Annotated in this window: 95 protein-coding genes, 1 other RNA gene and 2 pseudogenes (2 of these 98 cut by a window edge); 61 read left to right on the forward strand and 37 right to left on the reverse strand. The window is 44.6% G+C overall.

Annotated elements, in window-relative coordinates:
* Both IW644_RS05890 and IW644_RS05895 read left to right on the forward strand, forming a co-directional pair.
* Positions 1-912, forward strand: partial view of an efflux RND transporter periplasmic adaptor subunit gene (locus tag IW644_RS05890; protein WP_269916818.1) — the 3' portion only. 891 nt of this gene lie to the left of the window's left edge; the window shows 912 of its 1,803 coding nt (coding positions 892-1,803); the start codon falls outside the window, past its left edge; it ends in the stop codon at positions 910-912.
* Positions 905-4,177, forward strand: a complete 3,273-nt coding sequence (locus tag IW644_RS05895; protein ID WP_269916819.1) for an efflux RND transporter permease subunit — start codon at positions 905-907, stop codon at positions 4,175-4,177. The genes IW644_RS05890 and IW644_RS05895 overlap by 8 nt, the downstream gene beginning before the upstream one ends.
* An 86-nt stretch (positions 4,178-4,263) precedes the next feature.
* On the opposite strand, the gene IW644_RS05900 is transcribed toward IW644_RS05895, so the two are convergent.
* Positions 4,264-5,502 (reverse strand): dipeptidase, encoded by a 1,239-nt coding sequence (locus IW644_RS05900; protein ID WP_269916820.1) that lies wholly within the window; start codon positions 5,500-5,502, stop codon positions 4,264-4,266.
* A gap of 391 nt (positions 5,503-5,893) precedes the next feature.
* Between IW644_RS05900 and IW644_RS05905 the strand changes: the two genes are divergently transcribed.
* From IW644_RS05905 to mutT, 21 genes are all read left to right on the forward strand, one after another.
* Positions 5,894-6,652 (forward strand): SapC family protein, encoded by a 759-nt coding sequence (locus tag IW644_RS05905; protein WP_179984279.1) that lies wholly within the window; start codon positions 5,894-5,896, stop codon positions 6,650-6,652.
* 175 nt (positions 6,653-6,827) lie between these two features.
* Positions 6,828-7,652, forward strand: coding sequence for a putative porin (locus tag IW644_RS05910; RefSeq protein ID WP_269916821.1), 825 nt, complete (start codon positions 6,828-6,830; stop codon positions 7,650-7,652).
* Positions 7,653-8,067: 415 nt separating this feature from the next.
* Entirely contained in the window at positions 8,068-8,526 is a 459-nt protein-coding gene (mraZ, locus tag IW644_RS05915) for a division/cell wall cluster transcriptional repressor MraZ (RefSeq protein ID WP_024016783.1), read from the forward strand.
* On the forward strand, positions 8,523-9,464 hold the full coding sequence (rsmH, locus tag IW644_RS05920; protein WP_269916822.1) for a 16S rRNA (cytosine(1402)-N(4))-methyltransferase RsmH: 942 nt from the start codon (positions 8,523-8,525) through the stop codon (positions 9,462-9,464). Before mraZ ends, rsmH begins: the two co-directional genes overlap by 4 nt.
* Positions 9,461-9,796 (forward strand): cell division protein FtsL, encoded by a 336-nt coding sequence (ftsL, locus tag IW644_RS05925; RefSeq protein ID WP_118492788.1) that lies wholly within the window; start codon positions 9,461-9,463, stop codon positions 9,794-9,796. Before rsmH ends, ftsL begins: the two co-directional genes overlap by 4 nt.
* Complete coding sequence (locus IW644_RS05930) at positions 9,793-11,568, forward strand: peptidoglycan D,D-transpeptidase FtsI family protein (RefSeq protein WP_269916823.1); 1,776 nt, start codon at positions 9,793-9,795, stop codon at positions 11,566-11,568. The genes ftsL and IW644_RS05930 overlap by 4 nt, the downstream gene beginning before the upstream one ends.
* Positions 11,558-13,123 carry a UDP-N-acetylmuramoyl-L-alanyl-D-glutamate--2,6-diaminopimelate ligase gene (locus IW644_RS05935; protein ID WP_269916824.1) on the forward strand — a complete coding sequence of 522 codons (1,566 nt, stop codon included), beginning with the start codon at positions 11,558-11,560 and terminating at the stop codon, positions 13,121-13,123. Before IW644_RS05930 ends, IW644_RS05935 begins: the two co-directional genes overlap by 11 nt.
* Positions 13,120-14,529: a UDP-N-acetylmuramoyl-tripeptide--D-alanyl-D-alanine ligase gene (locus tag IW644_RS05940; protein WP_269916825.1), complete on the forward strand. Its 1,410-nt coding sequence runs from the start codon at positions 13,120-13,122 to the stop codon at positions 14,527-14,529. Before IW644_RS05935 ends, IW644_RS05940 begins: the two co-directional genes overlap by 4 nt.
* Positions 14,523-15,605 carry a phospho-N-acetylmuramoyl-pentapeptide-transferase gene (gene mraY, locus IW644_RS05945; RefSeq protein ID WP_269916826.1) on the forward strand — a complete coding sequence of 361 codons (1,083 nt, stop codon included), beginning with the start codon at positions 14,523-14,525 and terminating at the stop codon, positions 15,603-15,605. The genes IW644_RS05940 and mraY overlap by 7 nt, the downstream gene beginning before the upstream one ends.
* A 21-nt stretch (positions 15,606-15,626) precedes the next feature.
* On the forward strand, positions 15,627-17,069 hold the full coding sequence (murD, locus tag IW644_RS05950; protein ID WP_269916827.1) for a UDP-N-acetylmuramoyl-L-alanine--D-glutamate ligase: 1,443 nt from the start codon (positions 15,627-15,629) through the stop codon (positions 17,067-17,069).
* Positions 17,066-18,487 (forward strand): cell division protein FtsW, encoded by a 1,422-nt coding sequence (gene ftsW, locus IW644_RS05955; RefSeq protein WP_269916828.1) that lies wholly within the window; start codon positions 17,066-17,068, stop codon positions 18,485-18,487. Before murD ends, ftsW begins: the two co-directional genes overlap by 4 nt.
* Positions 18,480-19,622 carry an undecaprenyldiphospho-muramoylpentapeptide beta-N-acetylglucosaminyltransferase gene (murG, locus tag IW644_RS05960; RefSeq protein WP_269916829.1) on the forward strand — a complete coding sequence of 381 codons (1,143 nt, stop codon included), beginning with the start codon at positions 18,480-18,482 and terminating at the stop codon, positions 19,620-19,622. The genes ftsW and murG overlap by 8 nt, the downstream gene beginning before the upstream one ends.
* Positions 19,622-21,067 carry a UDP-N-acetylmuramate--L-alanine ligase gene (gene murC / locus IW644_RS05965; RefSeq protein ID WP_269916830.1) on the forward strand — a complete coding sequence of 482 codons (1,446 nt, stop codon included), beginning with the start codon at positions 19,622-19,624 and terminating at the stop codon, positions 21,065-21,067. Before murG ends, murC begins: the two co-directional genes overlap by 1 nt.
* 1 nt (position 21,068) lies before the next feature.
* A complete protein-coding gene (locus IW644_RS05970) occupies positions 21,069-22,052 on the forward strand; it encodes a D-alanine--D-alanine ligase (RefSeq protein ID WP_269916831.1) in 984 nt (327 codons plus the stop codon).
* A gap of 2 nt (positions 22,053-22,054) precedes the next feature.
* Entirely contained in the window at positions 22,055-22,825 is a 771-nt protein-coding gene (locus IW644_RS05975) for a cell division protein FtsQ/DivIB (protein ID WP_269916832.1), read from the forward strand.
* A 7-nt stretch (positions 22,826-22,832) separates the two neighbouring features.
* A complete protein-coding gene (gene ftsA / locus IW644_RS05980) occupies positions 22,833-24,062 on the forward strand; it encodes a cell division protein FtsA (protein WP_179984267.1) in 1,230 nt (409 codons plus the stop codon).
* A 109-nt stretch (positions 24,063-24,171) separates the two neighbouring features.
* Positions 24,172-25,338: a cell division protein FtsZ gene (gene ftsZ, locus IW644_RS05985; RefSeq protein WP_118492812.1), complete on the forward strand. Its 1,167-nt coding sequence runs from the start codon at positions 24,172-24,174 to the stop codon at positions 25,336-25,338.
* A 213-nt stretch (positions 25,339-25,551) separates the two neighbouring features.
* Entirely contained in the window at positions 25,552-26,463 is a 912-nt protein-coding gene (gene lpxC / locus IW644_RS05990) for a UDP-3-O-acyl-N-acetylglucosamine deacetylase (RefSeq protein ID WP_269916833.1), read from the forward strand.
* A gap of 208 nt (positions 26,464-26,671) precedes the next feature.
* Positions 26,672-27,550, forward strand: coding sequence for a M23 family metallopeptidase (locus tag IW644_RS05995; RefSeq protein WP_269916834.1), 879 nt, complete (start codon positions 26,672-26,674; stop codon positions 27,548-27,550).
* A 179-nt stretch (positions 27,551-27,729) separates the two neighbouring features.
* Positions 27,730-30,438: a preprotein translocase subunit SecA gene (gene secA, locus IW644_RS06000; RefSeq protein ID WP_269916835.1), complete on the forward strand. Its 2,709-nt coding sequence runs from the start codon at positions 27,730-27,732 to the stop codon at positions 30,436-30,438.
* A complete protein-coding gene (gene mutT, locus IW644_RS06005) occupies positions 30,438-30,818 on the forward strand; it encodes an 8-oxo-dGTP diphosphatase MutT (protein ID WP_269916836.1) in 381 nt (126 codons plus the stop codon). The genes secA and mutT overlap by 1 nt, the downstream gene beginning before the upstream one ends.
* Positions 30,819-30,990: 172 nt before the next feature.
* Here mutT and IW644_RS06010 read toward each other — a convergent pair whose 3' ends face one another.
* The 9 genes from IW644_RS06010 to IW644_RS06050 all read right to left on the reverse strand — a co-directional run bounded on the left by IW644_RS06010 (position 30,991) and on the right by IW644_RS06050 (position 38,610).
* On the reverse strand, positions 30,991-31,863 hold the full coding sequence (locus tag IW644_RS06010) for an aspartoacylase (RefSeq protein ID WP_269916837.1): 873 nt from the start codon (positions 31,861-31,863) through the stop codon (positions 30,991-30,993).
* A 40-nt stretch (positions 31,864-31,903) separates the two neighbouring features.
* The gene (yacG, locus tag IW644_RS06015) at positions 31,904-32,131 is read right to left on the reverse strand and encodes a DNA gyrase inhibitor YacG (protein WP_269916838.1); all 228 of its coding nucleotides are present in this window, start codon (positions 32,129-32,131) and stop codon (positions 31,904-31,906) included.
* Positions 32,132-32,239: 108 nt separating this feature from the next.
* Entirely contained in the window at positions 32,240-32,992 is a 753-nt protein-coding gene (gene zapD / locus IW644_RS06020) for a cell division protein ZapD (protein ID WP_269916839.1), read from the reverse strand.
* A 343-nt stretch (positions 32,993-33,335) separates the two neighbouring features.
* Positions 33,336-33,947, reverse strand: a complete 612-nt coding sequence (gene coaE, locus IW644_RS06025; RefSeq protein WP_269916840.1) for a dephospho-CoA kinase — start codon at positions 33,945-33,947, stop codon at positions 33,336-33,338.
* Between the two features lie 71 nt (positions 33,948-34,018).
* Positions 34,019-34,936 carry a prepilin peptidase gene (locus tag IW644_RS06030; RefSeq protein WP_269916841.1) on the reverse strand — a complete coding sequence of 306 codons (918 nt, stop codon included), beginning with the start codon at positions 34,934-34,936 and terminating at the stop codon, positions 34,019-34,021.
* Between the two features lie 154 nt (positions 34,937-35,090).
* Positions 35,091-36,299 (reverse strand): type II secretion system F family protein, encoded by a 1,209-nt coding sequence (locus IW644_RS06035; protein ID WP_269916842.1) that lies wholly within the window; start codon positions 36,297-36,299, stop codon positions 35,091-35,093.
* Positions 36,300-36,382: 83 nt separating this feature from the next.
* Positions 36,383-36,805: a pilin gene (locus IW644_RS06040; RefSeq protein ID WP_269916843.1), complete on the reverse strand. Its 423-nt coding sequence runs from the start codon at positions 36,803-36,805 to the stop codon at positions 36,383-36,385.
* 399 nt (positions 36,806-37,204) lie between these two features.
* Positions 37,205-38,059, reverse strand: a complete 855-nt coding sequence (gene nadC / locus IW644_RS06045) for a carboxylating nicotinate-nucleotide diphosphorylase (protein ID WP_269916844.1) — start codon at positions 38,057-38,059, stop codon at positions 37,205-37,207.
* Between the two features lie 32 nt (positions 38,060-38,091).
* Positions 38,092-38,610 carry a retropepsin-like aspartic protease family protein gene (locus IW644_RS06050; protein ID WP_269916845.1) on the reverse strand — a complete coding sequence of 173 codons (519 nt, stop codon included), beginning with the start codon at positions 38,608-38,610 and terminating at the stop codon, positions 38,092-38,094.
* Positions 38,611-38,809: 199 nt separating this feature from the next.
* Here IW644_RS06050 and ampD point away from each other — a divergent pair, with 199 nt between their 5' ends.
* From ampD to IW644_RS06085, 7 genes are all read left to right on the forward strand, one after another.
* The gene (ampD, locus tag IW644_RS06055; protein ID WP_269916846.1) at positions 38,810-39,346 is read left to right on the forward strand and encodes a 1,6-anhydro-N-acetylmuramyl-L-alanine amidase AmpD; all 537 of its coding nucleotides are present in this window, start codon (positions 38,810-38,812) and stop codon (positions 39,344-39,346) included.
* Between the two features lie 45 nt (positions 39,347-39,391).
* On the forward strand, positions 39,392-40,297 hold the full coding sequence (gene ampE / locus IW644_RS06060; protein ID WP_269916847.1) for a beta-lactamase regulator AmpE: 906 nt from the start codon (positions 39,392-39,394) through the stop codon (positions 40,295-40,297).
* 350 nt (positions 40,298-40,647) lie between these two features.
* Complete coding sequence (gene pdhR / locus IW644_RS06065) at positions 40,648-41,394, forward strand: pyruvate dehydrogenase complex transcriptional repressor PdhR (protein WP_012519423.1); 747 nt, start codon at positions 40,648-40,650, stop codon at positions 41,392-41,394.
* Positions 41,395-41,602: 208 nt separating this feature from the next.
* Complete coding sequence (gene aceE, locus IW644_RS06070; protein WP_269916848.1) at positions 41,603-44,278, forward strand: pyruvate dehydrogenase (acetyl-transferring), homodimeric type; 2,676 nt, start codon at positions 41,603-41,605, stop codon at positions 44,276-44,278.
* Between the two features lie 21 nt (positions 44,279-44,299).
* Positions 44,300-46,336: a pyruvate dehydrogenase complex dihydrolipoyllysine-residue acetyltransferase gene (aceF, locus tag IW644_RS06075; RefSeq protein ID WP_269916849.1), complete on the forward strand. Its 2,037-nt coding sequence runs from the start codon at positions 44,300-44,302 to the stop codon at positions 46,334-46,336.
* Positions 46,337-46,468: 132 nt separating this feature from the next.
* Entirely contained in the window at positions 46,469-47,890 is a 1,422-nt protein-coding gene (lpdA, locus tag IW644_RS06080) for a dihydrolipoyl dehydrogenase (protein WP_118492851.1), read from the forward strand.
* Between the two features lie 123 nt (positions 47,891-48,013).
* A complete protein-coding gene (locus IW644_RS06085; protein ID WP_269916850.1) occupies positions 48,014-48,451 on the forward strand; it encodes a hypothetical protein in 438 nt (145 codons plus the stop codon).
* Positions 48,452-48,456: 5 nt separating this feature from the next.
* Here IW644_RS06085 and IW644_RS06090 read toward each other — a convergent pair whose 3' ends face one another.
* The gene (locus tag IW644_RS06090; protein WP_269916851.1) at positions 48,457-49,527 is read right to left on the reverse strand and encodes a LysR family transcriptional regulator; all 1,071 of its coding nucleotides are present in this window, start codon (positions 49,525-49,527) and stop codon (positions 48,457-48,459) included.
* Positions 49,528-49,678: 151 nt separating this feature from the next.
* On the opposite strand from IW644_RS06090, the gene IW644_RS06095 reads away from it, so the two are divergent.
* The 7 genes from IW644_RS06095 (at position 49,679) to IW644_RS06125 (ending at position 58,175) form a co-directional block, all read left to right on the forward strand.
* The gene (locus tag IW644_RS06095) at positions 49,679-50,956 is read left to right on the forward strand and encodes an efflux RND transporter periplasmic adaptor subunit (RefSeq protein ID WP_269916852.1); all 1,278 of its coding nucleotides are present in this window, start codon (positions 49,679-49,681) and stop codon (positions 50,954-50,956) included.
* Positions 50,956-54,078: an efflux RND transporter permease subunit gene (locus tag IW644_RS06100; RefSeq protein ID WP_269916853.1), complete on the forward strand. Its 3,123-nt coding sequence runs from the start codon at positions 50,956-50,958 to the stop codon at positions 54,076-54,078. The genes IW644_RS06095 and IW644_RS06100 overlap by 1 nt, the downstream gene beginning before the upstream one ends.
* A gap of 177 nt (positions 54,079-54,255) precedes the next feature.
* Complete coding sequence (locus tag IW644_RS06105) at positions 54,256-54,966, forward strand: SIMPL domain-containing protein (RefSeq protein WP_269916854.1); 711 nt, start codon at positions 54,256-54,258, stop codon at positions 54,964-54,966.
* Between the two features lie 176 nt (positions 54,967-55,142).
* Positions 55,143-55,433, forward strand: a complete 291-nt coding sequence (locus IW644_RS06110; protein ID WP_269916855.1) for a DUF1289 domain-containing protein — start codon at positions 55,143-55,145, stop codon at positions 55,431-55,433.
* 19 nt (positions 55,434-55,452) lie between these two features.
* Positions 55,453-56,277 carry an HDOD domain-containing protein gene (locus tag IW644_RS06115; protein WP_179984234.1) on the forward strand — a complete coding sequence of 275 codons (825 nt, stop codon included), beginning with the start codon at positions 55,453-55,455 and terminating at the stop codon, positions 56,275-56,277.
* A 134-nt stretch (positions 56,278-56,411) separates the two neighbouring features.
* The gene (locus IW644_RS06120) at positions 56,412-57,215 is read left to right on the forward strand and encodes a DUF481 domain-containing protein (RefSeq protein WP_269916856.1); all 804 of its coding nucleotides are present in this window, start codon (positions 56,412-56,414) and stop codon (positions 57,213-57,215) included.
* A gap of 213 nt (positions 57,216-57,428) precedes the next feature.
* The gene (locus IW644_RS06125; protein ID WP_269916857.1) at positions 57,429-58,175 is read left to right on the forward strand and encodes a DUF481 domain-containing protein; all 747 of its coding nucleotides are present in this window, start codon (positions 57,429-57,431) and stop codon (positions 58,173-58,175) included.
* Positions 58,176-58,392: 217 nt separating this feature from the next.
* Here the strand turns inward: IW644_RS06125 and serA are convergent, their stop codons facing one another.
* The 7 genes from serA to ssrS all read right to left on the reverse strand — a co-directional run bounded on the left by serA (position 58,393) and on the right by ssrS (position 65,132).
* Entirely contained in the window at positions 58,393-59,622 is a 1,230-nt protein-coding gene (gene serA / locus IW644_RS06130; RefSeq protein WP_269916858.1) for a phosphoglycerate dehydrogenase, read from the reverse strand.
* Between the two features lie 334 nt (positions 59,623-59,956).
* Positions 59,957-60,613 (reverse strand): ribose-5-phosphate isomerase RpiA, encoded by a 657-nt coding sequence (gene rpiA / locus IW644_RS06135; protein WP_269916859.1) that lies wholly within the window; start codon positions 60,611-60,613, stop codon positions 59,957-59,959.
* 89 nt (positions 60,614-60,702) lie between these two features.
* A complete protein-coding gene (locus IW644_RS06140) occupies positions 60,703-61,347 on the reverse strand; it encodes a 5-formyltetrahydrofolate cyclo-ligase (RefSeq protein ID WP_269916860.1) in 645 nt (214 codons plus the stop codon).
* Positions 61,348-61,378: 31 nt separating this feature from the next.
* A complete protein-coding gene (locus IW644_RS06145) occupies positions 61,379-63,007 on the reverse strand; it encodes an ATP-binding protein (protein WP_269916861.1) in 1,629 nt (542 codons plus the stop codon).
* Positions 63,008-63,067: 60 nt separating this feature from the next.
* On the reverse strand, positions 63,068-64,009 hold the full coding sequence (locus IW644_RS06150) for a nucleoside hydrolase (RefSeq protein WP_179984227.1): 942 nt from the start codon (positions 64,007-64,009) through the stop codon (positions 63,068-63,070).
* 22 nt (positions 64,010-64,031) lie between these two features.
* Positions 64,032-64,928 carry a ribokinase gene (locus tag IW644_RS06155; RefSeq protein ID WP_269916862.1) on the reverse strand — a complete coding sequence of 299 codons (897 nt, stop codon included), beginning with the start codon at positions 64,926-64,928 and terminating at the stop codon, positions 64,032-64,034.
* 21 nt (positions 64,929-64,949) lie between these two features.
* Positions 64,950-65,132, reverse strand: a non-coding RNA gene (gene ssrS / locus IW644_RS06160) — 6S RNA.
* A 534-nt stretch (positions 65,133-65,666) separates the two neighbouring features.
* Here ssrS and IW644_RS06165 point away from each other — a divergent pair.
* The 8 genes from IW644_RS06165 (at position 65,667) to IW644_RS06200 (ending at position 75,302) form a co-directional block, all read left to right on the forward strand.
* Positions 65,667-66,233, forward strand: a complete 567-nt coding sequence (locus IW644_RS06165; RefSeq protein ID WP_179984225.1) for a UPF0149 family protein — start codon at positions 65,667-65,669, stop codon at positions 66,231-66,233.
* 75 nt (positions 66,234-66,308) lie between these two features.
* The gene (gene pepP / locus IW644_RS06170) at positions 66,309-67,622 is read left to right on the forward strand and encodes a Xaa-Pro aminopeptidase (protein ID WP_269916863.1); all 1,314 of its coding nucleotides are present in this window, start codon (positions 66,309-66,311) and stop codon (positions 67,620-67,622) included.
* Between the two features lie 42 nt (positions 67,623-67,664).
* Positions 67,665-69,056, forward strand: a complete 1,392-nt coding sequence (locus IW644_RS06175) for an FAD-dependent monooxygenase (protein WP_333473842.1) — start codon at positions 67,665-67,667, stop codon at positions 69,054-69,056.
* Positions 69,043-70,215, forward strand: a complete 1,173-nt coding sequence (locus IW644_RS06180; RefSeq protein ID WP_269916865.1) for an FAD-dependent monooxygenase — start codon at positions 69,043-69,045, stop codon at positions 70,213-70,215. The genes IW644_RS06175 and IW644_RS06180 overlap by 14 nt, the downstream gene beginning before the upstream one ends.
* A gap of 389 nt (positions 70,216-70,604) precedes the next feature.
* Positions 70,605-72,155: a M28 family metallopeptidase gene (locus IW644_RS06185; RefSeq protein WP_269916954.1), complete on the forward strand. Its 1,551-nt coding sequence runs from the start codon at positions 70,605-70,607 to the stop codon at positions 72,153-72,155.
* Positions 72,156-72,206: 51 nt separating this feature from the next.
* A complete protein-coding gene (locus IW644_RS06190; RefSeq protein ID WP_269916866.1) occupies positions 72,207-73,082 on the forward strand; it encodes a DMT family transporter in 876 nt (291 codons plus the stop codon).
* A 132-nt stretch (positions 73,083-73,214) separates the two neighbouring features.
* Positions 73,215-74,204, forward strand: a complete 990-nt coding sequence (locus IW644_RS06195; protein ID WP_442864429.1) for an MBL fold metallo-hydrolase — start codon at positions 73,215-73,217, stop codon at positions 74,202-74,204.
* A 165-nt stretch (positions 74,205-74,369) separates the two neighbouring features.
* Positions 74,370-75,302: an exopolyphosphatase gene (locus IW644_RS06200; RefSeq protein ID WP_269916868.1), complete on the forward strand. Its 933-nt coding sequence runs from the start codon at positions 74,370-74,372 to the stop codon at positions 75,300-75,302.
* Between the two features lie 54 nt (positions 75,303-75,356).
* Here IW644_RS06200 and IW644_RS06205 read toward each other — a convergent pair whose 3' ends face one another.
* Complete coding sequence (locus IW644_RS06205) at positions 75,357-76,205, reverse strand: LysR family transcriptional regulator (protein ID WP_025256097.1); 849 nt, start codon at positions 76,203-76,205, stop codon at positions 75,357-75,359.
* Positions 76,206-76,458: 253 nt separating this feature from the next.
* Here IW644_RS06205 and IW644_RS06210 point away from each other — a divergent pair, with 253 nt between their 5' ends.
* From IW644_RS06210 to gcvP, 5 genes are all read left to right on the forward strand, one after another.
* Complete coding sequence (locus tag IW644_RS06210; RefSeq protein WP_269916869.1) at positions 76,459-77,373, forward strand: BadF/BadG/BcrA/BcrD ATPase family protein; 915 nt, start codon at positions 76,459-76,461, stop codon at positions 77,371-77,373.
* A gap of 143 nt (positions 77,374-77,516) precedes the next feature.
* Complete coding sequence (gene nagA, locus IW644_RS06215) at positions 77,517-78,656, forward strand: N-acetylglucosamine-6-phosphate deacetylase (RefSeq protein ID WP_269916870.1); 1,140 nt, start codon at positions 77,517-77,519, stop codon at positions 78,654-78,656.
* Between the two features lie 366 nt (positions 78,657-79,022).
* A complete protein-coding gene (gcvT, locus tag IW644_RS06220; RefSeq protein ID WP_269916871.1) occupies positions 79,023-80,102 on the forward strand; it encodes a glycine cleavage system aminomethyltransferase GcvT in 1,080 nt (359 codons plus the stop codon).
* 26 nt (positions 80,103-80,128) lie between these two features.
* Entirely contained in the window at positions 80,129-80,518 is a 390-nt protein-coding gene (gcvH, locus tag IW644_RS06225) for a glycine cleavage system protein GcvH (RefSeq protein WP_269916872.1), read from the forward strand.
* Positions 80,519-80,639: 121 nt separating this feature from the next.
* Entirely contained in the window at positions 80,640-83,549 is a 2,910-nt protein-coding gene (gcvP, locus tag IW644_RS06230) for an aminomethyl-transferring glycine dehydrogenase (protein WP_269916873.1), read from the forward strand.
* Positions 83,550-83,836: 287 nt separating this feature from the next.
* Here the strand turns inward: gcvP and IW644_RS06235 are convergent, their stop codons facing one another.
* The 5 genes from IW644_RS06235 to IW644_RS06255 all read right to left on the reverse strand — a co-directional run bounded on the left by IW644_RS06235 (position 83,837) and on the right by IW644_RS06255 (position 90,318).
* Positions 83,837-86,986, reverse strand: a complete 3,150-nt coding sequence (locus IW644_RS06235) for an efflux RND transporter permease subunit (RefSeq protein ID WP_269916874.1) — start codon at positions 86,984-86,986, stop codon at positions 83,837-83,839.
* 11 nt (positions 86,987-86,997) lie between these two features.
* The gene (locus IW644_RS06240) at positions 86,998-88,224 is read right to left on the reverse strand and encodes an efflux RND transporter periplasmic adaptor subunit (protein ID WP_269916875.1); all 1,227 of its coding nucleotides are present in this window, start codon (positions 88,222-88,224) and stop codon (positions 86,998-87,000) included.
* A 64-nt stretch (positions 88,225-88,288) separates the two neighbouring features.
* A complete protein-coding gene (locus IW644_RS06245; RefSeq protein ID WP_269916876.1) occupies positions 88,289-88,582 on the reverse strand; it encodes a hypothetical protein in 294 nt (97 codons plus the stop codon).
* A 127-nt stretch (positions 88,583-88,709) separates the two neighbouring features.
* Positions 88,710-89,597, reverse strand: a complete 888-nt coding sequence (locus IW644_RS06250; RefSeq protein WP_269916877.1) for a cation diffusion facilitator family transporter — start codon at positions 89,595-89,597, stop codon at positions 88,710-88,712.
* Complete coding sequence (locus IW644_RS06255) at positions 89,578-90,318, reverse strand: transglutaminase-like domain-containing protein (RefSeq protein ID WP_269916878.1); 741 nt, start codon at positions 90,316-90,318, stop codon at positions 89,578-89,580. Before IW644_RS06255 ends, IW644_RS06250 begins: the two co-directional genes overlap by 20 nt.
* 88 nt (positions 90,319-90,406) lie before the next feature.
* Here IW644_RS06255 and IW644_RS06260 point away from each other — a divergent pair, with 88 nt between their 5' ends.
* Positions 90,407-90,796 carry a Cd(II)/Pb(II)-responsive transcriptional regulator gene (locus tag IW644_RS06260; protein WP_269916879.1) on the forward strand — a complete coding sequence of 130 codons (390 nt, stop codon included), beginning with the start codon at positions 90,407-90,409 and terminating at the stop codon, positions 90,794-90,796.
* Positions 90,797-90,908: 112 nt separating this feature from the next.
* On the opposite strand, the gene IW644_RS06265 is transcribed toward IW644_RS06260, so the two are convergent.
* Together IW644_RS06265 and IW644_RS06270 are read right to left on the reverse strand one after the other, a co-directional pair.
* Positions 90,909-92,429 (reverse strand): serine hydrolase, encoded by a 1,521-nt coding sequence (locus IW644_RS06265; RefSeq protein ID WP_269916880.1) that lies wholly within the window; start codon positions 92,427-92,429, stop codon positions 90,909-90,911.
* 91 nt (positions 92,430-92,520) lie between these two features.
* On the reverse strand, positions 92,521-93,699 hold the full coding sequence (locus IW644_RS06270; RefSeq protein ID WP_269916881.1) for an alpha/beta hydrolase-fold protein: 1,179 nt from the start codon (positions 93,697-93,699) through the stop codon (positions 92,521-92,523).
* Positions 93,700-94,220: 521 nt separating this feature from the next.
* Here IW644_RS06270 and IW644_RS06275 point away from each other — a divergent pair.
* The 6 genes and pseudogenes from IW644_RS06275 to IW644_RS06300 all read left to right on the forward strand — a co-directional run.
* Complete coding sequence (locus tag IW644_RS06275; RefSeq protein WP_269916882.1) at positions 94,221-95,405, forward strand: PQQ-dependent sugar dehydrogenase; 1,185 nt, start codon at positions 94,221-94,223, stop codon at positions 95,403-95,405.
* A 90-nt stretch (positions 95,406-95,495) separates the two neighbouring features.
* Complete coding sequence (locus tag IW644_RS06280) at positions 95,496-98,150, forward strand: ATP-binding protein (RefSeq protein ID WP_269916883.1); 2,655 nt, start codon at positions 95,496-95,498, stop codon at positions 98,148-98,150.
* Positions 98,151-98,270: 120 nt separating this feature from the next.
* Entirely contained in the window at positions 98,271-98,720 is a 450-nt protein-coding gene (locus IW644_RS06285) for a DUF3010 family protein (RefSeq protein ID WP_269916884.1), read from the forward strand.
* A gap of 150 nt (positions 98,721-98,870) precedes the next feature.
* On the forward strand, positions 98,871-99,407 hold the full coding sequence (locus tag IW644_RS06290) for a hypothetical protein (protein ID WP_269916885.1): 537 nt from the start codon (positions 98,871-98,873) through the stop codon (positions 99,405-99,407).
* Positions 99,404-99,598 carry a hypothetical protein gene (locus IW644_RS06295; protein ID WP_269916886.1) on the forward strand — a complete coding sequence of 65 codons (195 nt, stop codon included), beginning with the start codon at positions 99,404-99,406 and terminating at the stop codon, positions 99,596-99,598. The genes IW644_RS06290 and IW644_RS06295 overlap by 4 nt, the downstream gene beginning before the upstream one ends.
* Positions 99,599-99,618: 20 nt before the next feature.
* Positions 99,619-100,098, forward strand: a pseudogene (locus tag IW644_RS06300) (GGDEF domain-containing protein); the annotation flags it as partial.
* Between the two features lie 63 nt (positions 100,099-100,161).
* Here IW644_RS06300 and IW644_RS06305 read toward each other — a convergent pair.
* The 3 genes from IW644_RS06305 to IW644_RS06315 are packed head-to-tail and all read right to left on the reverse strand — an operon-like array spanning position 100,162 to position 104,434.
* On the reverse strand, positions 100,162-103,329 hold the full coding sequence (locus tag IW644_RS06305) for a tetratricopeptide repeat-containing hybrid sensor histidine kinase/response regulator (protein ID WP_269916887.1): 3,168 nt from the start codon (positions 103,327-103,329) through the stop codon (positions 100,162-100,164).
* Positions 103,330-103,388: 59 nt separating this feature from the next.
* Positions 103,389-103,592: a hypothetical protein gene (locus IW644_RS06310; RefSeq protein ID WP_179984203.1), complete on the reverse strand. Its 204-nt coding sequence runs from the start codon at positions 103,590-103,592 to the stop codon at positions 103,389-103,391.
* Between the two features lie 14 nt (positions 103,593-103,606).
* Positions 103,607-104,434, reverse strand: coding sequence for an SAM-dependent methyltransferase (locus tag IW644_RS06315; RefSeq protein WP_269916888.1), 828 nt, complete (start codon positions 104,432-104,434; stop codon positions 103,607-103,609).
* Positions 104,435-104,609: 175 nt separating this feature from the next.
* Here IW644_RS06315 and IW644_RS06320 point away from each other — a divergent pair, with 175 nt between their 5' ends.
* The gene (locus IW644_RS06320; RefSeq protein ID WP_269916889.1) at positions 104,610-105,050 is read left to right on the forward strand and encodes an SRPBCC family protein; all 441 of its coding nucleotides are present in this window, start codon (positions 104,610-104,612) and stop codon (positions 105,048-105,050) included.
* 173 nt (positions 105,051-105,223) lie between these two features.
* Here the strand turns inward: IW644_RS06320 and IW644_RS06325 are convergent, their stop codons facing one another.
* Together IW644_RS06325 and IW644_RS06330 are read right to left on the reverse strand one after the other, a co-directional pair.
* Positions 105,224-107,218 carry a RecQ family ATP-dependent DNA helicase gene (locus IW644_RS06325; protein WP_269916890.1) on the reverse strand — a complete coding sequence of 665 codons (1,995 nt, stop codon included), beginning with the start codon at positions 107,216-107,218 and terminating at the stop codon, positions 105,224-105,226.
* 145 nt (positions 107,219-107,363) lie between these two features.
* Positions 107,364-107,960 carry a hypothetical protein gene (locus IW644_RS06330; RefSeq protein WP_269916891.1) on the reverse strand — a complete coding sequence of 199 codons (597 nt, stop codon included), beginning with the start codon at positions 107,958-107,960 and terminating at the stop codon, positions 107,364-107,366.
* A 173-nt stretch (positions 107,961-108,133) separates the two neighbouring features.
* On the opposite strand from IW644_RS06330, the gene IW644_RS06335 reads away from it, so the two are divergent.
* Positions 108,134-109,258, forward strand: coding sequence for a zinc-binding dehydrogenase (locus tag IW644_RS06335; RefSeq protein ID WP_269916892.1), 1,125 nt, complete (start codon positions 108,134-108,136; stop codon positions 109,256-109,258).
* A gap of 200 nt (positions 109,259-109,458) precedes the next feature.
* A complete protein-coding gene (nei, locus tag IW644_RS06340; protein WP_269916893.1) occupies positions 109,459-110,280 on the forward strand; it encodes an endonuclease VIII in 822 nt (273 codons plus the stop codon).
* Positions 110,281-110,403: 123 nt separating this feature from the next.
* On the opposite strand, the gene IW644_RS06345 is transcribed toward nei, so the two are convergent.
* The 3 genes from IW644_RS06345 to IW644_RS06355 form a co-directional block, all read right to left on the reverse strand.
* Complete coding sequence (locus IW644_RS06345; RefSeq protein WP_269916894.1) at positions 110,404-111,576, reverse strand: sugar efflux transporter; 1,173 nt, start codon at positions 111,574-111,576, stop codon at positions 110,404-110,406.
* 284 nt (positions 111,577-111,860) lie between these two features.
* Positions 111,861-112,535 (reverse strand): nitroreductase family protein, encoded by a 675-nt coding sequence (locus tag IW644_RS06350; protein WP_269916895.1) that lies wholly within the window; start codon positions 112,533-112,535, stop codon positions 111,861-111,863.
* Between the two features lie 192 nt (positions 112,536-112,727).
* Positions 112,728-113,096 (reverse strand): hypothetical protein, encoded by a 369-nt coding sequence (locus tag IW644_RS06355; RefSeq protein ID WP_179984195.1) that lies wholly within the window; start codon positions 113,094-113,096, stop codon positions 112,728-112,730.
* 330 nt (positions 113,097-113,426) lie between these two features.
* Here IW644_RS06355 and IW644_RS06360 point away from each other — a divergent pair, with 330 nt between their 5' ends.
* Positions 113,427-113,885 carry a retropepsin-like aspartic protease gene (locus tag IW644_RS06360; protein WP_269916896.1) on the forward strand — a complete coding sequence of 153 codons (459 nt, stop codon included), beginning with the start codon at positions 113,427-113,429 and terminating at the stop codon, positions 113,883-113,885.
* 88 nt (positions 113,886-113,973) lie between these two features.
* On the opposite strand, the gene IW644_RS06365 is transcribed toward IW644_RS06360, so the two are convergent.
* From IW644_RS06365 to IW644_RS06375, 3 genes and pseudogenes are all read right to left on the reverse strand, one after another.
* Positions 113,974-114,384 carry a hypothetical protein gene (locus IW644_RS06365; RefSeq protein ID WP_269916897.1) on the reverse strand — a complete coding sequence of 137 codons (411 nt, stop codon included), beginning with the start codon at positions 114,382-114,384 and terminating at the stop codon, positions 113,974-113,976.
* A 264-nt stretch (positions 114,385-114,648) separates the two neighbouring features.
* Positions 114,649-114,956, reverse strand: a pseudogene (locus tag IW644_RS06370) (hypothetical protein).
* Positions 114,956-115,343, reverse strand: partial view of a YaeQ family protein gene (locus IW644_RS06375; protein WP_179984191.1) — the 3' portion only. 161 nt of this gene lie beyond the right edge of the window; only the last 388 of its 549 coding nucleotides appear in the window; the start codon falls outside the window, past its right edge; the stop codon is at positions 114,956-114,958. Before IW644_RS06375 ends, IW644_RS06370 begins: the two are co-directional and overlap by 1 nt.

Consider the following 115,343-nt stretch of genomic DNA (forward strand, 5'->3'; position numbering starts at 1 on the left):
GACGAAATGACACATGCTTCAGCGGCGAACTGGGAAAGTCACGTTGAGTATATTTATCCCTCTTTATCAGAGGTCACGCGAACCTTGAAGGTACGCATTCCCTTGGCTAATGAGAACCACACATTAAAGCCTAATATGTTCACGCAGGTTTCGCTGAAACCTGTGCAGCGCAAGCCCGCTCTACTAGTGCCGCGTAGCGCGGTTATTCGCACGTCTAAAGGCGCAAAGGTGGTGTTGAGTGATGGTAACGGCAATTTTAAATCGGTACGCGTAAAACTGGGGCAAAGTGATAGTACGCACTTTGAAGTTATAAAAGGTTTGCTGCCTGAGGATAATGTTGTGGTATCAGCACAATTCTTGATTGATTCCGAGTCTTCGAAAAGTAGTGACTTTGAGCGAATGGAAGCGCCCGATCACCAGGCTACGACAACGGGTACCATTGAATCAATCGAACTACCCGTTAAAAGCAAGGCAAGCGAGAGTGAAAACAATGCAGAAGTAGTTATTGCTCGTGGCCCCATAGAAAAGTGGAATCGAGGCCCTGCGACCATGTCTTTTGCAGTTTCAAAGCATATTGACGTATCTAAATTCAAAGAAGGCGACGATATCGTTTTTACCTTTGTGACAGGCGACCCATTTACCGTTATCGATATGCGTAAAGATATGAGCCATAAAGTGGGCGAAGATATGATGCAAGGCTCCGCACATAGCCATCACGAACAGAAAGGTAGCGAACACCTGCTACATGAGCCCCAAAACCAAGCCCCTAAAAATCATGATAATGATAGGAAAGTTCATAAATCAGTTAACCATAAATCGATAAAACATGAAGCAATGGATCATAAGTCGATGGAGCATAAATCGATGGAGCATAAATCGATAAGTCAAAAGGAGCATATGCACCATGATTGAATCGGTAATCCGTTGGTCGGTAAACAATAGAATTTTGGTGCTGTTGAGCGCCATTATGCTCAGTATCTCAGGGATCTGGGCGGTGAAAAACACGCCTGTGGATGCTATCCCTGATTTGTCCGATGTCCAAGTTATTGTGAAAGTCAGCTATCCGGGCCAGTCGCCACAAGTGGTCGAAGATCAAGTGACCTTTCCACTTACATCAGCACTTATGTCTGTGCCCGGAGCACAAACGGTGCGCGGATATTCGTTCTTTGGCGACGCGTACGTTTATGTCATTTTCGATGATGATACGGACATGTACTGGGCGCGAAGCAGAGTATTGGAATACCTAAGCCAGGCTTCCTCCCAACTACCAGAAGGCGTTATACCTCAACTAGGTCCAGATGCCACTGGAGTAGGCTGGGTCTACATTTATGCCTTGGAAAACGATGCTATTCAGCCCAATGCGCTGGATGCGGGAGAATTAAGAGCACTGCAAGACTGGTTCTTAAAGTTTGAGCTTCAGTCGGTTGAAGGCGTATCTGAAGTGGCTAGCGTAGGGGGAATGGTTAAGCAGTATCAAGTTGTCGTCGACCCCGAAAAGCTGCGTGCTTATAACATTCAGCCTTCAATGATTGAAATTGCCCTTCAGCGGGGTAACCGCGCCTCTGGCGCTTCGGTTATCGAAATGGCGGAAGCCGAGTATATGGTCACTGCGCAAAGCTACATTCAGGGCATAGACGATATACGGGCCTTGCCAACAGGCGTTATTAAAGATGGGGTAAGTATAACGATTAATGATGTGGCCCAAGTTGTAGAAAGTCCGATAATGCGCCGCGGTATTGCCGAGCTAAACGGAAAAGGGGAAACCGTTGGCGGCATCATTGTAATGCGCTACGGCGAAAACGCGAAAGCCACTATTGATGCGGTCAAAGCTAAATTGAATACGCTTAAAGCGAGTTTGCCTGAAGGCGTGAATATTGTTCCGGTTTACGACCGTTCGACATTAATCGATAACGCTATCGATACCCTCTCCGATAAGCTTCTTGAAGAGCTATTAGTGGTAGGTGTGGTATGCGCAATCTTTTTGTTCCACTTACGTTCTTCAATGGTGGCAATGATCAGTTTACCCATCGGTATTCTCACCGCCTTTATCGTAATGAAGCTGCAGGGACTTAATGCCAACATCATGTCTTTAGGTGGTATTGCCATCGCTATTGGTGCAATGGTGGATGGCGCCATTGTGGTGGTTGAAAATTTACACAAGCATATTCATCAGCATGCTGCCTCATCAAGTAAGGGAGCCTCAGCGAGTCAAAGGGATTCAGCAAGTCAGGGCGCTTCAGCAAGTCAAAGCGGGGCAGTGAGTGAACAACCACGAACATCTATAATATCTGGACCAACATCAACCCCGCTTTCAGCAGCCAAACGATGGGAATTGGTGATTAAGTCGACAACCGAAGTTGGCCCAGCATTATTTTTTGCGCTTCTTATTATAACCGTATCATTTATTCCTGTTTTTGCGTTAGAAGCACAAGAAGGGCGTCTTTTTGCGCCTCTTGCCTTTACCAAAACCTATGCCATGGCAGCAGCTGCTGCGCTGGCTATTACCTTGGTTCCTGTGCTGGCGGGCTACTTCGTACGGGGTAAAATACGCTCTGAATCGGAAAACCCGGTAAACCGAGTGTTAGAGCGTGTGTATCAACCATTGCTGATACGATTGCTTAATTACCCGCTCCTCACTTTGGTGGGTGCATTTTGCTTATTACTATCTACGTACTGGCCGTTAAGTCATTTAGGTAGTGAATTTATGCCTGAATTGGACGAAGGCGATTTGATGTATATGCCTACTACCTATCCAAGTATTTCAGTGGGTAAAGCCAGAGAGCTTTTGCAACAAACGGATAAACTCATTGCCACCCTGCCAGAGGTTAAAACGGTATTCGGGAAAATCGGGCGTGCAGATACAGCTACTGACCCTGCGCCACTGACCATGATTGAAACCTTCATTCAGCTTAAACCTAAAGCTCAGTGGAGGAACGGCATGACCACAGAAAAGCTCAAAGAAGAGCTTAACGCCCTGGTTCAGTTCCCTGGGCTGACCAATGCCTGGGTCATGCCAATTAAAACCCGCATCGACATGTTAGCAACCGGGATAAAAACACCTGTTGGGATCAAGATTGCGGGGCCTGACTTAGCAGGCATTGAAGCTATTGGAAAGGATATTGAGATACTGCTTAAAGACCTACCCAATACAGCATCAGTATACGCTGAGCGGGTGGTTGGTGGTCGTTACGTGAATATCGATATCGACAGAAAACTGGCTGCGCGCTACGGCATGAATATAGACGATGTTCACAGTATTCTAGCTTCGGCAGTGGGCGGTAAAGTGGTAACACAGTCGGTGGAAGGGCGTGAGCGTTTTCCTATCACCATGCGCTTTTTACAGCACTACCGCGATACCCCTGAATCTTTAGCATCCATGCCTTTCGTCACGCCAAGCGGTGTTCACATTACCCTTGGAGATGTCGCAAATGTGCTTATTGACGAGGGGCCGGCCGGAATTAAAAGCGAAAACGCCCGATTAAATGGGTGGGTGTATGTTGATATCTCGTCAAACTCAGCCACAGGCATTGACTTAGGGGGCTATGTAGATAGTGCGAAACGCTATTTGTCAGAGCACCTCGATTTGCCTGCTGGCTACTCAATCACGTGGGCAGGGCAGTTTGCTTATCTGGAACGCGCAAAAGCAAAACTGTTGGTAGTTATACCGTTAACCTTAGCCATTATCTGCCTCTTACTTTATCTAGCGTTTAAACGCCTTCGCGATGTGGCACTTATACTTGCTACTTTGCCGTTGGCGCTGGTGGGCAGTGTATGGTTGCTTTACTTTCTCGACTTCAATTTATCAGTTGCGGTAGGGGTTGGATTTATTGCTCTTGCCGGTGTAGCAGTGGAAATAGGCGTTATCATGTTGGTGTATTTAAACCAATATGTATCGGAAGTTTTCGCGAAGTCTACTCCAAAAAATAAAGCCACTAAAAACGTTGAACTTGTTAAAAATGCTATTGTTAAAGCAGCCTCGGCAAGACTTCGCCCTGTCATGATGACATCGCTTTCTATCATTGCTGGCCTACTGCCGGTGCTTTATGCAACCGGAACAGGTAGCGAGGTAATGCAGCGAATAGCCGCACCTATGGTAGGCGGTATGGCGAGTGCCCTAGTATTAACGCTTTTTGTTTTACCATGTGCGTACTACCTAATGGTTTCACGTAAAGCGTAACAGAAAAGAAAGTTCAATAAGAGTATAAAAAGCATGGGGAGGCGAGCACACGCTTCCCCAGCACTTATTCCTAAAACGTGAGGCGATTAATGCGCTGCCGAGTGATCTTCCGAATAACCTTCCGCATAGTCTTCTACCTGCTGCCAAACGCGTAAAAGGTTACCACTTAATATCTTTTCAATGTCGGTACGGCTATAGCCTCTATCGAGCAGCCCTTGCACTAAGTTTGGAAAGCTCGCCACGTCTTTAAGCCCAATGGGTAGTGAGTCACCTACGCCGTCGTAGTCTGAGCCTATGCCCACATGTTCAACACCAATTAGCTTTACCACGTGGTCAATATGGTCAAGCACTTCATCTAGCGTTGAATAAGGGTAAGGTACTTTTTCACGGTAGCTTTCTTCGAAGTTCTCTAGCTTAGGGCTATCTTCGCCTTCTTTTTCAATCAATGCTTTACGTGCGGCGGTAAGACCGCGGCGCCACTTGCCTGCTTCTTTAGAGACAAAGCTAGAACCAAAGTTAATCATGATCACCCCGCCATTTTCGCCGAGCTTTTTAATCATGTCGTCGTTCATGTTGCGCTCAAAACCAGGTGTGAAGCGGCGCAGAGAAGAGTGCGATGCAATGACAGGTACTTTTGTTAGCTCGATAACCTGATAAAAAGCGTCATCAGAAACATGAGAAATATCTAACATGATACCGATATTATTCATTTCGCCTACTAAGTCTTTGCCAAACGGGCTTAAGCCTTTCCATTTTCTACGCAGATCGTACGAAGAGTCAGAGATGTGATTAGCCTGGCTGTGCGCAAGGGTAATATAACGGATCCCACGCTCGTAAAATGCCGCTAAATTTGCCAAATCTCCTTGAATAGGCGAACCATTTTCCATCCCCATTGGCAGTGAAATTAGCCCCTTTTCAAATTGGGCTTTTACCTCAGAAGGGCTTTTCGCAATGGCAAATTTATTCGGTGCGCGGGCAACAATGGCTTCCACCGAGTCAATGAGTTCATGAGCAAGTTGGGTTGATTCAGGCGAATTGTCCAAACTGGCAGGTACATAAATACTCATAAAAGGGGCGTTCAGGCCGCCAGATACTGCGCGCGGATAATCAAAGTCTCCGCCCTCGGTGGCTTTGGTAACGTCTACCCACTTTTCCTTAACGCGATAAGGAACATCAATATGGCCATCTACAATTATGGTTTCTTGTGCAATCTTTATAGCTTTTTCAGATGCTGAATACGTGGGGGTGTCAGCAATGACAGAGTGTGACATAAAAAGCGCAGAGATAATTAATGCGCAAGGTGAAAGTGGAAAGCGCCCCTTCATAGAAAATCCTTATTTTGTTTTTATCGCTTAGGTCAACAACCGCTAACTTAATAGCACTACGAGACTAAAGGATAATGCACACCGCGACAATAGGCTTTTACTTGCTACGCATTTACTTCAAATTGATCTCGTGAATCCTTAAATTAGTCGATATTGCTCATTTTTAGAGCGCTTGTGCTTGTTTACCTCAAGTTTACATTGCAATAAAAATTTAAAACTTGTTATGGTGAAGACTGCGTGACTTCATTGCGCGAATACGGGATACTCCCAAGCGCTCCGCTTATTATCGATGTCAAATATGCATCAGCGCGGCCGACGTAATTTTTTAGTGGCACCCGCTCTTCTCACATAATTAAGCCGGGGCCACAGCTAACAAGTATGAGAAATAAATATGGCTATTAATTTTGTACCGCTAGATAAAGAAAAGCATAAAGACCTAAAGGTTGCGGTAAACACATCTTTCAGCTTTGCGAAAAACACACACCTTGCAGCAGCAACTATCCGTGAATTTGCACAACTGGCTGCGACAATGCCGCTAGTGTTCATTGAAGACACTACGTCTAAGCGCCACCATGTTGTGACTATGCTTGGTATGGAGCAAGGTCAAAACCTTTTCCTAACTGGCGATAGCTGGAAAGGTCCTCACGTTCCAATGAACATCCTTCGCTATCCGTTTGACGTACGTCCAGACGGCGACAAGCTTGGCGTTTACATTGATGAAAACTCTGACCTTATTTCTGATGAAGGCCAAGCTCTATTCACTGAAGCTGGTGAAGCAAGCGAGTTCCTTGATAGCCGTCAGAAGTTCCTAGCAGACCTAGCGAATAGCGAAATGCTAACACAGCGTTTTGTAGCGAAAGTTGTTGAGCTAGACCTACTTGATCCAATTCAAATTCGCCTTACTTACCAAGACGGTAAGCAGCGCAATGTTACAGGCATGATGAGCATTAACGAGAAGAAACTTCTTGAGCTACCTGAAGAGCAAGTACTTGAACTACATAAACAAGGCTTCCTAGGTGCAATCTATGCGGTAATGATGTCAGTTGGTCAGCTTAATCGTCTTGTTGAGCTTTCAAACGATACAGACAACCCAATTCGCAACATGCAGCTTTCTGCTGTTAAAGCAGAAGAAGCAGCGCCAAGCGCGTAAACGCGCTTCAAACTTAAATGTAAAAACCCGCGATTTCGTCGCGGGTTTTTTTATGTCTAAACACTATGTTCAGTTTTCGTCATGTTTCGTTCAGAATCCGTTAAGTTTTAATGCCTTATCTTATGCGTAGTGTTATTACACGTCGTTCCCAACACATTTTTTAAGGACAAAAGACATGAACATCAAATCTAATAAACTTTCAACAACGCTAACCGCACTTTCACTTATTACGGCTTCAGTATTTTCAGTCTCACTGGCACATGCAGCTACACAAAACGAAGTACAAGTAACCGCGGTCGATCTTGAAGGGGTAGATGACAACCTCTACGGTGCTAGATATGTGCGCTACCTTGATGAGGTGAGTGGCAATAGCGGCGCTTACCTTATTAATCCTTATTTACAGCGCGTATCAAGTCTGTCTGGTGGGTACGCTAATTTAGACGGTATCGACGTGTTTAACTTAGGTACAACTTTCTACATCGACGATACGTGGATGCTAGCCATCGAAGGCGCACACAGTAAATTTGACGATGACTTTGGTGATGAGGATTACACCAATATCGATTTAAAAGTAGGGTTTAACTTGTCACGTCAATGGCAAATAGGCGCAGGTCTAATTTATCAGCGCGCCAGTTATGAAATTAATGACGGTACAAATAGCTACAGCGAAAGTGAGAATGAAACTTCACCTCTAGTTTTTACGCGCTATACCACAGTAGGTAACGGGGGAACTGGTTGGGACTTCGCCGCCCAATATATTGCCGATGATGTTGATGTATTATCTGGAAGTGCGCGATACTTCTTTAGCCCAGGTCTAAGCGTTCAAGGCAGCTATAGCTATACCAATGCGCCAGACGGTTTTGACAACTTAAAAACTGTAGGGGTGGCTTTAGATTACTGGGTGAATGAGCAATTCTCAGTAGCGGCAAGCTATGAAACAGATATTGATAGCGATATCGAAAGCGACGTAGCGTCGCTCACCGCTTCTTACCGTTTTTAACGTAGTTTAGCCAACAGCTATTGATAACTAGTAACTATTAACAATGAACTATCAACTTCGGTTGGTAGTTCATTTATTCATATAAATCGCTTTTAAGTTATCAAGCGCATTCCATTCAGATAAAAACAGCCATTCATCGATAAATTGTAAGTTTAATTTCACCCACCTGAATATTTTTTAATCTTTTTTACGCGCCTAATCATACACTTCCTCAAAACACTGTATATCCAACCAGTTTAAACCCAGTGTTTATGCGGCTTTCACGCCTTTTTTCTACTTGACAGTGGGGATCATTGGTACCTAAACTGTAACTCAGTGGGTAAATGTGGCGAATTGTGGATCAAATCATCATCACTTTGCAGATTAGTACTCAAAAAACAAGAAAACCAAGAGCAAATAATAAAAGGCTAGGGGAATGTTCCGCGGCGCTAACGCAATCAATCTGGATACAAAAGGCAGACTGGCTATACCGACGAAGTATCGTCAGTCGCTGCTGGATGATTGTCAGGGACAACTGGTCTGCACAGTCGATACACAACAAAGTTGTTTGCTACTTTACCCACTTCCCGAATGGGAAGAGATTGAGCTAAAACTCTCTAAACTTTCAAGCATGATCCCAGCCGAGCGTCGCTTGCAGCGATTGCTACTAGGTTATGCTTCAGAAGGTGAGATGGATAAAAGCGGACGTATTCTTATTCCTACTCCACTGCGAAGTTTCGCAAAACTCTCAAAAGAAGTCATGTTAGTTGGTCAGTTAAACAAATTCGAAATTTGGGATGCCGATATTTGGGCACAACAAGTTGAAGCTGATATAGACACCGAACGCAAAGGCGAATTTGAACTTACCGAACGATTACAGGACTTTTCTCTATGACGCAGTCTAGCGAATTTAAACATATTTCAGTATTGCTTGACGAATGCATTGAAGCGCTGGCGATTAAACCTGACGGCATTTATATCGATGCTACGTTTGGACGTGGCGGGCATTCAGCACATATTTTAAAGGCTCTAGGTGACAACGGGCGTCTTATCGCCTTTGACCGTGACCCACAAGCGATTAAAGCGGCTGAACGCTTTGCCGATGACAAGCGCTTTAGCATTATCCACTCACCGTTTGGAGATATGGCAGAAGAAATCGAGGCGCTAGGATTAACTGGCAAGATTGACGGTGTGTTGATGGACTTAGGCGTATCGTCACCTCAACTTGACGATGCTGAACGGGGTTTTAGCTTCCTGCGCGACGGCCCGCTGGATATGCGCATGGACACGTCTCGCGGTCAAAGTGCTGCCGACTGGCTGGCTAGCGCAGAAGAGCAAGATATTACACAGGTCATTAAAGAGTTTGGCGAAGAAAAGTTCGGCAAGCGCATTGCTCACGCTATTGTTAACACACGTAAAGATACACCTATTACGCGTACTGCACAGCTTGCCAAAATCATCGATGAAGCCGTACCTGTAAAAGACAAATTCAAACACCCTGCAACCCGTGCATTCCAGGGTATCCGCATTTATATCAATGCTGAGTTAGAGCAACTTCGCGTGGGTCTTAAAGCTGCCACACAAGTGTTAGCAAAAGAAGGTCGATTAGCCGTTATTTCATTTCACTCGTTAGAAGACCGCTTAGTAAAGCGCTTTATTAAGGATCAAAGTAAAGGGAAAGTTGTACCGCACAATTTACCGATAACCCAAGCTGAAATAGATGCAGATAAAGTGCTTAAAGCGCTGGGTAAAGCAATAAAACCTTCAGAACAGGAGATTGCGAACAACGTTCGCTCCCGCAGTTCGGTATTACGTGTGGCAGAAAAGTTATGACCAAAGCCATACCAGACAAGGCCAGCACTAATTTCAAATTACTGCTCATTATTGTTTCAGATTTGACCCGCAACAAGTTGCGGGTTTTGTTGTATTTAATGGTTATCACAAGTGCTATGGCTGTGACCCTTAGTAGTCATCACAATAGGCAGCAAGTGATTGCCCTTGAAGACCTAATGCAAGAGAAAGACGAGCTCGATGTTGAGTGGCGTAACCTCGTGCTCGAACAACGGGCGTTAACTGAGCACAATCGCATAGAAAACTTGGTTGAAAAGCAGTTAGAAATGTACCGTGCCACGGCAGACGATGAAGTAGTGGTGAGGCTAAAATGAGTACATCTGCACTTTCTCGTAAGCGCAAAAAGACCGGCGCAAAACAAAATGTAACGCCGAGCCTGGTGCACTGGCGTTTTGTGGTTGTACTTGTGGTAATCATGCTAGTGTTTGGCGTATTAGCCGCACGCGCAGCTTACATTCAAGTTATCGAACCTGATGAGCTTATTCAACAAGGCGATAACCGCACACTTAGAACCCGAGATATGCCGACCTACCGCGGCCTTATCACCGACAGAAACGGTGTTGAACTGGCGGTAAGTGTTCCTGTTCGCGCCATTTATGCAGACCCCAAAATTATTCATGAAAATGAAGGTTTTAAAGAAGAGCGACGCTGGGAAGCGCTAGCGGATGTTCTGCGTCAAGACGTAAATGAACTGAAAGAAAAAGTGGCCAACCCCAAGCGCCGTTTTGTTTATTTGCAGCGTCAGGTGTCGCCCGCCATGGCAGAATACGTTGATAAGCTTGATATCCCAGGTATCTATCTTCGTCGCGAAAGCCGACGCTACTACCCTACGGGTGAAGTTTCAGCACAGTTAATTGGCGTTACCGATGTGGATGACAACGGTGTTGAAGGCTTAGAGCGTATGTATAACGAGTGGCTAACGGGCACCCCTGGCTCTCGTAAAATACGCCGCGATGCGAAAGGCCGCCAGGTTGAAATTTTAGAGACTAAGTCGGGTGAAAAAGCAGGTGACCTGCAGCTGACCATCGACCAGCGTATTCAGGCTCTAGCCTACAAAGAAATTAAAGAAGCCATGATTTATTATCAATCAAGTTCGGCTTCAGCCATTGTTATTGATGTAAAAACCGGCGACGTATTGGCAATGGTTAATGCACCTTCCTTCAACCCGAACGACAGAAGCAAATTGTCTGCGCACAGAATGCGTAACCGTGTTATTACCGACGCATTTGAGCCGGGCTCAGCACTGAAGCCTCTGGCCGTACTTACTGCATTAGAATTTGGTGAAGTTGAACCTGAAGATTCAGTAAATACCCACCCGGGTTGGATGCGTTTGGGCGGCAGTCTAGTAAAAGACTCCCGCAACTATGGCGAGCTAACGCTAGAAGAAATTATTCAGCATTCCTCGAACATGGGCACATCGAAACTGGCGTTGTCTGTTCCTAAACAGTTTTTGCTTGATACCTACTACAACATGGGCCTTATGAGTGATACAGGGCTTAACATGGCAGGCGAGAGCAGTGGTATTTTCCATGAGCGTAGCCGCTGGTCTGAATTTGAGTTAGCCACACTGTCATTTGGGTACGGTATCTCTGTAACTACAGCACAGCTAGGACGTCTTTACGCTACATTGGCAAACGGCGGCGTTAAAACTCCTCTTAATATCATTAAATCGCCAGAGCAACCTTCGTGGCAAGCTCAATCAGAGCGTGTGATCAGCGAAGAAAACGCTAAAGCCATTGTTCAAATGATGGAAAGCGTAACCCAGCGGGGCGGCACGGCAACCAAAGCTGCAGTTCCAGGTTATCGCGTAGCAGGTAAAACAGGGACAAGCCGCAAAGCGGTAGCTGGCGGGTACGGGGAAGAGTACGTGAACATTTTCGCCGGTATTGCACCAGTGTCTGACCCAAGGCTAGTAACTATCGTGCTGATCAATGAACCCGGCGGCGATTTGTATCACGCAGGTGATACCGCAGCACCTGTATTTTCGTCAATTATGGGTGGTGCACTGCATATGCTTAACGTGACGCCAGATGACAAGCAGGTTACTTCAAGTCGCTTATTGATGGGAGGTCAAAGTGGTAGTTAGTGCCTTTATTCAAAGTATTAAAGCCTTGTTAGCAAAATTTGGAATAGATGCCCCCGATATTCGCATTGAAGGTTTGACGTTGGATAGCCGTGAAGTGAATACTCGCTTAGCGTTTGTTGCAGTTAAAGGGCATGAACGCGATGGTCGCGAATTTATACCGCAGGCAATAAGTTTAGGGGCCCGTGTAATTCTGGCGCAAACTGAAGACAGTAGTGCCCATGGTCAAATGGAAATGCGCGACCACAGCGTCATCATTTCGCTATATGAACTACCACAAATGCTCTCTGCGTTGTCTGCTGCGTTCTATGATTACCCGGCACAAAAAATGACGACGGTAGCAGTAACAGGGACTAACGGAAAAACCTCTACAGTTCAAGTGCTTACCCAGCTTAAGGATGCATTGGGTACACGTAGCGCAAGCATAGGAACCTTGGGAAGTAGTGTGTTTGAAGGCGACGAAACCCAGTGGTCTAACACGCCTGCGGCAAACACAACCCCCGATGCCATACGTATGCAATATTTATTGGCAGACTTTGTGCAAAGCGAAGTGCGCCATACGGCCTTTGAAGCAAGTTCTCACGCATTGGTTCAAGGACGTCTTGGTACAGTAAAAACCGATATCGCTGTTTTCACCAATCTTACTCGTGACCACTTAGATTATCACGGCACAATGGAAGAGTATGGGAGAGCCAAGCGCTTGCTACTTCAACAGCCGGGTTTGAAAGTTGTAGTGTTAAACGCTAACGACGATGAAAGTAAGAAGTGGGATGGTGCAGCAGATAAGACGATTACACGCGTCTGGACAAGTATAGATGAAAGTGGTCTGGATGGGAGCGGTGAAAGTGAGTTCTTGTGCAAACATAACAATCCACAAAGTCGCCATTGTTTCGCCACAAATGCTTCTTATCATGCAGGTGGATGTAGCTTTGAACTGGTGAGTTCGTGGGGAAGCGCAGCTATATCATTGCCACTATTCGGAAAGTTCAATATCAGTAATGTATTGAGTGCTATAAGTACGTTACTCGCTGAAGGTGAGCGTTTTGATGACGTGGTTAACGCGGTAAATGCGCTAACGCCCGTGCCTGGCCGAATGGAAGTCTTCCCGGTAACAGGTGCTGCTAACGTGGTGGTGGACTACGCGCACACGCCAGATGCACTAGAAAAAGTGCTGCTAAGCGCCAAATTCCACACCGCGGGCAAAGTATGGTGTGTGTTTGGTTGTGGTGGCGACCGTGATAAAGGTAAGCGACCACTAATGGGTCAGGCTGCTGAGTCAGGCGCTGACGCTATTGTGATCACCACCGACAACAGCAGAAGCGAAAGCCCTGAGTCTATTGCTAAGGACATCATTGCGGGCTTAAAAAACTCTGAGCTGGCAGTGTCTATCCCCGACCGCGAGCAAGCTATTCGCCACTGCCTTGAGCATGGGCATGAAAGCGACATCATCATTGTGGCTGGAAAAGGCCATGAAGATTACCAAATTATCGGTGACAAAAAGACTAACTATAACGAACGTGCAGTTGTGGCGCGACTGCAACAGGAGTACAGCAAATGATAACAACAACGCTGTCATGGATAGCCGAAAAGGTTAACGGAAAATTATTAAACGGTGCTGCTGACGTTGAAGTGTCGGCGGTAAGTACCGATACCCGCACCCTTGAAGATGGCGCAGTGTATCTAGCCTTGAAAGGCCCGAATTTTAACGGCCACGATTTTGTCTCAACGGCAGAAAAAGCCGGAGCAAGCGCGGTTATAGCCAGTGAAGACGTAGCGACCTCGTTACCTGTCATCATGGTTGAAGATACCAAAGAAGCGCTTGGTCTGTTAGGTGCTGCCGTAAAAGCACATGTGGCACCAAAAACCATTGCCATCACCGGAAGCAGTGGTAAAACCACCGTAAAGGAAATGTGCGCGGCTATTTTGACCCGACGAGGCAACGTATTAGCCACAAATGGAAATTTCAATAACGATATCGGTGTACCACTGACCCTTCTACGCCTTAAGCCACAGCATGAATATGCAGTGATGGAGTTAGGCGCAAATCACATTGGCGAAATCGCCTATACCACGAACCTTGTTAAGCCGGACGTAGCGACTATCGTAAACGCTGCCGCTTCTCATCTAGAAGGCTTTGGAAGTTTGCTAGGTGTGGCGCGCGCCAAAAGTGAAATTTTTAAAGGTTTAGGCAGTGACGGTGTGGCAGTAGTCAATGTCGACAGTCAGTTTGCCGAATTTTGGCAAGGCAAACTTAAACAGACTAAAACGCTTACGTTTTCCCCGCAGCAGAAAAATAATGCCGACTTTAGAGCAGAAGATATCACCATTGGATTAGATGGATGCGCCGCATTCCATTTGGTTTGCCCTCACGGTGAAATGTCTATTCAGCTAACAATTCCAGGCGTTCACAACGTGGGGAATGCTCTTGTTGCTGCTGCGCTAACACTACAAGTTGGCGCCACATTGGAAAATGTGCGAGACGGCCTGTTAGCAATGCAACAGGTTAGTGGGCGGCTCAATGTGAAACAACTTACCGAACAAGTTCGCCTATTAGATGACACCTACAACGCCAACGTAGCGTCTGTTAATGCAGCAATCGATACGCTAAGCAGCTTTTCAGGCATTCGCGTGCTTGTGCTAGGCGACATGAAAGAGTTGGGCGAAAAAGCGCGTTTCTACCACGAGCAGGTAGGGGAATACGCTAAACAAAAAGGAATTAATTACCTGTATACCATGGGTGTTTTGAGTCAATCAGCGAGTGCTGTGTTTAATGAAAACGGTGGTCATTTCAGCGATGTTGAAAGTTTGTTGGCCGCAATGGAGAGTGATTTGTTAGTGCAGCAGCGCGATATTTCAATTTTAGTTAAAGGTTCACGCAGTTCAAAAATGGAACGCGTGGTAGAGGCGGTAGAGGCCTCTGCGCTGGGAAAGCACGATAGCCGTCGGGAGCGAATAGCATGTTAATTTGGCTAGCCGACTGGCTTACACAATTTGATTCAGGGTTTAACGTATTTTCATACCTTACTCTTCGTGCAATTTTAAGCACCCTGACCGCGTTACTTATTGCCATTCTTATTGGCCCTAAGATGATTCGTTATTTGCAGCGTATGCAAATTGGTCAAACCGTACGTGACGATGGCCCGCAAAGCCATCTATCGAAATCCGGTACACCCACCATGGGCGGGTTGCTGATCCTTGCGGCCATTGTAGTAAGTGGTCTGCTTTGGGCTGACCTGACTAATCGCTATGTGCTGGTAACCCTAACTGTGGTTGTGGCCTACGGTATTATCGGATTTGTTGACGATTATAGAAAAGTAATCCGCAAAGATTCGAAAGGGCTTATCGCGCGCTGGAAGTACTTCTGGCAATCGGTAGTTGCATTAGGCGTTGCATTCTATTTATACAGCAGCGCAACGATAAGTGCTGAAACCTCGCTACTGGTACCTTTCTTCAAAGAGGTGTTTCCGCAGTTAGGGGCCTTTTACATCATCATTACTTATTTTGCCATTGTAGGCACCAGTAATGCGGTAAACCTTACTGATGGACTGGACGGACTCGCCATAGTGCCCACCATTTTAGTGGCAGGCGCATTTGCCATATTTGCTTATGTAACAGGTAATGCGAACTTTGCCGAATACCTGAACATTCCCCATATTCCGCTCACCAGTGAACTGGTAATTGTGTGCACCGCCATGGTTGGTGCAGGACTAGGTTTCTTATGGTTTAACACGTATCCAGCACAAGTATTTATGGGCGATGTTGGCTCACTAGCACTAGGCGGCACATTAGGCGTGCTTGCAGTACTAGTACGTCAGGAACTGGTGTTGATTATCATGGGTGGCGTTTTTGTTATGGAAACCCTGTCGGTCATTCTTCAGGTAGGTTCTTACAAATTGCGTGGTCAGCGTATTTTCCGCATGGCGCCTATTCACCACCATTATGAATTGAAGGGCTGGCCAGAGCCGCGGGTTATCGTGCGTTTTTGGATCATTTCAATCATTTTAGTTTTAGTGGGTTTAGCTACCCTCAAACTTAGATAAGCGGTAAAGAGATAGGTATTAATGTCGTATAACGTACGTGAGCATAGTTATGTAGTCGGTGGCCTAGGTGTTACAGGTCAAGCTTGCGTGCGCTTTTTGTTGCAACAAAAAGCAACGGTTAAAGCGTTTGATACACGTGCTAATTTTACTGCACCAACTAGTGATCTTGATACTGACATGCAAGCTTTTATGGCAGAGAAGGTCACTAGCAATGCCCTAAGTGAAGATTACTTCGATGGTGTAGACACCTTGGTGTTAAGCCCTGGACTTGCCCCTGATATTGAACAAGTTGCCTTGGCAAAATCTTGCGGAGTAGAGGTTATTGGTGATGTCGAGCTGTTTGCCCGCCTAAATACACCTGAAAATAGCACTGCGCCAACTAAACGAGTAGTTGGCATTACAGGCTCTAATGGCAAAACTACAGTCACTTTATTAGTGAACCATTTGCTTAAAAGCTGTGGTGTAAAAAGTATTGAAGCGGGTAACGTAGGTCGCCCTGTGCTTGAAGCGCTGCAAAGTGATGCAGATGTAGTAGTAATGGAGCTATCAAGTTTTCAACTTGAAACTACATCTAGCCTGGTACTTGACGCTGCCACTGTGCTTAATATTTCCGATGACCACCTAGACCGTCACGGTACCCTTGAAGCCTATATCGAGGCCAAACATCGCATTTTCGATAACGCGAAATCTGCGATTGTATGGCGGGACAGTGAGTTTGTAGCGCCTGAAGAGCCGCTACCATCACACGAGATCACTGAATATGGTTTAGGGGAGTCTTCTACAGGGTTTGCGATTGCGTCTTTTGGCGGTGACGGTAGTGCTCATGACGAAGAGCAACGTCTGTACATCACGTTTAATGGCGAAAAGCTTATTGCCCTTAGCGATATTCATTTAGCGGGCATGCATAATGTGCTAAACATTATGGCTGCACTAGGCATTTGCTTTAAGCTTGGCGTGTCGCCTGAACTCGCGGTTAAACATCTACACAGTTTTAAATCTGCACCACATCGGTGTGTGGAAATAGCCCGTGTAAACAACGTTCGCTATATCGACGACTCCAAAGCAACCAATACTGGTGCCACGGTAGCGGCCCTTGAAGGGTTAGCCCCAACTATACAGGGGAAGCTAATTCTTATTGCAGGTGGTGACGCTAAAGGTGCAGACATAGCCAGCCTTAATCCTTATCTAACTAAATATGTATCGCACGTGTTTGCTTTGGGCAAAGATGCACATCTGTTTGAAATGAGTTTTGCGCATACAACGCGTGTGGCAACCATGAAAGACGCCGTAAAAGCGGCAACAAGGCTAGCAGCCTCTGGTGATGTGGTATTGCTTTCGCCTGCGTGTGCAAGTTTTGATATGTTTAAGAACTATATGCATCGCGGTGACGTGTTTAAACAAGATGTATACGACCTACATAATCTACATAGTCAGAACGACCGCGCTGTGGAGGTTACATCATGATGACTGCCTCTACCAAACTTAGTGCGCTATTTGCCGCGAAGCACGACGGACAGCCCTCGGCAACGCATCCATATGATGTAACGCTGATCTTAATTGCGCTGGCTTTGATGAGCATTGGGGTTGTTATTGTTACCTCGGCGTCTATGCCGGTAGCCGATAGGCTGCACGACAATCCTTTCTATTTTGCTATTCGCCACGGTATTTACATTGTTGGGGCCATCATTGCCGCAATGGTAGTCCTTAACTTGCCTATGCAGTTTTGGCGCATGACCAACCCCTACCTTCTGCTAGCGGCTATCGCACTATTACTAGCAGTACTGGTGGTGGGAAGAACCGTGAATGGTAGTACCCGTTGGTTAGCGATTGGGCCTATAACCATTCAAGCCGCCGAACCGGCCAAGCTCTTTTTCTTTGCGTATTTGGCTGGGTATTTGGTTCGTCGTTACGAAGAAGTGACCGAAAACTTGAAGGGCTTTATAAAGCCCCTTGTGGTGTTCTTTGCACTTGCAATGTTGCTTTTGCTTCAACCTGACTTAGGTACCGTCGTTGTGATGTTTGCAACCACAATTGGCTTGCTATTTTTAGCGGGTGCACGACTTTGGCAGTTCTTCGCCCTGGTGTTTGCAGGCATATTGGCGGTTGTAGCGCTTATCGTGTTTGAAGAATACCGTATGAAACGGGTTACCTCCTTTTTAGACCCTTGGGCCGACCCGTTCGGTGCTGGTTATCAGCTTACCCAGTCTTTAATGGCCTATGGCCGCGGTAACTGGTTTGGGCAAGGTCTGGGCAATAGCTTACAAAAATTAGAGTTTTTGCCTGAAGCACACACTGACTTTGTTATGGCTATCTTAGCTGAAGAACTCGGCTTTGTTGGCGTACTTGCAGTACTTGGACTCATTTTATGGATGGTATTGCGTGCGCTAAGTATTGGAAACAAAGCACTAGATAAAGGGCGAGCGTTTGATGGTTACATGGCGTACAGCATTGGTATTTGGTTCAGCTTTCAGACCGCGGTAAATATTGGTGCAAGCGCCGGTATTCTTCCTACCAAAGGGCTAACACTGCCGTTAGTTAGTTACGGCGGTTCGTCACTTATCATTATGTCAGTGGCGGTAGCTATATTACTTCGTATCGATTTTGAATTACGGGTTGATGGCGTACAAGCAATCGGCCGAGGCGATGGTAAGGACGGCAAGAAAAGGGTCCGTCGCAAAAAGCCTATTTCCTCAAACGAAGCTCAGGCTAAGGAAACGGCTATACCAAGAACTAAAACAGAAAAAAACACCGATGATGAAGACTTTTCATCATCCACGGTTGAAGCTAAGCCTGCGACAAAAAAATCAACAGCAGAAGATGAAGGCAAAGCCGGCATTAAAGCTATTCTCGCTCGCGTGGCGCAGGAGGCGGATAATGGCTAAGCGTTGTTTAATTATGGCTGGTGGTACAGGCGGGCATGTTTTCCCTGGTCTTGCAGTAGCTAATGCGCTGCGAAATGAAGGCTGGGATATTCATTGGCTGGGCACCGCCGAGCGAATGGAAGCGCAAGTTGTACCTAAGCACGACATTCCCATTCACTTCATTCCTGTAAAAGGGCTTCGTGGCAAAGGTATTTCGGCACGCCTTAAAGGTGCTGTTGCTTTAGTAAAAAGCTTGTTTTCAGCAAGAAGAATTATAAAACGTCTACAGCCGGATATTGTTGTCGGGTTTGGTGGCTATGCCAGCGGACCTGGTGGCGTTGCAGCAAAAAGCTTAGGTATTCCTGTGATAGTGCATGAGCAAAATGCAGCGGCTGGCATGACTAATAAGCTTCTTAGTAAATTTGCAAGCCGTGTGCTTCTTGGCTTTAACGATGCTAAAGAACAATTTTCAGGGGGTGCGGATAAAGTGCATACTGTTGGTAACCCTGTTCGCGATGAAATTTGGCAGGTGATGCCTAAAGCTGAAGATAATCACGCAGGCGCTCATGCTAACAACCTTGAAAACCCTCTAGGAAACACCAGTGGGGACAAGCAAGTTTTAAATATGCTTGTGGTTGGCGGAAGTTTAGGCGCTCAAATACTGAATGAAACTGTGCCCGAGACATGCGGTGTATTAGAAGGCTTATCGATAAAGCACCAGTGCGGTAAAGGCAACAGTGAAAGTGTTGCCCAAGCTTATAAATCCGCAGGCGCTGATATGTCGAAAGTTTATGTCAGTGATTTTATCGATGACATGGCCGCAGCCTATGAATGGGCTGATTTCATTGTGTGTAGAGCTGGGGCACTCACTGTGAGTGAAGTAGCTGCGGCAGGACGTGCAGCTATCTTTGTTCCGCTACCTTTTGCAGTGGACGATCATCAAACGAAAAATGCGCAGTCGTTAGTGAAGCAAAATGCGGCACTGATGATTGCTCAATCAGTATTAAAAGAAAATTTAGGGCAGGCGGTGCGTCAGTGGTTACAACACCCTGAAGACTGCTTGAATATGGGGCGCGTTGCAAAAACATGTGCAAGCACCCATGCCACGGAAAATGTAGTAAGCCACGTTAAAAGCGTGGTAGGAGTAGGGGACTAATGGTTTTTAAAACCCCATTTGAAAGCCCGCAAATGCGCAGGGTTAAAAGTATATTCTTTATTGGCATCGGTGGTGCCGGTATGGGTGGTATTGCAGAAGTACTGCTGAACGAAGGTTATGCAATTGCTGGCTCTGATATTCAAGAAGGGCCAATGACACAGCGCTTAAGCGAATTGGGCGCTGATGTGAAAATAGGTCATCGCGCTGAAAACGTCGAAGGCATGGACGTTATTGTGGTTTCTAGTGCCATCAATGAGCAAAACCCAGAAATTATCGTTGCTCGTGAAAAGCGTATACCCATCATTCGTCGTGCTGAAATGCTGGCAGAGCTGATGAGATTCCGCCACGGTATTGCAGTAGCGGGTACCCACGGGAAAACGACCACAACCAGTTTGATTTCGACGATTTTCGCAGAAGCGGAATATGACCCTACTTTTGTTATTGGTGGCTTGCTTAACAGTGCCGGTACGAATGCACGCTTAGGTAAAAGCCGCTACCTTATAGCAGAGGCTGATGAGAGCGATGCATCGTTTCTTCACTTGCAGCCAATGGTATCGGTTGTGACCAATATTGAAGCGGATCACATGGATACCTATGGTGGTGATTTCTCGAAAGTAAAAGATACTTTTGTTGAGTTTTTGTCGAACCTACCGTTTTACGGCCAAGCCATAATGTGCGGTGACGATGCGAATATTCAAGAGATTCGCCCTCGCATAGGCCGAAGCATTCTCACCTACGGTTTTGAGTCTCACAACGACTATCGCGCAGAGAATATTTCACTGTCATTTGGTAAAGCGAGTTTTACCGTTATTCGACCAGAGCGTGAACCGCTAGATATTACGTTGAATCTTACCGGCAACCACAATGTGCTTAATGCCCTAGCTGCTATTGCAGTGGCTTGCGACGAAGGTGTGGATGACGATGCTATTATTCGTGCACTAGCTAGCTTTGGCGGAATAGGCCGACGATTTGAGCAGCTAGGCACCTTTACTACCAGTAAAGGTGAGGTTTGTTTGGTGGATGACTATGGTCACCACCCAACGGAAGTTAAAGCAACTATAGCTGCTGCTCGGGCAAACTGGCCTGATAAGCGCTTAGTTATGGTTTATCAGCCTCACCGTTTCACGCGAACCCGCGACCTCTATGAAGATTTCGTTGAAGTGTTATCCAGTGTCGATGCACTCTTGCTTCTAGATGTATATGCCGCCAGTGAACAGCCTATTGAAGGCGCTGACAGTAAAGCGCTATGTCGTTCAATTCGTCAGCGTGGTCAAATCGAACCTGTGTATGTGGGCGATAAAGAGGCGCTGCCAGGAATTTTGGCAAATATCATGCAGGACGGTGATATCGTCATGACTCAAGGTGCCGGTAACATCGGACAAATTGCCAAGCTTTTAGCACGCCATGAGTTAGAGCCTGCCACACTTGCTAAGGAAGGGGAATAACATGATTAGTCCTTCGGTAAGTGCTCGCTCGCAGAAAACCCATTCGCCCAGTGAGTACGGTAAAGTGGCTGTGCTGCTTGGTGGTGACTCTGCAGAGCGCGAAGTATCACTTAATTCAGGTAACGCGGTATTAAAAGCGCTATTAAGGCAAGGCGTAGATGCCTTTGGTTTTGACCCAGCAGAGCGACCGCTTACCGATCTCCTTGAATTAAACGTTGATAGAGCTTTAATCATGCTTCACGGTCGTGGCGGTGAAGATGGCTCGATGCAAGGGGCCCTTCAGTTCCTAAAAATTCCCTATACGGGGAGCCCAGTTTTAGGCTCTGCGCTGGCAATGGATAAAATTCATACTAAGCAAGTGTGGCAAAGTTTAGGTTTACCCACTGCAAAATATGAAATTGCTGATAAAAGGCACTTTGAAGCTGGTAAGTGCAGCGCTATAATGGATAAATTGGGGAATGAAGTCATGGTAAAACCGGCCAGAGAAGGGTCGAGTATTGGCATGGCGAGAGTGACAAGCGCTAAACAACTCGAAACTGCCATTCAGGACGCTTTTAAATACGATAATCAAGTCCTGTTAGAGCAGTATATAGACGGCCCCGAATTCACTGTTTCTGTATTACAGGGGCAGGCGTTGCCGTCTATTCGCATGTCTACTCCACATACATTCTATGATTATGCTGCGAAATACCAGGATAATACAACAGAATACTATTGCCCAAGCGGCTTGTCTGAAGAGCAAGAGGCACAGTTAGCAAAATTAGCATCTCGTGCTTTTGACGCTATTTCTGGCAGCGGCTGGGGAAGAATTGATGTTATGCAGGACAATCAAAGGCAATTTTACTTGCTAGAGGCAAACACAGTACCTGGCATGACAGAAAAGAGTTTGGTGCCGAAGGCAGCCAAAGTTGCAGGATTAACATTTGATGAACTGGTACTAAGTATTCTTTCTACCAGTTTTGATGACGTTGCGAACAAGGCGTAAAAGTGGCGGATACCAATACTAACCAAGTTAAGTCCGCTTCTGAAAAAGGCGGAAAAAGCAAAACGGCAGTGTGGGGCGGTGTCGCTTTCTTACTGTTTGTAATTGCTGGGTTAGTATTTGGCGGGCTTAAAGCAAACCAGTATTTGCAAGACGAACAGCAAGTGCCGGTTCAGGTTATCGATTTTTCTGGTGATTATCAGCACATCGATATTGCTAAGCTGGAGAGCTTAATACGCAAAGCGCAGCCAGGAAGCTTTTTTGCGCTTGACGTTAACGAAGTTTTTGAGCTTGTTGAAGCGCAGCCTTGGGTTTATCGCGCGTCAGTTAGAAAGAAGTGGCCGAATACGTTAAAAATTTATTTGGTTGAGCAACAGCCTGTTGCGAAATGGAATGAAGATTTGTTGTTAAATCCTTATGGGGATACGTTTAACGACGAAGGCGTGAAGCTTAACTTGCCGCGTCTGTACGGCCCTGGCGGCAGTGAAAAAACTGCCTTAGAAGGCTATAACGCGATGCACGCATTAATAGCAACAACAGACATGACAATTGATGAATTGTCACTGAGTGAGCGATTTGCGTGGCAAGTGCAGTTGGAAAACGGCATTAAATTGAATTTAGGGCGTCAGGAGTTTATCGATAGGCTACAACGGTTTATTGATGTTTACCCACTTTTGGCGCAACAAGAGAAGGCGGTGAAATACGTCGACCTTCGCTATGACACGGGCGTTGCAGTCGGATGGAAAGATGACAGCGCCACAGATGAAGAGAGTTAAGGAAACCATGTCAAAACCTGCTGAACGCAATTTGATTGTAGGGCTAGATATCGGCACCAGCCAAGTAAAGGCCGTGGTGGGTGAATTACTAGAAGACGATCAAATCAGTATCGTAGGCGTGGGCACCCATGCATCGAAAGGCATGGATAAGGGCGGCGTTAACGATTTAAACCTGGTCGTTAAGTCGGTACAGCGTGCAGTAAACGAGATGGAGTTAATGGCAGATTGCCGTGTGTCTTCAGTTTTCATGTCTATCTCGGGACGTCACGTAAAATGCCAGAATGAAAACGGCATGGTACCGATTAACAACCAAGAAGTAACACAAGAAGATGTAGATAACGTTATTCATGCGGCGCGCAGTGTGCCAATTGCAGCAGAACGTCGTTTACTTCACGTGCTACCTCAAGAATTTACGATTGATGTACAAGAAGGCATTAAAAACCCTATCGGTATGTCAGGAGTAAGAATGGAAGCCGATGCCCACATTATCACTTGCGCCGACGATATGGCGAAAAATATGGTGAAGTGTGTTGAGCGTTGTGAACTGAATGCAGACCAGCTAATTTTCTCAGCGTTAGCGTCAAGTTACGCAGTGTTAACTGACGACGAGCGAGAGCTTGGCGTGTGTGTGGTTGACATTGGTGGTGGCACTATGGATATGGTTATATTCACAGATGGTGCGATTCGCCACACGGCAGTTATACCGGTTGCGGGTAATCAAATTACCAGCGACATTGCTAAAATATTTAGAACGCCTATCAGCAATGCAGAAGAAATTAAGGTGAATTATGCCTGTGCATTAAAAGATATGGTGAGTATGGAAGACAGTATTGAAGTACCTAGCGTGGGCGGGCGCCCGGCTAGAGTCATGTCTCGTCATACGCTAGCTGAGGTCATTGAACCTCGCTATCAAGAGCTTTTTGAGCTGGTACATGATGAAATTCGTGCCAGCGGTCTGGAAGAGCAAATTGCAGCAGGTCTTGTACTTACTGGCGGTACCGCTAAGATGGAAGGTGCTGTGGAATTTGCCGAAGAACTTTTCCAGATGCCCGTGCGCGTGGGCAAACCTATCGACGTAAAAGGCTTGTCTGAATACGTTGATGATGCTGGCTTTGCAACAGTCGTAGGGCTGCTGCAATATGGCAAAGTACAATCTGATAATAAGAAATCCAGTACGCAGAAACCCGGTGAAAGCTTATTTCATCGAGTGCAAAGCTGGTTTAAAGGTGAATTTTAATTTTATTTTGGGGGCGCTATAGCTACGGCATTAAGGCTAGCAGGAAGCAATTAGCCTAAGGGAATGACCTGGCGTAGTGTTGAAAAAGACGTACAACCGGAGAGTAAGTATGTTCGAATTAATGGATAGTCACGGCGAAGAAGCCGTAATCAAAGTCATCGGTGTCGGTGGCGGCGGTGGTAATGCCGTTGAGCACATGGTGTCTCAAAGCATTGAAGGCGTAGAATTTATCGCAGTGAATACTGACGCACAGGTGCTTCGTAGCTCAAGTGCAGACGTAACACTTCAAATTGGCTCAAGCGTAACCAAAGGCTTAGGTGCAGGTGCCGATCCAAATATTGGTCGCGAAGCTGCGCAAGAAGACAGAGAAACCATTCGTCAGGCGCTTGACGGTGCCGATATGGTTTTCATCACGGCCGGTATGGGCGGTGGTACAGGTACAGGTGCAGCACCTGAAGTAGCGAAGATTGCTCGAGAAATGGGTATTCTTACGGTAGCGGTAGTGACTAAGCCGTTCCCATTTGAAGGTAAAAAGCGTACCTCTTTTGCTGAGCAAGGCACTGTAGAGCTTGCCAACAATGTTGACTCGTTAATTACCATCCCTAACGAAAAGCTATTAAAAGTAATGGGACCAGGTACGCCGCTTCTTCAAGCATTTAGCGCAGCAAACGATGTTTTGCGCGGCGCAGTTCAAGGTATTGCGGAGCTTATTACTCGCCCTGGTCTGATCAACGTTGACTTCGCAGACGTACGTACTGTTATGTCTGAGATGGGTAAAGCCATGATGGGTAGCGGTGCAGCAAGCGGTCCAGACCGTGCTGAAGAAGCTGCCGAAGCAGCAATCGCCAGCCCACTGCTTGAAGATATCGATCTGTCAGGTGCACGCGGTATTCTTGTTAACATAACAGCGGGTCCTGATTTCGCTATCGACGAGTTCGAAACTGTGGGTAATGCAGTTAAAGCGTTCGCATCAGAAAACGCGACCGTGGTTGTCGGTACCGTTATCGATATGGAAATGACAGATGAGCTTCGCGTAACGGTTGTTGCGACCGGTATTGGCGCAGAGCGTAAGCCTGACATTTCATTAGTAAGCGCAGAAGGTTCTCGCCTTACCCAGCCGGCTAAGGAATACGGTAATTCACAAACAAGTGAGCCGCGTTCTGCAGTAGGTGGCACAGAAGGCAACCAAGCGCTGAAAGCTGACGATAGTGCTCAGCCAGACAACGATTTGGAGTATTTAGATATTCCTGCGTTTCTTCGCAAGCAGGCAGACTAATTTAGCTGCCTGAAAAGGAAGGGAATTATTTTACGTTTGTGTTGTCTTACTCAGTAAGGTGTATTTACACAGCGTGAAGAATTTCGCGTGAATAGGTCGAAAAAATGCGTAATCTGACAAGGTAAAACTTGCCAGAACGGGTGTTTTTTGACATGTGAGTAATAACTCACTATAATTCGCGCCCGCTTTTTTAATAGGTAAAAGCTTAAGCAGATGATTAGACAACGTACAATCAAGCAATCGGTACAAGAGACCGGAATTGGGCTTCATAAAGGGGAAAAGGTCACAATGACTCTCCGACCTGCGCCAGCAAACACGGGTATCGTGTTTAGGCGTGTTGACCTTGAACCACATGTTGACATACCTTCGCGTGCGAACGCGGTAGGTAATACCATGCTGTGTACGTGTCTAAATAATGAAGACGGTGTAACTATCCAGACGGTAGAGCACTTAGCATCTGCGCTTGCGGGTTTAGGTATCGACAACATTATTGTTGAAGTAGACAGTAACGAGCTGCCAATTATGGACGGAAGTGCTAGCCCGTTCGTATTCTTACTTCAATCTGCAGGTGTTGAAGAATTAAACGCGCCTAAGCAGTTTATTCGTATTACAAAGCCAGTTCGTGTTGAAGATGGTGATAAGTGGGCCGAATTAGTGCCTTACGATGGCTTCCGTGTTGATTTTCAAATCGACTTTGACCACCCTGTGATCAGTCAAACTCGTCAGCATATGGTTATGGACTTTGATTCATGCTCGTATGTTAATGAGGTGAGCCGCGCTCGTACCTTCGGCTTCATGAGCGATTTAGAGTATATGAACGCTAATAATCTAGCGCTTGGTGGAAGCATGGAAAATGCTGTGGCGCTAGATGAGTTCCGCGTGCTTAACCCTGAAGGGTTACGCTACGATGATGAATTCTTAAAGCACAAAATTTTGGACGCCATTGGTGATTTATACCTTGGCGGTCATAGTTTAATTGGTGAGCTGCGTGCTTATAAAACTGGGCACGGCCTTAACAACAAACTTTTAAATGCCGTTTTGGCACAGAAAGAGTGTTGGGAGTTTGTGACCTACGACTCGCAGGAAACGGCACCAATTCGTTACGCTCAACCGGCGTTAGCGTAAAAAATTTAGAAAAGCCGCCTAACGGGCGGCTTTTTTTCATATGGCAATTACTGTAATAAATGATACAGTAGCCGAATAATTAATATAAATTTCACCCATTCGACAAAAAACTATAAGTTGAAGGTTGTCGCCTTTAGCTAAAAACGCATTCATAGTGTTATGAAGTGGTATGAAAAGAATGGCGTGAAACAGCAATTTTCTTCGTGGTATGAAATTAACAATCACATTAGCAGGTAAAAATAAACGCTACAGGCACAGCATTAGTGTCCGTACACTCGTGAGCGCAACCGTGCTCTCGTCTATTTTTATGCTAGTGTCGAGCCGTTCTACTGAATCTGTGTCGGAAGATGTAGCACGGGTTCGTTTAGCGCAAACTGAAGTCAGCGAAAAACAAAAAGACGTTGAGGCGCTAAAGCAACAAACCACAATAAAACTAAAAGCTTTGCTTTCTCATGTAGCAGAATTGTCTGCACAGGCCTCGCTACTTGACGAAAAGGGCAAGCAAATCGCAACAGAATTAGGTATGTCAGCGGCTGACCTGGACGCTTTCGTACCGGTATCGATACCGGAAAACCTCCAAGACGACCCCATCCTTCACGAAATAGCCAAACTAGAGCAATCACTTGATTTAAAGTCTCAACAGTTGTCTATGCTTGAAAGTTTGGTAAGGGGTCACCATATCAACGAACAGAGCCAATTATCTGGTCGTCCGATAGAGTCAGGGTGGTTGTCTTCTTATTATGGTATGCGGGCCGACCCGTTTACTGGCGAACCTACCATGCACAAAGGGTTGGACTTCGCGGGTAAAGCAGGGGAAAACGTAGTGGCGACTGCCGCAGGTATTGTGACCTGGGCGGGTGAGCGCTATGGCTATGGCCAACTAGTAGAAATTGATCACGGTGATGGTTATGTTACCCGCTATGGGCACAACGACACCCTTACTGTTTCAATAGGCGATGTGGTGACCAAAGGGGAGCCAATTGCAAAAATGGGCAATACAGGGCGCTCAACTGGTGTTCATGTCCACTACGAAGTAATAAGAAACGGAAAACCAATCGATCCTCTGCCTTTCGTTTACAAAAAGTAGCGTAGGTAGCAGCCAGGTAATTCTCGTCGATAATGCCTTATTAGTTAAGGTCATTTGAAGCGAAGAAGCATAATTTAAGAACATCGCAGAACACAACGCATTTAATATTGTGTTTTATACGTTTAATTTAGCTGTGCACGATGTGCGGCGCCTCGACAAGTAGTGGAATATAAAAGCTAATGTTTTCAAGCATCCTTCGAAAAGTATTCGGTAGTAGAAACGACCGATTATTAAAAAAATTACGCAAAAACGTAGATGCCATTAATGCACTGGAAGCAGAATTTGAAAAGCTTTCCGATGAGGCGCTAAAGGCAAAAACTGACGAATTTAAGGCCCGTATCGAAAAAGGTGAAAGCCTAGATAGTATCCTTATTGAAGCCTTTGCTACGGTGCGTGAAGCCAGTAAACGTGTTTACGGAATGCGTCATTTCGACGTGCAAATGCTAGGTGGCCAAGTACTTCACGAAGGCAAAATTTCGGAAATGCGTACCGGTGAAGGTAAAACTCTTACGGCTACTTTGCCAACTTACCTTAATGCCCTATCTGGCAAAGGTGTTCACGTTGTTACCGTGAATGACTACTTAGCACGTCGTGATGCTGAGTGGAGTAATCAGCTATTTAATTTCCTAGGCATGCGCGTTGGATGTAACGTACCGGGTATGTCACCTGAACAAAAGCGCGACGCTTACCAAGCAGATGTTACCTATGGAACCAACAACGAGTTTGGTTTTGATTACCTACGCGACAATATGGCGTTTAGCCCTCAGGATCGCGTTCAGCGCCCGCTTAACTATGCAGTAGTGGATGAAGTTGATTCCATCCTTATTGACGAAGCCCGTACGCCACTTATTATCTCTGGCCAGGCTGAAGATAGCTCAGAATTATATCGCCGTATCAACGTCATCATTCCTAAGCTTGTTCAGCAAGAAAAAGAAGATGAGGAAGGCCAAGAAGGCGATGGTGATTACACTATCGACCTGAAAGCAAAACAAATACACCTTACCGAGCGCGGTCAATTACACGTTGAAGAGATACTTCATGAAGAAGGCTTATTGCCTGAAGGTGAGTCGCTGTTCGCTGCTGGTAATATCTCATTGCTGCACCATATCAATGCGGCACTTCGCGCGCACAAGCTGTTCGCGAAAGACGTAGACTACATTGTTAAAGACGACCAAATCGTTATTGTTGACGAGCACACGGGTCGTACTATGGAAGGCCGTCGCTGGTCTGAAGGTTTGCATCAAGCGGTTGAAGCAAAAGAAGGCGTTCGTATTCAAAACGAAAACCAAACCCTTGCGTCAATTACCTTCCAGAATTACTTCCGCTTGTATAACAAGCTTGCGGGTATGACAGGTACTGCCGATACAGAAGCCTTTGAATTTAATCATATTTACGGCTTAGAGACGGTTGTTATTCCAACAAACCGCCCTATGCAGCGTAAAGACATGGCTGACCTTATCTACCTAACGGCAGAAGAAAAATACGAAGCCATTGTTGAAGACATTAAAGAGTGCGTTAAGCGCGGTCAGCCTACCCTTGTAGGTACGGTTTCTATCGAGAACTCAGAGCTGATTTCTCGCATTCTCAAGAAATCGAAAATCCCTCATAAGGTACTAAACGCTAAGTTCCACGAACACGAGGCGGATATCGTTGCACAGGCTGGTAAGCCCGGCGCTGTAACTATTGCGACCAATATGGCAGGTCGTGGTACCGATATTGTGTTAGGTGGTAACTGGCAAGCGGAAGTTGAGAAAATTGAAAACCCAACTGAAGCGCAAATCGAAAAGATTAAAGCTGAATGGAAGAAGAGCCACGACGCAGTGCTTGAAGCTGGTGGTTTACACATTATCGGTACCGAGCGTCACGAATCTCGCCGTATTGATAACCAGCTTCGCGGACGTTCAGGCCGTCAGGGCGACCCGGGTTCAAGCCGTTTCTACCTATCATTAGACGACGCGCTAATGCGTATCTTTGCCTCTGAAAAAATGGGCAATATGATGAAGCGTTTGGGCATGGAGCGCGGTGAAGCTATTGAGCACCCATGGGTAACTCGCGCCATTGAAAATGCTCAACGCAAAGTAGAAGGTCGTAACTTCGATATTCGTAAGCAGTTGCTTGAATACGATGATGTAGCCAACGATCAGCGTAAAGTTATTTACGAACAGCGTAATGAACTTCTTGATGAAGGTGATATTAGCGAGACTATCGCAGCTATTCGTGAAGATGTTATTTCAAGTGTTGTCGATGAATACATTCCGCCACAATCTCTTGAAGAAATGTGGGATGTAAGCGGCCTTGAAGAGCGCATGCGTGCCGACTTCGCCGTAGACTTGCCAATTAAAACCTGGCTTGAAAATGACGACAAGCTTTACGAAGAGAAGCTTCGAGAGCGCATTTTAGGCGAAGTGGTAAGCGCCTATAAGCAGAAAGAAGCGGTAGTGGGCGAGCAGGTACTGCGCCAGTTTGAAAAAGCGGTAATGCTTCAAAACCTAGATAGCCACTGGAAAGAGCATTTGGCAGCAATGGACCACCTACGCCAGGGCATTCACCTACGTGGCTATGCGCAGAAGAACCCTAAGCAAGAATACAAGCGTGAGTCGTTTGCCTTGTTCTCGCAAATGCTAGAAGCGCTTAAAGTTGAAGTGATCACTATTCTTGCGCGTGTAAAAGTGCAAGCTGAAGAAGACGTACAAAAAGTTGAAGAGCAACGTCGTCAAGCTGACGATGTACCTAAGAACTTTGAACACGAAGAAGCGAACGCCACGCCAGAAGAGGCAAGTGACAAAGTACGTACCCAAGTTCGCGAAGGTGCGAAAGTAGGCCGTAACGACCCATGTCCTTGTGGCTCTGGTAAAAAGTATAAGCAGTGTCACGGTAAGCTTAAGTAATGAAAGTAGTACATGTTGCTGTGGGCGTTATCGCCCGCGGCGATGAAATTTTCATTACCCTTCGGCCAGATAACGTTCACCAAGGCGGGAAATGGGAGTTTCCTGGCGGCAAAGTGGAAGCGGGTGAGACCGTGCTTCAGGCGTTAAGGCGAGAGCTTGCTGAAGAAGTAGGTATTAGCGTAAACCACAGTGAGCCGGTGATTGTGATAACCCATGATTACGGCGACAAGCAAGTTAAACTAGACGTTCATCGCGTGTGTGATTTTACCGGTGAGCCCCATGGGAAAGAAGGCCAACAGTCGCGGTGGGTCAATGTGCAGGCGCTTAACGCAGCAGACTTCCCAGAAGCGAACGTTCCTATAATCAACGCATTACAGTAATAAAAAAAATGGCCACATCAAGATGTGGCCATTTTTTTTAATTAGCGTGTTAAATTTAACACGCTAATTCGATAAGCCGGCACGAATACCGTTTACTTAAGCTGCAGTGCATTTGAATAGCATTCAAATAGCATATTTAAGTCGTTTCAGCTCCCGGCCTGCAAACGCTAAATTAAAGCTCTATACGCTCGGCAGTGGCAAATGCAACGTCCAGTTTGAAGTACGCCGCTTCGTTAATGAAATGAGGATAGGTTTCTTTCTCGCCGTCCCATAGAATATCTTTGCCATCAAAGGTTCTAAACATGGGAGAGCCTGGTAACAAGGGCTTAAAGTCATTGTCTTGTAATGAATGATGAACCATAGCGGTACGCTTGCCATTTTCGTCTAAAGGAAAACTTACGTTTTCTCCCAAACGAAATGCTTCGCACTTTGGTAATGCGTCTGTTTTTATTTCTTGATTATTATAGGCGACACAAAAATCTAAAATGGCTTCGGCCATGGTTTGTGTTAAAAGGTACACATCTTCTCTTAATACACCTTGAGGCTGACCACCCACCTCTATCATTACGCCTTTCTTACCCGTAGTACACAGATAGCCGTGCTCTAAATAAGGCTTCTCATCTTCCACTAGAATATTCGCTTCAGGCATCTGTTGCTTAACGAACCGTGCTAGCTGAACGTGGAAGTCATCAGCCTCTAAAATAATTAGCGTAGCGCCCATCTCGCTGGTGGTGTTATGGATATCAATAACAAAGTCGGTATTTGAGTTACCTTTCGGACCGAATTTTTCATTCAATGATTTAGCGAGCACGGCTTCTTCAGCGGTGTTGTCATTAGATAAGCGCTCAAAGGTAAACTGCCGATTTAAATCCTCTTCTACAAACCGCACGTTAGCGTCTAGAGCGGCTTCGTTTGCTATATTTAATGAAACGTTTAGCTCATTAAATCGCGAAGGCAGCCCAAACTGTTGCCAGTTTTTAATAAGCTGAATACCACTGGTTTCATTGCCATGAGTACCACCAACAAGTGCGATAGAGTTAAACATTACTATTCCTTTTTACTAGTGTGAAAATGCGGCTACAAAATTAGTGTTTAAAAAAGTCATCAGACTGCTGCGCCAACATCGCCTCAATTTCTTCCACATCGATATCTTTAGGCGTGGCGTCTTCTGCAGGCTTACCCGCAATCTTTCTGTCTTCTGCAGCCCACTCCCCTAAATCAATAAGCTGACACTTTTTACTACAAAAAGGACGATATTCGCTGGTTGGCGCCCAAACAACCTGTTTGGTGCAGATAGGACATTTCACTTCCATAATAGACTCCAGTGAAATACGTCTTGGCGGCACAATCTATGAACTATGAACTATGAACTATGAACAAAGAAAGTACCCAAGACGAAAAATATTGAATAAAGGTGGAGTTTAGCAGGCCGCTAAACGAAACTGAATACTGTTTTCCACTGCGCCAGCTTGGCCTTCTTGCGGCGAAAACAACATAAAACGCAGGGCGTAACGGTATTTATTGCCACTTAAGGTTGGGTAGTAGCCTTCATCTACGCTGCACTTCACGCGTATAAGTTCGTTCTTATCTTCCGCCGCGCCTTGGTAAAAGCCATTCTCTGCCACCGCATTTACAAACTGACCTCGTTCGCGGATAAACGATAGGCTAACCGCAATTGCATCGTCAAGAAGCCCTAAAGTCTCTAACCATTGTGCAATCTCAATTTGACGCTGTTCAAGCGGCTGCTGTAACCAAAAGTGCAAATTAGGAAGGTCAAAGCTACATGCGCCGCCGGGTATGGCAAAGCGCTGTCTAATGGCGCTAAGCAGTTTGTCATCTTTAAGCGCGCTACCAAAACGGCGATCTGTCTTTAGCTTTTGCTTTAAAGTAAGTACTGTTTTCAACGCTTGCTCTAGCGCCGTACTGTCTATTTTTGGGTGTTTTGACCAATAGACTAAATTCTTCTCGTGAGCTTCAAGATCTTTTGTTAAATCGGAACGAAGATCGAGCCTTTCTATTAGGTCGAGCAGTTCGAAAAGTTGTTCAAAAAACACAAGCTGAAGGTGCGTGTGTTCTGATTTGGCGGTTATTTTAAGTTGACCAAGCAGCTGCTCAACACGTAAATAGTTACGTACTTTTTCCTTTAGTGGAAACTCGAATACAGCGCTACCCATGGAACCCCTTAAAACACATAGACTTAGAGAAACTGCACTACGACCTTGTAGTGCGGCGAATAACAGCAAGCCTAAAGCATCAAGGCTTTGAAGCCAAGTCTACTTGTTCGACAAATGCTTACTTTGACGTTGATTGTTCAAAAAAGTTTCAAAAAGTAATTATGTTAATCGGGAAGGCCCGTTATAAGAAAAAATGGTAAGGCCTCAAATGAAAACAGAAGAAAGAAACAGAAGAGCTAATCATAAGAGTTAGGCAGAAGTGAGAAGCAGAAAAGCCAAACAGCAACGGTAGGTATGAAAAGTAGAGGCAGAAGCGGTTTGCTATTGTGCAAACCACTTACGTTTACACTGAAGCAAGGCTTAGTAGTTTTTGGTGTAAAGTTGATATTTGACTGGCAAGCGCTTCCAAGGTCGTGCTGTTATCCAGAACGTCGTTTGCCGCCTCAATGCGTTCTTTGCGTGTAGCCTGGGAAGCCATAATACTTTTTATGGTTTGCGCTGTGCTGCCGTCCCGTTTTAATGCCCGTTCAAGCTGCAATATCTCTGGGCAATCTACCACCACTACATGGTTGCACATCTCAGTTAGTTTGTTTTCAACAAGTAAGGGTACAGATAAAATACAATAGGGCGATGTTGACTCGCTGATTAGCTGTTGCATTCGAGAGCGGATAAGGGGGTGCAGCAAACCATTTAACCAATGTTTTTCTTCTTCGGCAGCAAAGATCTTTTCGCGAAGGGCCGCGCGATTAAGGCTTCCATCTTCTAGCAGAATCGTTTCGCCAAAATGCTCGGCAATTTGTCGTAAGCCTTCTGAACCTACTTCAACTACGTCACGCGCAACTTCGTCAGCATCCACAATATCAATGCCGAGCTTTTCAAAAATAGTAGTAGCAGCCGATTTGCCGCTGCCTATACCGCCGGTAAGGCCCACTACGAACACGTTTTGTTTATCCATAATCATTAAGCCTTGAAGTTAGAGCGTTACCTGAAGTTAACGTGCTACTTGAGGTTAAGTAACGCTTGGGTTTATAGCACTGCATTAAGATAGGCAGTAATGATTTCTTCTTTGTACAGTAGTGTTAGCCAGCCTGCCACAGCCAAATAGGGGCCAAAAGGAATTGCTAACGACTTGCCCTTATTCTGAATGACCATAATGAGTATGCCCGCAATGGCCCCCACAAATGAGGACAACAAAATAATAACAGGTAGCCCTTGCCAGCCAGTAAATGCCCCAAGTGCAGCTAGCAGTTTAAAATCGCCATAGCCCATGCCTTCCTTACCAGTAACTAACTTAAATAGCCAGTAAACAGACCATAAGCTTAAATAGCCAGCTGCTGCACCGACAATGGCATCGGTAGTGCCAACAAATATGTTTTGTGTACTCAACAGTAAGCCTAGCCAAAGTAGAGGCAGTGTTAGCTGGTCGGGTAGCAACATTTTATCTAAGTCAATAAACAGCAGCGCAACAAGCACATAGGTGAAGATTACCACCCACACTGCCTGTGAAGTCACGCCAAACTGATAAGCAGCGAAGGTACAGGCTATAGCTGTGAAAAGCTCAACAAGCGGGTAGCGTATTGAAATACCTACTTTGCATTTAGCACATTTGCCCTTTAGAAACAGGTAGCTGATAACCGGGATATTTTCCCAAGCGCGAATTTTGTGGCCGCAGCTCGGGCAGGTGCTGTCTGGTTTTACTAGGTTGAAAGTTTTCGCAGGTGCGGGTGTCGTACTATCGGCAGGTATGCTGGCGTTGTTATTTTCACCGCCATTTGCGCTATCATTAAAATAGCTTTCATACTCTTGCTGCCAGCTGCGCTCCATCATAATAGGCAGGCGATAAATCACTACGTTTAGGAAACTGCCCACCATTAAGCTTACGAAAAAAACAAGAGAATAAAATACAGCAGGGTAGAGCTGACTAAGCGTTATTATGGCGTCCATGAAGTGCAGGTCTTTTAGTTATAATAGTGATTGGAAAAATTCGAGTGTTAAACCTTATTTATAGGCGCCACTAAAAAGCGTCGCCCAAATCGATCAAATTTATAGAACTAGCAATCGTCAAACTAATAATCACAAAGCTAGCAATATGTGCAAGTTATACCACGTTACCCATCTGGAATATAGGCAGATACATTGCAACGATTAGACCGCCGATAACTACGCCTAGTACAGCCATAATCATAGGCTCCAGTAAACTGGTTAAACCGTCTACCATGTCGTCAACTTCAGCTTCGTAAATAGTCGCTATTTTACTCAGCATTTCGTCAACCGCGCCCGATTCCTCACCAATGGCAATCATTTGCGTCACCATATCAGGGAATACTTGGGTAGCGCGCATGGCAACATGCATTGGCATACCGCCTGCCACTTCTTTTCGTATATACAATATGGCTTCTCGGTAGACAGCGTTACCGGAGGCACCCGCAGCAGATTCTAGTGCGCCGATAAGCGGAACACCTGCTGCAAAGGTGGTTGCAAGGGTACGGGTGAAGCGGGCAATACTGGCTTTTTTAAGTATTTCACCAATAACCGGAATTTTCAAAATGTTGCGGTCGACCGAATCGCGCAGCTTCTGGCTCCGTCTGTGTGCTCGCACAAACATAAAGCCTGCGGCTGCCACACCCATTGCAATGAAAATACCGTAGTCTTGTACAAACCGCGAAATCCCCAATACAAATACAGTAAATGCAGGCAGTTCAGCGCCAAAGCTGCTGAATATTTCTTCAAACTGAGGTACAACGAAAATAAGAAGGATAGTCGTAACAATAAAAGCAACCACCAAAACCGCGATAGGGTAAAACATCGCTTTTTTGATCTTTGACTTTAGTGCTTCAGCCTTTTCCTTATAAGTAGCTATTCGGTCGTAAATGGTTTCTAACGCGCCAGATTGCTCTCCCGTGTACACCAAATCACAATATAAGTCGTCAAAATAAAGGGGGTGTTTTCGTAGCGCCGAAGATAGTGGATTACCAGCTTTGACTTCTTCAGTAATTTCACCAAGCAGTTTGCGCACTGACGGGTTCGCATGCCCTTGCGCAATCATTTCAAGGGATTGGATAAGGGTCACACCTGCGGCCAGCATAGTCGCGATTTGACGAGAGATAACGGAAATATCAGCGGGTGTTATTTTCTTTGCGCCGCCAAATAGCGGCTTAGTTAATTTCTTTACTTTATTGGCAGAAATACCTTGACGACGTAAAAGGTTTTTGGCTTCCGATAGCGAGGTGGCAGAAATTTCGCCTTTTCGAGCTTGACCGTGACGATCTTTACCTTGCCAAGTGAATACGGTTGCTGCTTTTGCCATAACTTTTTAGTCTTTATATAAATTTTGCAATTTACAAACAAAAAAGCCCAGACTAACCTGGGCGTTTATTTGATTCTATTTTATTAGCAAAGGTCTGCTGGAAGACAAGCTTTACCCCATTTAACGTTGCCGTCTGTAACGTCAGGAGTTAGCGTATATGTAGCAGCGTCAGTGCCGTTTACAAGACCTGAGTCGCCAGAGGCTGTTGCTTTGATGACACCATCAGTAATTGTTACACCGACGGTGTCAGCATCTGCGCCTATGATGCCTGGAACTCCATTTGTACCCTCATCACAATCGTCAATGTCGCCAGTTGACGCGTAACAAATCTCAACTGCAGTCTTTGCAGCAGCAGTAGCGTTGGTTACTTCAGTAAACTTCGCTTTCTGTGTGTAGTTCTGATAAGCAGGCAATGCGATTGCTGCAAGAATACCGATGATTGCTACAACAATCATTAGTTCGATTAGTGTGAAACCTTTTTGGTTTTTGTTATTCATGTTCATCATGGTTTTTCTCCGGGACGTGTATAACACGTAAAGTTTAAAATCTAATTCAAATTGACGTTTATACCCGAGTCGTCCTTTTTAACGCCCCTGGTACTTGATACTCAGTATAGAATTTTATTTGTTACTGACAAGTATAGGCAAATATACGTATGTCTAGCTTTTGAAGTATGACATGAATAACTGCGCTATGGCAGGCGCGATCACTTGTACTTTCGTATAAAAGTTAATGACTTATCTACGTATATCTATCTATACACAGAAAAACATGACGAGAAATAACTGGGGATATTCGTGAGTTCTAGTATCTTTGATCATACTACAACTCACGCTTTTGGCTTAGCGGCTAACTAAGGTGTTGACACCAAGTTAGCTGATTAAAACGCCTTATAAACTGCTCTACTACGACAGAGTAATTCGAAGCGACAAATCAATTGCCTGCACATGTTTGGTTAATGCGCCAGATGAAATATAATCTACACCTAGTTGTGCAAGTGATGCCAGTCGTTCATCAGTAATGTTCCCTGATACTTCCAGTTTACATTGGCCTTTATTAAGCGCTACTGCCTGTTGGATCTGTTCGTTAGTAAAATTATCTAGCATGACAATATCGGCACCTGCTGAAAGGGCCTGTTCAAATTCAGCTAAGCTCTCAACTTCTACTTCAACAGGCTTACCCGGCATCATGGTTTTCGCTCGACTCACAGCTTTTTCGATATTTCCGCAAGAAAAAATGTGGTTTTCTTTAATTAGAAATGCATCGAACAAACCTACGCGATGGTTTTGACCTCCACCACAACGTACTGCGTATTTCTGTGCATAGCGCAGTCCGGGTAAGGTTTTGCGGGTGTCTAAAATTTTAGTGTTAGAGCCGGCTAGAAATTTGGCATAAAAAGCAGTTACTGTAGCTGTTGAAGAAAGTGTCTGGAGAAAGTTAAGCGCTGTACGTTCGGCTGTTAATATAGCGCGAGCAGAGCCTTCCAAACTCACTAATACCGTGTCAGCTTCAACCTTGTCGCCATCTTTTACATGCCAGGTTAGCGACACTGACTCGTCAATAAGCGCAAATGCTTGATTCGCCCAAGCAATTCCGCAAACGACACAAGGCTCGCGAGTAATAATGGTCGCTTTTGCAGTAACGCTCTCATCTATCAGGTTTGCGGTAATATCGTTTGCAGCATTTAATTCGCCGCCAAGATCTTCTACAAGCGCGCTTGATACTTGCTCTCGGATCGCCTGCATATCTGGTGATGTCATTTTCATCGCTTTTATCTATGCTATTTATATATTCAAAGGGTACGCAATATTAACCATTCTCCGCGCTGAGTAAACTCTAATTGGCGAAGAACACTCATTCCTAGCAGTATATGGTCATCTTGCATACCGGGGTTTAAGTTTGCGTCTACATTACGCACAACAATTTCGCCAATGCGTAATGTGTCAATTGTTGATTCGGCAACCCTTACTACGCCATTGGCAGTGCTGGCTAAACCTTCTCGCCCAGCTTTTAGTTGGAGTTTGTTGGCTAAGTGTGCGGGAACTGCTACATCAGTGGCACCTGTATCAACAAGAAATACCACTTCCTCACCGTTGATATAGCCTGTTGTTACATAATGCCCTTGGCGATTTTGTTTAAGGCGCACTTCAGTTTGTGAACCAATGCGTTCGGACGTGGGCTCGCTGTTCGGATTTATTTGTTTTTCTAGTAAGTCAGAGAAGACAAAAACAAGTAAACCAAAACCGCAAATCCATGCAAGGGCAACCATCCATTTACCCGCTGATGTTGTCGGGTCTTGTTGTTCATTCATGTTTTTACCTTATTGATAACTGCCTTACGAATAACAGAGAGGCACTGTTTACCAATCATGCTTTTATGAAGGCTGCCGATTACAGCAGTGGCATAAAATATTGAGTTAGCACCGGCATGTAGCGCTTATAACCCTATACACTTATGTCCTTATACAATGTAGGCTATAAAACAGAAAATCAATTACCGAAGCAAATTCTATGGTGCTTTATAACAAAGCGAAGTACACCCAAAGTCCGCATTATGATGATCGCCCTGACGATACCGATGTCAGTCTTTTAGTGATACATAATATTTCACTGCCGCCTTCACAGTTTGGTACGCCAGGTATTCGACAATTGTTTACCGGCACGCTCAACCCAGACGATCATCCTTTTTATCAAGAAATTGCTGACTTGCGAGTCTCTGCCCATTGTGTGATTTATCGAACGGGCGAAATAGAACAGTTTGTTCCCTTTGAACAGAGGGCGTGGCACGCGGGCCTTTCAAGCTTCCAGGGCCGCAGTCGTTGCAACGATTATGCTATTGGTATTGAACTGGAAGGCACCGATACGCTGCCTTTTACCGATGCGCAGTATAAAGCGCTTGGCGAGCTCACTGATTTTATTACACGACACTATCCTCGGATCACTTTAGGGCGTATTGTAGGTCATAATGACATTGCGCCGGGGCGTAAAACAGATCCCGGTGTTGCTTTCGATTGGGCAAGATACAGAATGCGCGTAACTGGGTTATAAAACACTACTCGACCTAGGAAGCTGAGAAAAAGGAACGCAATACCTATGATGTTAATGAGTCTGTTGTTAGTTCTTAGTCTTGAACGACTGATAACAAAAACACCGAATTGGCATATTGAAAAGTATGCCGCGCAATATCGAGCTTTTCTCCAAGATAAAGGTTTAATCAAGTTCCAAGAAACGGATGAGGGAATAGAGGATAGGGGTAAAAAGGCATCGTCTACTGCGCTTTATTTTTACCTTTTACTTCCTGCACTTGTGCTAGGTGCTATCGAGTACTGGTTGCTTGGCGCATTCCTTACCTTTATTGAACAAAGTTTAGTGCTGTTCATATGCATTGGCTGTCCGGTATTAAGAAGCATTTATAAAAACTTCCTGAATGCCGCCGACCGAGGTGACCTTCAGGCGTGTAGTATGTATACCGACCAGCTGGGCCATTGTGCAAGTCAAACTGAAAGCGACGGCAGTGCGGGCACTGAAGGTAAAAGTTTTGGCCAGCACCTTACTTGGCTGAACTACCAGCATTACGCAGCAGTGATGCTATGGTTTATTGCATTTGGCGCCCCGGGCGCACTGTTTTACTGCCTAAGTAGAAGCACCACTGAGGCTCTGTGTGACGCTAATCACCCTTTAAAAGCGGCTGCGGGTAGGTTGATGTTTGCTCTCGACTACATTCCTGTTCGCGTGACCGCCTTCGGCATGTTGATGATGGGGCACTTCTCAAGAGCGTTACCTGAATGGTTAAAACACGCGCTTCAGTTTGATGTTCCTGCCTACGATGTGCTAACGCAAATTTCCTCGAAAGCCGAGGTGCTAACCCCTGACGAACAGCAGTTACAGGCCGAAAATGCAGCGGTTGAACCCCAAGTGCTAGTAAAGTTAGCAAAACGTAATGTTATTTTTCTACTTGTTATAACGGCAGCGCTAACCCTTGTAGGAAGCTTGGCATAATCATTATTTTTAACATTTACTAAAGTATCTTACTTATTGGAGCGTTTGGTCTATTTATTAATTGTATGTAGATCAGGCGCTTTGCTTAACCTAATATCCTATCTGCTTCTCATCAGACCAGTTCGCAAGCGAATACTTTTCTTAACAAATTCAACAATAAAGCTTAACACCCGGCAAATAGCATAGGCTTTGCTATGCTTGGGAGTATTTACCTCGAAATCGATCTGCCTTAAACTAGATAGGTAAAATGGTATTACCAATTGTGTTTGTGTTTAAATTTTTCATGATTATTTTTTACATTCACCGCTCTTATAGCAGCATTGGTAAAAATAAAAGGATACGTTGAGCGCATGCGTCAGCAGCGAAAAAAACTCTCTGATGTAATTACCGAACAACTCGAGTCAATGATACTCGACGGTACGCTATTGGCCGGTCAAAAGTTACCGCCAGAAAGAGAGCTTGCGCTTGAGTTTGATGTGTCACGTCCCTCGTTAAGAGAAGCGATAGGTAATTTGCAAGCGCGTGGTCTGGTAGAGCGTAAGCAAGGCGGCGGTACGTTCGTAAATCGCAACCTGAATTCAGCCATGAAAGATCCGCTGATGGACCTTGTAAGCCAGCGTCCTGAAACTCAATTCGATTTGCTTGAATTTCGTCATGCCCTTGAAGGGATGGCGGCGTATTACGCGGCACTTCGTGGTCAACCTGAAGACTATGAAGCATTGAAGCAAGCATTAAATGACGTACCTACGCCTAAAGCGCATGAAAGTAAACGTGCTCAAGCCGAGGCGCTAGGAAAGTTCTACATCATTATGGCAAGAGCATCGCACAACATGGTGCTGTTACACGTAATGAGCACCATGCAAAGCATGCTGGTAGACAATATTGAACGAAACTTTGACATGCTGGCTGCGCACCCTGAAGCGGTGGAAGACATCGCGAAGCAGCGTCGTGAAATTGTAGAGGCTATTGCTTCTCGCGACCCTGAAGCTGCCCGCCAGGCATGTAACACGCATTTAGCGTTTATTGAAAAAACGCTATTAACTATTAATCAACGCGATACCCGCGTGCAGCGCGCATTGCGACGATTAGAGATTTAGTTACCTAGTCTTACCCTCGTAATAAGGGCTAGTTAGCTATTCATTCGCAGAGGCCGGTCAGGTTTTTCCTGTGCCACTGCAAAAGCAGGTGAGCCAGATTGGGTCACTGTGAGTACAACGTAATTTAGTTTTCCTTCTTTTAGCGCCTTTAAGATAGAGGCAATGCTAAGGGAGGATTTTCTATATAAGCAAAAAATAGGATGGCACCATGTCTGATATGATGCACCAAGATGTAGATCCTCAAGAAACTAAAGAGTGGATTGATGCGCTTGAGTCGGTTTTAGAAGAGGAAGGCGTAGAACGCGCCCACTATTTACTCGAAAAACTTATTGATAAAGCACGTCGCAGCGGAGCGCATTTACCGTATGACGCTACTACTGCCTACATCAATACTATCCCTGCAGCGCAAGAGCCAAAAATGCCTGGCGACTTGACCATCGAAGCGCGCATCCGTGCCGCTATTCGTTGGAACGCACTAATGATTGTATTGCGTGCATCGAAAAAAGACCTAGAGCTTGGTGGCCACATTGGTAGCTTCGCATCATCGGCTATGCTTTACGATGTAGGCTTCAACCACTTCTTTAAAGCGCCCAATGAAAACCAGGGCGGCGACTTTATTTTCGCTCAGGGCCATATTTCTCCGGGTATCTATGCGCGTTCTTTCATGGAAGGTAACCTAACTGAAGAGCAGTTAAATAACTTCCGTCAAGAGTGTGCCGGCGATGGTCTATCGTCTTACCCACACCCTCACTTGATGAAAGACTACTGGCAGTTCCCAACCGTATCTATGGGTCTTGGTCCACTTCAAGCTATCTATACAGCACGCTTCCTTAAGTACCTAACTAACCGTGGTATTAAAGACTGTTCAGGACAGCGCGTGTACTGCTACATGGGTGATGGAGAGTGTGATGAGCCAGAGAGCTTGGGTGCAATCGGTCTAGCATCTCGTGAAGGTCTAGATAACCTAACGTTCGTTATCAACTGTAACCTACAGCGCCTAGACGGCCCGGTACGTGGTAACGGCAAAATTATCCAAGAACTTGAAGGTACGTTCCGCGGCGCAGGCTGGGAAGTAGTGAAAGTAATCTGGGGTAGTTACTGGGATGAACTATTAGCTCGTGATAAATCTGGCAAGTTGATTCAGCTTATGGGTGAAACAGTAGACGGTGAATACCAGAACTGTAAAGCCAAAGGCGGTAAGTACACTCGTGAGAACTTCTTCAACAAGTACCCTGAAACAGCGGCGCTTGTAGCAAATATGTCTGATGATGACATCTGGCGCTTGAACCGTGGTGGTCACGACCCAGTGAAAGTATTTGCAGCTTATCAAAAAGCCATCGATACCAAAGGCCGTCCAACAGTAATCCTTGCTAAAACGGTTAAAGGTTTCGGTCTAGGTTCTTCAGGTGAAGCGCAAAACGTAGCGCACAACGTGAAGAAAATGGACGTTGAATCAATCAAGCAGTTCCGTGACCGTTTCAACATTCCAGTAGCTGATGAGAAAATTGAAGAACTACCATACTTCAAGTTCGACGAAGACAGCGAAGAAATGAAGTACCTTCGTGCACGTCGTGAAGCGCTAGGCGGTTATTTACCTTCTCGCCGCGAACAAGCTGAAGAGCAGCTTGAAATTCCTGAGCTTAGCGCATTCGACGCTATCTTGAAAGGTTCTGGCGACCGTCAAGTGTCATCAACCATGACCTTTGTACGTGTACTTAACGCGCTATTGAAAGATAAGAAAATTGGTAAGCGTATTGTGCCAATTATCCCTGATGAAGCCCGTACATTCGGTATGGAAGGCTTGTTCCGTCAGGTAGGTATTTACGCCAATGAAGGCCAGAAATACGTGCCTCAAGATGCCGACCAGGTAGCTTACTATCGCGAAGATAAGAAAGGTCAGGTACTGCAGGAAGGTATCAACGAGCTAGGTGCAATGGCATCGTGGGTAGCGTCAGGTACGTCTTATTCAACGTGTAACGCAACCACTATTCCGTTCTACATTTACTACTCAATGTTTGGTTTCCAACGTGTTGGTGACCTTGCATGGGCAGCGGGTGATAGCCAAGCACGTGGTTTCCTACTAGGTGCAACAGCAGGTAGAACCACGCTTAATGGTGAAGGTCTACAGCACCAAGACGGTCATTCACACGTTCAGGCGAACCTAATTCCTAACTGTATTACTTACGATCCAACGTACGGTTACGAAGTAGCGGTTATTGTTCAAGACGGTCTGCGTCGCATGTACGGTAACAATGAAAATATCTTCTATTACCTAACACTAATGAACGAGAACTATCAGCACCCAGCAATGCCAGAAGGTGATGATATTGCTGAGCAAATCATTAAAGGTATTTACAAGCTTGAGCGCGTTGAAAACGACAAGTCTAAGCTTAACGTACAGCTAATGGGCTCAGGTACTATCTTGAACGAAGTGCGTAAAGCGGCCCAGATACTATGCGAAGACTACAACGTATCTTCTGACGTTTACTCTGTTACCTCGTTCAACGAGCTAGCCCGTGAAGGTCAAGATGTTGCACGCTGGAACATGCTAAACCCAGAAGCTGAACAAAAAGTACCTTACATTGGTCAGGTAATTACCAAAGATGCAGGTCCTGCGATTTCTGCCACTGACTATGTAAAGAACTACTCAGACCAAGTACGTGCTTTCATTGAAACTGAATACCGTTGCCTAGGTACAGACGGTTTCGGTCGAAGCGATAGCCGTGAAAACTTGCGTACTCACTTTGAAGTTAATGCGTCATACATTGTGGTGGCATCACTTTACGAACTAGCTCAGCGCGGTGACGTTGAGAAGAAAGTGGTAGCAGAAGCCATTAAGCGTTTTGAAATTAACGCTGAAAAACTTAACCCACTTTACGCGTAAGCCAGATAAGGTATTTTACATATGTCAGATATTCAAAAGATTATCGTACCCGATGTAGGCGGTGACGAAGTTGAAGTTATCGAGCTATGTGTTGCCGTAGGCGACAACATCGAAGCCGATGAAGGCGTTGTTACTGTTGAAAGTGACAAGGCGTCAATGGACATCCCAGCACCGTTTGAAGGTGAGATTGTAAGCCTGTCTGTATCAGTAGGCGATAAAATCAAAGAAGGCGATGTGATTGGTGAAATGAAGGCTGCAGGTGGCGAAAGTTCTAGTGAAAGCACTGCTGAAGAATCATCTTCAGACAGAGCTTCACAAGAAGAGCCTAAGCAAGATGAAGCACCGAAAGAAGAAAGCAAGTCAGAGGCAGCACCAGCTGCGTCTGGCGGCAGTGAAGTGATTGAAGTCGCAGTGCCCGATATTGGCTCTGACGACGAAGTTGACGTTATCGATGTATTGGTTTCAGCGGGCGACACCATCGAAAAAGAAGATGGTCTTATTACCCTTGAAACCGATAAAGCAACGATGGACGTTCCTTCAACACACGCTGGTACGGTGAAAGAAGTATTTATCAGCACTGGCGATAAAGTGAAAGAAGGTACAGTTGTTATTAAGCTTGAAGTAGCGGGCTCAGGCTCGTCTTCAGGTGAGTCGTCTTCTAGCGATGCTCCTTCGGAAGCATCTGCACCGGCTGCGCAGGAAAGCGAAAAGCAAGAGTCAGCTCCTGCGGCGTCTGCAAGTAGCGAAACCATTGAAGTAGCCGTGCCTGACATTGGTGAAGACGGTGAAGTTGACGTTATCGATGTGCTTGTATCAGCTGGCGATACCGTTGAAAAAGAAGACGGTCTTATCACGCTAGAAACTGATAAAGCCACCATGGATGTACCTTCAACGCATGCAGGTACCATTAAAGAAGTCTTTATCAAAACAGGCGATAAAGTTAAGCAAGGCACATTAGTTGTTAAGCTAGAAACTAGCGGTGGCTCATCTGAACAGGCACCATCTGCACCTAAAGCAGAAAAGCCTGCTGAAGCGCCTAAGCAAGAAGCACCTAAACAAGCGTCACAGCAAGAAGCCTCGCAAGGGCGTTCTCCTGTGCCGCCAGCGCCAGAAGCTAAGAATACAGGTAAAGCACATGCTTCACCTTCGGTTCGCCGTATTGCTCGTGAGTTTGGTGTAGACCTGACTCAAGTTAACGGCTCTGGCCCTAAAAACCGTATCTTGAAAGAAGACGTTCAAGCCTATGTGAAAGCTGAGCTTGCTAAGCCTCGCACAGCAGCAGCTTCAGGCAGCGCGCCAGTAGGCGACAACGTACTTCAAATCGTGCCAGTTAAACCTGTTGACCACAGCAAATTTGGCGAGATTGAAGAACAAAAACTTTCTCGTATACAAAAGATTTCTGGTCCGTTTCTACACCGTAACTGGGCGACTATCCCGCACGTTACACAGTTCGACGAAGCCGATATCACTGAAGTGGAAGACTTCCGTAAAGAGCAAAACGCTTACCACGCGAAGATTAAGTCTGGTCTTAAGATCACGCCACTTGTATTCGTAATGAAAGCGGTAGCGAAAGCCCTTGAGAAATACGAAGTATTTAACTCATCACTGTCTGACGACGGCGAAAGCTTGATCATCAAGAAGTTCATCAACATTGGTATTGCGGTTGAAACACCGGGAGGCCTTGTTGTACCTGTTATTCGCGATGTGAATAAGAAAGGTATTGAGCAGCTGTCTCGCGAGCTTATCGAAACATCTAAGAAAGCCCGTGAAGGCAAGCTTAAAGCGGCTGACATGCAGGGCGGTACGTTTACAATCTCTAGCCTAGGTGGTATTGGCGGTACGGCGTTTACGCCTATTGTAAATGCACCAGAAGTCGCCATATTAGGTGTATCTAAGTCTGAGATGAAGCCTAAGTGGAATGGTAAAGAGTTCGAGCCGCGCTTAATGGTGCCGCTAAGCTTGTCTTACGACCACCGAGTAATCGATGGTGCGGTAGGTGCAAGATTCTCTACTGAGGTTGCTGCAAACCTAACTGACTTACGCAGAATCATACTTTAAGTAAAAGGTCGCAAAAGTTTACAATATCAGTAACATTTTCGACGATTTTATAAGCCCATTTGGTGGCATTTAGGTTATGCTATTACGTAAAAGTAATAGCATGACCCTACAAGAACAGGATTGAGGTTCACAATGAGCGAAATTAAAACGCAATTGGTGGTACTGGGCGGCGGCCCTGGCGGTTATTCAGCAGCATTCCGTGCGGCTGACTTAGGTATTGAAACAGTTATCGTAGACTCACGCGACACGCTTGGTGGTGTTTGTCTTAACGTTGGCTGTATCCCTTCAAAAGCCCTTCTTCACGTTGCAAAAGTGATGAAAGAAGCGAAGCACCTTGCAAGCCACGGTGTTACGTTTGGCGAGCCTACCATCGATTTAGATAAAATCCGCGAATATAAAGACAGTGTTGTTAGCCAACTAACAAACGGTCTTGGCGGTATGTCTAAAATGCGTAAAACCAAGCATGTACAAGGCTACGGCAAGTTTACTGGCGCAAATACCCTAGAAGTAAAAAATGGTGACGACGTTACTACTATTACTTTCGAGAAAGCGATTATCGCTGCGGGTTCTGAGCCTGTAAGCCTACCGTTCATCCCAGAAGATGACCGCGTAATCGACTCAACTGGCGCGCTGGAAATGAAAGACATTCCAGAGAAAATGCTAGTACTAGGCGGTGGTATCATCGGTCTAGAAATGGGTACAGTATATGAAGCACTTGGCTCAAAAATCGATGTAGTTGAATTCTTAGATCAGCTTATTCCAGCAGCTGACAAAGACATCATGAAAGTATTCATGAAAGACTACAAAGACAAGTTTAACATCATGCTTGAGACCAAAGTAACTGCGGTTGAAGCTAAAGATGATGGTCTATATGTGACGTTTGAAGGCAAGAAAGCGCCTGCAGAGCCAGTACGCTACGACAAAGTACTTGTTGCTGTAGGTCGTAAGCCAAACGGCAAGCTAGTTGGCGCAGATGCAGCTGGTGTAAACGTAGACGACCGTGGCTTTATCAATGTTGATAAGCAAATGCGTACTAACGTTGACCATATCTTCGCAATTGGTGACCTTGTAGGTCAGCCTATGCTTGCGCACAAAGCGGTTCACGAAGGTCACGTTGCTGCAGAAGTTATTGCTGGGCAGAAGCACTACTTCGACCCACGTGCTATTCCTTCAGTAGCGTACACTGAGCCAGAAGTTGCTTGGGTTGGTCTAACTGAGAAAGAAGCGAAAGAGCAGGGAGTTAGCTACGAAACAGCAACATTCCCATGGGCTGCTTCAGGCCGTGCAATTGCATCTGATGCAACTAACGGTATGACCAAGATGATTTTCGAAAAAGAAACGGGCCGTGTTATCGGTGGCGCAATGGTTGGTACAAACGCGGGCGAAATGCTTGGTGAAATTGGCCTAGCTATTGAAATGGGTGCTGATGCTGAAGATGTAGCATTGACTATCCACGCTCACCCAACGCTTAATGAGTCTATCGGTCTTGCGTCTGAAATCTTCGAAGGAAGCATTACTGACCTGCCAAACCCTAAAGCGAAGAAAAAGAAGTAAATTAGCTTCTTTTCAAAATACTTTAAAAACCCGCTTTTAAGCGGGTTTTTTTGTACTACACTTTTATTTCAATGCCCAATCCGAAAATATAAGTTAGGCGCAGGAAACAAGAAGTGGTGGTAGATGTCAGCAAAGATTAAAGACCCAATTAAGGTACAATCGAAGTTTGGGGAATACAGCGTTGAACTTAAAGGCAACATTATTCGCCTCGATGGAAAGGGAGTAGTAACAAAAGCGCTTTTTCAACACTATCATGAAGATGTCAAAAAACTCGCCTTACCTTTAGGTGGACAGCCTTGGGGATTTTTGATTTTCGTACAAGGTGTGGGTATTTTAACGCCCGATGCCGAACAAGCTTTAATTGAATCTGTGCGTCTTAGAAAGCAATACGGTATGCAAGCTTGTGCTTTTGTTACTAGCGATGCTGACATACCCGCTTTGGTTAAAAGTCAGTTTGAACGCGTATATGCAGCGGCCAACTTAGCATGCTATTTCAGTGATTCTGAAAGTGAAGCGCTTGCATGGTTAGCCACTCTAGGCTGTTTTTTTGAGACCGACTAAAAGACTTAGGCCGTTTCTTTTCCCGCTATGACTTCTGCTTCTTCATCGTTACTTGGGGTTTGTAAATGGGCGGGCGTAAACTCATCACAGTTCATATCGCGCTCTTCCATGAATCGCTTCACAGTGTCCGCACAATAGGCTTTCCGGCAGCACTGAGAAAGCAGCATTTCGTGGCGCTGAACACGCTCACGTATAAATTTAACCACTAAGCCTCTAAGCCACTGTAGGCCTGCATCTTGGTCTTGGCGTTTATGCCACATGATAGATAGAGGAGAGCTAATAATTTCTACAGGTGTTTCAAATACCGCTAACTCTCCAGAGAAGATTTCCTTTTCCATGACCAATGAAGGCGCAACACAAATAAGGTTGCTTTCTTTTAATAGCGGTGTGGCGTTATAAAATTGGTTTACGGACATGGCTACACGGCGCTTAAGGCCTAAATTTGCCAGCACTTGATCTGTGGGACCCGTCACATCGCCTGTAACAGAAACCAGAAGGTGATCGGCCGCGACAAAGTCTTCTAACGTTAGTTGGGATTTGGCTAAAGGGTGGTCGGGACGCATTACCACCACCCAGCTTGGGTCTAGGACATGTTCAGCACGAATAACTGAGCCAGGCTCTTGGTATTTAGAGAAAGTCAGTTCGGCTTCGGCATCTTTAAGTATTTTGTCCGTTTCCATATCGTAATTAGGAATGGCATGGATATTAATACCAGGCGCCTCGTTCTCAATAACTTTGCGCAGCGGGCCCCACACCATAGACACAATGCTGTCAGTGGCTGCAATACGAAAAGTACGTTTAGCTGTTGCAGGGTCGAAGTCAGTCGGGTTCACGGCCACTTCAAGCTCGCCTAAAGGACCTTGTATTTGACTCCACAAGTTTTTAGCGAAAGATGTAGGCTGAATACCACGCCCATCTTTAACAAACAATTCATCGTTCCAAGCGGTGCGCATACGAGATAGCGCATTAGAGACCGCCGGCTGCGTCATTGATAACCTGTCAGCCGCTCGGGTAATCGCACCCTCAGTCATGATGGCATCAAAAATCATCAATAAATTTAAATCATGTGGACGCATCGTTCTCTCCGCTGTCTTCTCTCTAAGCTCGAATTTAAATATATAACATCATGTGATGTGTTGCATATAAAAATATAATTATTTTTATTCTTTTCGCATATGCATAATGCGCGGCATCAAACTTTAGTTTAATTTTTTAGAGAATCTTGCAATGAATACTTTTATCCGTTTATTGGCAATAGTCAGCCTAACTGCGTTAGTCGCTGCATGCGGTGGTGACGAGCAGGATCCAAGTCAATCAATGAGCGCTAACGCAAATGCAGGCGTTCCTGTTGATGTGGCTACTGTGGTGACACAACGTTTAACCGAGTGGGATAACTTCACAGGCCGTTTAGAATCGCCGCACATTGTTGCACTTCGACCTCGCGTATCGGGCTATATCGATTTTGTCGCGTTTGATGAAGGTGAATATGTTGAGCAAGGGCAAACCTTATTTTTAATCGATAACCGTTCATTTAAAGCTGAAGTGAAGCGCCTAACCGCTCAGCTTGAAGAAGCGAAGAGCCGCGTGAAACTGGCCGAACAAAACTTTAACCGCGCATTTAAGTTGCGCGAAACTCAAGCGGTATCTGAAGAAGTGCTAGACGCCCGATTGGCCGAAAAAAATCAAGCGCTAGCAAGCTTAAACCAAACCCAAGCTGCGCTTGAAGTCGCGCGCTTAAATCGTGGTTTTGCCCGAGTTGAAGCGCCAATCTCTGGGCGTGTATCCCGTGCCAATATTACAGAGGGTAACTTTGTTACTGCAGGGCAAACAGAGCTAACCCGTATTGTATCCACTGACCGTTTGTATGCGTATTTCGATATAGATGAGCAGACCTATCTTAATTACGTCAACAGCGATAAAACTGTGTCAACGGCGGTAAGCGACCAGCCAGTAGCGATGCGCCTTGCTAATGAGTCTGAGTACAACCATTGGGGTCAAATCGATTTTATCGACAATCAAGTTAACGGTAATACAGGGACATTGCGAGTTCGCGCGGTATTTAATAATGAAGAGGGGCGCTTAATCCCTGGTTTGTTTGCACATCTAAAATTGGCAGGTGATACCGAAGAACAAGGCATTCTAATTAAAGAAAAAGCCATTGGCACAGACCTTAATAATAAATTTGTGTTAGTGGTCAACGACGAAAATAAAGTGGAATACCGTGCAGTGAAGCTGGGTGACAAAGTTGGCAGCATGCGTATTATCACTAGCGGCCTAAATGCTAACGATACTATTGTAGTGGATGGCCTACAGCGAGTGCGCCCTGGTGCACAAGTTGCCGCAAATAAAGTTCCCATGGGTGATGAAGATGCCCTTGCAAACTTATCCAACTGGCAGTCACGTGTTGATAACGCTACCCAAGTAACCCAAAACATGGCGCAGTATGAAGATGTTTTATCTGGTGGTTCATTTACCTCAGGTACAGCAACGGCAGGTCTTAAGTAATGAATATCTCGCAGTTTTTCATTAGCCGCCCGATTTTTGCGGGCGTGCTTTCCTTACTTATTTTTATCGGCGGTGCCATCGCTGTTTGGCAACTGCCCATCACTGAATACCCAGAAGTAGTGCCGCCTACTGTTGTGGTAACCGCGAATTACCCTGGCGCTAACCCTGAAGTTATTGCTGAAACAGTCGCTACGCCGTTAGAACAAGAAATTAACGGTGTTGAAGATATGCTGTATATGTCTTCTCAAGCTACCAGCGACGGCCGCATGACCTTAACGGTTACATTCGCGATTGGCACTGACCCAGATGAAGCAACAACGCTGGTACAAAATCGTGTGAATCGCGCTACGCCACGTTTACCTCAAGAAGTGCAGCGTTTAGGCGTGGTTACCGAAAAATCATCACCAGATTTAACCATGGTGGTGCATTTAACGTCGCCCGATAATCGTTATGACATGCTGTATCTTTCAAACTATGCCGACCAGTTTGTTAAAGACGAACTAGCTCGAATAAATGGAGTAGGGCAAGTACGTCTGTTCGGTGCAGGCGAGTTCAGCATGCGAGTATGGCTAGACCCTAACAAGCTTGCAGCGCTTCAATTAAACCCTGGTGATGTAGCAGCGGCTATTGCCGATCAGAACCAGCAGGCTGCGGCAGGTAGTCTTGGTGCGCAGCCAACAGGCACCAGTGAATTTCAGCTACTTATTAATGTACGTGGTCGTTTAAAAGACGAAGCAGAATTTGAAAATATCATCGTTAAGTCAGGCGAAAATGGCGAGATTACCCGACTAAAAGACGTGGCTCGCGTTGAGCTTGGGGCAAATAATTATGCCTTAAGATCGCTGTTAAATAACAACCCAGCAGCGGCAATTCCAATATTCCAAGCGCCAGGCTCAAACGCCATACAAATATCAGACGACGTGCGTTCGCGCATGGCAGAGCTTTCGAAGGTGTTTCCCGATGGCTTAGAGTATGACATTGTTTACGACCCTACTGTGTTTGTAAGAGGCTCGATTGAGGCCGTGGTAAACACGCTTTTAGAAGCGGTATTACTTGTTGTTCTTGTGGTTGTACTGTTTCTTCAAACTTGGCGTGCCTCCATTATTCCGTTAGTGGCAGTACCTATTTCACTGGTAGGAACATTCGCCTTTATGCAGTTAATGGGCTTTTCGCTTAATGCGCTGTCTTTATTTGGCTTAGTGTTAGCTATTGGTATTGTTGTAGACGATGCCATCGTTGTAGTGGAAAACGTAGAGCGGAATATTGCCGAAGGTAAATCGCCTTTTGACGCTACTGTTCAGGCAATGAAAGAAGTGACTGGGCCGATTATTGCTACCACGCTGGTTTTGGCTGCCGTATTTGTACCAACGGCTTTCATGAGCGGCTTAACGGGGCAATTCTATAAACAGTTTGCACTTACTATCACTATTTCAACAGTAATATCTGCAATTAACTCGTTAACACTGAGCCCTGCTTTATCTGCTCTACTATTGAAGCCTCACGGTAAAGCAAACGATTGGCTTACACGCTGTATGGATAAAGTATTCGGTCGCTTAGTTTTTGCGCCTTTCAACCGTGTTTTTGAACGCGGGTCAAAGCAGTACACAGGCGCAGTTGGCGGATTAATCCGTAAAAGCGGCATTGTACTTGTGTTATATGCAGGCCTTATTGCGCTTACTTATAACCAATTTGCGACTACGCCTACGGGTTATGTTCCAGGTCAAGATAAGCAATATTTGGTGGCTTTCGCGCAGCTTCCAAATGCAGCGAGTTTAGACAGAACGGAAGAAGTGGTTCGTGAAATGTCTCGCATTGCGATGGAACATCCAGGCGTGTCAGATGCCGTAGCGTTTCCTGGCTTAAATATTAACGGGTTTACTAATAGTCCAAGTTCTGGAATTTTATTTACGCCGCTTAAGCCTTTTAGTGAAAGACAGTCACCCGAGTTATCTGCAGGCGCCATTGCTGCAAAACTTAATCAGCAGTTTGGCTCGATTAAAGGGGCCTATGTCGCTATTTTCCCGCCGCCTCCGGTGATGGGGCTAGGCACTATAGGTGGCTTCCGCTTGCAAGTGGAAGATAGAGGGAATTTAGGCTTTGAAGAGCTAGAGCGTGTAACCCAAGAAGTGATTGGTAAAGCGTGGGCCCACCCAGCGCTAACAGGTTCGTTCACAAGCTTCACCGTAGCCGTGCCGCAGCTTGATGTAGACGTAGATCGTGAAAAAGCTGTGAGCCAAGGGGTAAACATCGATACGTTATTTACCACGATGCAAGCTTACTTAGGTTCGCTTTATGTAAATGACTTCAACTTGTTTGGTCGTACATACCAAGTGAACGTGCAGGCTGATGCTCAATATCGTCAAGAGATAGGGGACATAACCCAGTTTAAAATCAGAAATAGCCAAGGTGAAATGATTCCACTAGGTTCATTCCTAGACGTTCAACATAGCGCCGGTCCAGACCGAGTGATGCACTACAATGGCTACGTTACCGCCGAAATTAATGGTGCTCCAGCGCCTGGCTATTCGTCAGACCAAGCGAAAGCGGCCATCGAAGAGATTTTGGCTGAAACCTTGCCGCTAGGAATGACCTACGAGTGGACAGAGTTGACCTATCAGCAAATATTAGCCGGTAATGCATCAGCTTTCGTTTTCCCACTGGTTGTGCTTCTCGTGTTCTTAGTACTAGCTGCACAGTATGAAAGCCTTCGTTTACCACTGGCAATTATATTGATTGTTCCTATGACCTTATTGAGCGCCCTTATTGGTGTTCAGATTTACGGTGGAGACAACAATATCTTTACCCAAATTGGTCTTATTGTATTGGTCGGTCTTGCTACAAAGAACGCCATTCTTATTGTCGAGTTTGCTAAAGAGCTGCAGGACAGCGGGATGGATGCGCTTTCGGCAATTAAAGAAGCAAGCCGCTTACGTTTACGTCCAATTTTGATGACATCAATTGCCTTTATCATGGGGGTATTACCTATGGTTATCTCTACCGGAGCGGGTGCAGAAATGCGACAAGCCATGGGCGTGGCAGTATTCTCTGGAATGATAGGCGTCACTTTCTTCGGCTTAATTCTAACTCCCGTATTTTACTATTTGCTAAAACGTAAAGGTTAACTCTCCCGTCTACCCAAGCGTTGCCCTCTTAAGGGGCTATTTAGGCCACTCATTTGAGTGGCCTTTTTTTTGCCACTTTTGGTCAGCATTTATCTCGTTTTGTAAAACTGAAAAGCTTATATTCGCTTATAACATAAGGGTTAGGTGAAAAGCACAGTAGACAGAACGGAGCGTTAAATGAAAATAGGTGCGGCGTTAGTAATGGCGTTGGGTATGGTGGTAGCAGTGTCTTTGCTCGGTATTCAGGTGTCTTCAGCCATGAGCAATATGCAAACGTGGGATAGGGTGGTCACGGTGAAAGGCCTATCAGAGCGAGAATACATCGCAGATCAAGTCATTTGGCCTATCCAGTTTGTCGATGCGGGCAACGACCTACCTCAACTATATGACCATATCGAGAAAAACAGCCTTCAAGTGGCTAGCTTTTTAGAAGAGAAAGGTATTCCAGCTGATAGCATTACTATTGGAAAGCCCGAAATAAATGACAAGCTAGCACAGCAGTATGGAAGTGGTGAAAAAGCGCCATTTCGCTATAGCGCCATTCAAACTGTAACTGTCTTTTCCAATGAGGTTGAAAAGGTGCGGGAGCTTATGCAGCAGATTGGAGAGCTTATTAAAACTGGAATTGTCCTATCTGAACAAAGCTATCGCGCTCAACCCGATTATGTGTTTACTCGTTTAAATGAAGTTAAGCCTGGAATGATAGAAGAGGCTACGCTTAATGCACGAGAAGTGGCGGAAAAGTTTGCCAAAGATTCAAAAAGTACATTGGGTAAAATTAAACGCGCCAACCAAGGGCAATTCAGTATTTCTAGTCGCGACAGTCACCATCCACACATAAAGAAAGTGAGAGTGGTGTCGACCATTGAATATACGCTTGTAGATTGATATTCATGCTATGCTAAGACTGCCATATAGCCACGGCGAGTTCACGCATTTGTGCACTTTATGTATTATATTACTGCTAATGTCTAGTGGCTAGATTTGCGGGTATACGTTTTAATTTAAAGAAGCGCTGACTACTTCAGCGCTTAACGCTTATTAATTAAGGTGGCACGCCTGAAATGAAGGACCCTAAAGCGCAGTCCCAACAGCTTGAATTCTTCGAAATTCCAAGCCCATGTATTGGTGTCTGCGAGTCTGGTCCAAGAGGGTTTTGTAAAGGCTGTTACAGAAGTCGAGATGAACGCCTCTATTGGCTTCAAGTTGATGATGCGACAAAACGAAAAATAATCAGTGCGTGTGTAAGACGTAAAAAAGCAGTAATGGCGAAGTTACGCAAAGCGCAAGAGCTTAAAAGTGAAGAGTCAACCGAACAGTTTCCTCTTTTCAATGAGCCGCCTGAAAAAAGTTAAAAAAGTTAGAGAATTTTTGATGCCGTTAGATAAGTATGTTTCGTATGCCGCGAAATCGTTTACGTTACCCGATATATGTGTTCGCTTGCGTTCAACCCTAGATGATCCTCGTTCTAGTATCGAAGATATTGCTGTATTAGTTAGTGCGGATCCTTCTCTGACTGCAAAAGTTTTACGGCTAGCCAACAGTTCACTTTTTCGTTTTCCCTCCCAAATCGCGTCTTTGACAAAAGCGATTAACGTAATAGGTGGCGAAGCGCTTTATAATTTAGTCATTGCTGAAACGGCAACCACTGCTTTTAAGCACTTCGATACATTATTAATTGATTTAGACAAGCACTGGCATGCTTCTGTTTATTGCGGCATGGTGGCGAAGAGCTTAGCAATGCGACTTAATATTCGTGGCGCTGAACGGTTTTTTGTAATGGGAATCCTTCAGAATCTAAGTGAGCTCATTATCGCTAAGAAAGAACCTAAGCGTTATGACGATTACCGTCAGGCTCAAAAAAGCGAGTTGCCACATATCGAACAGTTAGCCCACTTCGGTTTTACGTTTGCACATTGTAGCGGTATCATATTGGAAAAGTGGCACTTGCCTATTGGTTTGTACTATCCGATATCATTTATGAACGAAGAAGCTAAGTACGCTTCTGATGTTGATATTTGTGTCCTTGCTCTTGCTAGTCGTATAACGCTTAGTCAACTTGATAAAGAAAGTTATGCTGACATTGAACTTTTTACGCCAGAGATAGCCAATACAGTAAGTCTCGATATGGAAGTGATAAGTAATTCAATTGAATATGCTGAACAAGAAACAGCAAAAATTGTCTCGCTTATTCACTAAGCTTTCAGTGCCTCTATTCTGTTACAGCGCTGATATACTGTAAAACGCAGTAAAGCTTTCCCAGAGGATTGGTATTATAAGCGTCTCATTTAGACGTAATCTAATAACTAAAAAGCTCAACGTAAAATCAGATTATGTTCACAAAAATCTTCCGGCCACATGTTGTTGTAGGTGCTATTTGCATTGGTATGTGTTTCTCAGCGCATGCAAGAGATCTTATCGAGACCCTTTATCACGCCGATTTTACTCCCGATGCTGATGACGAAATTCCCCGTTTTACATTAGATGGAGAACTAGGTGTTCTTGTCAATACAGGTAATACGTCTGCTGCAAGTGTGAAAGCGGCAGTGAATGCCGACCATGAAACCGAAAATTGGAGCAGTGTCTATTTTGCTGAGCTGCTCTACAAAGAAAGCGGTACGCCTACCACAGAGCGCGACATAAGCGCACAGCGCTTTTTTACCAGCGCGCAATTCGACTATAAATTACTTACCCCTGGACGCCGTCTTTTTATGTATGGCGATTACGAAGATGATAAATTTACAGGGTATGAGCATCGAGCTTCACTAGCGGCGGGTTGGTCTCAGCGGGTTTGGCGAAACGAAGATAGTGAGTTTCGTTACAGCGTAGGGCCTGGATACACCTTTATCGAAGCAGAGGAAGACAGCGATACTCTTGTTAATGACGGGGTAATAGTACGCGCTTCAGCTGAGTACAAATATCACTGGAGTTCAGGTGCCAAACTGCGTCAATTTGTGAGCACTGAGGCCGGTGAAGAAAATACCAAGTCCCGCTCTGAAACCTCGCTTTCAGCAAATGTATTCGGTTCATTAGCGATGAAGCTGTCATTTATACTAAATCATGAAACCGACACCCCTGAAGATGTCGCGGCGTTAAGCACAGAGACATCTGTAGCATTGGTCTATCAGTTTTTTTAGTCAATTAGTGTAAATTTAGGGCTTAAAACCGGCTTTTTACCGCGGGTGGATTGACTGAGAGTGTTGAGAATGTACACTGCGCACCATTGTTTGTAGCGTTGGCTATTTGGCGCCGTTATTAAGCAAACCTCTTTCAAAACTCGTGTTGTACCGCCTTGCAGTACTTAAGGTATCGTGTACAACGAATGGACCGATAATCAATAGGATTGTTCAATGAAAAAGCAAGTGCTTGCATCTTTAATTGCAATTTCTCTTACTCCTGCCGTATTCGCTCAAGATAAAGACGTAAAACCTTTCACAATGGAAGGTGAGCTTGGCTTCATATCTACATCAGGTAACACTGAGACGACTTCAATCAGCGCGGGTATTACTGCACACCAAGAGTTAGAGAATTGGAGTAATGACTACGCTATTGAAGGTCTTTATAAAAAAGAAACCACAGAAGATGACGATGGCGAAGACGTTGAGTACACATCTGCGCAAAAGTTCTTCGGCTCGGCGCAGGGTAACTACAAGCTAGAAAACCCAGACAACCGTCTATTTGCCTTCGCGTCATATGAAGACGACCGCTTTAGTAACTTTAACTATCAAGCAACGGTAGCAGCGGGTTGGAACCAAAAAGTGCTAGAGAATGATCGCCACACTCTAGAATATTCAATTGGTCCTGGTTACTCGTTCATTGAAACACAAGAAGATGAAAATCTTGATAGCATGATTGTTCGTGCGTCAACAGCGTATTCTTGGAAAATTTCTGACACTGCTAAATTCACGCAAACCGTGAGTACAGAAGTGGGTTCTGACAACACGAAGTCACGTGCTGAATCTGCTCTTACTGCTACGATCAGCGGAAACCTTTCTATGCGTCTTTCGTTCAAATTGGATCACAACACAAACGTTGATGAAGACGTAGAAAAACTTGATACAGAAACAGCTGTAAGCCTAGTTTACAACTTCTTCTAAACTCAACTGAAGCGCCTTGACTGCTCAGTTGTGCGTTGAGGCGTTTAAATGTTTTGCTTAGGTAATTCTTTTCTGCACTGATGCCATAGTGTTGTTTGAGCAGGCTCTTGCATAAAAGGGTTACTGAGTGAAACAAAAGTACAGATACAAAAAACGCTGCATTGTTGCAGCGTTTTTTTAACTAAATATTAAGCAAGTTTTTGATTAAACGTTTTGTTTAATGAAGGATTCTGGTCTTAATAGTGCCGTCAATTTGCTGAAGTTCCGCTAGTGCTTCATAGCCGCGATCTTCTTTAACATCCACTACCACATAACCAATTTCAGAGTTAGTTTGTAGATACTGAGCTTCAATATTGATGTCTTTTTCCGCAAAAGCTTTGTTGATTTGCGTAAGAATACCTGGCTGGTTTTTGTGTACGTGAAGCAAACGCGAACGACCAGTGTGCTCAGGCAGTGATACTTCAGGGAAGTTAACCGCCGACAACGTAGAGCCATTATCGCTGTATTTTGCCAACTTACCCGCTACTTCAATACCAATGTTTTCCTGCGCTTCCTGGGTGCTTCCGCCTACGTGAGGAGTAAGAATAACGTTGTCGAACGCGCGAAGCGGCGATTCAAACTCTTCAGTGTTAGACTTAGGCTCTACAGGGAAAACATCGATGGCAGCGCCGTTAAGATGGCCACTTTCCAGCGCCTTAGCCAGTGCGTCAATATCAACTACTGTTCCGCGAGAGGCATTGATAAGAATGCTGCCTTTTTTCATTTGAGACAGTTCTTTTTCGCCAATCATATCTTGGGTCTGCGGCGTTTCAGGAACGTGTAGCGATACCACATCAGAGGTATTAAGCAGCTTTTCAAGTGACTTCACCTGAGCTGAGTTACCCAGCACTAGTTTGTCTTCGATATCGAAAAATTGAACACGCATACCAAGGTGCTCAGCTAGAATACTAAGCTGTGTACCTATGTGGCCATAGCCGATAATACCTAAAGTTTTTCCGCGAGCTTCGTACGAACCTACTGCGGTTTTTTCCCATTCACCGCGGTGAGCTTTGGCGTTTTTGCTAGGCACTTGGCGAAGCAAAAGAATAATTTGCCCAAGAACAAGTTCTGCAACCGAGCGAGTATTAGAAAAAGGCGCGTTAAAAACGGGAATACCACGGCGCTGCGTAGCTTCAAGGTTAACCTGGTTAGTACCAATGCAGAAACAACCAATAGCAACAAGCTTTTGTGCCGCATCAACTACTTTCTCGGTAATCTGTGTACGTGAACGAATACCAACAAAGTGGGCGTCTTTAATCTTCTCAATTAACTCATCTTCAGGAAGAGAGGTTTTGAGAAATTCAATGTTGCTATACCCATTGCTTTGTAGTGTTTCCAAAGCACTTTGGTGTACACCTTCTAACAACAAAATTCGGATTTTATCCTTCTCTAATGAAACTTTGCTCATGAACTCGCTATCTCTCGCTGATTTAATTGGGGTTGCTGGCAGTGCCAACCATAGGCTCTCATAAATTTTAAGTAGCTAACATCTAAAGATGCACTACCTTATTTGCAACAAAGCCTTAGTTTAGCGCCTGCTATCTAGCGTTTTAGTTACGCTAATTGCTTTAATAATAAAGGTTCATAACCTTAAGCAACATAAACATCTAGCTGTAAAATAGTATTAATTAAGACATCTAGACGTCTAAACGGAAATTAACAGAAAACACGCTAAGTTAAAAGCAGTATTTCGCTTAGCTTTTCAACAAAACGCTAGATTAGGGGCGGTTAAGCCGCCCGTATCACTTGAAGGTTTCAACACCATTGTCGGTTGCACTTAACACTATATCTGCGCCACGTAGCGCAAAAATACCGTTAGTTACTACGCCCGGAATATTATTTATCTTTTGCTCTAACTCACGTGGGTTTAGTATTTCAAGATTGTGAACATCTAAAATAACGTTACCGTTATCTGTTATAACGCCTTGTCTGTACTCGGGGTCGCCACCTAGTTTTACCAGTTCGCGAGCGACAAAAGAGCGAGCCATAGGAATAACTTCTACAGGAAGTGGGAAGTCACCTAAAACAGGCACGCGCTTACTTTCATCTACAATACAAACGAACGTGGTAGCAGCACCCGCGACAATCTTCTCGCGTGTCAGAGCTGCGCCGCCGCCTTTAATCATATGTTTGTGTTCAGTGACTTCGTCGGCACCGTCAATGTAAACTGAAAGGTTGCTAACTTCATTTAACTCGAAGACTTCGATGCCCAAGGCTTTCAAACGCTCGGTAGATGCCTCTGAACTTGAAACCGCGCCTTCAATTTTGTGCTTAATTTTGCCCAGTTCTTCTATGAAAAAATTGACAGTAGAGCCCGTACCCACACCGACAATACTGTCTGCTTCAACATAGTCGATGGCTGCTTTGGCTACGGCTTGCTTTTTTTCGTTCTGATCCATGGTTACTCTCCAACTTATTATGCTTGCAAGTGTAACTTATAAGTGAACATGAACCCATAAGTTCATAGGTTCAATTTGATATAGTGAAATTACGGTTTAGTGAATATAAGTGTGCGAGAAGGGGTCACTATAGCATTGAGCGGTACATCCCACGGCGCAGTGGGCAGGGCATCAACTTCTTGCACATCGTGAGCGATACCTACCAATTTTGGAGTATGCTGATTCAAGGCTGATTGAGTATTTAACTTGCGTTGTGTAAAGCTTAAAGTGCGGTCGTAATAGCCCCCACCCATACCCAAGCGATTTCCGCTTGCATCAAACCCCACTAGCGGCATAAGAATAACATCGCATTGTGTAACAGGTATGACGGCTTCACAGGACAATACAGGCTCTTCAATATTGTATTTGTTATTAATTAACAAAGAATCGGGGGTATAAGATAAAAAAAGCAAGTGCCCTTTGCATACAGGGTGTAGCACAGGCAATGCGAACTTTTTGTGCGAGAGCTGCCAGGTTGATTCGATGTAGTATTTTAAGTTTACTTCGCCATCGTTAACCAAGTACCCGGCTACAGTAGTTGCGGTCTTAACAAAGGGAAGGGTGTTTAGCTGAGTCGCGATGCACTGTGCAGCGTTTTCATGCTGTTCGTCAGGTAAACTACGGCGCGCTTCGCGAAGCTTTTTGCGAAGTTGGGCTCTAGCTTTCTGTTTTTCTGGTGAAACGCTTACTTGCATATTGGGCAACCTTACATGGCGTTAAGGGCCGTTAGTGGCTCTTCTGCCCTAAATAGTGATTCAGTACACGAACCAGCTCAATATTGTCTATGGGTTTGGTTAGCACGTCATCAAGACCTCGCTCTCGCAAATACTCTGACTCAGTGATCACGTCAGCGGTTAATGCTACAACAGGTAGGCTTGGCTTATAAGCTTTTATCTGTGCTGTCGCTTCATCGCCTTGAATGCCGGGTAAGTTTAGGTCCATTAGCACTAAGTCGACAGGGTTAGCTCTAGCGTATTCAACCCCTTCCTCACCTGTGCTTACCACAGAAAGCGCCACACCTAATTTTTCAAACAAGGTTTGAATAACCACCTGGTTTATATAGTGGTCTTCAACCACTAATACATTTGCAGATTTATCAATGTTAACTTGTGCTACAAAGCTCTGCGGTTGTGCCTCAACGAACTGATTCGCACTTAGCGCATCGGCGGGCAGGGTTACGCTTATGCGGGTACCGTGATTTAATTTACTGCTAACTTTAATCGTCCCATCCATAAGCTCGATAAGACGCCTAGATATATTTAAGCCTAAGCCAGTTCCACTAATCTCTTGAGCGTTACCCATCCGTTCGAAAGGCTCAAAGAGTCGCTTTTGATCATCTTCGCTAATACCAATGCCTTCATCTATGACATTGAATATCACTTTTCCACCCTTGTATTTTACTTGCGCTCTTACAGACTTATCTTTATTGGTAAATTTAATGGCGTTAGACAGCAAGTTCAGTGCAACCTGTCCAAACTTGGTGTCATCAAAAAATAGCGAGTCAGGTACTGATTTATCAATGCTGGTGGAAAAGGTAATACCGCTGTCTTCGGCGCGAATCTTAGTTAACGAAAAAAGATGTGTAAAGAAGTCGCTTGTATTCACCGCTCGTGCCATTACACGCATTTTGCCGGCTTCTATTTGCTTAATATCTAATACCGAATTTACAATTTCTAGTAACCGTTCACCGCTTTGGCTTACATGTGAAAGCGGAGTGGTAAAAGACGGGGGTAAATCTAACTTTTTAGCTTCGCCTTCAAGAAGACGGCTGAACGTGTTTATAGCGTTAAGTGGTGTTCTAATTTCGTGGCTAACGTAGGACAGGAAATCAGACTTGAATTGGCTAGTCCGTTCAAGTTCTCGGTTTTTCCGCTTTAGCTCTAAATGTGCTACCACTGATTTACTTAATGTCTGCAACGACGTCTTTTGCGCTTCAGTTAGTGTTCTAGGCTTGCGGTCGATGGCACAAAGCGTACCAATAGCGTGGCCTGAGGGAGTAATGAGTGGCGCACCTGCATAAAAGCGTATATCTGGCGAACCAGTTACTAAAGGGTTGTCATGGAATCGCGGGTCTAACGTGGCGTTAGGGATTTCAAACACTTCTTCTTGCAAAATAGCGTGGGAGCAAAAGGCTATTTCGCGAGATGTTTCTTCAGCATCTAGACCAACGCGAGACTTGAACCACTGCCTGTCAGGGTCAATAAGACTAATAAGTGCAATGGGGGTTTCGCATATTTGAGAAGCTAACGTGGTAAGGTCGTCGAAAAGCTGCTCCGCTTCAGTATCAAGAACATCGTAGCTGAGTAGTTCGGCAAGACGTTCATCTTCATTTTCAGGGAGTGCAGCTGCTTCCATCTATATTAACCTAACGCAGAAATAAAAAAGGGACTGTATATTCACAATCCCTTAAACATATCACAGTGCGTAGGTGTCTACGAATAGTTGTTCCAGTTTTTGATGGTCAACTTTAGTTGCAACTTTAATGGTATTAGCTTCGTTCCAAAGTGGGCTAGGTGTTGTACCAGTTGGTGCAACCACCGTTTGGCCTCTGTCCAGCGTGCCAGTACCAACGCGAACGTGACCTTCAGTCAGTTCAAATAGCTCTGGGTGACGAAGGTGAGCAATTGGGAACGCATCGTGGAAGAAACATACGCGGTCTTCACGGTTTTGTGAGTAAAAGTCCATGTAGAACTGGGCACTTTCTTTTACAAAGCCACCAAGGGTATTGTTTTTCTCTTCAAGTTTTTCAACAAAAGCTGGCGAGAATGGCGTGAAGTTCGTCACGTCCAAACCAAACATAGTCAATTCCCAATCTGCCGCAAATACGATTTCTGCCGCGTGGGCGTCATTCCAAATGTTTGCTTCTGCTACAGGCGTAACGTTGCCAGGAACAAACGCAGCGCCACCCATGATGCTAACGCCTTTAACCAGCTTAGGTAGCTCAGGCTCAAGACGAAGGGCTAGGGCTAAATTGCCCAATGGGCCAATTGCCACTAATGTAATTTCGCCTGGGTACTTACGCGCCATGTCTACGATAAACTGCGCAGAGCTGCGAGGGTCTAGTTCCGTCTTAGGCGCTTCAGGTTTTATATGACCAAAACCGTGTTCGCCGTGCACAAAGTGTGCATAGGTAGACTCAGGGCCTACCCACGGCATGCCTACGCCTTTGGTTACAGGAATGTCTTTACCGGCAATTTCACAAAGGGTAAGCGCATTTTGCGCAGCCATTGTTACCGGAACGTTCCCGTAAACTGTGGTTAAACCAAGTACTTCAATGTCTGGAGATTGGAAAGCGAAAAAAATCGCCATTGCATCATCAATCCCCGGATCCGTATCTAATATGATCTTATGTGCCATCAAATTTTCTCAGTGCGTCTTGCTAGTTGGCGTGTTTCGCTAAGAAACGATCCACTTCTTTTTGTGTTGGAATACTCTGTGCTGCGCCTTCACGAGTTACTGCAATCGCTGAGGCGGCACAGCCACGACGCAACGCCTGTTTAGCATCGGTGTGGTTACTGTAGGCAGATAAGAAATAACCGATAAAGGTATCGCCTGCCGCAGTTGTATCAACTGCATCTACAGAAAAAGCGTTTACTTCTATGACGTCGTCTTTACGCAGCATCATTACGCCTGCTTTACCCAGTGTAATGATAACTTCGCAGTGTGACCATTGTTCTTTGAACACTGTCACAATATCTTCAAATTCATCTTTGCCAGTTATAGCTGCCGCTTCTGTTTCATTAACAATAAGCAAATCGACGCATTCCAGTGGTAGCTGTTTAACCGACTCGCTCATAGGTGCAGGGTTAAAGGCAACCTTTAACTGTTTTTCTTTCGCTTGGCGAAGTACTTCTTCGATGCTGCTAGTTTCGTTTTGGGTTAGTACCCAATCTGAAGGGCGTGTATCGTCTAGCGCTTGCATTACCGTTTTTGCTGTAATGGTTTGGTTAGCACCACCAAAGAGCACTATGGCATTTTCGCCGCTAGGCGTAACTTGAATGATAGCGTGACCAGAAGGAACTTCTGAACACTTAACACCACGGCAATCTACCCCTTTTTTGATAAGGGCTTGCTTGAAAGAGGCGTCGTTTTCGTGAATGCTGCCGACGTGACGTACGTCTGCACCTGCTTGCGCTAAAGCAATCGACTGGTTTGCACCCTTACCACCTAGTAAAGTTTGGTAATGGGTTGAGGCCAACGTTTCTCCAGGTTGCACAAAGTGATCTACCTGATAAACGTGGTCAATATTTATAGAGCCAAAATTTATTATTGCCATTTCTTCTTCCGTCGAAAGAGGGCGCTTCCCAGAATGCCGCTGTCCATGTTTCGCCCGTGAACCGAAAAGTTCAGGGCGGAAGAATCACAATTGCCGTAGGCTTCTCGATACGCGTCGAGCTTGCACAATAGCAGCTGTTTCAACTTCCTAGGTTTAAAGCATCGGCCAGGGACATGAATGAACTAGCAAACATCCCAGGAAACATTGTTGTTGTATTAACGCAACAGGGTATAACAAACGCGAGATCCAGTGAAGAGGATCACCTAACGCGCTTTATAACTATTTTTGCGTGGTGAATATAAAAGCGGTAAAAAAAAATACTATTTTCTTGACCAATTGGTCAGCAATTATACACGCATATAAGATAAGCTCAATAATAACCAAGCAGCTAATTTAGTTACAAACTTACAAGACTTTTAAATACTGCTGCGAGAGGAATTCCGTATCCAACAATGGTGATCTTAGATTAATTATGCGTTCGTTGCTAGGGATAGCAGCGCTCATTTCGTTAAATTAACGCCAATTCGCAGTTGTTTGAACAGTCATTAAACAATATATGAGTTCGTTGTACAAAGTATAATCTTTACTATAAATGCACTGTTCAAACACTGCACGGTAAATTGCCAAAAGTGGGCTTTGTATATTGATTTTTGCTAGTATTAACGCCATCACGGAGTAACGGCCGAAATCAAAAAGGGCTGTGAAAACTCAACTCATCTTAAATAAAGAGAACGAATCGTGGAAAAACAGCTCGATTACGATAGCGTAACTAATAAATTGTCACAGCAAGGTATCATTGTAGATGCGGCAGAAGTACACGGCATTCTAACCGGAATGCTCTGTGGTGGCATGTCGCTTACCGATCAAAAGTGGCTTGAAGCCCTTAGCGAAACCATCAATCAAGGTGATGCGTTCAGCGACCAAACTCAACACCTTCTCAATACGCTTTTCAATCAAACCTGTCAGCAGTTATTAGAGCCTGAATTTGCGCTTAGCTTGTTGCTTCCAGAAGACCAAGCGCCTATTAACGACCGCGGCGCTGCGCTTATCAACTGGGTGCAGGGTTTTATGCTTGGTTTCGGTTTACATCAGCAGGACCTTGTGCAGTGTTCTGACGATGTTAAAGAAGCGCTTGAAGACTTCTCAGATATCTCTCGTATGGAAGAGCCGATGGATGCTGATGAAGAATCTGAAAAAGCGCTCTTTGAAGTAGAAGAATACGTGAAAATCTCAGCTATTTTATGCTTCAGTGAACTTGGTCAATCACTTCTTGATGATCAACAAGACACGCCATCCGTACACTAGTACTTAGGGAAAGTTAAAAGTAGCAGCTGTTTAAGCGGCTCACTTCACAGTGAATTAGTTAGGGTTTTCTAGTTTATGATTAGCGCTCAAGAGTTTATTGCCAGACAAGACAGGCTGTTGGCGCAGTGCCAACCGAACAGTGTATGTATAGTACCTGCCGCTGGGCTGGTAACGCGAAGCCGTGATACCGAGTATACCTTTAGGCAAGACAGCGACTTTTGGTACCTGACAGGGTTTGAAGAGCCTGATGCATGGTTAATATTGTCTAATCATCCTCGCTACGGCGAGAGCTATCGCGCAATGGTGGTTCAGGAAAAAGACAAAAGCGCTGAAATTTGGCACGGTAAGCGCCTTGGTGCTGAGGCTGCGCTCTCTCGCTTTAGTCTAGATGAAGCGTTTGAAACACATGAATTAGAAGAAGCTTTGTTGGCGTCCATTCAAGGGCAAGACAATGTTTACTTCGCTTTAGGTCATAACCAAAGTCACGACCGATTATTTACTGAAGCTTTAAATACTTTGCGTGAAGCGCCAAAAGAATCATTAGCGCCTTGCGCGGTACACGATTTACGCCCCCAACTGCATGAAATGCGACTGTTTAAGTCTGCCTGTGAAGTGGCAATGATGAAAGCGGCGGGGGAAATCAGTGCCCGAGCTCACAAACGCGCTATGCAGTTTGCTTCTCCTGGCTGTTTTGAATATCAACTAGAAGCCGAAATTCACCATGAGTTTGCTATGGCTGGCGCACGTTCCCCCGCGTACAGCACTATTGTAGGAAGCGGTGACAACGCCTGTATTTTGCATTACACGCAAAACAGCGCGCAGGTTAGTGACGGTGATTTGATCTTGATCGACGCAGGCGCAGAATATCAAGGCTATGCTGCGGACATTACCCGAACATTTCCTGCAAACGGTAAGTTTAGTCACGCCCAGCGTGAAATTTACAGTGTTGTATTGAAAGCGCAAAAAAGCGTATTGGATATGTTAGCGCCCGGTGTCACGCTTTCTGAGGCAATGCTACACAGCGCAGAAATTATTACTGAAGGTTTAGTTGACCTTGGTGTATTAGAAGGTAGTGTGGCAGAAAACTTAGAGAACGAAAGTTGGCGCCAGTTTTACATGCACGGGTTAGGTCACTTTTTGGGGCTAGATGTACACGACGTAGGTAACTACAAAATAGACGGCCAAGACCGACCATTAAAGCCAGGAATGGTTATAACGGTAGAGCCCGGTATTTATATTAGTCAAGACAGTGAAGCACCCGATAAATACAAGGGGATAGGTGTTCGCATAGAAGATGACGTGGTCATCACAGCATCGGGTGTGGATATTTTGACATCCGACGTGCCTAAAGAGATTGACGAAATCGAATCACTAATGGCGAAAAACTAAAACAATAAAAAGCGCTAAAGCTAGAGCGACGGGAAGAAAAATATAGTGGAATCGGCAGCGGTTGATGTAGTTATTATCGGTGGTGGGATTGTAGGAACCGTGCTTGCTAAAGCGCTTTGTGAAAACATTTCTATTCAAACGCCCGAAGGTAAAAAATGCGGATTAAATGTTGCACTTATTGATGCTGCAGACCCTAGAGAAACGGCACCCTCTCACAATGATTTCAACCCGTTTACCGATACACGAGTTATTGCGTTAGCAAGACGTACGGTTAACGAATTAGCCGATGTTGGTTTAAGCCTTGACGACTTAGCCAAGCAACACAACGGCGAACTGCCTCCTAAAATAAAGCAGATAGAAGTGAGTGATAAGGGCCACCTTGGCCTTTTAAATCTGCATAGCCAAGACTATCACATCGATGCGTTTGGCCAGGTGGTAAGTTTAAGCGCACTAACGCGCCTTGCTGCAAATGCGAGTACTGCTTATCAGCACATAGCGCCAGCAAAAGTGACCGGTGTTAAGCAGCACCGTGACAATGTAGACGTGTTGCTAGATAGCGGGGATGTGATAACCACTAAGCTACTGATACTTGCAGATGGTGGGCGTTCTGGTTTAGCCGAGCGTGTGGGTATTGCCAAAACAGTCAGTGATTATCACCAAACCGCCATCGTATTTAACGTGCATACGCAAATGCCTCATAAAAACAAAGCGTACGAACGCTTTACTGATTCTGGCCCCCTTGCTTTTTTACCCTTTGATAGTGAGATTAACGGCGTAAAAGCAAATGGCAATGGTTTTTCAGTGGTATGGACGCTAGAAACACAAGCCGCTAAAGCACTTATGGAAATGGATAAAGCGTCGTTTATTAACGCGCTTCAGCAAGCTTTCGGTTATCGTCAGGGCAAAATACTAAGAGTGAGTGATACGGCTAGCTATCCATTGGCGCTTACTAAAGCCCAGCAAGTTACCAGCCACCGAACGGTAGTGGTGGGGAACGCTGCGCAGGCGCTACACCCTATAGCGGGGCAGGGGTTCAACTTGGGCTTACGCGATTTAAGTGCTCTGGTGTCTGTATTGGAAAGAGAGTCTGTATTAAGAAGTGCTGTATCTAAGCGTTCTATGTCACAATCTTTGAAGCAAGATAGCAATCAAGAAACGCAAGCGAAAGGTGGTGCTGACCACTTTGACGCTGGGGCATTTAATATCGTTCAGCGCTATGCGAACCAGCGTAAGAAAGACCGAGACAACACGATTGCGCTTACCGATACCCTAGTGCGAACTTTCTCCAACCAGTATTTTCCTACCGTTATAGGCCGAAACGTTTCCTTACTTGCATTAAGTATGATGCCGCAAGCGAAGAAAACCTTCGTAAAGCACACAACAGGTTATGGCGTAACACCACACGGAAATAGAGATAACAATGCAGCATGTTGATATAGCAATAGTGGGCGGTGGAATTGTGGGGTTAACCCTAGCCGCAGCGCTAAAAGACAGTGAACTAAATATAGCGGTTATTGATAAGACGCCTTGTTATCAGGTGCTTGCAGATAAGCCAACGGCGCGTGTTAGCGCAATCAATCAGGCTAATATTAAAGCGCTGCAACAGTTTGATGTGTGGCCTTATTTACAGCTAGATCGCGCCAACCCGTACACCGCTATGCATGTGTGGGACAAAGACAGTTTTGGTGATATACATTTTTCATGTGACGAAATGGGAAGCGATACACTTGGCGTTATTGTAGAGAACCAAGCTTTAGTTAATGCACTGTCTAAAGCTGTGGAATCGCAGCCTAATGTTGAGTTAATTACTGCGGGTATTGAAAGGGTACTTGCTGGCCCTAATCAAACCATGCTGATGCTAGATAACGACGACGTGCTAAGTTGCAGGTTGCTCGTTGGCGCAGACGGCGCTAACTCTTTTGTAAGAAAGCAGGCTGGCCTGCCAATTACCTTTAAAGATTATGAGCATACGGCCATAGTAGCTAATATCAAAACCGACGAGCCACACAACAATGTGGCACGCCAAGCGTTTACGCCAACTGGCCCACTTGCGCTACTTCCAATGGCCGAACCGAATGTCTGTTCAATTGTGTGGTCGCAAACGCCAGAGCAAGCAAGCGCGCTAATGACACTGGATGACGACGCTTTTTGTCACGCTTTAACTGCCGCAAGTAACAGTGTTCTAGGCACAATAGCGCTTGAAACCGAGCGCGCCGCATTTCCACTAACCATGCGCTATGCAAGGCAATGGGCCAAAGATGGGGTAGTGCTGGTGGGCGATGCTGCTCATACTATTCACCCGCTAGCCGGGCAGGGAGCAAATCTGGGAATGCAAGACGCACTAGCGCTAGCTGAGTCGTTAAGTAGCCTGAGTGCTGCCGGTAAAGACATAGGTTTATATAAGCACCTGCGCAGCTACGAGCGAAGCCGTAAAACAGAAGCCACGAAAATGATAGCAGCAATGGATGGCTTCAAATTCTTATTCGACGGCAACGACCCCCTCAAAAAACTAGTACGCGGCATAGGGCTTTCAGCCACCGACAAACTCACAACCATCAAAAACGCTTTCGTCAGCCACGCCATGGGTCTATAAACCCAAATAATGGGGTCAGAGTACATTTCCCAGCTTCAAAATTGGGGTCAGAGTACATTTCTCCTGAATAATGGGGTCAGAGTACATTTCTCTAGTTTTGAAGTAGGGAATGCCAACAATGTACCCTGACCCCATTATTTAAAAATGTACACTGACCCCATTCTTGGCGTTGAGATAGTCGCCGGTAAAGGATACTCTTCGGTATCCTTTTTTATTTCTACCAATGGCTTATGTTTACTTTCTTGTGCAAACCTTATCGCGCCTTTTCCTTTGCATGCGCAGCGTCTCTACTTTCTTCTACTTTACTTACTGGTTCGGCGAATGCTGACGTCACTACTTCCAGTTTGACCTCGGTTGAGCCTTCGTCGGCTAAAGCAAAAAACGTAGAGATGTCACTGAATAACGCTTCTATCGATTTAGGTGTTTATCGCGAGCACGTTAAAACATTGGCAAGTGATGAATTCGAAGGGCGAGGGCCGTTATCAAAAGGCGAGAAGAAAACCGTAGAATACTTGGTATCAGCGTATAAAAAATTAGGGCTAAAACCAGCTTTTGGCGACAGCTATACGCAAGCAGTGCCGCTCGCGAAAATTACGCCTAGCAATATGAGTTCATTAAGCATTGGCAACCTTTCTTTTGAAGCGGGAAGTGAGTTTACTGCACGAACACAACGTATAGTAAATGAATACTCACTAACTGATAGTGATTTGATTTTTGTGGGGTACGGTATAAATGCGCCCGAGTATAACTGGAATGATTACGCCGGCCTTGATGTAAAAGGTAAAACGGTCGTAATGCTGGTAAACGACCCAGGTTTTGCTTCTAAAGATCCAAATTTATTTCAAGGCAATGCCATGACCTATTATGGTCGTTGGACTTACAAATACGAAGAAGCCGCTAGACAAGGCGCAGAAGCTGTTTTCATCGTCCATGAAACTATGCCTGCTGGCTACGGCTGGGGCGTTGTTGAAAACTCAAATTCTAACACTAAGTTTAGCCTAGTCGATGACAACAATAATGCGTCACAAGTTGGCGTAATGGGGTGGCTTCATCTAAATGCTGCTAGACAGTTATTTGAAGAAGCAGGCTTAGATTACGGCGAACTTAAAAGAAAAGCATCCAAGCCTGGCTTTATACCTATCTCCTTAAACACCTCAGCATCTCTGAAGTTTGACAATGCTATTGAGCATGCTGAATCGCAGAATGTTGCCGGTATTTTAGAAGGCACCTCAAAGCCAAATGAGTGGGTAATGCTGCACGCTCATTGGGACCACCTTGGTAAAGTAGAGAAGAATGGCAAAACTATTATTTACAATGGTGCGGTAGATAATGCGTCTGGCACAGCTGGAGTGCTAACGCTGGCAGATGCGCTTTCAAAGAACAAAGAAGGCTTTGCGCGTACGCTAATGTTTAGCGCGTTTACCGCAGAGGAAACAGGGCTGTTGGGTGCTGATTATTTTGCAAATAACCCACCTGTACCTACTAAGAACATGGTAGCGTTTTTAAATATCGACGGCATGAATGTAAACGATGATGTTGATTATATCTTGCAGTATGGCGAAGGCTATTTATCTATTGAAGATGATTTAGCGACGGCGGCAGCGTTACAGGGGCGAACCGTTAAGATGGACCCGCGCCCTCAAAATGGCCTGTTCTTCCGCTCTGATCATTTCGCACTCGCAAAACAGGGCGTGCCCTCTATTTTGTTTATGAGCTTAGGCGATACCGACCCAAGCTTTATTGCTAAGCGCTACCATAAAGCCGATGATGACTACCTTCCAAGCTGGACATTAGGTGGTGTAAAACAAGACCTATCTCTTATTGGAACCATGCTTACTCATTATGCTCAAGGTGATGTATGGCCTTATTGGAAGCGTGAAAGTGACTTCAAAGCAAAACGTCTACAGGCGTTATCTGGTAGCGAAACCACTACCAAATAAAAACGCTTGAACGGCAGCTAGTAAAATGACTTTAAAGGTAAAGCGACGCTAATGAGTTGGGTCTTATTCACATTGGGCGCGGTAATCATGCAAACCGTGCGTAATGCGCTGCAAAGCAAACTAAGTGGTGCCGTTAACACTTCTGGTGTTACGCTATCTCGCTTTATCTTGGCCCCGCCCATAGCCCTTGTTTATTTGCTTATACTCTATAGCAGCAGTGCCAGCCAGCTGCCGCAATTTACGGGCTCATTTATCACAGTGATCTTGTGCGCTTCACTACTTCAAATAGCGGCCACTTCTTTAATGGTGATTTTGTTTAAGCAAAAGAACTTCGCTATTGGAGCAGGCTTGGCAAAAAGTGAAGCCTTAGTGGCTGGCGTGGTAGGCATGCTCTTTTTTGGCAGTTACTTAACGCCCCTTGGTTGGGTAGGAATAATCATAGGCGGTGTCGCTGTATTTGTATTAAGCAGTGGTAACAGGCTTCAAGGCATTAGTTTGAAAACCATGGTTATCGGTTTAGCTTGCGGTACCTGTTTTGCTCTCACGTCATTGCTAGTGCGCGAGGCTAGCCATATGCTTAACATTCAGCATACAGTAGCCGCAGCTTGGGTTCTATTATGGGTGCTATGCGTTCAGGCGGTAGCTTTAAGTGGCTATATTGCGCTAACCAAACCCTTCGTGTTTAAGCAACTAGTGAGCGCTAAAAAGCAGGTGCTAGCTATAAGTACAGTAAGCTGTTTAGGCTCTATATGCTGGTTTACTGCAATGGCGCTACAACATGTGGCGCTAGTGAAAACGCTTGGACAACTAGAGGTTTTACTCACTTTAGTACTCTCACATTTCTGGCTAAAAAACGCTGTTACAAAACGCGAAATTATTGGACTGCTCTTAATCGGCGCTGCCGCTATTATGGTGATGTGGGCTTGATGTTCTGTGATTTATCTTTTTTTCGCTCAGCTTTCAAAGGCCCAAAAAACAGACATTTTGTGTGGAGATAAAGAAGTTTTGAAATATATATTTGGTTTTTTGATTGTCTCAGCGATAAGCGCTTGCAGCACAATTTCAACGAATGACAGTGCAACGGAATATAACACTGCCATTAAAGCAAGTGAAAGCAGCGTAGAGCCTGCATTTCAACTTATTACATTAGGCGATACTGGCGGTATTAAAGACGGCAATTTGAGCGCATTTCTACTGCGAAGTATAGAAGAGGAGCGCTATGTTGCTCTAGACGCAGGAAGCATAGTTAATGGTATTGATGTTGCGTTGAAAGAAGGGGCTTTCGATAGTTTAAAAAGCAAGCCCGACGATAACCTGCGAGCCAACGGCAATATACTGCATAATCACGTTGCTGCATACCTGATTAGCCACGGTCACCTAGATCATGTAGCCGGGTTACTCATAGCTTCACCAGATGACAACAATAAACCCATCTATGCCCTAAAGTCAGTAAACGACACCATGGGGGCGACCTATTTCAATTGGCAGGCATGGGCAAACTTTACCAATCGAGGAATGGAGCCAAAGCTAAATAAATACGATGTTGTCGACTTGGCTTCGCAACATACCACTGCCATTGAAGGTACCAATTTAACGGTAACGCCTTTTAGCTTAAGCCACCCCTTAGAATCGACGGCTTTCGTTATTGAAAGTGACAACGATATGTTTGTTTATTTCGGTGATACTGGCCCGGACGATGTCGAGAAAGAAGGCAAGCTGGGCGTAATATGGCGCTATCTAGCACAGCAAATGCGAAAGAAGACGCTAAGAGGTATGGTTGTTGAGGTGTCGTTTGATAACAGTCGCCCTGATAATTTGTTATTCGGACACCTTACGCCTAAGTGGTTAATACAAGAGCTCACTCGCTTTTACGAACTAGTTGAAGATAAAAGCCAGGTTCCAGACATAAATATCGTGATAAGCCACATCAAATACAGTTTAAAAGCAGGAGAAAACCCACGCTCTGTCATATCAAAAGAGCTAAAGCAGGCTAATAAATTAGGCTTTAATTTTATACTAGCCACACAAGGTCAGTCGCTCATCTTCTAATTGCCTTTAGCAATAGTGAAGTAAGTAAACATGCGAGTGATCAAGCTGTTATATATACTTTCGTCGAGTTTATCTATTAAGTGATTAAATTCTGTATAGGTAATCTCTCAAAATTTTTACTAGCTGTTACACTTACTAGATAATCGTTAATAAAGGAAACACGTGATGTCAGAACGAAAGTTTAGATTAGTTACTCGAAGTGATTTTGACGGGCTAGTATGCGCAGTATTACTGAAAGACTTAGATATGATTGATGATATTTTGTTTGTGCATCCTAAAGACATGCAAGACGGCAAAATAGACATCACTGAGAACGACATTACGACTAACTTGCCTTACGTTGAAGGCTGCCATTTAGCCTTTGACCATCACCTTAGCGAAACCGTGCGAAACGCCGGCGATATCGAGAATCATATTATCGATGCAGAAGCACCGTCAGCCGCTCGAGTAGTGTATGACTATTATGGTGGAGCCGAGAAATTCCCAAATATCTCTGTAGATATGATGGACGCGGTAGATAAAGGCGACTCAGCGCAGTTTTCAAAAGAAGAAATTTTAGAGCCTACCGACTGGGTGCTTATGAACTTCATTATGGACGCGCGTACTGGGCTTGGCCGTTTTAGAGAGTTTAAAATTTCAAACTATCAGCTAATGATGAAGCTGATAGATGCGTGTAAAGACCACAGTATTGAAGAAATACTACAAATGGAAGATGTGGCTGAGCGTGTAAGTTTGTATCACGAGCACAATGAAATGGCTAAAGCACAAATAGCTAAGTGCTCTACCGTACACGATAACCTTGTGGTACTCGATTTAACTGAAGAAGAGACCATTTACGCTACTAACCGCTTCGTTATTTACGCCATGTACCCAGACTGCAATATTTCTATCCACAAAATGTGGGGGCTTAAAAAGCAGAACGTGGTGTTTGCGATTGGTAAGTCTATTACTAATCGTAGCTCTAACACCAATGTGGGTGAGCTGTGTTTGCAATATGGTGGCGGCGGTCACATGAATGCGGGTACCTGCCAAGTTGAAACCAGTAAAGCAGAGACCGTGCTTGCTGAGCTTATCGACACCATCACAAGCGACGGTTAACACTAATTAGCATAAGGATGGAGGGGCAGAAAAAGTACTCTGACCCCCAAACTCTTATTGAGTTAGGCGCACTTTGAAGAATTCTGCAAGGGTTTTGCTGATAACTGGATGTTGGGTGTCTTGATTAAATAGGCAAATGTTGACCTTTCCTAACTTAGGCAGGTGCGGGTGGTTCAGTACTGCTAAATTTGCCGGTAAGCTCGATTTTGCTAGCGCTGTAACGCCAAGCCCTTGTTGAATAGCGGCAACCAAACCGCCCAAATCGGCGTTGGTGTAGCTAATTTTCCAGGCGAAGGTTTGCTGCTTTAGCTGTTCAATTACTCGGCTTCTGTACATACAGCCATCCGGCGCTAGCACTAATGGGATGTTATTTCCTACCAGCGGGTGAGAGGTATCACCTACCCACACCACATCGTCTTCTATTACTACTTCGCCCTCGGTTTGTTCATCTGGGTTCACCAGGGCCAATATTAAATCGAAGTGATCTCGCTGAGACGGGTGAAGCAGGTCGCGACTTAGCGCAGACGTTACTTCTAACGATACATCTGGGTAGCGCTTTGAAAACTCACCAATTAAGCCAGGCAGCAGGGTAGAAGCAAACTCGTTGGGAATGCCTAAACGTAATCTACCGCTAAGTGGCGCAGGGGTTAGGCTTCGAAAGATATTGTCGTTAAGTTCTAGCAGCTCTTTCGCTTTGGGGTAAAGCCAGTTTCCATCGGCACTAGGTACATGACGTTGACCTACCTTGGTGAACAGCTTTCTGTCTAGCTGTGATTCAAGCTTTTTAATTTGCAAACTGATAGCAGGTTGAGAGCGCCCCAAAAAGTCGCCAGCTTTGGCATAACCGCCAAGCTCGATAACGCTTACAAAGGTGCGTAGCGTGTCTAAAGAAAGCTGCTTCATATTTATCAGTATTTCTAATGTATGTGCTTGCTATGATTATATTTGCAAATGAAAACGAGTGAAAGCCGTATTTTTAGCCAACCTAACTTGAATTCACCTCAGTAATTTTACGCTTCGGGTAAACAGTACTTTACGGTAATATCACGCACTCTACTTTTTACCTGCTTTCGATAGTTAGTTCATTTGATTATCGAATCTGAGCATTTAAATTGGCGAGTTAAATTAACCACTTACTTAATCTGCGAGAACGTAAATGAACTCTGATCTGTATTTTATTGGCATAGACGGCGGCGGCACCAAATGCAGAGTTATTTTACAAGACAAGAGCGGCACGCAGATAGGTGAGGGCATTAGCGGCCCGGCTAATATAATGCGTGACGAAACACTAGCAAAAGCATCCATAATGGATGGAGTAGAAAAGGCTATAACATCTGCTAATACCTTACTGGCTTCACAAAATAGCGACGCCCCAGTAACACCTATTACGCTATCACAGTGTGTAGTAGCAGCAGGGCTTGCAGGCGCGAACATCAGTACCGCAAAAGCTCGCTTTGAAACCTGGGCGCATCCCTTTCACTCGCTTCATATACTAAGTGATTTACATGCTGCCTGCGTAGGTGCTCACAACGGTAAGCCCGGTGCAGTAATTATTGTGGGTACGGGGTCGGCTGGCACCGTATTTAACGAAGGTAAGTTTACAGACTTAGGTGGACACGGTTTTCCTGTTGGTGATTTTGCTAGTGGCGCTTGGCTGGGTTTAAAAGCTATTCAGCACACCTTACTATGTATAGATAACATTCGAAGCAAAGACGAGCTAGCAAAAACAGTATGTGTAGAACTAGGCACAACGAACGCTGACGACATAGTGGCTAAGTGCGCTGGGTTTAACACTCATCATTACGCGAGTTTAGTACCCTGTATGCTGCCACTTCTAAATGAAGGTAATAGCCAAGTGACATGCATCTTCAAAGAAGGGGCGGAATACTTGGAAACTATGGCACAGCGGCTTTTAGGTGATAACGGGTATAACCTTGCTTTGATAGGCGGGTTAAGCGATGTTTATGTACCGTTCTTTTCTGAGAAAACACGTGCTCGCTTGCAAGCATGTGAGTTATCGCCACAGCAGGGCGCTATCAAGTATGCTCAAGCATTTTATGATGACTTGTAGCTGTTAATCGCCGCAAAGACGTAATGAATATTTCACGTGGCAAATTTCGATGTAAGTAATGAGATAGGCGACGAAAAAAGCAACGTTATAAGCAGCAAAGAAACAATGCTACAACCGCACTTAATTAGGAAAATGAAAGCCCAATGATGAAAACAATTTTAGCCGAAAACGTTTTGATAAATGGTAAGTGGGAAAAAGACCAAGTACTCACAATCAAAGAGGGCGTAATTACTCACATCGAAGCACTTTCTGATTCAAAAATGAAGCGTGAAGAAATTCCTGAGCGCGTGTCTAACAGGCTTATTCCTGGCTATATAGATACACAAGTGAACGGCGGCGGTGGCGTTATGTTTAATCACGCACCAACGTTTAAAAGCATAGAAACAATGGCTAAAGCCCATCGTAGGTTTGGCACCACCACATTGTTCCCCACGCTGATTACCGATGACATAGCAACCATAGAAAGCGCCGCCAATGCGGTTAGTGAAGCAATAGAAAGCGGCCACCCCAGTGTTGAAGGTATTCACTTTGAAGGGCCGCACTTAAGCGTTGAGAAAAAAGGTGTACACCTTTCGAAATACATTCGCCCGCTTACCGAAAGAGAGCTTGCCACTTACACCCGAAAAGATCTTGGCAAGGTAATGATTACCGTAGCGCCAGAAAATACGTCGTGTGATGTTATTCGAGACTTGGTAAACCAAGGCGTTATTGTAGCGCTAGGGCACTCTAATGCACCGTTTGATGTAGTTGAAAGGGCGATAGAAGCAGGTGCGACTGGGTTTACTCATTTATATAACGCTATGTCGCCGTTTACCTCACGTGAACCTGGTATGGTTGGCGCAGCGCTTTTAAGCAACAACACCTGCGGCATCATTGTCGATCATCAGCACTTACACCCTAAAGCCGTTGAACTTGCCTTTAAAACCAAAGGGCCATCGCAATTAATGCTGGTTACCGATGCAATGGCCCATGTAGGTGCCGACGAAGACGTTATAGACTTTTTCGATACGCACATAACCCGTGTGGGAAACAAACTTACTACACCTGATGGCACCCTTGCAGGAAGTTGTTTAGACATGCACGGCGCGGTTATTAACTGCGTTAACGACATAGGAATTTCGCTAGAAGAAGCGAGCTATATGGCAAGCGCGACACCCTCTGTGTTTATGGGGATTAACGAGAAGCTAGGCAGCATTGCAGTAGGGCAGCGGGCGAACTTCGTAGAGCTAAGCGAAAACAACGCACTTGCACACGTTTGGCAAAATGGTGAGGTGTGCATTTAGCACACTTGCTATCGAACAACATCCAACCGGCTGCTAGTAAGTATTTAAACATTCCTTACAACGCCCTCAACAATTGCGCAGCAAGCACTCAGCAATGTTTCAAAAAAAGCTAGGTGTTAGATTATAACTCCCTGTTCTAAACACCTTCTGATATTAAGTTTTTTCAGGTTCGAGAGTCGTGGCTGCGATCTTTGTTAGGCTATCTCAAAGCGCGGTAAACGCTTACATATTTGCTTTTCTCATGTTTTATCAAGAATACATTTACTTTTTAAATGTATTGATAAAAATTTCCAATTTGTTGCATAAACGTTAGCTCACTATACTCAATTTCGTTTTCTACCTTTCAAATTAAAAAGAGTAAGTGGAATGTCTAGTACCACCGCCCTACACGCAAAGCACCTAGAAGCCGGTGCGAAAATGGTCGATTTCTTCGGCTGGGATATGCCAATTAACTATGGTTCACAAATTGAAGAGCATCACGCTGTGCGTCAAGACGCCGGTATGTTCGATGTGTCTCACATGACCATTGTTGACGTAAAAGGCGCACAAGCCAAAGCGTATCTTCAGTACCTTTTAGCCAACGACGTGGCAAAACTAAAAGACAAAGGCAAAGCGCTATACAGCGGCATGCTTAACGAAGAAGGCGGTGTTGTAGACGACCTTATCGTTTATCACTTCGACGAAACTAACTATCGTTTAGTGGTTAACTCAGCAACGCGCGAAAAAGACATGAACTGGTTAATGAGCAAAGCAGAAGGCTTTGACGTAACCATCACCGAGCGCCCTGAATTTGCCATGATTGCCGTACAAGGCCCTAACGCAAAAGAAAAAGCAGCCACTTTGTTCAGCGCAGCGCAAAAAGAAGCGGTAGCGGGCATGAAGCCATTCTTTGGTGTTCAAGCAGAAGACTTATTTATTGCAACCACAGGTTACACCGGTGAAGCAGGCTACGAAATTATGGTGCCAGCTGAGCAAGCGGAAAGTTTCTGGCAAGCACTACTAGATGCGGGCGTTAAGCCATGCGGCCTAGGTGCGCGTGACACGCTACGCTTAGAAGCAGGTATGAACCTGTACGGCCAAGATATGGATGAAACCGTATCGCCACTAGCTGCCAACATGGGCTGGACAATTTCATGGGAACCGGCAGAACGTGATTTCGTAGGGCGTAAAGCATTAGAAGCGCAGCGTGAAGCGGGTACCGACAAGCTAGTAGGCTTGGTAATGACTGAAAAAGGCGTGCTGCGTCATGGTCTTAAAGTAAAAACAGAAAGCGGCGAAGGCGTTATCACTTCAGGTACTTTCTCTCCAACACTAGGTCATTCAATTGCGATGGCACGAGTACCACGTGATGTTGGCGAAACAGTAGAAGTGGAAATGCGCAAAAAGTGGGTTACAGTAAAAGTGGTTAAGCCCTCCTTTGTTCGCAATGGAAAAAGTGTTTTATAAGTTAACAGAGAATAACAGGAACGATTATGAGCAACATCCCAACTGATTTACGCTATGCCGCTACGCACGAATGGGTTCGCCCTGAAGGTGACGGTGTTTTCGTTGTAGGTATTTCTGAGCACGCACAAGGCTTACTTGGCGACATGGTTTTCGTTGAATTGCCAGATGTTGGCGATGCAGTAAGCACTGGTGACGACGTATGTGTTGCTGAATCGGTAAAAGCAGCATCTGACGTATATGCGCCAATCTCAGGTGAAGTGGTTGAAGTAAACGAAGACCTAGAAGATTCACCAGAACTAGTTAACTCTGACCCATACGGCGACGGTTGGCTATTCAAAATTAAAGCTGACGATGCGGCTGAAGTAGAAGGTCTACTAGACGCTGAAGGCTACGAAAACAGCATCGACGAAGAGTAATTCGTTACGTAGTTTTAAAAGAAACATATTTTGAAAAGGGGCATGAAGATAATTCAGCCCCTTTTTAACTTAAAGATTTAACGCGCCCTTGCGGCAACCATTACGAGTGCTTAACAACGTTATGTCGAATACTTCCCCTACATTGGCTCAACTAGAGCAAAAAGATACATTTATCCGCCGCCACATTGGCCCGGGTAAAGGCGAAATTGAAGAAATGCTGTCTGCCATTGGTGCAAGCTCACTAGACGATTTAATCGAACAAACTGTTCCGGCAGGTATTGCGCTACCAGAGCCACTAAAATGTGGTGAAGGGGCGACAGAAGTTGAAGCATTAAGTGAACTTAAAGCCGTTGCACAAAAGAACAAAATTAACCGTTCTTTCATTGGTATGGGTTACTACGATACCCACGTACCAAACGTTATCCTTCGCAACGTGCTAGAAAACCCAGGTTGGTACACAGCGTACACGCCTTACCAGCCAGAAATTGCCCAAGGCCGTTTGGAAGCCATTCTTAACTTCCAACAAGTGACCATAGACCTAACTGGCCTAGAGCTAGCATCGGCGTCTTTACTTGATGAAGGTACAGCGGCAGCAGAAGCTATGGGCCTTGCTAAGCGTGTATCTAAGAACAAAAAAGCGAACGCGTTCTTCGTAGCTAACGACGTTCACCCACAAACATTAGACGTGGTACAAACCCGCGCTGAAATGTTTGGTTTTGAAATCATCAAAGGTGCGGCAGAAGAAGCAGCTGAACACGACGTATTCGGTGCGCTACTTCAATACCCAACCTCTACCGGTGAAGTAAAAGACATCAGCGACATCATTGCTGCAGTACAAGCGAAAAAAGGGATTGTGGCAGTAGCCGCTGACCTTATGAGCTTAGTAATGCTTAAGTCGCCTGGTGAGCTAGGTGCAGACGTTGCACTTGGTAGTGCACAGCGCTTTGGTGTACCTATGGGCTATGGCGGCCCACACGCGGCATTCTTTGCTACACGCGACAGCTACAAGCGTTCACTACCTGGCCGTATTATTGGTGTGAGTAAAGACACCCGTGGTCGCCCAGCTCTGCGCATGGCGCTACAAACCCGTGAACAACACATTCGCCGCGAAAAAGCGAACTCGAATATTTGTACAGCGCAGGTACTGCTAGCCAACATGGCAAGCTTCTACGCGGTATATCACGGCCCACAAGGCCTTAAAACTATTGCTGAGCGCATTCACCGTTTTGCCGACATTCTCGCGACTGGCTTAAACCAGAAAGGTGCGGAAAAAGGTGTAGCTCTCAAACATAGCACGTACTTCGACACGCTAACCGTAATGGTAAGCAACAAAGAAGACGTACTAGAGAAAGCCTATGCAAAAGGCATGAACCTGCGCGCAGACCTTGAAGGTGCGGTAGGTGTATCGCTAGACGAAACTACCACACGTGAAGACATTGTTGCGCTATTCGACGTACTTCTTGGTGAAGATCACGGCCTAACAGTGGAAGGTCTGGATGCAGAAGTAACCACGCAAGAGGTTAAATCTATTCCTGAAGGTTTAGTACGTACAAGCGACTTCCTAACCCACGAAGTGTTTAACAAGTATCACTCTGAAACAGAGATGCTTCGCTACATCAAGAGCCTTGAAAACAAAGACTTGGCGCTTAACCACTCAATGATCTCATTGGGTTCGTGCACCATGAAGCTAAACGCAACGGCTGAAATGATCCCAGTAACATGGGCTGAATTCGGTCAGCTTCACCCATTTGCACCGCTAGACCAAGCAGTAGGCTATCAAGAAATGATTGCCGAACTAGCCGAGTGGCTAATTAACGTAACAGGTTACGACGCGCTTTCAATGCAGCCTAACTCAGGTGCACAAGGTGAATACGCTGGCCTATTGGCTATTCAGCGCTATCACGAAAGCCGCGGCGAAGGCCATAGAAACGTGTGCCTAATTCCAAGCTCGGCCCACGGTACTAACCCTGCATCAGCGCAAATGGTTAGCCTTAAAGTGGTAGTAGTGGCTTGTGATGCTAACGGTAACGTTGACCTTGACGACCTTCGCAAAAAAGCGGAAGAAGTAGGCGAGAACCTATCGTGCGCCATGATCACATACCCATCTACCCACGGTGTATACGAAGAAACCGTGCGCGAGATTTGTGACATTGTTCATGAACATGGCGGCCAGGTTTACATGGATGGTGCGAACATGAACGCGCAGGTGGGCATTACGTCACCTGGCTTCATTGGTTCAGACGTGTCGCACCTTAACCTGCACAAAACCTTCTGTATTCCACACGGTGGTGGCGGCCCAGGTATGGGACCAATTGGTGTTAAGTCGCACCTTGCGCCATTCCTACCAAACCACACGGTTGTTAACGTAGAAACGGCAGGCAAAGACTGTGGTGCGGTATCGGCAGCGCCATGGGGCAGTGCATCTATTCTGCCTATTAGCTATATGTACATCAAAATGATGGGTAGCGCTGGCCTACGTAAAGCAACTGAAGTCGCTATTCTTAACGCTAACTATGTGGCTAAGAAGCTAGAAGGGCACTTCCCAGTGCTTTACAAAGGCAACAACGACCGCGTAGCGCACGAATGTATTATTGACCTTCGCCCGCTTAAAGAAGCAAGCGGTGTAACCGAGCTAGATATCGCGAAGCGCCTAAACGACTACGGTTTCCACGCGCCAACTATGAGCTTCCCAGTAGCGGGTACGCTTATGATTGAGCCAACCGAGTCGGAAGCCAAGTACGAACTAGACCGTTTTATTAACGCGATGGTTAGCATTCGCCAAGAAATTGCAAAAGTAGAAAGCGGTGAGTGGGATGCCACTGACAACCCGCTACATAACGCACCGCACACATTAGCGGATATTTGTGACAGCGACTGGAACCGCAGCTACGACCGCATGTTAGCGGCCTACCCAGCACCAGAAGTACACAGAAACAAGTTCTGGCCAACGGTTAACCGTATTGATGACGTATACGGCGACCGTAACTTGATCTGTTCTTGCCCTAGCATTGAGAGCTATGTTGAGGAGTAGGGTGTTGGTTTAGCAGCTTAGCTGTTAAAGGTTGATTTGGAAGGCGAACCTAGTGGTTCGCCTTTTTTATGCGTTTAAACTTTAGCATTTGAACAACTAATTCGAGGGTAGAGGGGCGTTTCCTTTGATGAATTTTGGAAGTCCGTTTGAGACAAGTTACGGGCGAACAGATTATTGACTAGCTACTTCTGCTTTGTGCCATTAAGAGACCTTCATGTGACTTTTTAATTGGAGGACAATTCGTATGAACAGCCCCAAAACAAGAACTGTATGAGGCTAAATGGGTTCTATAGCTCAGATTCTTTTAATTTTCCTATAGAAAATAACTGATATAGGCTTGGTACAACAAACAGCGTAAGTAGCGTTGCTGTAACTAAGCCACCAACAATAACGCTAGCAAGTGGTCGTTGTATTTCAGAGCCTACTCCATTTGACATTAACATAGGTATTAGACCCAACGCTGATGTGATAGCTGTCATAAGCACGGGACGCAACCGTGAAGTCGCACCATCAAATATTGCTTCAGCGGTTTCAAGTCCATCTTTGATTCGTTGATTAATGCTTTCCACCATAACTACACCATTAAGCACCGCCACGCCAAATAAGGTAATAAAACCAACAGAGCTTGGAACTGATAGATATTGGCCTGATAGGTATAGAGAAAATATGCCTCCGATAACAGCTAATGGAACATTAAGTAAGATCAGCATCGCTTGTCCTACTGAACCAAATGCAAAATAAAGGAGTAATGCGATTAAAGCCAATGATAACGGCACGACGATAGAAAGGCGTTGTTGCGCTCGTTGCTGACTTTCGAATTGCCCACCTATCGACACTGAATAACCTGCGGGCAATTCTACATCAGAGGCTATCTTTGCTTGAATATCTTCAACAACACTTCCCATGTCTCTGCCTTGAACATTGGCCTGAATAACCACTCTACGCTGTACATCATCTCGCCTAACCTGTGGAGGGCCAGACTCAAAAGACACAGAAGCTACATCGCCAATGCGTACCCAAGCTCCTGTAGGAGATTGCAGTCTAATATCAGCTATTGCTTCGCTATTAGCTATAAATTCCTTATCTAGGCGCACGTAAATATCATAACGTTCGTTACCATTGATAATTTGTCCAGCCTCAACACCACCGATACCGTCTTGAACCACTTCCATGACATCACGAACAGATAAACCATATCGAGAAAGCTCAAACCTATTAGGAGCAATAACAAGTTGTGCTTCACCTGCAATCTGTTCAAGTGCAACGTCCTTTGCACCATCAATTGACTTAATCGCAGTTTCAATTTCTCGTCCTTTTTTTGCTAGCACCAATAAGTCAGAGCCAAATAATTTAATCGCAAGTTGTGCCTTAACTCCTGATAACAATTCATCTACACGAGTAGCAATAGGCTGAGAGAAGTTTAGTAAAAGACCCGGAAACTCTTCTAATGAGCGCTCCATTTTATCTTGCAACTCATAACGATTAGAGGCGCTTGTCCATTCTGAAACAGGCTTAAGACCAATGTAGATTTCAATGTTGTTAACTGGCTCTGGGTCGCCGCCAATTTCTGCTCGGCCAATTCGACTCAATGCGTAAGTCACTTCAGGGAAAGCCATTAGCTTTTCTTCTAATATAGGGGCAACAGATAGCGCTGTTTCCAAACTAGAAGAAGGCGCTAGTGTCACTCTTAAGTTGATCGTTCCTTCCTCTAACTCTGGCACGAACTCTGTTCCAATTTGTGGAATGATTGCCGCTGCCGACGCGACTAGAGCTATTGACACAAACACAACAAACTTGGTTTGCTTTAATGCGATTTTCAATAACTTTCGATACAAAATATCGATAGATTTTAAAATCAAACTTTCCCTTTCTGTCACCCCTCGCTTAAACATAAAAGAGGCAAGTGCAGGAACAATAAACAAAGCAACTACAATAGCTGACATCACAGCTAACATAATGCTGATAGCCATTGGCTGAAAGAGCTTCGCTTCAACACCTTCAAAACTAAACAGTGGCGTAAAAACTACGAGAATAATTGAAGCCGCAAAAAAGATAGGGCGAGCAACTTCTTTGCCTGCCAATTTTAACTTTTGTTTAGCTTCAATACTTTCATCAGCGCTTCCGCTTTCTAGTTGCCTGTTTAGGTGTTTAAACATGTTTTCAACCATGACAACTGAACCATCGACTAACATGCCAATAGCCACCGCGATACCGCCGAGCGACATCAAGTTGGCTGAAATACCTAACCAAGCCATCACCATTAATGCAATACCAATGGAAATTGGAATTGAGATGAGCACCAGAAATGTAGCTCTTAAATTCATTAAAAATAGAGCAAGCACAATAGTGATAAAAATAAAAGCCAAAGTAAGGGCTTCAACAACGGTTGCCACGGCTTTTTCAATTAAGTCAGCTTGATCATAAAAAGGCTCAAATCGCACACCTTCTGGTAATGCCTGATTGATAAGCTTTGTTCTAGCATTAATACCGTCTATCGTCGCTTTGGTATTTGATCCCATGCGTTTTAATACAATACCAGAGACCACTTCACCTAAGTTCTCAACATTGTCATTCTCCGTTTTGCGGGTCATAGTGACAGCACCTTGTCTGATCTCAGCACCAAGTCCTACGTTAGCGACATCCGAAACAGTAACAACTACACCATTGAGTGTTTTCACAGGCACTTGCTGAATATTTTCAATACCTTTTTCACCACTTTCGAACCAACCAGTACCACGAATAACAAGCTGTTCTTGGCCGCGATTCATGTACCAGCCACCAACATTGGCGTTGTTATTTTCAAGCGCTGATACCACATCTTCTTGGGTTAACTCGTAGGATAATAGTTTTGAAGGATCGACATTAACTTGGTATTGACGAACGTTACCACCGAATGACAGCACATCTGTAACACCGTCTACAGGCATTATTAGTAGTTTAATGATCCAGTCATTCAGACTTCTAAGCGCCATTGAGTCATACTTGTTTGTGTCGTCTGATATCAACAAATATTGAAATACTTGCCCTAAACCAGAAGTGTTTGGCCCCATCTCTGGTGTCCCAACCCCAGCAGGTATAAGCTCTTTCGCAGCTTGTAAGCGTTCAAATACCAATTGTCTTGCAAAATATATATCCGTGCCTTCTTTAAAGACTACAGTGACGCCCGACAAACCTGTTTTTGAAATAGAGCGCACTTGTTCTACATCTGGTAATGCGTACATCACAGCTTCAATTGGATATGTGATAAGTTGCTCTACTTCTTCTGCGGCTAAACCTGGCGCTTCGGTATTAACAGCAACTTGTACGTTTGTAACGTCTGGAAACGCATCTAAATTCAACTTAGGTATGGTGATAACAGCACTTGCTATCAATGCAAGTAATGCGATCAGCACGAGCAATCTATTGTTAATAGACCAATCAATAATTCGATTAAACATAACTGGTCTCCTTAATGATTGTGCGGGTCAAAGCCGCCCTTAGCTATCTCAGAGGCGACAAAAAAAGCACCACGGGTAACGACTTTCGTTCCAGATTCAAGGCCGAAAACTTCTCGGTATTCGCCAAAAGATCGACCAGTTGTTACTTCGACTGCTTTAAACTCATTTGGATGGTCTTCAATAAACACTGTCCAATCACCATCACTGCTTCTAATCAACGCATCTTCTGGTACTGCAATGACTTCGCTGTTCGATTCGAACTGAAAATAGACTTTCACAAACATACCTGAATGAAGCTTATGTCCAGTATTCGTAACCGACAGTCTTACTGTTCGGGTTCGTGTAATTGGATCGATAGTGTGAGCTTCTTGAATGACATTGGCTTTGTATTTATAACCATTTAAATCAATTAAGGCCGGACTGCCTAAGGCTAAATTTAACTCTTTGTTAGGAGGAACACTTGCTTCTAACCAAAGGTCTGTCTCATCGGCGAGTAACATAATGGTTTCACCCGCTTCAATGCGCTGACCTTGCATGAAGTCATCTTGCAGTACAACACCGTCCCGCTCAGCTATGAGCACGTACTGCCCAAACGTAGCGCTATCTTGTTGGGCTATTTTGTCAATCGCCTGCTTTGTTAAGCCAAAAGCTACTAACTTTCCATAAACACCTTTATAGATGTTTTCTGCTTCAACAAGCGTACGTTCGCTTATGTTGTTACTTCCTAGCTTTTTCGCTCGCTTCCAATTAGAAGAGGCTATTAAAAAATCTGCTTGAGTTTGAGCCATCGTTTCGCTGAACAAGGTAACTAATTTTTGTCCAGACTTCACGTGCTCTCCTAAGCTCGCATGGCGATTAATAACCACTGAATCTGTGCGAGGTGATACCAGATAGCTTTTATAACCGTTTGATTTCACTTCTCCGGGAGCGTAGACCGAATTTAGATATTTCTTTGGAAAAACAGCATCAACTTCAATGCCTGCTACTTTAATTTGTTCCGTACTTAAAGAAATCCCTTCTTCATGATCCTCTTCTTTAGCTAGACTCTCGGTTTTATGTTCTTCACCCTCTGCATGGTCATGTTCATCAGTAGCTTTTTTGATTGGCTTTTCATGCTCATGCGAATGTTCATCGTGTTGTGTGTTACTTTGACTTTCAATTGCCAAGGTTGTGTTTATTGAAAACACAGCAAGAATGACTACTAACGCTACGCCAGTAGTTCGAAAAATATTATTCATAATGACTCTTAACTTTTATTAAACCAAATTGTGTTTGCGCGATAGCGCACTGTATGGAACAAAGTTAAGCGATAGGTGGTCGATAGAGCCTAGTTGAAATACCCAAAGGCAATAAAGTTAATTTTTTGAAGTTATGTGAATCATTTAAAGACAGGTTTGGTGTAAATGCTTTCACCAAAATCCAACTGGTATGATTGCCGCTACAGTGTCCGCAATGGTGGCAGTCCTCGATATCGTGTTCGTTATCTTTATCTAACTGAGGAGAATGATCTGTTTCGTGGTCATGAATAGTTTGTAGATGTTCAACGTCTAATTGATGACTTTCCATGCTTGCAGATACAGCGACGAACGATTGCAAAACAATCGATATAATCAGCAGTATTTTTAAAGCAATGTTGGTGTTCAATATTCTATTCTCTTCATTAGACGCAGGTAATGTAACAAATTTCTGAGTACAAATCTAAGCCAGTTAATCAGTGTAAATGTTACTCATCTCTGCAAATTTCATAGGGAAATTCAAACTCAATGGTGGTATGCGACAAATCAAAACCGCGTAAGTCTTCAGAGATTACTTGCTTGAGTGATTGTAACTTAGGTACATCATATGGCTCATTCAAGACAAGGTGTGCAGTTAACACATGACTTTCGCCATCTAAAGACCAATAGTGCAAATGATGAACTTCTCTCACCTCAGATTTCGAAAGTAGGGCTTCAGTTATCGTGGCTTGTGTTTCTTTATCAGGTGACGCTTGTAAAAATAATGCTAGCGTAGACCTTAAGTTTTTTAGAACGTTAAATAAAATAAAAAGTGTAAAAGCGATAGATAACAATGGATCTAAAATAGGCCAATCCACAAACATCAAGATAACAGATACAATGAGGACAGCAACCCAGCCAAGGACATCTTCTAATAGATGCCATGTTAATACTTTTTCGTTTAATGTGGTTCCCGCCTTAAGCTTATATACGGCATAACCATTTACTGTAACCCCAAGTAGCGCCAATCCTAGCATTCCCTCTACCATTGGCATTTCTGGGTTAGATAATCGAGGAATTGCCTCAACCAAAATAAAGATAGAGCCAGCAATTAAAACAACGCTATTGATTAAGGCACCAAACAGTGACAAGCGCTTATAACCGTAGCTGTACGTCGAAGATGCTTGTTTATCTGAAAAGTGGCTCAACAACCAAGCAAAACCGATGGATATGCTGTCACCTAAATCATGAACTGCGTCAGCCATTATTGCCGTACTATTGGTTAGCCAGCCGCCGATGAATTCAATGATGGTAAAAGTAACATTTAGAAAAAATGTCCAACCAATGCGCTCATTTTTATCGTGTGAGTGGTGGTGACTATGATTGTGGCTGTGCATTTTTACCTCTACTTTGGTTGCTAGCATTTCTCAAGCGATTAACATTCATATTGATAAGATGACGAATCACCGACTGATATAACCAGCGCTTTACGCCTGACAAATTGGTGCCTTTCTCGCTGTAAAATTCATCTGGCGAGTTGTATAAACCAAAGTCATCATGAATGCCTTCCTTTTGAATGTATGTATCTTTTCCCGTCCATTCTGTCTGAGGATTCTCTAGACAGGTGGTTGCAATACCATACCCACAGAAATCACCTTTATCTTGACTGAACTTAGATTGAACGGAGCTTAGATAATCATGGTCGAGGATAAAGCCTTCTAAGTTGATCCATTCACCATCAAAAAAGACTTCAACCCAGCTATGGATAATATATTTAGGCGCAAGCCAAAACACGTAAGCGGGAATAGCACCTTTTTGGAGCTGTTGATCGATAGTGAACCCATGAAATCGACATTGAATACCGAGCGCCCGTAGTAGAGCCATTAACAAGTTCCCCTTAGTATTACACTGACCATAGCCATCAGCTAAAACTTCACTTGCTGAAATATCATCACTGTGGTTATAGCCGAACTGAATATCGTCTTTAACAAAAGAGTAAGCAGCACCTATCTTGTTGTAATCATCTAAAGCTTGCCAATTTCGCTCTAAAATCAATCGCTGAATAGCCTCATGATTAAAGTTAAGTATTGTTGTTTTAGATAGATAGTTCTCGTTCATATTACAATACACTCACGTACTTTTACTTTGTATAAAACAACTATAGAATCTATAGTTACTATAGAGTCAAGCTAGAATTGAAATTAATATGAAAATAGGCCAATTAGCCAAGGTGTCGGGCTGTTCAATACAAACAATTAGGTATTACGAAAAAGAAGGATTACTGAATCCGCCTAGTCGTAGCGAAGGAAATTTTCGGCTATATGATGAAAAAGCTCTGAAGAAATTAGAGTTTGTTAAACACTGTCGAAGTCTTGATATTCCGTTATCAGATATTAAGACTTTACTTGAACTTAAAAACAGACCTGAAGAAAGTTGTTCATCAATAAATGACTTAATTGCAAATCAGCTTGGCTTAGTAAACAAGCGGATTCGAGAGTTGAGAGCATTGAAATCCGAGCTTCAAATAATGAAGAAAGCTTGCTCCTCAGACAATACAGTTGAAAGTTGTGGGATAATGAAAACGCTGGACGTTTAATTGAAACTTCAGTATCTCCTTTACGCTCATAGCTGCCGCCTGGCTCGGAGTATGTCAACAAAGGTGATTGGGTTAAGGGAAGTATTAGTGAATAAGCTTAACACCTGATTCACTAATACTTCCTAACACCCCGAATATTGCCATCCATAACAAGCGCCTTAACCAGCCCGTTTTCGCCATCCATTTCAAACCGAATACTACTCCCATTCTTAGCAAAAAATCGTCCGCCACCCTCATGAAAATATTCTTCATTTTCAACGTAAGGTAAGGCGTTAAGCACAAAACCATTGGCTGTTTTTTCTAGCACCACATTAACGTTAACGGGTTTAGTCACCACATAGGTTCCAATGTATTTACTCAGTTCCTTTGGGCTTATGGATACTAACTTCCTAACCTCAGCTTCCGAGTAACCTACGTTTAACGCTTCTTTTAAGCGTATTTCTAGTTCAGTTATTAACTGCCTACCGTTGTTGCCGTTCGTCATAATGGCGTAGCCGTTGCCGGTATCTAGTTCAATGTATAACTGCGACATAAACCCAGCATCTGCGCCACCGTGACCAAAGCCTAAAATTTCACCGTTATCATCCATATTGATAAAAAAGCCTATTCCTACATTGGGCGGCTCAGTACTTGGCGTATTGTTGGTTAACATTTCCTGCGCGGTGGCTTGCGATATCCAGTCGGTTTTCTGCCCTAAATACGCACTGCGTACGCCGCTTGCCAATTTCAACATGTCTGATGGCGTGCTCCACATGCCTGCTGCAGCTAGTGTTGCGTAGGTATGCGCACCACCTTTAATTGGCGAGCCGTCACCGTCGTAAGGTGTTGCCATATTGTTTGATAGGTTTGTCGTTATGGGTTGTTCGTACCCTGAACGTGTCATACCTAAAGGTTTAAACAAAAGCCGTTGCGACATAGTCGGCAAAGATTCGTTAGCTACGTCTTGCAAGGCAAGTTGAGCTAGTGTAGTGCCGCCACCGGAATAACGCATTTGTGTACCCGGTTGAAGATCAACAACAACGGCATCGGTATTGGAAGGGATTACACCTTCTAGCACTTGCTGCAAAGTAGGCACAGCTTCGCCTGCCGCGTAACCAGGAAAGCCATGTACTGTGGTACCTGCCGTGTGGCTCAATAATCTGCGTAAAGAAACAACGTCTTGGCCAGTCCATTCATGTTCAGGCAACTGCCAGCTGGTGAGTAAGGTATTAACGTCTACATCTAAATCTAGCGGGTTATCTTGGCGATATTTCATCAATACTGCTGCAAATGCGGGTTTTGAAATACTGCCTGCTTGGAATACCGTGTTTTCATCAATAGCCAATTCAGTGGTTACGTCTTTAACGCCGCTTTGCATGGTCCATGCTAGTTGGCCATTTCTCATGAACGCGACAGACACACCAGGCACATCATAATGCGCTTGTCTTTGCTCTAAAGATTGGTAATTAATTTCTTGCCCTTCAATTCGAATGCGTTCAGCGAGCCCAGTTTTTAAAAGGTCGGCTTCTTTTGGTTCTTCTGCAGCAGAGGGAGAAGCGGGAGAGGCGGGTAGGGACTCAGGCTCTGCACAGCCTAATAACGAAGCTAAACAAAGCGAAAGTGTTAAAGGGGCGAAGAGCTTGTTTGTTTTCATTATGTGTATTCCATTAAGTATGAACGCCCGGCGTACGTTCCTACTATTATTCGGTCAATGCTAGCAATATGCTAAATCAGGCGCTCAATAGCTAGTCGCCTGTACCTGCCGCAATCTTCTTTCGCAAGTTAGCTAGCCGCGTTTTATAAGCGCCATTTTCAACATTTTCTTCATAGCTCATTGCTAGCGCTTTCTCTCGCATTTCAAGGGCCATGGCTAAATCACCGTTGGCTTCATAACCGTCTGCCAAGCTGTCGTAGGCGTCAGATTTGTTAGGGAAGCGTGCTACATTTCTCTTAAAAATTGCAATGGCGGATTCAAAGTGTTGTTTGTTTAGGGCAGCATAACCCGCGTGGTTTACGGCTTTATATTCTGGCTTTGCTTCAAAAGCGTATTTTGCAGAAAGGTCTTTATAGTATTGCTCTACCGCCAGAATGCCTTCTTGTATTGTCGCACCTGTTGGGCGTAACGAATTAAGCTGCTTTTGAAGCGCCAAGCTCATACCAGCAAGCGCAATAGTATTGTGGCTTTCAGATGTATCGAGCTCGGTATCAAAGTTAAACCCTTTTCGTTTGCTGCTATTTAGTAGTTCAACGTAACGTTCGTATGCGCTTAGCATATTCCCGTCTTCGTTACCCATATTGATATAAAGGTATTTGTTAAGGTCGCCATCTGATGAAAAGAACGTTTTTGCCTCTGGAAATATCACTTCTTTGTGCCACCACAAACTTGGGCTAAATGCGAAGTAAGCTTGAAATAGTTCAGGCCGCGCATGCAGTGCGTATACGGTAAAAAGGCCGCTTAATGAATGCCCGGAAATAATTGCGTAGTTATTGGTGCGAAAGTTTGCCTTTACGTAAGGCTTTAGTTCTTTTTCTAGAAAGTCTAAAAAGTTGTCGGCACCACCAGATATTCCCCACTGGTTGTAGCTCTCATCATAGGTAGGCGTGAAGTCTCGCGTGCGTTCGGTGTTGGTAATGCCGATAACAATCATTTCCTGGGCCATTCCAGACTGATTTAACAGATCAAGCGTGCCTACGGTATGCGCAAAATTGCGCTGTCCATCTAGCAAATATAAAACAGGGTAGGTGGTGTCTTTGTAGTGGGAATAGTTATTAGGTAAGTGAATAAGCAGTTCTCGCGACTCATTCAAAACCTCTGATTTTATTGTTGTAACTACGGCCTCGCCACGTACTTTTGCGTTTACGTGAAAGCTAAGGCTTAGGATAAATACGGCGCCGATAAAAACGCAGGCAAGCTTTTGATACATTTGAAATTCCCTTTCCCGCTATCAGGCGCGAGCTTTTTATAATTTGTTTATCCTACGCTGTCATAGTCACTCTTGCTTGTCAAAAAATAGCCAAATAATAGCCAGTTAAAAAGAAAAAAGCCGCATTCAGCAACGTGATGCGGCTTTCCGAGTTGGGCTGACTGGGCAACCTTATAGAGCAATTGCGTAAAAGGGGTTAACTAGAACGACCCTCACTCATAGCTGCCTGTTCAAATACCTTAACTCTAGACATATGATCACCTCCTTATCTTCGTTGCTAAAACTAAATCGAAAATAACATAGGCGGGGCTTATGTAAAGCATGGATGCATTAAAGAAAGTTAAGAGAAATCTTATTACTTAGAAATGCGAATGATAAAACGAAAGCAATAATATAAACCTCTTTAATTAAATCTACGTAACCAATGCTAACTGAAACCCTTTGCGCCGCCCGTTGACGATTAATTAATGCGTCAATGTGTAAGTAGCAGTACGCAAACCGTCAACAAGGTTAGAACGCAGATGCAAATAACAAATACACCCAAAAACAGCATGAGCCGAAACGCCGCACTATTGGTTATGCTTTTTGCTACCTCTTTTTTTACGTTTGCCCAGCCAAACTTATCTAAGCAAATTGATATGAAAGGCAGCAATGGCTCGAGCGTTAAAGGTAGTGTTCAAGCTACCTTTGAGAGCCCGTGGGCCATGACGTTTTTGCCAGATGGGCACAGCTTGGTAACGGAAAAGGCTGGCACTCTGTGGTTGCTCGATGAAAACCAGCAGAAGCGTTTTTCGGTAAGCAATGTGCCAAATGTTACTGCGCGCGGGCAGGGAGGTTTGGGGGACGTTATTATTCACCCTGACTTTGCGTCGAACAACACTATTTATATTTCGTATATTGAACGGGATGAAAAAGATGATGCGTTTAGCGGTGCGGTAATAGAGCGCGCTACGCTAAGTGTCAGTGATAATGGCGCGAAGCTATCTGATAGAACGCTTATTTGGCGTCAGTCACCCAAAGTGACAGGGAACGGTCATTATTCGCATCGCATGGCGTTTTCCCCTGATGGCTATTTGTTTATTACCTCTGGCGAACGCCAGAAATTTACACCAGCTCAAAACATGGCAATGAATTTGGGCAAGGTTGTACGCTTGAACGAAGATGGAAGTGTGCCAGAAGATAATCCGTTTTATGGTCAGGGCAGCGTAACCGAACAAATTTGGACATTAGGTCACCGCAACCCTTTAGGTATCGACTTTGATGAGCAAGGTAATTTGTGGGTTCACGAAATGGGGCCGCGTCATGGCGATGAACTTAACCTTATCGAAAAAGCTCGCAATTACGGTTATCCCACTGTGTCGCAAGGCGACCATTATTCAGGCGTAAAAATACCTAATCACGAAGATATTCCTATTTTTAAGTCACCTGAATTAGCGTGGGTACCTGCTATTAGCCCCGCCGGTTTTATTATTTACAAAGGCGATAAGTTTAGCGACTGGAAAGGTAACGGTTTCATCGGTGGTTTGTCTTCAAAAGCGCTGGTTCGTGTTGCCTTCAATAAAGATGATGAAGGTAAGTGGAAAGTTGAAGAAGCTGAGCGTTACGAGTGGGGCAAGCGAGTGCGTGAAGTCGAGCAAGATAGCATGGGTAATATCTATGTGCTTGAAGATAAGGAAGGCGGGCGTTTAATTAAATTAAGCCAGTAAAACGTAAGCGCATTATTATTTGGCATGTTGACGTGATAGTTTTCGATTCATTCTCGCTTATAACGGACGGATAAAAACTTTAGGAACTCTATGAATCAATCTCCTCAAAACTTTAACTTTGAACGTTGTGAAGACGAGCCGATACACATTCCCGAAAGTGTACAAAGTTACGGTTTTCTTATTGCCTTTAGCTACGACGACCTGAATATCTCAATTGTCAGTGAAAACTGCGAAACGATATTTGCAGAGGGGATCGTTGGTAAAAACTTTTTGGATATTCTTTCCTCTGATACTAACGAGCGCGCTTTTCTTGAAGAAACCTTCGATAGAGTATCAAAAAGCAAAATACGCCTGCCTATTAAGTTGATTCTAAATAAAACTCTTTTAAAGGAAGGCGAAGCCACAGATTATTTAGCGGTTGTTTACGACTCAGGTCATCATTATGTGGTAGAGCTAGAGCCTGCTACAGAGTTTAGAGACGCTTACAGCGCCGAGCAGTTTATTAAGCTTTATTCCATGTCTATCGCCCCACGCTTTAAAGAAATGACATCACTAGGTGAAATGGCGCAAGAGATGGTGTCGACCATTAAATATCTCACTAACATGGATAGAGTGGTGCTTTACAAGTTCAACGAAGACTACTCTGGAAAGGTTATCGCAGAAGCTAAAGCTGAAGACATGGAGTCTTACCAAGACTTGTACTTTCCTGCATCAGACATTCCTAAGCAGGCCAGGGAGCTTTACAAAACGAACTGGGTTAGGCTGACACCTGATACAGACCTGCCCCCAGCTAGATTAGTACCTTCTGCCGAGGAATCGGGAAGAGAGCGCCTAGACCTTACACGTTCTCTACTACGTACCTTTTCACCTATTCACCTTCAATACATTAGAAACCAAGGGTTACGCGCTTCGTTCTCTATATCTTTAGTGACGGATGGAGAGTTATACGGTTTGATTTCCTGTCATCATCGCGAGCCCTGTTATATACCGCAAAATGTAAGGTTGCAGTGCGAGAATTTAAGCCAGCTGTTTAGCTGGCATTTATTGGCAAAAGAAGAAGAAATTGCGAAACACAAAAAGTATGTCACCGACGAAGCCGTGGATGCCATGCTAGACAAGATAGGTCCGGCAAACCCTATCAGTCGTGTTGTGAAAAGCGGAGAACGTGCTTTTTTAGACGCGCTTAATAGTTCAGGGTTTGTGTACTATTCACAGTATGAAACCATTACGCTTGGGGCGACCTTACCAATAGAGCTTATAAAAGACATCTTTTCAAAAGCGAGTGAAGAAGGTGATTTTCCTTACACTAACGATTCACTTTATGATGATTACCCTGAAGCGCGAGAATATGGGATAGCGGGTATTATGGTCATCCCGCTGTTTGAGAAAAAGCAGTACTTTACCGCTTGGTTTAGAAAAGAAACCCATCGCGTTCAAAAGTGGATTGGCGCAGAAGATGAAAAATCAGAAGATGCGCCGAAAGCGGAACGCCTTAAACCTCGTTCAGCATTTACTATCCATACTCGAACCATTAAAGGGCGTTCAACATCTTTCGATAAAACAGACGTTGACACTGCCAACCGGTTAAACAGGATGTTTTTGGTATACGCACTTGATGTGCAAGAGCGTATGCATATTAGTATCCAAGAGCTTGAAAAACAGGATAATTACAGAAACGAATTCCTTGCTACATTGGCGCATGAGCTGCGAAACCCACTGGGCCCAATCATGTCAGGCGCGAGCATTTTAGAATCGGTTGATGATGATAAAACCCGCAAAAGAGTTACAGCTATTATTAATCGTCAAGCCGAATACATGTCTAAACTGATTAACGATTTAATGGATGTATCTCGTATAACCCGGGGCAAAGTTAAGCTTGAATTTGAGCGGTTAAGCATTCAAGACGTGCTTTCTGATTCTCTTGAAATTGTCGAACAGCAGGTAAAAGCGAAGAAACACGATATATCCGTAAATTTTCTTGACGAAGATGTGACCGTTTATGGAGATAAAGCGCGCTTAAGCCAGATATTCTCAAACATTATTCATAACGCGACCAAGTATACAAAAGAGTCTGGGAAAATTGTTGTAGATATCAGAAAAGAAGGCGTGATGATTGCCGTTTCTGTTAAAGACAACGGAATGGGCATTCCTGAAGACAGGCTAAAAGACGTGTTTAACATGTTCACTCAAATTGAAGCTCATTCTACGCATACTAAAGGCGGGCTTGGTATCGGGCTAACCTTGGTGAGTAAGCTGGTGGCTTTACATCACGGTGAAGTATCTGTGAAAAGTGACGGCGTTGACCAAGGAAGCACCTTTGAAGTAAGGCTGCCTATTTCAAAAACCGCGTACGAGCAGTCAGACAGTCCAGAAGTTGATTCGGTTATTCAAAGCAAAAGTAAAGTGATGTTTGTGGATGACAATGCAGATCTTATCGATGCTTATTGCTTGCTAGCTGAGTCGATGGGAGTTACTGCTTTGGGAATTACCTCTCCTACAGAAGCGGTAGAGGAATTTAAAGCCTTTAAACCAAACTATGTATTCCTTGATATCGGCATGCCAGATATAGACGGCTATGAGCTAGTTAAAATGCTTAAAGTTTTACCCGAAGCTGATGACGTTAAGTTTTACTCGCAGAGCGGCTGGGGGTCAGACAAATACGTGGAAGACTCTAAAGCAGCCGGGTTCGACGAGCATTTTGTTAAGCCCCTGTCGAAAGATACTATTAGGTCAGTGCTAAGTTAGTCTTGCAGGGCCCATCAGTGCGGTAACGCAAAATTGGTGGTAAGTAAAGAAAAATGCTCGCAAGTGAATAACAGCCGCGAAACGGGTTATAATAGCAGGCAAACGTAATTAGGAATAAATATGAAAGTCTGTGGTATAGATTTAAAAGGTAACGAAGCAATTATTAGTTTGGTGTCGCTAGTTGACGGTTTGTTTCATTTGCCCGACTGCCGTACGCGCCGCTTAACCCTAGCCGATACTAGTGCCAAGGGTCTAAAAAGCTTTCAAAGCACCTTCGCGAAGCTTGTGGAAGATTATAAAATTGATGCTGTGATCATTCGCCAACGTCAAAGCAAAGGTAAATTTGCGGGAAGTGCAATTGGCTTTAAGCTAGAGGCAGCAATTGAGTTAATTGATGGGTTAGAAGTTATTGTATTTAGCCCTACAGATATTAAAGAGTCGCTTCGCAGGAACCCGCTAGCAGTTCCGTTCTCTGAAACCGGTCTAAAACAGTTCCAAGAGACCGCGTTTACTACAGCATATGCATGGCTTATGAAAAATGAGTATGCGTCGCAAGAGTCTGATCAATAACAAACATAGGTTTGCTGCTTAAACGGACAACTTTCTCGTGCCTGCATTTATCGTGCGGGCTCTATCCCTACTGGTTATGAATTTTCGAGATTGATTTTTAGCTTGAATATGGCAGACTTTGGCTAGACGTAGTTACTATAAGAACAAGGAATGTTAAAAGTCGTTTTCTCTTCCAAGCTGTCACCGCAGCTGAATGTCACTACACTGCTCCTATCTATTTTTTCAATTTTCTTTGTCGTAAGACTCATATTTCTTTTAGATATTGATGAAGACAAGCTATCGATTCCATTGTTTGAGTTTATAAATCTATTCACAAATTTAGAGTTTTTTCAGTTAGCCTTGTTGCCTGAATTTTGGAATTTCAATGATCTGACGTTTGGTAATTTATTAGCAAATATAGGCACTATGGCAAACGCGTACGCTGCTATTTCGTTATGCATTTTCTGCACGGGGTTATTGATTTTTCACCGCTCTATGATGCGATTACCCCTTCGTTATTGTGGAGTAATGTTTTGTGTCATGGGGTGGACACACCTTTTCGTAGCGAAGCTTGTATTGCTTTCATCGCTGCCGGTATTACTCACCGGCCCCGTTGTAGCGGTTGGTTTAATGTCTGTCCTTTATTTTAGTGTCCCTTGTATTGTCGTTGAAGCAATTTACTTGCTTAGAGGAAGGGGAAGCCAGTGAAAAAACTATTTTTCTTAGCTGTCTTGTTTTCTTCCTCTTCGGTAGAAGCGGTATCAGACGACGTTTTTGAGTACCAACAAGTCGCAGCGAATGCCATTATGCTCGCTATTATATTGGCTATAAATCTACTGTTTTTCTTTTCACTTTTAACGATAGCTGGCTTTTTGAGTAGAAAAAAGGTGCTGCTTTAAAAGCGGCGGAAACGTCTGCGAATCATGACCCGCTTACTGCACTGCTCAATCGAAGGGGCTTTGAAGCTGCTATGAAGAAGAAAGAGGGCGAAAAGGGGTTTCTCCTGATTGTTGATATTGACGACTTCAAACAAATTAATGACTCTTACGGGCACTCTCAAGGCGATAAAATTCTTCAAGAAGTTTCCTCTCGTCTCTCAAGTGTCGTCAGAAGTGAAGATGTATTAGCACGACTGGGTGGAGAAGAGTTCGTTATATTTATATGTTCTGAAGATAAGGTAGAAGAGTTGGCCGATAGGTTAGTTAAAAGCGTAGCAAGCAAAGTTTTTTGTTTAGATAATGATATCAACATTCAGGTCACCATAAGCGTCGGCGCCGCACAACTTAACGACTTTTATGCACACTATGAAGCTGCGTATGAAAAAGCGGACATGTCTCTTTATCAAGCTAAAAAACAGGGAAAAAATCAGTTTGCTATTTCGCTGTCTCATGGCCTATAAGCGCGGGTATAAGTTAAACAGTCAAAAGGCAATGGAAGAAATACGCCCATTCCGGTTGATTATTTACCCCATCATCCCCTTAACTTTTTCGCTCAATTCCAACAAAGCTTCGTGAAAAGCTTTTAACTGGCCATCGAATCTGTCAGTTGTTTTATGCTCGTTGCGCTTTATGGTTAGCTCTATCGTGCTTGCTAATTCTGCAAGCGGAAATGCGCCGATATATCGAAGCGCCGTTGTGAAGATATGCGCTATCTTTGCGATGGAAGGGTAGTCATGGCTATCAATAGCTTGTTTTAGCGCACTAAGCTCACCTTCTAAAGCCACAAAATCGTTAAGCAAGTCATTATAAAGCGTTTCATCACCAAGCAAGGTTTCTAGGGCTTTTGATTTGTCTATTAACGTAAGTGAATCAGTCGCTACAAGCTTGTCGTTATTTACTGTTGAGGTGGCCGAAGACTGCCTTTTATCCAATACCTCAACAAGTACATCAAAAAAGCGATTAGGGTCGACAGGTTTATTAATATGACCATCCATTCCAGCCGCTAGGCTTTTATCGATGTCCTGCTGCATGGCATGAGCGGTTGTGGCGATGATAGGTAAAGTTAACTTCAGCTCTTCTCTAATGTGTTTGGCAGCCGTTAAACCATCCATTACTGGCATTTGGATATCCATCAATACTACGTCGAATGCGCTGTCTTTACGCAGTATACTTATTGCTTCTAAACCATTATTGGCAATTTCAATCGAGGCTTTGGTTTCAGCTAAAAGGCCAATAGTTACTTTTTGGTTTAGTGCGTTGTCTTCAGCAAAAAGAATACGTGTACCTTTTAAATTAGGCACTGTTGGTTTGTCTTTAGGTAAGGCTTTAGTTTTTACATTAAGACATAGCTCTTGCAGCTCATCTACCAGCTCACTTGTGCTGAATGGTTTCTTTATAAAGTTACGTATGCCAAGTTGGTTCGCTTGTTCTCTCATACGTGGCGACTCAAACGCATAAAGCATGATCACTTTTGGCTGCTTAATAGAAAACTCTTGGCTCATTATCGCCGCTACTTCCAGGCCATCTATATCTGGCATATTCCAATCTAAAATGAGTACATCGTAGGGTGATGAGGCGGCTAATGCAGCGCGCATCTTTACAATTGCGTCTTTTCCGCCAGAAGCGATATCAGCTTGAATGTTGGCCATTGAAAGGGCTTCAGAAATTGCGTCTCGCGACGCTTCAATATCGTCGGCTATAAGCACTTTTAACGCAGAGAGCTGCTTAGACGGCGAAATAATTTGTTGAGAGGTGTCCTGCTGAACTTTTACGGTAAAGTGGAAAATAGAGCCTTTTCCTAGCTGGCTTTCTACCCAGATTTCGCCGCCCATTAAAGCCGTTAGCTGTTTACAAATTGCTAGGCCTAAACCTGTGCCACCGTAGCGTCTTGAAATGGATTCGTCACCTTGATTAAACGGTTGGAAAAGCTGGGCTTGATGGGCGCTAGTTAAGCCAACGCCTGAATCTTTCACTTCAAACTCAAGTTGAATATCGTCTGTGGTTTGTGAGCACCTCACGCTAACGGAAATAAGCCCATCTTCAGTGAATTTAAGCGCGTTACTTAATAGGTTGTTTAGCACCTGCTGTATGCGCAACGGGTCGCCAATTAGGTTTAGCGGCACGTCTCGTGAAATATGCTGAATAAGCTCTATGTGCTTTTCTTGTGCGCGGGTTAGATGCAACCTTATAGTTTGGTTTACTAGGGCATCTAAATTGAATTGCGTCGATTCTATATTTAGCTTGCCAGCCTCAATTTTAGAGAAATCAAGAATGTCATTAATTATACTAAGCAGCGTTTGTGATGCGCCCTCAATTTGTATTAAGTTTGTTTGCTGATCTTTGTCTTCTGCGGCGCGTTGAGAAAGCTTGGTAAGGCCAATAATTGCGTTTAGCGGTGTGCGAATTTCATGGCTCATACGGGCTAGAAAATCTGACTTAGCTTTAGTCGCTTTACGTAAGTCCTGCGTCAGAGTATTAAGGGCTTTTCGCTGTAGCCGAGTTCTAAGCCATAGCCCGACTACTAAACCTAATGAAAGGATCACAAAGCCAATAAAATAAAGTTGCTGAGTGTTCTTTTTCTGTTGGATCAGGTTTCGCTGTTCTTTGAGCTGATTGTCTTTTTCCAGAAGCTTTATTGTTTCTTCTTTTTCGGACACGGCTAAACGCACGCGGTGTAGCGCCATTAGCCTCGACTGTTGCTCATTAAAGCTTTTCTTGAATGCTTGTTGATGTTGCTTTGAATAGCTAAGTGCGGCTTCTAAGTTTCCGTTTTGTTCGTGAAGCTCGATAAGTTGGTTTAAAAGGTCAGTAACCAATACTTTGTCGTTTTTAATGACGTCTTTTTCAAGCCCTGCTTCAAGTTCGCTGATAGCAAGCTCTATTTCACCCTGTTGCTTATAGATGTCTACAAGGTGAAGAAGGTGAGAGCCTTCGTTATAGCGAAACCCAACTTGGCGGTCGGCTTCTGACGCTTGATTCAGTTTCTTTAATGCTTCGCTCAAATTCCCTTGTGCAATGTGAAGCTCTACCATGGCGCTGTGTACAATGCCAATGAAAGGGTAGTTAGCTTCGCGAAGCAAATTTTCGGCTAATAATAGGCTTACTTTCGCATTTTGATATTCGCCTAGCGCACGCTGTGCATACCCTTGAAAAAAGTACGCGGTTCCTTCTCCCTCTTTATTATTAAAACGTTGTGCTGCGGCCAAATACTGATGCGCAAATGTCAGCATCAGTTCATAATTTTTTAGCGACATGTAAACGTTGCCCATGGCGCTATACACCAAAAGAACGCGGTCGCTTCCTACTTCATTGTAAAAATCTAGCGCTTGGTGCATGGCTTCTAGTGCACTGGCATGCTCGCCTGAAAAATCTAGAATTAAGCCTTCTAGGCGATACGACTCCGCAAGCGCCAGGAGATTTTCTGATGAATTTGCGTACTTTCGGGCTTCAAGTAATGCTTCGTAGGCCGACGTATAGTCTTGTTTTAAAACATAAAAGTATGACTTTATATTTAAAAAGCGGGCGTGTTCAAAAGCATCAGGCTGAGCTGTAAAAAAAGCATGTAATTCTGTAAACGTATTTTGAACGTTCGGGTCATTCTCTTGAATTCGAGCTCTAAGCTCAGAAAGCTGATGTACGGCAGAGGAAGCCTTGTCTTGCGGCGCCGCGGGAGCGCGTGCAGGTAGTGTCATTAAGGTAATGACACTAACAATATACAAGGCATAACGCTTCATAATTTGTTTATAGGTCGTTAGTAGCTAACAACACGAATTGTCTTACTGGTATCGTCAAAGCGCTTAGATAGCTCGTCCCAGTTTTGATCTGCAATAATTTTTACTTCATCGGCAGATAAGCCGTATTTCTTTGCTGTTGCAACAGGGTCGCTCTTGTAGGCGTCCATTAGCTTGCTGTTGGTGTCTAGTTCAACCATGAAATCTTGAATAGATTTTGCCATTTTTATTATCCTTTTTAATTTACAGTTGGGTTTCTATAGTTAGTCACTTGTTTTTCTGTTAGCCCTAGCTTTGCTAATCGGTCCTGCCTATACGCTGGCATTCCTTTGGAAGGAACAACGAGAGTAGAGATTAAAGTGGGTGTTGCGAATTCGAGTTCACGAAGCAGTACTTTCTCTATTTTTGGTTCGCAAAGTGGCAGTGTCGCCGCTTCATAAATGATAAGTTCGTGATCCGCCGGATAATGCTCCGCCAATATATCTGCCAACATGGCTAGCCCTGATTGGCTATGGCTTGCATCTAATACGCTCAATGTGGCTTCTCCGGCTAAACCAATTTGCCAGATTATTTGAGTCATATGTGGGTCGATGCGGTAATCGCGAAACAGAAATTGGGTGGCTTCGTAAGACTGGCAGCCAAAGCGTGAGGGGTCTATGCCTAAATCGGCAATTAAGCAGTCTTCTGCCGATACACCGGGCAACATTTTTGCCTCTAAGTTCATATCCTGGACTCGGCGGACAGCTTCATGAGAGGGAGTAACAAAAACACCGGGGTGACCATAAAAAGCAACGCAAACTTTATTGCCTTCTATTACAGACTCTACAATTCTATCGGCCATTTGAGAATAGGTGAGGGCGCGGGATTTTCCTTCTTCATAAAGGTCGTCTAGCGATACACTATTTGGGTTAAGCGTAGTTACCACGTACTCGCCAACTTTGTTCATGATACCCATGAAGACGATGTCGGCATTTTCAATATGACTTCTAGCGGCAAGGGTCATTTGGCCTGCAACGCTAATGCCTGTGCCGACCACAACAAGTGATCCCTTTTTATTGGTGTCCATACTTCCTATACCGTCTACGACACTATTGTTTTTCCCACTATAAAATAGAATTAAGGTTTTTGCTATATTCACAAGTTAGCCCAAGACCAATAAATTATGTTAAGTAAACGTTTGATTGCGTTTAGGCTATTATCGAAAAATATCGCTAATAAGAATGTATAAAAAGGATTAAAGCGTGTTCTCAATCCATGTAGAGCGAACCATAAATAAACCTATTGAAGAGGTTTTTTCCATATTAAGTGACCATGCTAATTATGCGCAGTTCAAAGCTATTGAGCAGTCTAATTTACTGGTTGAAGGTAAACATGAAACAAATGGGCTGGGTGCCGTACGTGAGATTATTTCTGGGGGCTCGAACCTTCACGAAGAGATAGTGGCTTACGAGCCGCCTTATAAATTAGGCTACAAAGTGGTGAAGTCGAAGCCGTTGCCATACGATCATCAATTAGGTGAAATAACACTGAAAGAAGACGGTGAAAAAACGCATGTTATTTGGCGCTCGAAAGGGCACATTACTATTTTTCTTTTGGGAAGCCTTTACTTTGATAAACAGATTCAAAGTGTTGGAAGCCGTGCTTTCGGCAGTATCTTAAAGCAAATTGATAATATGGTGTGATTCGCCGTTATAAAGCGTAATCAGGCATTAGCGTTAAAGTTTCGCTAAGCCGGTGGTAAACATGGCTCATGTAATTGGGTTATAGTTAGCGGGATTTGCCCGTTTTTAGTAACAGGCACGGGTTTATTTTAAGGCTGGCCCGTTCTTGGGTCTTTGGCAGCCAGCCCTGCCGGTCATTGGCATAAAACTGTGTTCACTTTTTCTAAAACGTCTGCATATCGGCAGTGTTCAAAACTGCCAAATCCTTTCACTTGTCTTATTTTTAAGCGGCTAAATAAAGGCATTGTCATGCCAGTTAGAAAGCGACAATAAATAGAAGGGGTAATAGTGCCTTCAAACTTACCGCTTAAATGTGTTTTCAGTGCTGTCATAGCTTCAGATACTTGTTCAATATCTGGTGTTGATATTGGTGATGAATAGCTAAGCTTTGCCACATCGCCTTTACATACACTGCAATGTCCACACGTCTTCGGCGCTTGAGTATCATCAAAATATGCAGACAAGTTGTGGCTTAAGCAGGTGTCTTGTTCGAAAAAGCTTACTAGTGCGGCGATGCGCTCGACCTCTTTACGCTCGTTCTCCGCAAAATAGTGGGCTAGTTGGGTTGCTAAATCGCCGGCTTGGAGTAGTTCGTTGTTAACACGGTACACATCTGTAATTAAGCGCGATGCGAGTTCTATATAATTGTGCTCGTGCAAGTATTCTAAGGCCGCCACAACTCTAGAACGCTCTGCACCGTAGTGCTGATAAATACTGTCAAAATCGACGACACCCCAGACTTTCTTCATGTTTGAATGTGTAAATACTGCGTCTAAAAAGCGCGCACGCTCTTCTGAAAACAGGCTTAATATAGTGGCTTTATCTGTAATGAAGCGGAATTTGTATTCTGCAAAATAGGCATATAACGGGCGAATAACGTTGGCGAGCTCAAGCTGTACCAACAGCGTTTTAAGAGGAAGCTGACGAATATTACTCGCACTTGATAAGCTGTTTATCTGTGTTTCCCATTGGTATACGCTAGCTTCATTGCTAGTTGAAGGGCTAGTTTTGTTAACAGCACCTTTCATTGCTGGGGCTTGCGACTTAATGTCGTTAAGTACGCGTTCAATAGCGCTTTTATCTGGCGTGTCGCCGTAAACAAAGTTTTCTATGGTAACAAGCCCATCTAGGTTCGCGAGAACTGTACAGTTTGCTGCTTCTCCATCCCGTCCGCCCCTGCCAATTTCTTGGCTGTAGTTTTCGATAGATTTGGGCAAGTCGTAATGAATGACAAAACGAATATCCGATTTATCTATGCCCATACCAAAGGCAATAGTAGCTACAACAACTTGAATCCTATTGTTCATGAAGTCTTGTTGGATACCTTGCCGTATTTCACTGTCGAGGCCTGCGTGGTAGGCCTTCGCAGCAAATCCTTGCTGCTGTAAAAAGCGCGCTACATCCTCTGCGCTATTTTGTAATGTAACGTAAACAATCCCAGCACCTTGTTGTTTTTGAATTTCTTCAATTAGCGCTTGGTTTTTGTGGGGTTCGAGAACAGGTCTGACATATAAATTTAAGTTAGGTCTATAAAACCCTGTTTGAATAATATTGTTCGGCGCGATATCAAAGCGGGCCGACATATCTTCTTTTACTTTTTTAGTGGCCGTTGCTGTAAGTAGCAATACCAGTGGGATGTTAAGCTCTTTTTGGTAGGCGGGAAGTTTAAGATAATCAGGGCGAAAGTTATGGCCCCATTCAGAAATACAGTGCGCTTCGTCAACCACAAGCATACTAACCTGAACGGATTCAATAAACTGCCTAAAGCGCTCGTTCTTAAAACGCTCCACTGACACCATTAAAATTTTACACTGCCCTGAACGCACGTCGTTCATCACTTGTTTGTTTTGCTCAGGTGTTAGCGTGGAATCTATGCTAGCTGCTGCAATGCCTTTACTATGCAAAAATTCCAGCTGATCTTTCATTAGCGCCAGTAATGGAGAAACCACCAGCGTTAAATGTGGCAGCTGTGTAGCGACGAACTGGTAACACAACGATTTGCCCGAACCAGTCGGAAAGACCGCTAACGTTGAATGCCCACTAAGTAGAGAATCCACCGCCTCTTTTTGCCCCTCGCGAAACGTCGGAAAGCCAAAAAGCTGTTGTAAAACATTGGGGGTAGAAGACATTCTTTTTATCCAAGTAGTTGATGATTTAGGTCTAACTATTTCTATCTAGTCGTATGTTGGGACAAGATAAAGAAGAAATTTAAAACTTGTTATATGGTGTTGTGGTAATAAACGCAACGATACCCGAGTCCAGTTTCGGCCTCAGTCAATCTTTGTAGCCCCAAGGCGTACTGGGAACGGGGACTGTGTTATCTAGAACGAAATCAACCTGGACTTCGCGCGCTGGGCGAATCAACCGGTAGCTAAAGCGGTTGGGGTAAATCATCATTTGCCACACGTTATCGGTGGATGCTGCTATCCCAGATTCTATAAATAATGCTTTTGAGTAGGCGTCTGCGGGAAATGATTGAACTTGGGCGTATCCTTCATCTACAGTGTGCCCGCCGTACATGGTTGAAGAGTGGTAACTGCCGTCTTTATTTCTGTGGTCGTGTTTTAACATAAGACCAGCGCCAGTCTTTGTTAATATCCAGGTGCGGGACGCGTCTTCACCCACATGAAAAGGTATCTGAATTTCTGAGTCTGTACACTTTCGTATGTGCATAACAAGTTCTGCATCACCGAAGGTATTACCAACATTATCTTTACTTACTTTCCCTTGAAACGCTTTACCGCAGTGCGCTTTTATTGAGTTAAAAAATGCGTCGTGAGTAGGAATTGAGACCAAAGGTGCAGCTTTACCAAACGCCACATTGCTTATGCCGATGAGTCCTAGAAAGAGGTATATACAGTGTCTTTTCATTTTTTATTCGCTATTACAAGTCGATATTCGCTTTGCAGTGTAACTCATCTAGGTAATCGGGTGTATAAACCATCGAAACGCATATGTATTCGAAATATAAATACTGCTGATAGTGGTGGCGTGTTAGCTTAACAGTACATAGAGCGTTTAATTTTTAGGGCACAAGAGTCAATATGAATAAATCTAAACAACTATTTACGCTAATTACATCAGAAGGTGAGCTTCAGGTATCGCTAAAAGAGGTAGATGTTCCAGAGCCGAAGGCACATGAGGTTATTGTGCGCATGGAAGCCTCTCCAATAAACCCGTCAGATATGTGGCCCATGTTTGGCCCGGCAAGTCTTGATAAGGCGACCTTCGATGCTGATAAGAATGCATTGGTTGCGCCGGTACACAAGCCTTTGCTAAGCCGTATCAAGTCACGTCTTGACCAAACTTTACCTATTGGGAATGAAGGCGCGGGCACAGTAGTTGCCGCGGGCGACAGCCCTGAAGCGCAGGCTTTGATGGGCAAGACCGTGTCTATTCTTACCGGCGCAGCGTATACCGAGTATGCCTGTGTACCCGTGCAGGCATGTTTACCTCATATAGATAGCACTACGCCGCAACAAGCTGCGTCTTCATTTGTTAACCCGCTTACTGCACTTGGTATGGTTGAAACCATGCGTATGGAAGGGCACAAAGCCTTGGTTCACACTGCAGCGGCGTCTAACCTTGGGCAAATGCTAAACAAAATTTGTTTAGAGGAAGGCGTAGAGCTAGTCAATATCGTTCGTAGCCAAGAGCAGGTAGACCTACTTAAAGGTATTGGCGCGAAAATTGTGCTTGATTCCAGCAGCGAGAATTTTAAAGCTGAACTTTACCAGGCCATCGACAGCACTGGCGCTACACTTGCGTTCGACGCCATTGGCGGCGGCGAGCTAGTTAGCGATATCCTTACTATGATGGAAGCGTCGGGCAGTAAAGATGCAAAAGGCTTCAACACTTATGGCTCTGACAGCAATAAGCAAGTGTATATCTACGGCGGTTTAGATTTCTCTCCGACAATCTTAAACCGCGCTTACGGTATGACGTGGAGTATTGGTGGCTGGCTACTAATGCGCTTCTTAGGCAAGCTTGATAAGAAACGCGTAGGCGAGCTATATCAAAAAGTGGCTACGGAAATTAACACTACCTTTGCTTCATCGTACAGTAAAGAGTTAAGTCTTGAAGAAGCGTTACAGCCAGAGAATGTGGCTTTGTATAATGCGAAAAAGACAGGTACGAAATATCTGATTGTGCCTAATAAAGGCGACTAGTGCCTAAGCTTTAAAGCTCCATGCTTTAATTTAATAGATTAAAGTAGAAGGGCTCGTTGATCTTTGATGTATAAACCACGGTTTAAAGGTACATTAAAGGTCACCGGGCCCTTTTTGTATTCAGTGCTAACTGTATGAAAGGATGATAAAAGCCTGCCTAAGGTGATGTAAAAACTAGTAAAAGGTATTAAAAAAGCAACATGCCTGAAGGTCCTGAAATTCGTCGTGCTGCAGACAAAGTCGAAGCAGTAATTAAAGATACACCCTTAGAAAAAGTAGAGTTTGGGTTAGCGCAGCTTAAACCCTACGCTAAGCAGCTAGAAGGCGAAAAAGTCTTGCGTATGGAAACCCGTGGCAAGGCGCTGATCACCCATTTTAGCAATGGGCTTTCTATGTATTCTCACAATCAGCTCTATGGAGTGTGGCATACCTGCAAACGCAATGAAATGCCTGATACTAAGCGTCAGTTAAGAGTAGGGCTTCATACCGAAACACACAGTGCTATTTTGTATAGCGCGTCCGACATTAGTATTTGGCCAACACAAACCATTCATGAACATCCTTTTTTAAAGCGGGTAGGGCCTGATGTACTCAACGATTCGGTAACAGAAGAGCTGGTGTTAGAACGATTACGTTCAAAAGCATTCTATAACCGGGCACTTAGCGGTTTATACTTAGATCAGCGCTTTATGGCAGGACTGGGAAATTACCTTCGCAGTGAAATCCTATTTGCTGCAGGCGTTCACCCATCACTAAAACCTTCTCAATTAGATGATGAGCAGCTGCGTTGCTTATCGCATCATACCTTAGCCATCTGCCAACGCAGCTATGAAACTGGTGGTTATACCGTGTACACAGAACTACGCGAAGTGCTTGAAGCAAAAGGCGTTAACTTTGAAGGCACGCGGTTTATGGTGTTCGACAGGGAAGAGCAGCCTTGTAGAGTCTGCGCCACTCCAATAAAGCGACAGACGTATAATGGGCGACGGCTCTATTGGTGTGGTCGATGTCAGGCAAAGTGATCTCGAACGGTCACTTTTTTCCTACAGATGATCTACTATCGACTTAAGCTAGATTGTGTATTAAGCGGTATCGCATTTTGATGGAGTTTTGCGTGTAACCCAATCAATGAGGCTAGGTAGCCTTCAGCGATGTACTCGACGCTTTACAAACATAAATACCAGCATCACGCTTAGGCCAAATATGGCGATACAGAGCGAACCGATAGTGGCATCTCTGAAGCTAAAAAATTGTGCCACGGTGCCCGCGCCAATGGTGCCTAGCATCATACCTACTCGGGTGGCATTTGAATAAAACGCTGAAGTAAACCCAGTCAAATCGGGCGCTTGTTGTTGCAGCAAGGTCAATCCAATGCCAGCATATAAACCGTAGAACAGGGCATTTAATATTTGAAGTGTTAACAGCTCCCAACTCGATTGAGAGAAATATACGCCGACGTAAAAGCAACAACCAAAAATAAACGCCACTGCCATGATCCCAGCAGGAGGAAAGCGTCGCGCTAACTTTGCCGCTAGCAGCATAGTAGGTATTTCAAGCGCGGCTACCACGCCCATCATTAGCCCTGGCAAATTTTCCGCTAGCCCTAGCTCATTCATAACGTACAAAGGCATTGAAGATAAGTACATAACGTTACCTGCCATTCCGGCAAGTATGGCCAAACCAACCAGCCAAAAAGGCAGAGAAAGTGAGCCTTTTAGCGAAGTGTTAAATGACCGTTGACTGGCTTTTTGTGGTGGCACAACGTTAACGACAAAGAGTGTTGCCACAATCACACAAACGATAGCCACTGAAAAAGACGCGGCGAAGCCAAAGTTGGCAACCAGCGTAAATGCCAGTGGGGGGCCTACCACCCAAGCAAGAGAGATGGCCGCGCGCACTTTTGAGTTAAATGCCGCTAAATCAATGTCTTGATTTTTTGCCCATAGCCCCGAAACGGTTAACATCTGAGATACAGCCCCGGCACCTACCGACATAAACAAAACGCCAGCTAAAAACACGTGCCAAAATTGTTCGCTAAATATAAACGCGACCATAGCAATGCCTACGCAAACCATCGTAAGTCCGTAAAGACGATTTGCGTTAAAACCTTTGTCAGCCAAGTGACCTAAGTATTGACTGACCACCAAGCCTGATAATGTCACGGAAACCATATAAATACTGATATATATAGGCTCAACATTTATCTCGTCAATCAGAAAATAGCTCATCAGTGGCGTAACAAAAGACGAGGTTAACCCTGTTAATAGACTTAACAGTAGAAAAGGAAGTTGCGGTGAAAATGCGTGACGCGATGACATGAGGGTACAAGCTCCGAGGGACTGTTAAACATGTTTGACCGAAATTCGTAAAGAAAAGGTCGCAGCCCTTAATAACGAGGACGCATTATAAGTGCTGCATTTCTCATGTCTATGTCGTTAATAGTATTCGGCCCACATGGCTTGTTATCACGTGCTTTCTAATGGATAAGATGAAAAAGGGGGGAACGGCACAGCAAAGCTTTACAAATCTATTGTTCGCTAAAGCTGTGCTGCTTAAACGCTGTTATTAGTGTGTGCGCACAAGCCAAGTTTGTGCGCTTGTTCTATAGAAAACTCGCAATCTCGCTAAGCGACTTCTTACTCTTGGCGTGAGCCGGAATGGTGGCATTATCTGCTGGGTAGCCTGCAATAATGAGCATGTAAGCGCGCTCGTTGTCTGGTCGTTGGCACACGTCGGTTAGAAAGTTCATAGGTTTAGGCGTATGGGTCAAGGTTGCTAAACCTGCGTTGTGAAGTGAGGTAATAAGCATGCCCACGGCGATACCCACTGATTCGTGCACATAGTAGTTTTGGCTTTTTTCACCAGTTTCTGTTTCACCAAATTTTTGACTGAATACGGCTATAAGCCAAGGCGCTGTTTCCAGATAAGGCTTACTTGCATCAGTGCCTAACGGCTTGAGATCATCTAGCCACTGTTGCCCAGCACGCCCATTATAAAACCCGCGCTCATGGGCTTCAGCCTGTTCGCGTATTTGTTGTTTTACTTTGGGCGACTGTATTGCGGCAAAATGCCAAGGCTGATGATTCGCTCCACTAGGTGCAGTGCCAGCGGTCAAAATACAGTTTTCAATGACTGCTTTATCAACGGGGCGGTCGCTAAAGTGTCGAATGCTGTGGCGACGCTGCATGGTTTTCAAAAATTCTTTGCTGCGAGCTAGCATTTGCTCTTCAGGATATTCAATAAAATCATTGAGTGGTGAATGGTCGTGAGGCTGCATTTACTGTCTCTTATTTGTTTTCTATTACTTTATCGCTTCTGACGCGTTATTAAAAATAAAACGGGCAAAACGAATGTTGTAGTACAGAGCAAAATAACAGGTCACGTTATTACGTATGCACAATAAAAAAGCGATTCACTCAGGCAAAAGTGAATCGCTTTGGTGCAATAGGTTGGGTACTGCAAATGTCTATTAGTGACGTTTGAACGGCGGGCGCGTGCCTCGTTTTTGTGTGTCAGCTTGTTCTTCGAGTATTTCAAGTTGGGCTACGTCGTAAACTGGCATCATTTTCGTCACTCTACGATATGGTGGCTTACCGCGCATAATGACGTCTTTCACTTCTACATACTCGATGGCGTCTTGCCCTACCGATTCTAATTGTGCAACATCGTTAACCGACAAGCTTACGATTTTGCGTTTGAACGGTGGCTTGCCAGAGTAATCGACAACTTGCACATCTACAGTTTCATCGCTTGATGCAGACATTGCTTGTGCTGCATTTGCAGAAACGCCAAGTGAAACCGCGGTAATTAATGAACCCAATACATAGCGTAATTTCATGTTGTGTCCTCTTATTGAATTGCTACTTTAGTATATTGTATGACCAAAAAAGTTCTAAACAATGGCGATTGGTGATAGTCATTTGCTATCACCTGGCTGCTTACAAGAAGTTTTAACAATCAAGAAGACCGCGAACGAGTTTAGTGATAACGGGCCATGATAGAAATTAGATGGTTAACCATAGTGCAGGGAAAATGAGTGGCTGCACCGTTCTGGTGCTATGGAACAGCTTAGTTTTAAAGACTGCTGGCTAAATCAATCACTTAGCTTTTGGTCTTTATCTTGCTGTCACCTAATACCTATTTAGAACCGGCACAAGGTACACTTGCGGTGAAGTTAAAATTCAAGGTGCCATCACTGGCGCTATCAACTTTATTGTTCGCTTTTGCATCGACAGTGTCGGCGATAGAACAAAGTATTCCACTTTCACAAAGCAAAGGCGGCACGCTTTATTTAGAGGCAACCTTGGAGTCCAATGTGAATGCCTCATTTTTATTGGATACGGGCTCAAGTCTGCTGACCCTAAATCAAGCCACCTTCGATGCTTTGACACGCAACCAAAAGCTGCTTGCCACTCGAACCTCGGCAGCAAGAATGGCGAACGGAAAGATTGTAAAGATATCTCAGTATCAGTTAAATTCTGTTCGAATTGGTAACACTTGTGAAGTCGGGCCGGTGGAGATCGCTGTGCTTCCGAAAGGAAATAACATTTTAGGCATTAACACGTTACTAAGGGTTGCCCCCTTAACAATAACGTCCGATTCTGTGATTTTAGCGGGTTGCGATTAGCCTTAGCTTCAAACTGCAGCCCGAATTAAATGCCAAAAAAAAAGCGAGCCCGAAGGCTCGCTCTCTAATTTTTTATAGTGCGATTAACTTAATCGTCGCATTCGCTAACGTCGCCGCCCATTTGCTCTTTCATTTTCACGCAAGCTTCATGTGCTTTCTTCGCTGCTGCATCTTTATACTCACCTGCTTTTTCTGCAGTTGCGTCATACGCGTCAGAGGCCATATCTTTGCCGTCTTCGTATGCGTCTGAAGCCATTTCTTTGCCATCTTCATAGGCATCAGAAGCCATTTTTTTACCGTCTTCGTAGGCATCAGACGTCGCGTCTTTGGTTTCATCCCAAGAATCTGCCGCGCCTTCTTTAGCCTCTTCATAGGCTTCAGAAGTAGTCTCGCCCGCTTTTTCCATCTCTTTGCTTACTTCGCTTTTTGTTTCTTCGCTAGACTCTGTACAGCCCATTAAAGACAGTAGTAGTGCTAACGCCATTGCTTTAGTTTTCATTATGAAGCTCCTTTTACTGGGATAGTGGCTATTTTTATAACCGGTCAACATGGTGTTCGAACATGCAGCATAAGGCTAAGGGTTACTAGCCATTTAATATTAATGTTTGGCAAGCTGGATATTCAACCAACTCAGTCTAGCCTACTTATCTAGTAAAGTGTAAGTAGACTTTATGTGGAAAAATGAAAGGTTTATAACAAAAAAAGTGCGATCTATAGAAAATAAGTGCGTCGCAAGATGTTATTTTGTGATGTACTACGCGGGTTAATCTTCTGGACCTTGCGTAGTAAACACAAGATGTCGACGCATGTCTTTCAAAACTACACTTTTTTAAGTAGCGCTGCGCTTAATCGTCGCTGCCATTTTTTTAATTCAGGCTCGGCCCGTGACAGTGTCTCTTCATTTTCGAACTGAAATCTTAGCAGTAAAGAACCTGGGAATTGATGATATTGAACGTCGAACCAACACTGTTGCATACCTTCAAGTTCTTCAATTCCTTGTGCTTCTAAGCTATCGGCTATACTGAAAACCAGTGCTTGTTGTTTAAGCTGAACGGCAGAGAGCTTTTTCATTAAAGGTGTTTCTCGATAGCTACTTCAACGCTTTCGGTGACATCGGCACCTTCAATGGTTAACCAAACTTGCCCGTCTTGAATGGTAACCTGTATTTGCATAGAGCGATGAACTGCTTTCGCCAACGTAGCAGCTAGTGGCTCTGGCAAAGTAAAAATTGATAGGTTCTTTCTTGTCTGTAACTTGTTTTGCTCTTTCTTCCACCAGGCATCAAAGCTATTGTCAGCGTATGAATAAATCATCATCTGTTGACTTTGATTACAGCCCTTTTTGATACGCTGTTCTGACGGTTGACCTAACTCAATCCACAATTCGACTTCATCGCTAAAGCTCTTCTGCCACAAATCAGGCACTTCATCGTCAGACAGCCCTTTGGTGAACTGTAAG

The organism is Alteromonas sp. PRIM-21 (assembly GCF_027563165.1).
GTDB classification, from domain to species: Bacteria; Pseudomonadota; Gammaproteobacteria; order Enterobacterales; family Alteromonadaceae; genus Alteromonas; species Alteromonas macleodii_A.

Bases quoted from the DNA above. Each gene is read 5' to 3' on its own strand.
- IW644_RS05895 (WP_269916819.1), top strand. From the start codon at position 905: ATGATTGAATCGGTAATCCGTTGGTCGGTAAACAATAGAATTTTGGTG.
- IW644_RS05900 (WP_269916820.1), bottom strand. From the start codon at position 5,502: ATGAAGGGGCGCTTTCCACTTTCACCTTGCGCATTAATTATCTCTGCG.
- IW644_RS05905 (WP_179984279.1), top strand. From the start codon at position 5,894: ATGGCTATTAATTTTGTACCGCTAGATAAAGAAAAGCATAAAGACCTA.
- IW644_RS05910 (WP_269916821.1), top strand. From the start codon at position 6,828: ATGAACATCAAATCTAATAAACTTTCAACAACGCTAACCGCACTTTCA.
- mraZ (WP_024016783.1), top strand. From the start codon at position 8,068: ATGTTCCGCGGCGCTAACGCAATCAATCTGGATACAAAAGGCAGACTG.
- rsmH (WP_269916822.1), top strand. From the start codon at position 8,523: ATGACGCAGTCTAGCGAATTTAAACATATTTCAGTATTGCTTGACGAA.
- ftsL (WP_118492788.1), top strand. From the start codon at position 9,461: ATGACCAAAGCCATACCAGACAAGGCCAGCACTAATTTCAAATTACTG.
- IW644_RS05930 (WP_269916823.1), top strand. From the start codon at position 9,793: ATGAGTACATCTGCACTTTCTCGTAAGCGCAAAAAGACCGGCGCAAAA.
- IW644_RS05940 (WP_269916825.1), top strand. From the start codon at position 13,120: ATGATAACAACAACGCTGTCATGGATAGCCGAAAAGGTTAACGGAAAA.
- mraY (WP_269916826.1), top strand. From the start codon at position 14,523: ATGTTAATTTGGCTAGCCGACTGGCTTACACAATTTGATTCAGGGTTT.
- murD (WP_269916827.1), top strand. From the start codon at position 15,627: ATGTCGTATAACGTACGTGAGCATAGTTATGTAGTCGGTGGCCTAGGT.
- ftsW (WP_269916828.1), top strand. From the start codon at position 17,066: ATGATGACTGCCTCTACCAAACTTAGTGCGCTATTTGCCGCGAAGCAC.
- murG (WP_269916829.1), top strand. From the start codon at position 18,480: ATGGCTAAGCGTTGTTTAATTATGGCTGGTGGTACAGGCGGGCATGTT.
- murC (WP_269916830.1), top strand. From the start codon at position 19,622: ATGGTTTTTAAAACCCCATTTGAAAGCCCGCAAATGCGCAGGGTTAAA.
- IW644_RS05970 (WP_269916831.1), top strand. From the start codon at position 21,069: ATGATTAGTCCTTCGGTAAGTGCTCGCTCGCAGAAAACCCATTCGCCC.
- ftsA (WP_179984267.1), top strand. From the start codon at position 22,833: ATGTCAAAACCTGCTGAACGCAATTTGATTGTAGGGCTAGATATCGGC.
- ftsZ (WP_118492812.1), top strand. From the start codon at position 24,172: ATGTTCGAATTAATGGATAGTCACGGCGAAGAAGCCGTAATCAAAGTC.
- lpxC (WP_269916833.1), top strand. From the start codon at position 25,552: ATGATTAGACAACGTACAATCAAGCAATCGGTACAAGAGACCGGAATT.
- IW644_RS05995 (WP_269916834.1), top strand. From the start codon at position 26,672: ATGAAATTAACAATCACATTAGCAGGTAAAAATAAACGCTACAGGCAC.
- secA (WP_269916835.1), top strand. From the start codon at position 27,730: ATGTTTTCAAGCATCCTTCGAAAAGTATTCGGTAGTAGAAACGACCGA.
- mutT (WP_269916836.1), top strand. From the start codon at position 30,438: ATGAAAGTAGTACATGTTGCTGTGGGCGTTATCGCCCGCGGCGATGAA.
- IW644_RS06010 (WP_269916837.1), bottom strand. From the start codon at position 31,863: ATGTTTAACTCTATCGCACTTGTTGGTGGTACTCATGGCAATGAAACC.
- yacG (WP_269916838.1), bottom strand. From the start codon at position 32,131: ATGGAAGTGAAATGTCCTATCTGCACCAAACAGGTTGTTTGGGCGCCA.
- zapD (WP_269916839.1), bottom strand. From the start codon at position 32,992: ATGGGTAGCGCTGTATTCGAGTTTCCACTAAAGGAAAAAGTACGTAAC.
- coaE (WP_269916840.1), bottom strand. From the start codon at position 33,947: ATGGATAAACAAAACGTGTTCGTAGTGGGCCTTACCGGCGGTATAGGC.
- IW644_RS06030 (WP_269916841.1), bottom strand. From the start codon at position 34,936: ATGGACGCCATAATAACGCTTAGTCAGCTCTACCCTGCTGTATTTTAT.
- IW644_RS06035 (WP_269916842.1), bottom strand. From the start codon at position 36,299: ATGGCAAAAGCAGCAACCGTATTCACTTGGCAAGGTAAAGATCGTCAC.
- IW644_RS06040 (WP_269916843.1), bottom strand. From the start codon at position 36,805: ATGATGAACATGAATAACAAAAACCAAAAAGGTTTCACACTAATCGAA.
- nadC (WP_269916844.1), bottom strand. From the start codon at position 38,059: ATGACATCACCAGATATGCAGGCGATCCGAGAGCAAGTATCAAGCGCG.
- IW644_RS06050 (WP_269916845.1), bottom strand. From the start codon at position 38,610: ATGAATGAACAACAAGACCCGACAACATCAGCGGGTAAATGGATGGTT.
- ampD (WP_269916846.1), top strand. From the start codon at position 38,810: ATGGTGCTTTATAACAAAGCGAAGTACACCCAAAGTCCGCATTATGAT.
- ampE (WP_269916847.1), top strand. From the start codon at position 39,392: ATGATGTTAATGAGTCTGTTGTTAGTTCTTAGTCTTGAACGACTGATA.
- pdhR (WP_012519423.1), top strand. From the start codon at position 40,648: ATGCGTCAGCAGCGAAAAAAACTCTCTGATGTAATTACCGAACAACTC.
- aceE (WP_269916848.1), top strand. From the start codon at position 41,603: ATGTCTGATATGATGCACCAAGATGTAGATCCTCAAGAAACTAAAGAG.
- aceF (WP_269916849.1), top strand. From the start codon at position 44,300: ATGTCAGATATTCAAAAGATTATCGTACCCGATGTAGGCGGTGACGAA.
- lpdA (WP_118492851.1), top strand. From the start codon at position 46,469: ATGAGCGAAATTAAAACGCAATTGGTGGTACTGGGCGGCGGCCCTGGC.
- IW644_RS06085 (WP_269916850.1), top strand. From the start codon at position 48,014: ATGTCAGCAAAGATTAAAGACCCAATTAAGGTACAATCGAAGTTTGGG.
- IW644_RS06090 (WP_269916851.1), bottom strand. From the start codon at position 49,527: ATGCGTCCACATGATTTAAATTTATTGATGATTTTTGATGCCATCATG.
- IW644_RS06095 (WP_269916852.1), top strand. From the start codon at position 49,679: ATGAATACTTTTATCCGTTTATTGGCAATAGTCAGCCTAACTGCGTTA.
- IW644_RS06100 (WP_269916853.1), top strand. From the start codon at position 50,956: ATGAATATCTCGCAGTTTTTCATTAGCCGCCCGATTTTTGCGGGCGTG.
- IW644_RS06105 (WP_269916854.1), top strand. From the start codon at position 54,256: ATGAAAATAGGTGCGGCGTTAGTAATGGCGTTGGGTATGGTGGTAGCA.
- IW644_RS06110 (WP_269916855.1), top strand. From the start codon at position 55,143: ATGAAGGACCCTAAAGCGCAGTCCCAACAGCTTGAATTCTTCGAAATT.
- IW644_RS06115 (WP_179984234.1), top strand. From the start codon at position 55,453: ATGCCGTTAGATAAGTATGTTTCGTATGCCGCGAAATCGTTTACGTTA.
- IW644_RS06120 (WP_269916856.1), top strand. From the start codon at position 56,412: ATGTTCACAAAAATCTTCCGGCCACATGTTGTTGTAGGTGCTATTTGC.
- IW644_RS06125 (WP_269916857.1), top strand. From the start codon at position 57,429: ATGAAAAAGCAAGTGCTTGCATCTTTAATTGCAATTTCTCTTACTCCT.
- serA (WP_269916858.1), bottom strand. From the start codon at position 59,622: ATGAGCAAAGTTTCATTAGAGAAGGATAAAATCCGAATTTTGTTGTTA.
- rpiA (WP_269916859.1), bottom strand. From the start codon at position 60,613: ATGGATCAGAACGAAAAAAAGCAAGCCGTAGCCAAAGCAGCCATCGAC.
- IW644_RS06140 (WP_269916860.1), bottom strand. From the start codon at position 61,347: ATGCAAGTAAGCGTTTCACCAGAAAAACAGAAAGCTAGAGCCCAACTT.
- IW644_RS06145 (WP_269916861.1), bottom strand. From the start codon at position 63,007: ATGGAAGCAGCTGCACTCCCTGAAAATGAAGATGAACGTCTTGCCGAA.
- IW644_RS06150 (WP_179984227.1), bottom strand. From the start codon at position 64,009: ATGGCACATAAGATCATATTAGATACGGATCCGGGGATTGATGATGCA.
- IW644_RS06155 (WP_269916862.1), bottom strand. From the start codon at position 64,928: ATGGCAATAATAAATTTTGGCTCTATAAATATTGACCACGTTTATCAG.
- pepP (WP_269916863.1), top strand. From the start codon at position 66,309: ATGATTAGCGCTCAAGAGTTTATTGCCAGACAAGACAGGCTGTTGGCG.
- IW644_RS06180 (WP_269916865.1), top strand. From the start codon at position 69,043: ATGCAGCATGTTGATATAGCAATAGTGGGCGGTGGAATTGTGGGGTTA.
- IW644_RS06185 (WP_269916954.1), top strand. From the start codon at position 70,605: ATGTCACTGAATAACGCTTCTATCGATTTAGGTGTTTATCGCGAGCAC.
- IW644_RS06190 (WP_269916866.1), top strand. From the start codon at position 72,207: ATGAGTTGGGTCTTATTCACATTGGGCGCGGTAATCATGCAAACCGTG.
- IW644_RS06200 (WP_269916868.1), top strand. From the start codon at position 74,370: ATGTCAGAACGAAAGTTTAGATTAGTTACTCGAAGTGATTTTGACGGG.
- IW644_RS06205 (WP_025256097.1), bottom strand. From the start codon at position 76,205: ATGAAGCAGCTTTCTTTAGACACGCTACGCACCTTTGTAAGCGTTATC.
- IW644_RS06210 (WP_269916869.1), top strand. From the start codon at position 76,459: ATGAACTCTGATCTGTATTTTATTGGCATAGACGGCGGCGGCACCAAA.
- nagA (WP_269916870.1), top strand. From the start codon at position 77,517: ATGATGAAAACAATTTTAGCCGAAAACGTTTTGATAAATGGTAAGTGG.
- gcvT (WP_269916871.1), top strand. From the start codon at position 79,023: ATGTCTAGTACCACCGCCCTACACGCAAAGCACCTAGAAGCCGGTGCG.
- gcvH (WP_269916872.1), top strand. From the start codon at position 80,129: ATGAGCAACATCCCAACTGATTTACGCTATGCCGCTACGCACGAATGG.
- gcvP (WP_269916873.1), top strand. From the start codon at position 80,640: ATGTCGAATACTTCCCCTACATTGGCTCAACTAGAGCAAAAAGATACA.
- IW644_RS06235 (WP_269916874.1), bottom strand. From the start codon at position 86,986: ATGTTTAATCGAATTATTGATTGGTCTATTAACAATAGATTGCTCGTG.
- IW644_RS06240 (WP_269916875.1), bottom strand. From the start codon at position 88,224: ATGAATAATATTTTTCGAACTACTGGCGTAGCGTTAGTAGTCATTCTT.
- IW644_RS06250 (WP_269916877.1), bottom strand. From the start codon at position 89,597: ATGCACAGCCACAATCATAGTCACCACCACTCACACGATAAAAATGAG.
- IW644_RS06255 (WP_269916878.1), bottom strand. From the start codon at position 90,318: ATGAACGAGAACTATCTATCTAAAACAACAATACTTAACTTTAATCAT.
- IW644_RS06260 (WP_269916879.1), top strand. From the start codon at position 90,407: ATGAAAATAGGCCAATTAGCCAAGGTGTCGGGCTGTTCAATACAAACA.
- IW644_RS06265 (WP_269916880.1), bottom strand. From the start codon at position 92,429: ATGAAAACAAACAAGCTCTTCGCCCCTTTAACACTTTCGCTTTGTTTA.
- IW644_RS06270 (WP_269916881.1), bottom strand. From the start codon at position 93,699: ATGTATCAAAAGCTTGCCTGCGTTTTTATCGGCGCCGTATTTATCCTA.
- IW644_RS06275 (WP_269916882.1), top strand. From the start codon at position 94,221: ATGCAAATAACAAATACACCCAAAAACAGCATGAGCCGAAACGCCGCA.
- IW644_RS06280 (WP_269916883.1), top strand. From the start codon at position 95,496: ATGAATCAATCTCCTCAAAACTTTAACTTTGAACGTTGTGAAGACGAG.
- IW644_RS06285 (WP_269916884.1), top strand. From the start codon at position 98,271: ATGAAAGTCTGTGGTATAGATTTAAAAGGTAACGAAGCAATTATTAGT.
- IW644_RS06290 (WP_269916885.1), top strand. From the start codon at position 98,871: ATGTTAAAAGTCGTTTTCTCTTCCAAGCTGTCACCGCAGCTGAATGTC.
- IW644_RS06305 (WP_269916887.1), bottom strand. From the start codon at position 103,329: ATGACACTACCTGCACGCGCTCCCGCGGCGCCGCAAGACAAGGCTTCC.
- IW644_RS06310 (WP_179984203.1), bottom strand. From the start codon at position 103,592: ATGGCAAAATCTATTCAAGATTTCATGGTTGAACTAGACACCAACAGC.
- IW644_RS06315 (WP_269916888.1), bottom strand. From the start codon at position 104,434: ATGGACACCAATAAAAAGGGATCACTTGTTGTGGTCGGCACAGGCATT.
- IW644_RS06325 (WP_269916890.1), bottom strand. From the start codon at position 107,218: ATGTCTTCTACCCCCAATGTTTTACAACAGCTTTTTGGCTTTCCGACG.
- IW644_RS06330 (WP_269916891.1), bottom strand. From the start codon at position 107,960: ATGAAAAGACACTGTATATACCTCTTTCTAGGACTCATCGGCATAAGC.
- IW644_RS06335 (WP_269916892.1), top strand. From the start codon at position 108,134: ATGAATAAATCTAAACAACTATTTACGCTAATTACATCAGAAGGTGAG.
- nei (WP_269916893.1), top strand. From the start codon at position 109,459: ATGCCTGAAGGTCCTGAAATTCGTCGTGCTGCAGACAAAGTCGAAGCA.
- IW644_RS06345 (WP_269916894.1), bottom strand. From the start codon at position 111,576: ATGTCATCGCGTCACGCATTTTCACCGCAACTTCCTTTTCTACTGTTA.
- IW644_RS06350 (WP_269916895.1), bottom strand. From the start codon at position 112,535: ATGCAGCCTCACGACCATTCACCACTCAATGATTTTATTGAATATCCT.
- IW644_RS06355 (WP_179984195.1), bottom strand. From the start codon at position 113,096: ATGAAATTACGCTATGTATTGGGTTCATTAATTACCGCGGTTTCACTT.
- IW644_RS06365 (WP_269916897.1), bottom strand. From the start codon at position 114,384: ATGAAAACTAAAGCAATGGCGTTAGCACTACTACTGTCTTTAATGGGC.